This window comes from Acinetobacter pecorum (genome assembly GCF_014837015.1).
In the GTDB taxonomy this organism is placed as follows: Bacteria; Pseudomonadota; Gammaproteobacteria; order Pseudomonadales; family Moraxellaceae; genus Acinetobacter; species Acinetobacter pecorum.
Map to the genome: position 1 here is coordinate 57,672 of NZ_JACSPT010000006.1, position 115,343 is coordinate 173,014.

General features: G+C 44.0%; 99 protein-coding genes and 1 riboswitch (2 of these 100 cut by a window edge). Of the genes, 38 read left to right on the plus strand and 61 right to left on the minus strand.

The annotated features are described in order from the left end of the window. A protein-coding gene (locus H9629_RS06215) for an electron transfer flavoprotein-ubiquinone oxidoreductase (RefSeq protein ID WP_191730730.1) crosses the window boundary here: on the plus strand, positions 1-467 show its 3' end. It extends 1,246 nt beyond the left edge of the window; the window shows 467 of its 1,713 coding nt (coding positions 1,247-1,713); its start codon lies off the left edge, out of view; its stop codon occupies positions 465-467. A 259-nt stretch (positions 468-726) separates the two neighbouring features. On the opposite strand, the gene H9629_RS06220 is transcribed toward H9629_RS06215, so the two are convergent. From H9629_RS06220 to betI, 5 genes are all read right to left on the minus strand, one after another. Beyond that, positions 727-2,928, minus strand: a complete 2,202-nt coding sequence (locus H9629_RS06220; RefSeq protein ID WP_064102870.1) for an OsmC domain/YcaO domain-containing protein — start codon at positions 2,926-2,928, stop codon at positions 727-729. Between the two features lie 334 nt (positions 2,929-3,262). After that, positions 3,263-4,033 carry a TorF family putative porin gene (locus H9629_RS06225; protein ID WP_064102871.1) on the minus strand — a complete coding sequence of 257 codons (771 nt, stop codon included), beginning with the start codon at positions 4,031-4,033 and terminating at the stop codon, positions 3,263-3,265. A 128-nt stretch (positions 4,034-4,161) separates the two neighbouring features. Continuing rightward, complete coding sequence (gene betA, locus H9629_RS06230) at positions 4,162-5,817, minus strand: choline dehydrogenase (RefSeq protein ID WP_191730731.1); 1,656 nt, start codon at positions 5,815-5,817, stop codon at positions 4,162-4,164. 11 nt (positions 5,818-5,828) lie between these two features. Continuing rightward, on the minus strand, positions 5,829-7,304 hold the full coding sequence (gene betB / locus H9629_RS06235) for a betaine-aldehyde dehydrogenase (RefSeq protein ID WP_191730732.1): 1,476 nt from the start codon (positions 7,302-7,304) through the stop codon (positions 5,829-5,831). A gap of 21 nt (positions 7,305-7,325) precedes the next feature. Then, positions 7,326-7,904 carry a transcriptional regulator BetI gene (betI, locus tag H9629_RS06240; protein ID WP_064102874.1) on the minus strand — a complete coding sequence of 193 codons (579 nt, stop codon included), beginning with the start codon at positions 7,902-7,904 and terminating at the stop codon, positions 7,326-7,328. 269 nt (positions 7,905-8,173) lie between these two features. Here betI and H9629_RS06245 point away from each other — a divergent pair, with 269 nt between their 5' ends. Together H9629_RS06245 and H9629_RS06250 are read left to right on the plus strand one after the other, a co-directional pair. Further along, complete coding sequence (locus H9629_RS06245) at positions 8,174-10,210, plus strand: choline transporter (protein WP_064102875.1); 2,037 nt, start codon at positions 8,174-8,176, stop codon at positions 10,208-10,210. 25 nt (positions 10,211-10,235) lie between these two features. Further along, on the plus strand, positions 10,236-10,847 hold the full coding sequence (locus tag H9629_RS06250; RefSeq protein ID WP_225215744.1) for a MarC family protein: 612 nt from the start codon (positions 10,236-10,238) through the stop codon (positions 10,845-10,847). Positions 10,848-10,867: 20 nt separating this feature from the next. On the opposite strand, the gene H9629_RS06255 is transcribed toward H9629_RS06250, so the two are convergent. Next, positions 10,868-13,033, minus strand: coding sequence for a TonB-dependent receptor family protein (locus tag H9629_RS06255; protein ID WP_191730733.1), 2,166 nt, complete (start codon positions 13,031-13,033; stop codon positions 10,868-10,870). A 468-nt stretch (positions 13,034-13,501) separates the two neighbouring features. Beyond that, positions 13,502-14,419, minus strand: a complete 918-nt coding sequence (locus H9629_RS06260) for a LysR family transcriptional regulator (protein ID WP_064102877.1) — start codon at positions 14,417-14,419, stop codon at positions 13,502-13,504. Positions 14,420-14,724: 305 nt separating this feature from the next. On the opposite strand from H9629_RS06260, the gene H9629_RS06265 reads away from it, so the two are divergent. Continuing rightward, entirely contained in the window at positions 14,725-14,892 is a 168-nt protein-coding gene (locus tag H9629_RS06265) for a hypothetical protein (protein WP_171254973.1), read from the plus strand. 161 nt (positions 14,893-15,053) lie between these two features. Here the strand turns inward: H9629_RS06265 and H9629_RS06270 are convergent, their stop codons facing one another. From H9629_RS06270 to H9629_RS06280, 3 genes are all read right to left on the minus strand, one after another. Beyond that, positions 15,054-15,254, minus strand: coding sequence for a hypothetical protein (locus H9629_RS06270; protein WP_064102878.1), 201 nt, complete (start codon positions 15,252-15,254; stop codon positions 15,054-15,056). Positions 15,255-15,507: 253 nt separating this feature from the next. After that, positions 15,508-17,238 (minus strand): bifunctional protein-serine/threonine kinase/phosphatase, encoded by a 1,731-nt coding sequence (locus H9629_RS06275; protein WP_144723687.1) that lies wholly within the window; start codon positions 17,236-17,238, stop codon positions 15,508-15,510. 66 nt (positions 17,239-17,304) lie between these two features. Continuing rightward, the gene (locus H9629_RS06280; RefSeq protein ID WP_064096757.1) at positions 17,305-18,114 is read right to left on the minus strand and encodes a formate/nitrite transporter family protein; all 810 of its coding nucleotides are present in this window, start codon (positions 18,112-18,114) and stop codon (positions 17,305-17,307) included. A gap of 286 nt (positions 18,115-18,400) precedes the next feature. Here H9629_RS06280 and cynS point away from each other — a divergent pair, with 286 nt between their 5' ends. Continuing rightward, a complete protein-coding gene (gene cynS, locus H9629_RS06285; protein WP_064102880.1) occupies positions 18,401-18,850 on the plus strand; it encodes a cyanase in 450 nt (149 codons plus the stop codon). Between the two features lie 303 nt (positions 18,851-19,153). Here cynS and H9629_RS06290 read toward each other — a convergent pair whose 3' ends face one another. The 13 genes from H9629_RS06290 to nirB form a co-directional block, all read right to left on the minus strand. Continuing rightward, positions 19,154-20,503, minus strand: a complete 1,350-nt coding sequence (locus H9629_RS06290) for an MFS transporter (protein ID WP_064102881.1) — start codon at positions 20,501-20,503, stop codon at positions 19,154-19,156. A gap of 329 nt (positions 20,504-20,832) precedes the next feature. Continuing rightward, a complete protein-coding gene (locus H9629_RS06295) occupies positions 20,833-21,474 on the minus strand; it encodes an ATP-binding cassette domain-containing protein (protein WP_191730734.1) in 642 nt (213 codons plus the stop codon). Position 21,475: 1 nt separating this feature from the next. Further along, positions 21,476-22,159 carry a molybdate ABC transporter permease subunit gene (modB, locus tag H9629_RS06300; protein ID WP_191730735.1) on the minus strand — a complete coding sequence of 228 codons (684 nt, stop codon included), beginning with the start codon at positions 22,157-22,159 and terminating at the stop codon, positions 21,476-21,478. Positions 22,160-22,165: 6 nt separating this feature from the next. Further along, a complete protein-coding gene (modA, locus tag H9629_RS06305; protein WP_191730769.1) occupies positions 22,166-22,930 on the minus strand; it encodes a molybdate ABC transporter substrate-binding protein in 765 nt (254 codons plus the stop codon). 26 nt (positions 22,931-22,956) lie between these two features. Continuing rightward, on the minus strand, positions 22,957-24,198 hold the full coding sequence (locus H9629_RS06310) for a molybdopterin molybdotransferase MoeA (RefSeq protein WP_144723684.1): 1,242 nt from the start codon (positions 24,196-24,198) through the stop codon (positions 22,957-22,959). After that, on the minus strand, positions 24,195-25,118 hold the full coding sequence (moaCB, locus tag H9629_RS06315) for a bifunctional molybdenum cofactor biosynthesis protein MoaC/MoaB (protein ID WP_191730736.1): 924 nt from the start codon (positions 25,116-25,118) through the stop codon (positions 24,195-24,197). Before moaCB ends, H9629_RS06310 begins: the two co-directional genes overlap by 4 nt. Positions 25,119-25,186: 68 nt before the next feature. Then, positions 25,187-25,729, minus strand: a complete 543-nt coding sequence (locus tag H9629_RS06320) for a molybdenum cofactor biosynthesis protein MoaE (protein ID WP_191730737.1) — start codon at positions 25,727-25,729, stop codon at positions 25,187-25,189. A 1-nt stretch (position 25,730) separates the two neighbouring features. After that, positions 25,731-25,997, minus strand: coding sequence for a MoaD/ThiS family protein (locus H9629_RS06325; protein ID WP_191730738.1), 267 nt, complete (start codon positions 25,995-25,997; stop codon positions 25,731-25,733). 2 nt (positions 25,998-25,999) lie between these two features. Continuing rightward, entirely contained in the window at positions 26,000-27,025 is a 1,026-nt protein-coding gene (gene moaA / locus H9629_RS06330; RefSeq protein ID WP_191730739.1) for a GTP 3',8-cyclase MoaA, read from the minus strand. Between the two features lie 230 nt (positions 27,026-27,255). Further along, entirely contained in the window at positions 27,256-27,882 is a 627-nt protein-coding gene (gene mobA, locus H9629_RS06335; protein ID WP_064096747.1) for a molybdenum cofactor guanylyltransferase, read from the minus strand. After that, positions 27,879-30,656 carry a nitrate reductase gene (locus tag H9629_RS06340; protein WP_064096746.1) on the minus strand — a complete coding sequence of 926 codons (2,778 nt, stop codon included), beginning with the start codon at positions 30,654-30,656 and terminating at the stop codon, positions 27,879-27,881. Before H9629_RS06340 ends, mobA begins: the two co-directional genes overlap by 4 nt. Positions 30,657-30,836: 180 nt before the next feature. Continuing rightward, entirely contained in the window at positions 30,837-32,447 is a 1,611-nt protein-coding gene (nirD, locus tag H9629_RS06345; protein WP_064096745.1) for a nitrite reductase small subunit NirD, read from the minus strand. Positions 32,448-32,471: 24 nt separating this feature from the next. After that, positions 32,472-35,018 carry a nitrite reductase large subunit NirB gene (gene nirB / locus H9629_RS06350; RefSeq protein ID WP_191730740.1) on the minus strand — a complete coding sequence of 849 codons (2,547 nt, stop codon included), beginning with the start codon at positions 35,016-35,018 and terminating at the stop codon, positions 32,472-32,474. Positions 35,019-35,521: 503 nt separating this feature from the next. On the opposite strand from nirB, the gene H9629_RS06355 reads away from it, so the two are divergent. Both H9629_RS06355 and H9629_RS06360 read left to right on the plus strand, forming a co-directional pair. Next, positions 35,522-36,100 carry an ANTAR domain-containing response regulator gene (locus H9629_RS06355; protein ID WP_004280362.1) on the plus strand — a complete coding sequence of 193 codons (579 nt, stop codon included), beginning with the start codon at positions 35,522-35,524 and terminating at the stop codon, positions 36,098-36,100. A 10-nt stretch (positions 36,101-36,110) separates the two neighbouring features. Further along, positions 36,111-37,115 (plus strand): CmpA/NrtA family ABC transporter substrate-binding protein, encoded by a 1,005-nt coding sequence (locus H9629_RS06360; RefSeq protein WP_191730741.1) that lies wholly within the window; start codon positions 36,111-36,113, stop codon positions 37,113-37,115. A 65-nt stretch (positions 37,116-37,180) separates the two neighbouring features. Here the strand turns inward: H9629_RS06360 and mtlD are convergent, their stop codons facing one another. Beyond that, complete coding sequence (gene mtlD, locus H9629_RS06365) at positions 37,181-39,307, minus strand: bifunctional mannitol-1-phosphate dehydrogenase/phosphatase (RefSeq protein ID WP_191730742.1); 2,127 nt, start codon at positions 39,305-39,307, stop codon at positions 37,181-37,183. A gap of 318 nt (positions 39,308-39,625) precedes the next feature. On the opposite strand from mtlD, the gene H9629_RS06370 reads away from it, so the two are divergent. The 5 genes from H9629_RS06370 to H9629_RS06390 all read left to right on the plus strand — a co-directional run bounded on the left by H9629_RS06370 (position 39,626) and on the right by H9629_RS06390 (position 43,752). Then, entirely contained in the window at positions 39,626-40,570 is a 945-nt protein-coding gene (locus tag H9629_RS06370) for an ABC transporter permease (RefSeq protein WP_064096741.1), read from the plus strand. Beyond that, on the plus strand, positions 40,570-41,451 hold the full coding sequence (locus H9629_RS06375) for an ABC transporter ATP-binding protein (protein ID WP_064102889.1): 882 nt from the start codon (positions 40,570-40,572) through the stop codon (positions 41,449-41,451). Before H9629_RS06370 ends, H9629_RS06375 begins: the two co-directional genes overlap by 1 nt. A gap of 77 nt (positions 41,452-41,528) precedes the next feature. Beyond that, entirely contained in the window at positions 41,529-42,536 is a 1,008-nt protein-coding gene (locus H9629_RS06380; protein ID WP_191730743.1) for an isopenicillin N synthase family dioxygenase, read from the plus strand. Further along, the gene (locus tag H9629_RS06385; protein WP_064102891.1) at positions 42,533-43,414 is read left to right on the plus strand and encodes a hypothetical protein; all 882 of its coding nucleotides are present in this window, start codon (positions 42,533-42,535) and stop codon (positions 43,412-43,414) included. Before H9629_RS06380 ends, H9629_RS06385 begins: the two co-directional genes overlap by 4 nt. 8 nt (positions 43,415-43,422) lie before the next feature. Further along, positions 43,423-43,752, plus strand: coding sequence for a DMT family transporter (locus tag H9629_RS06390; protein WP_004280373.1), 330 nt, complete (start codon positions 43,423-43,425; stop codon positions 43,750-43,752). A gap of 66 nt (positions 43,753-43,818) precedes the next feature. Here H9629_RS06390 and H9629_RS06395 read toward each other — a convergent pair whose 3' ends face one another. The 5 genes from H9629_RS06395 to H9629_RS06410 all read right to left on the minus strand — a co-directional run bounded on the left by H9629_RS06395 (position 43,819) and on the right by H9629_RS06410 (position 47,936). Beyond that, positions 43,819-44,841, minus strand: a complete 1,023-nt coding sequence (locus H9629_RS06395; protein ID WP_191730744.1) for an ABC transporter substrate-binding protein — start codon at positions 44,839-44,841, stop codon at positions 43,819-43,821. After that, positions 44,838-46,646, minus strand: a complete 1,809-nt coding sequence (gene atzF / locus H9629_RS06400) for an allophanate hydrolase (RefSeq protein WP_191730745.1) — start codon at positions 46,644-46,646, stop codon at positions 44,838-44,840. The genes H9629_RS06395 and atzF overlap by 4 nt, the downstream gene beginning before the upstream one ends. An 11-nt stretch (positions 46,647-46,657) precedes the next feature. After that, complete coding sequence (locus tag H9629_RS06405; protein WP_004280384.1) at positions 46,658-47,101, minus strand: CopG family ribbon-helix-helix protein; 444 nt, start codon at positions 47,099-47,101, stop codon at positions 46,658-46,660. Then, positions 47,094-47,228, minus strand: coding sequence for a hypothetical protein (locus H9629_RS15460; RefSeq protein ID WP_263600635.1), 135 nt, complete (start codon positions 47,226-47,228; stop codon positions 47,094-47,096). Before H9629_RS15460 ends, H9629_RS06405 begins: the two co-directional genes overlap by 8 nt. Before the next feature lie 492 nt (positions 47,229-47,720). Further along, positions 47,721-47,936 carry an antitoxin gene (locus H9629_RS06410; protein WP_191730746.1) on the minus strand — a complete coding sequence of 72 codons (216 nt, stop codon included), beginning with the start codon at positions 47,934-47,936 and terminating at the stop codon, positions 47,721-47,723. A 215-nt stretch (positions 47,937-48,151) separates the two neighbouring features. Here H9629_RS06410 and H9629_RS06415 point away from each other — a divergent pair, with 215 nt between their 5' ends. Further along, positions 48,152-49,912 (plus strand): NACHT domain-containing protein, encoded by a 1,761-nt coding sequence (locus tag H9629_RS06415; RefSeq protein WP_191730747.1) that lies wholly within the window; start codon positions 48,152-48,154, stop codon positions 49,910-49,912. A gap of 49 nt (positions 49,913-49,961) precedes the next feature. On the opposite strand, the gene uca is transcribed toward H9629_RS06415, so the two are convergent. The 4 genes from uca to H9629_RS06435 all read right to left on the minus strand — a co-directional run bounded on the left by uca (position 49,962) and on the right by H9629_RS06435 (position 56,215). After that, a complete protein-coding gene (gene uca, locus H9629_RS06420; protein WP_191730748.1) occupies positions 49,962-53,567 on the minus strand; it encodes an urea carboxylase in 3,606 nt (1,201 codons plus the stop codon). A gap of 3 nt (positions 53,568-53,570) precedes the next feature. Next, the gene (locus tag H9629_RS06425; RefSeq protein WP_044110873.1) at positions 53,571-54,221 is read right to left on the minus strand and encodes an urea amidolyase associated protein UAAP2; all 651 of its coding nucleotides are present in this window, start codon (positions 54,219-54,221) and stop codon (positions 53,571-53,573) included. An 11-nt stretch (positions 54,222-54,232) separates the two neighbouring features. Continuing rightward, the gene (locus tag H9629_RS06430) at positions 54,233-54,970 is read right to left on the minus strand and encodes an urea amidolyase associated protein UAAP1 (RefSeq protein ID WP_191730749.1); all 738 of its coding nucleotides are present in this window, start codon (positions 54,968-54,970) and stop codon (positions 54,233-54,235) included. 30 nt (positions 54,971-55,000) lie between these two features. Beyond that, positions 55,001-55,116, minus strand: a riboswitch (guanidine-I (ykkC/yxkD leader). A gap of 205 nt (positions 55,117-55,321) precedes the next feature. Further along, positions 55,322-56,215 carry a LysR family transcriptional regulator gene (locus H9629_RS06435; RefSeq protein WP_004647024.1) on the minus strand — a complete coding sequence of 298 codons (894 nt, stop codon included), beginning with the start codon at positions 56,213-56,215 and terminating at the stop codon, positions 55,322-55,324. Positions 56,216-56,496: 281 nt separating this feature from the next. On the opposite strand from H9629_RS06435, the gene H9629_RS06440 reads away from it, so the two are divergent. Next, the gene (locus H9629_RS06440; RefSeq protein WP_191730750.1) at positions 56,497-57,207 is read left to right on the plus strand and encodes an HAD family hydrolase; all 711 of its coding nucleotides are present in this window, start codon (positions 56,497-56,499) and stop codon (positions 57,205-57,207) included. An 81-nt stretch (positions 57,208-57,288) separates the two neighbouring features. Here the strand turns inward: H9629_RS06440 and H9629_RS06445 are convergent, their stop codons facing one another. From H9629_RS06445 to H9629_RS06460, 4 genes are all read right to left on the minus strand, one after another. Then, positions 57,289-57,639 (minus strand): hypothetical protein, encoded by a 351-nt coding sequence (locus H9629_RS06445; RefSeq protein WP_064096729.1) that lies wholly within the window; start codon positions 57,637-57,639, stop codon positions 57,289-57,291. A 232-nt stretch (positions 57,640-57,871) separates the two neighbouring features. Beyond that, positions 57,872-59,038 carry a fatty acid desaturase family protein gene (locus tag H9629_RS06450; protein ID WP_064102898.1) on the minus strand — a complete coding sequence of 389 codons (1,167 nt, stop codon included), beginning with the start codon at positions 59,036-59,038 and terminating at the stop codon, positions 57,872-57,874. A gap of 42 nt (positions 59,039-59,080) precedes the next feature. Next, the gene (locus H9629_RS06455) at positions 59,081-60,103 is read right to left on the minus strand and encodes a flavin reductase family protein (RefSeq protein ID WP_064096727.1); all 1,023 of its coding nucleotides are present in this window, start codon (positions 60,101-60,103) and stop codon (positions 59,081-59,083) included. Between the two features lie 299 nt (positions 60,104-60,402). Beyond that, positions 60,403-62,040: a long-chain-fatty-acid--CoA ligase gene (locus H9629_RS06460; protein ID WP_064096726.1), complete on the minus strand. Its 1,638-nt coding sequence runs from the start codon at positions 62,038-62,040 to the stop codon at positions 60,403-60,405. Positions 62,041-62,510: 470 nt separating this feature from the next. Between H9629_RS06460 and H9629_RS06465 the strand changes: the two genes are divergently transcribed. Next, positions 62,511-63,929: an aminotransferase-like domain-containing protein gene (locus tag H9629_RS06465; protein WP_191730751.1), complete on the plus strand. Its 1,419-nt coding sequence runs from the start codon at positions 62,511-62,513 to the stop codon at positions 63,927-63,929. A 42-nt stretch (positions 63,930-63,971) separates the two neighbouring features. Here the strand turns inward: H9629_RS06465 and H9629_RS06470 are convergent, their stop codons facing one another. The 3 genes from H9629_RS06470 to H9629_RS06480 form a co-directional block, all read right to left on the minus strand. Continuing rightward, positions 63,972-65,294: a DcaP family trimeric outer membrane transporter gene (locus H9629_RS06470; protein WP_191730752.1), complete on the minus strand. Its 1,323-nt coding sequence runs from the start codon at positions 65,292-65,294 to the stop codon at positions 63,972-63,974. Between the two features lie 108 nt (positions 65,295-65,402). After that, entirely contained in the window at positions 65,403-66,776 is a 1,374-nt protein-coding gene (locus H9629_RS06475) for an MFS transporter (RefSeq protein WP_191730753.1), read from the minus strand. Between the two features lie 219 nt (positions 66,777-66,995). Then, positions 66,996-67,910: a LysR family transcriptional regulator gene (locus H9629_RS06480; protein ID WP_191730754.1), complete on the minus strand. Its 915-nt coding sequence runs from the start codon at positions 67,908-67,910 to the stop codon at positions 66,996-66,998. 115 nt (positions 67,911-68,025) lie between these two features. Here H9629_RS06480 and H9629_RS06485 point away from each other — a divergent pair, with 115 nt between their 5' ends. From H9629_RS06485 to pcaD, 12 genes are all read left to right on the plus strand, one after another. Beyond that, the gene (locus tag H9629_RS06485; protein ID WP_144724692.1) at positions 68,026-69,135 is read left to right on the plus strand and encodes a muconate/chloromuconate family cycloisomerase; all 1,110 of its coding nucleotides are present in this window, start codon (positions 68,026-68,028) and stop codon (positions 69,133-69,135) included. Between the two features lie 13 nt (positions 69,136-69,148). Further along, complete coding sequence (gene catC, locus H9629_RS06490; RefSeq protein ID WP_064096720.1) at positions 69,149-69,439, plus strand: muconolactone Delta-isomerase; 291 nt, start codon at positions 69,149-69,151, stop codon at positions 69,437-69,439. 153 nt (positions 69,440-69,592) lie between these two features. Then, the gene (gene catA / locus H9629_RS06495) at positions 69,593-70,513 is read left to right on the plus strand and encodes a catechol 1,2-dioxygenase (RefSeq protein ID WP_191730755.1); all 921 of its coding nucleotides are present in this window, start codon (positions 69,593-69,595) and stop codon (positions 70,511-70,513) included. Between the two features lie 72 nt (positions 70,514-70,585). Beyond that, positions 70,586-71,974 (plus strand): benzoate 1,2-dioxygenase large subunit, encoded by a 1,389-nt coding sequence (gene benA / locus H9629_RS06500; protein WP_064096718.1) that lies wholly within the window; start codon positions 70,586-70,588, stop codon positions 71,972-71,974. After that, entirely contained in the window at positions 71,971-72,462 is a 492-nt protein-coding gene (gene benB, locus H9629_RS06505) for a benzoate 1,2-dioxygenase small subunit (RefSeq protein ID WP_064096717.1), read from the plus strand. The genes benA and benB overlap by 4 nt, the downstream gene beginning before the upstream one ends. A 92-nt stretch (positions 72,463-72,554) precedes the next feature. Beyond that, a complete protein-coding gene (gene benC / locus H9629_RS06510) occupies positions 72,555-73,571 on the plus strand; it encodes a benzoate 1,2-dioxygenase electron transfer component BenC (protein WP_191730756.1) in 1,017 nt (338 codons plus the stop codon). A gap of 18 nt (positions 73,572-73,589) precedes the next feature. Continuing rightward, the gene (benD, locus tag H9629_RS06515; RefSeq protein ID WP_191730757.1) at positions 73,590-74,375 is read left to right on the plus strand and encodes a benzoate diol dehydrogenase BenD; all 786 of its coding nucleotides are present in this window, start codon (positions 73,590-73,592) and stop codon (positions 74,373-74,375) included. A gap of 58 nt (positions 74,376-74,433) precedes the next feature. Continuing rightward, a complete protein-coding gene (gene benE, locus H9629_RS06520; protein WP_064096714.1) occupies positions 74,434-75,654 on the plus strand; it encodes a benzoate/H(+) symporter BenE in 1,221 nt (406 codons plus the stop codon). A gap of 37 nt (positions 75,655-75,691) precedes the next feature. Further along, entirely contained in the window at positions 75,692-76,363 is a 672-nt protein-coding gene (locus H9629_RS06525; protein WP_086044785.1) for a 3-oxoacid CoA-transferase subunit A, read from the plus strand. Positions 76,364-76,382: 19 nt separating this feature from the next. Beyond that, the gene (locus tag H9629_RS06530) at positions 76,383-77,036 is read left to right on the plus strand and encodes a 3-oxoacid CoA-transferase subunit B (protein ID WP_064102908.1); all 654 of its coding nucleotides are present in this window, start codon (positions 76,383-76,385) and stop codon (positions 77,034-77,036) included. Between the two features lie 126 nt (positions 77,037-77,162). Next, positions 77,163-78,368 (plus strand): 3-oxoadipyl-CoA thiolase, encoded by a 1,206-nt coding sequence (pcaF, locus tag H9629_RS06535; RefSeq protein WP_064102909.1) that lies wholly within the window; start codon positions 77,163-77,165, stop codon positions 78,366-78,368. Positions 78,369-78,437: 69 nt separating this feature from the next. Next, complete coding sequence (pcaD, locus tag H9629_RS06540; protein WP_064096710.1) at positions 78,438-79,217, plus strand: 3-oxoadipate enol-lactonase; 780 nt, start codon at positions 78,438-78,440, stop codon at positions 79,215-79,217. A 75-nt stretch (positions 79,218-79,292) separates the two neighbouring features. On the opposite strand, the gene H9629_RS06545 is transcribed toward pcaD, so the two are convergent. Continuing rightward, entirely contained in the window at positions 79,293-80,180 is an 888-nt protein-coding gene (locus H9629_RS06545) for a DMT family transporter (RefSeq protein WP_064096709.1), read from the minus strand. Between the two features lie 378 nt (positions 80,181-80,558). On the opposite strand from H9629_RS06545, the gene H9629_RS06550 reads away from it, so the two are divergent. Then, positions 80,559-82,040: a PAS domain S-box protein gene (locus tag H9629_RS06550; protein ID WP_081408825.1), complete on the plus strand. Its 1,482-nt coding sequence runs from the start codon at positions 80,559-80,561 to the stop codon at positions 82,038-82,040. Beyond that, positions 82,031-82,678, plus strand: a complete 648-nt coding sequence (locus H9629_RS06555; protein ID WP_064096708.1) for a response regulator transcription factor — start codon at positions 82,031-82,033, stop codon at positions 82,676-82,678. Before H9629_RS06550 ends, H9629_RS06555 begins: the two co-directional genes overlap by 10 nt. A 30-nt stretch (positions 82,679-82,708) precedes the next feature. Here H9629_RS06555 and H9629_RS06560 read toward each other — a convergent pair whose 3' ends face one another. The 11 genes from H9629_RS06560 to H9629_RS06610 all read right to left on the minus strand — a co-directional run bounded on the left by H9629_RS06560 (position 82,709) and on the right by H9629_RS06610 (position 91,771). Next, positions 82,709-83,701, minus strand: coding sequence for a 2Fe-2S iron-sulfur cluster-binding protein (locus H9629_RS06560; protein ID WP_064096707.1), 993 nt, complete (start codon positions 83,699-83,701; stop codon positions 82,709-82,711). Positions 83,702-83,707: 6 nt separating this feature from the next. Next, on the minus strand, positions 83,708-84,040 hold the full coding sequence (locus H9629_RS06565) for a non-heme iron oxygenase ferredoxin subunit (protein WP_064096706.1): 333 nt from the start codon (positions 84,038-84,040) through the stop codon (positions 83,708-83,710). Beyond that, positions 84,037-84,807 (minus strand): SDR family oxidoreductase, encoded by a 771-nt coding sequence (locus H9629_RS06570; RefSeq protein ID WP_064102914.1) that lies wholly within the window; start codon positions 84,805-84,807, stop codon positions 84,037-84,039. Before H9629_RS06570 ends, H9629_RS06565 begins: the two co-directional genes overlap by 4 nt. Continuing rightward, positions 84,804-85,328, minus strand: coding sequence for a flavin reductase family protein (locus H9629_RS06575; protein ID WP_064102915.1), 525 nt, complete (start codon positions 85,326-85,328; stop codon positions 84,804-84,806). The genes H9629_RS06570 and H9629_RS06575 overlap by 4 nt, the downstream gene beginning before the upstream one ends. Next, positions 85,315-86,586 (minus strand): styrene monooxygenase/indole monooxygenase family protein, encoded by a 1,272-nt coding sequence (locus H9629_RS06580; RefSeq protein ID WP_191730758.1) that lies wholly within the window; start codon positions 86,584-86,586, stop codon positions 85,315-85,317. Before H9629_RS06580 ends, H9629_RS06575 begins: the two co-directional genes overlap by 14 nt. A 56-nt stretch (positions 86,587-86,642) precedes the next feature. Continuing rightward, positions 86,643-87,104: a nuclear transport factor 2 family protein gene (locus H9629_RS06585; RefSeq protein ID WP_064096702.1), complete on the minus strand. Its 462-nt coding sequence runs from the start codon at positions 87,102-87,104 to the stop codon at positions 86,643-86,645. Positions 87,105-87,115: 11 nt separating this feature from the next. Then, entirely contained in the window at positions 87,116-87,469 is a 354-nt protein-coding gene (locus H9629_RS06590) for a hypothetical protein (protein WP_064096701.1), read from the minus strand. Between the two features lie 11 nt (positions 87,470-87,480). Then, entirely contained in the window at positions 87,481-88,683 is a 1,203-nt protein-coding gene (locus H9629_RS06595) for an aromatic ring-hydroxylating oxygenase subunit alpha (RefSeq protein ID WP_064096700.1), read from the minus strand. Between the two features lie 89 nt (positions 88,684-88,772). Then, complete coding sequence (locus H9629_RS06600) at positions 88,773-90,107, minus strand: acetamidase/formamidase family protein (protein ID WP_191730759.1); 1,335 nt, start codon at positions 90,105-90,107, stop codon at positions 88,773-88,775. Positions 90,108-90,141: 34 nt separating this feature from the next. Next, positions 90,142-91,026, minus strand: a complete 885-nt coding sequence (locus tag H9629_RS06605) for a SphA family protein (protein WP_191730760.1) — start codon at positions 91,024-91,026, stop codon at positions 90,142-90,144. 301 nt (positions 91,027-91,327) lie between these two features. Then, positions 91,328-91,771: a GNAT family N-acetyltransferase gene (locus H9629_RS06610; protein WP_191730761.1), complete on the minus strand. Its 444-nt coding sequence runs from the start codon at positions 91,769-91,771 to the stop codon at positions 91,328-91,330. Between the two features lie 401 nt (positions 91,772-92,172). Between H9629_RS06610 and H9629_RS06615 the strand changes: the two genes are divergently transcribed. Continuing rightward, positions 92,173-93,240: a zinc-binding metallopeptidase family protein gene (locus H9629_RS06615; protein WP_064096696.1), complete on the plus strand. Its 1,068-nt coding sequence runs from the start codon at positions 92,173-92,175 to the stop codon at positions 93,238-93,240. A gap of 106 nt (positions 93,241-93,346) precedes the next feature. Here the strand turns inward: H9629_RS06615 and H9629_RS06620 are convergent, their stop codons facing one another. The 3 genes from H9629_RS06620 to H9629_RS06630 form a co-directional block, all read right to left on the minus strand. Further along, positions 93,347-94,843, minus strand: coding sequence for a succinate CoA transferase (locus tag H9629_RS06620; protein WP_064096695.1), 1,497 nt, complete (start codon positions 94,841-94,843; stop codon positions 93,347-93,349). 125 nt (positions 94,844-94,968) lie between these two features. Then, positions 94,969-96,138 carry a thiolase family protein gene (locus tag H9629_RS06625; protein WP_191730762.1) on the minus strand — a complete coding sequence of 390 codons (1,170 nt, stop codon included), beginning with the start codon at positions 96,136-96,138 and terminating at the stop codon, positions 94,969-94,971. 83 nt (positions 96,139-96,221) lie between these two features. Then, positions 96,222-98,000, minus strand: a complete 1,779-nt coding sequence (locus H9629_RS06630; RefSeq protein ID WP_191730763.1) for an acyl-CoA dehydrogenase C-terminal domain-containing protein — start codon at positions 97,998-98,000, stop codon at positions 96,222-96,224. 499 nt (positions 98,001-98,499) lie between these two features. Between H9629_RS06630 and H9629_RS06635 the strand changes: the two genes are divergently transcribed. After that, positions 98,500-99,105 (plus strand): TetR/AcrR family transcriptional regulator, encoded by a 606-nt coding sequence (locus tag H9629_RS06635; protein WP_191730764.1) that lies wholly within the window; start codon positions 98,500-98,502, stop codon positions 99,103-99,105. A 94-nt stretch (positions 99,106-99,199) separates the two neighbouring features. On the opposite strand, the gene H9629_RS06640 is transcribed toward H9629_RS06635, so the two are convergent. The 4 genes from H9629_RS06640 to cysK form a co-directional block, all read right to left on the minus strand. Further along, complete coding sequence (locus tag H9629_RS06640; RefSeq protein WP_144724668.1) at positions 99,200-99,394, minus strand: heavy-metal-associated domain-containing protein; 195 nt, start codon at positions 99,392-99,394, stop codon at positions 99,200-99,202. 49 nt (positions 99,395-99,443) lie between these two features. Beyond that, complete coding sequence (cueR, locus tag H9629_RS06645; protein ID WP_191730765.1) at positions 99,444-99,854, minus strand: Cu(I)-responsive transcriptional regulator; 411 nt, start codon at positions 99,852-99,854, stop codon at positions 99,444-99,446. Continuing rightward, positions 99,851-102,544, minus strand: coding sequence for a heavy metal translocating P-type ATPase (locus H9629_RS06650; protein WP_191730766.1), 2,694 nt, complete (start codon positions 102,542-102,544; stop codon positions 99,851-99,853). Before H9629_RS06650 ends, cueR begins: the two co-directional genes overlap by 4 nt. A 184-nt stretch (positions 102,545-102,728) precedes the next feature. Then, positions 102,729-103,727, minus strand: coding sequence for a cysteine synthase A (cysK, locus tag H9629_RS06655; protein ID WP_191730767.1), 999 nt, complete (start codon positions 103,725-103,727; stop codon positions 102,729-102,731). A gap of 281 nt (positions 103,728-104,008) precedes the next feature. On the opposite strand from cysK, the gene H9629_RS06660 reads away from it, so the two are divergent. From H9629_RS06660 to H9629_RS06680, 5 genes are all read left to right on the plus strand, one after another. Further along, positions 104,009-104,326: an ArsR/SmtB family transcription factor gene (locus H9629_RS06660; protein WP_064096688.1), complete on the plus strand. Its 318-nt coding sequence runs from the start codon at positions 104,009-104,011 to the stop codon at positions 104,324-104,326. Positions 104,327-104,509: 183 nt separating this feature from the next. Beyond that, positions 104,510-106,258 carry a SulP family inorganic anion transporter gene (locus H9629_RS06665; protein WP_064096687.1) on the plus strand — a complete coding sequence of 583 codons (1,749 nt, stop codon included), beginning with the start codon at positions 104,510-104,512 and terminating at the stop codon, positions 106,256-106,258. Positions 106,259-106,586: 328 nt separating this feature from the next. After that, positions 106,587-107,783: a serine/threonine transporter SstT gene (gene sstT, locus H9629_RS06670; protein ID WP_064096686.1), complete on the plus strand. Its 1,197-nt coding sequence runs from the start codon at positions 106,587-106,589 to the stop codon at positions 107,781-107,783. Between the two features lie 42 nt (positions 107,784-107,825). After that, positions 107,826-108,503 (plus strand): YoaK family protein, encoded by a 678-nt coding sequence (locus tag H9629_RS06675; RefSeq protein WP_064096685.1) that lies wholly within the window; start codon positions 107,826-107,828, stop codon positions 108,501-108,503. A 12-nt stretch (positions 108,504-108,515) separates the two neighbouring features. Beyond that, positions 108,516-109,052: a DUF2058 domain-containing protein gene (locus H9629_RS06680; RefSeq protein WP_064096684.1), complete on the plus strand. Its 537-nt coding sequence runs from the start codon at positions 108,516-108,518 to the stop codon at positions 109,050-109,052. Positions 109,053-109,252: 200 nt separating this feature from the next. Here the strand turns inward: H9629_RS06680 and H9629_RS06685 are convergent, their stop codons facing one another. Next, complete coding sequence (locus H9629_RS06685) at positions 109,253-111,046, minus strand: NAD-dependent malic enzyme (RefSeq protein WP_191730768.1); 1,794 nt, start codon at positions 111,044-111,046, stop codon at positions 109,253-109,255. A gap of 537 nt (positions 111,047-111,583) precedes the next feature. Here H9629_RS06685 and H9629_RS06690 point away from each other — a divergent pair. Next, the gene (locus H9629_RS06690) at positions 111,584-112,837 is read left to right on the plus strand and encodes a mechanosensitive ion channel family protein (RefSeq protein WP_064096836.1); all 1,254 of its coding nucleotides are present in this window, start codon (positions 111,584-111,586) and stop codon (positions 112,835-112,837) included. A gap of 113 nt (positions 112,838-112,950) precedes the next feature. Here the strand turns inward: H9629_RS06690 and H9629_RS06695 are convergent, their stop codons facing one another. After that, positions 112,951-113,604, minus strand: a complete 654-nt coding sequence (locus H9629_RS06695) for a P-loop NTPase family protein (protein WP_064102926.1) — start codon at positions 113,602-113,604, stop codon at positions 112,951-112,953. Positions 113,605-113,810: 206 nt separating this feature from the next. Here H9629_RS06695 and H9629_RS06700 point away from each other — a divergent pair, with 206 nt between their 5' ends. Continuing rightward, a protein-coding gene (locus H9629_RS06700; protein WP_064102927.1) for an ABC transporter ATP-binding protein crosses the window boundary here: on the plus strand, positions 113,811-115,343 show its 5' portion. The gene runs 321 nt beyond the window's last position; 1,533 of the gene's 1,854 nt are visible here — the first part of the coding sequence; its start codon is at positions 113,811-113,813; the stop codon falls past the right edge of the window.

The following is a 115,343-nucleotide window of genomic DNA, read 5'->3' on the forward strand; positions in this document are numbered from 1 at the left end:
AGTTCGGTCAATGGATGGGAGGTGCATTCAACTTCATCGACCAGAACGTGTTTAAAGTACCGTTTACCCTGCATGACCTGCTGCCTGACTTCAAGGCATTAAAAACTGTCGATGCAGTGAACTTCAAGCCGACCTATCCAAAACCGGATGGCAAGCTGACTTTTGACCGTCTGTCTTCAGTGTTTGTGTCGAACACGGTCCATGAAGAAAACCAGCCTTCGCATTTGAAACTAACTGATCCATCCATCCCGGTTGAAGTGAACCTGCCGAAATGGGATGAGCCTGCACAGCGTTACTGCCCAGCGGGGGTGTATGAAATCATGGAAAATAATGACGGTTCCAAGCGTTTCCAGATCAATGCAGCCAACTGTGTGCACTGCAAGACCTGTGACATCAAGGATCCTTCCCAGAACATCACCTGGGTGACACCGGAAGGTGGTGGTGGTCCGAATTACCCGAATATGTAAGGTAATTCTTGTGAATGTGAGAAATAAATTTATTTCTCACATTCATATACCCAATCTTGAAGCAGTTAGTATTAACACTTCACTTTAATTTTTTAGGTAATTCCAGTTCCCTCGGGAGCTGGAATTAATAAGTTAGAATAGAAAATAATATAAAAGATTGCATATAGGATCAGAGATAAAAATGGCCTACTCGAAACCGAGTAAGCCATTTTTAAGATTTAAAACAAATGACGAAAAATTTTAGTCATTCATCTATGGATTATTGCTGAGCCACAAACTTGGCACGCGCTGCATGCAATTTCTTATAGCTGTCAATTAAACGTAGATGACGATCCAGCCCTTCAAGCTGCATGTTGGTTTCGGTCAAACCATAGAAACGAACTGTTCCTTCGATTGAACCTAGAACGGCATCCATACGGGCATCACCAAACATACGACGGAAGTTGTGTTCATAATCTTCCAGTTCCATTTCATCATCCAGAATGACTTCCAGAACGACATTCATGGACTGGTAGAACAGGCCACGTTCAACGGTATTGGTATTGAACTGCAGGAATTGCTCCACCAGATCTTTGGCTTCTTCAAATTGCTGCAAAGCCACATAAATCAACAGTTTCAGTTCAAGAATAGTGAGTTGGCCCCATTCAGTATTTTCATCGAACTCGATACCGATCAAGGTTTTGATCTCGGTATAATCATCTTCATCCGCTTCTTCCAGACGCTCAACCAGTGCTTCCAGTTGTTCATCATCCAAGCGGTGCAGATTCAGGATATCTTCACGATATAACAAAGCCTTGTTGGTATTGTCCCAAACCAGATCTTCTACCAGATAAATTTCCGAATAGCCCGGTACCAGAATACGGCAAGCTGTTGCACCTAGATGCTGATACACCGCCATATAAACTTCATGACCCATGTTTTCCAGAATCGTGAATAATTCCTGAGCTTCATCAGCATTCGAATTTTGACCATTATTGGTGAAGTCCCACTCGACAAAATCATATTCTGATTTCGCGCTGAAGAAACGCCAAGACACCACACCGCTTGAGTCGATGAAATGCTCAACAAAGTTATTCGGTTCAGTTACTGCATTGCTGCTAAAGGTTGGTTTTGGCAGATCATTCAGACCTTCAAAACTACGGCCTTGTAACAACTCAGTTAGACTGCGTTCTAATGCCACTTCAAAGTTAGGATGGGCACCAAATGAGGCAAATACACCGCCAGTACGCGGGTTCATCAAGGTCACACACATGACCGGGAACTGGCCGCCTAATGAGGCATCTTTGACCAGAACCGGAAAGCCCTGTTCTTCCAGACCTTTAATACCTTCAATAATTTTTGGATATTTTGCCAGAACATGTACAGGCACATCCGGTAATGCGAGTTCACTTTCCAGAATTTCGCGTTTTACCGCACGTTCGAAAATTTCAGAAAGACATTGTACTTGCGCTTCAGCCAAGGTATTGCCGGCACTCATCCCGTTACTTAAGTAAAGGTTTTCGATCAGATTGGACGGGAAATAAACGGTTTCACCATCAGACTGACGTACAAATGGCAATGAACAGATGCCACGAGCCTTATTGCCCGAGTTGGTATCATAAAGATGGGTACCCAATAACTCATCTTCTGGATCATAAATTTCACGGGTATGTTCATCCAAAACTTCTGCAGGTAGTTCGCCATTTGGGCCTGGCTGGAACCACTTTTCATCTGGATAATGCACAAATTCGGCATTGGCAATATCCTCACCCCAGAACTGGTCGTTATAGAAGAAGTTGCAGTTCAGACGTTCAATAAATTCACCCAAGGCAGATGCTAGCGCACTTTCTTTGGTAGAACCTTTACCGTTGGTAAAACACATCGGCGACTGCGCATCACGGATATGCAAAGACCAGACATTCGGCACGATGTTACGCCAAGAGGCGATTTCAATCTTCATGCCGAGGCCCGCCAGAATTGCAGACATATTGGCAATGGTTTCTTCCAGCGGAAGGTCTTTACCCGGAATGAAAGTCGTATGGTCAGAAGCCAGATTTGGCATTAATAAGGCCTGAGCATCGGCATCAATGCTTTCCACTTCTTCAATGACAAATTCAGGACCGGTTTGAATCACTTTCTTGACGGTACAACGGTCGATCGAACGTAAAATCCCTTGGCGGTCTTTTTCAGAAATATCAGCCGGCAGTTCCACCTGAATTTTAAAAATCTGTTTATAGCGGTTTTCAGGATCAACAATATTGTTTTGCGAAAGGCGGATATTATCAGTCGGAATGTCACGTGCTGCGCAATAGACTTTGACAAAATAAGCCGCACAAAGTGCCGACGACGCCAGAAAATAATCGAATGGGCCAGGTGCCGAACCATCGCCTTTATAGCGGATCGGCTGATCGGCAATCACCGTGAAGTCATCGAACTTGGCTTCCTGGCGAAGATTATCGAGATAATTGACCTTAATTTCCATGTGGATACCTAAATATTCTTATGTGCCGTCACGGACAGATAAGATGCTGAATCTGAATATACAAGCCGGTTCACGGAGGAGAACTTGAATGAAAAATAGAAAATGGTCAGGTTATGCCATTTGACTAAGTGTCTGGATAACGCTGCCGAGAATGGGCGCTATTATAGAATTATTTTATGAAATTGATAATATTTGTCTGAAATTCTGCCAGATTAAACCAGACCTTCAGTCTTTCCTGAACTGCCGGAGCATGAATCAACTTCAAGTCATGAATTATATTATCAATTAACGTTACGGATAAGGCAGATTTTCACCTGCCTAGTCTGAGATAACTTTAGAAATCATAACTCAGTGCAAATACTGCAAGATTACGCTGCTTGTCATCATAGCGGTCATAACCGCCAAAGATATATTCACCTGACACACTCAACTGCGGTAAAAGCGCATAACTGAGTCCGGCAGAAGCATAACGAAAGGCAAACTGCTTTTCGGTATCGCCCAGTTCACCGCCCTCATATTTGCCTTCATCGTTAAAATAGCTCCCTGCTGCCGTAACGCTGGCATTCAGGCGATCATTCAATTGATGGCTCAGGTTAAGTGTATAAAAAGTATCGCCCTGATTGGCATAAGCCACATCATACAGATAGGTCGATATGCTGACCCCGATATTGGTCTGATCATTCAACGCACGACTTACATTTAAACCCAGCTCATTTCCGGTAGTATGCTTGCCGCCCGGATAATAATAGATTGCGCTCCATAGATCCCAGTCATAATTTTCGCTGCTATGGGTATAACCCAGCAGAAAGTCATGCTCGAATTTGTCTGAGCGATGTCCCGGACGCCCCTGCACTTCTGCATAAGAGTATCCAAGCGTAGATCCCCAATATCCGACATAAAAATTGCCATAAGCTAGATTCAGCGCTGCCTGTACAGCAACGTCGTCATTTTCAGGTGCATTGGTTAGACCACGGGAGATATATTTCGAAACCACACTGATATTTCCACTCGTTTCTATTTGTTTTACTTCCGCATCATCGGCATAACAGTAAAAACTTGAAACAGCAGCACAGCCAAACAGCACTGTTTGATTGAATATTTTCATAAAATATAAAATGTATTAAGCAAAGCGGAGATAAAATCGAAAGCAGTCGAGGTTTTATCTCCGTTTTGAGACAAAATTGAAATTCGCTTTACTCCTGCTTTACTAGACGACAGGAATAAAACCATGATTTAAGCGCGAGGTGCCTTGTAAAAAGGTGCAGATGAAGGTGCAAGAGGAGGCTTGCCACGAATATGGTCTGCCAGTTTTTCAGCGATCATAATCGTAGTTGCATTGAGGTTGCCGGTAATGATCAAAGGCATAATGGAGGCGTCAATCACACGCAGCCCCTGCATTTCATGTACGCGTCCATAACCATCGACAACCGCCATGTCATCCTCACCCATTTTACAGCTACACGATGGATGATACGCGGTTTCTGCATGATTACGAACAAATTCATCAATTTCAGCATCAGTTTGTAGATGTTTTCCCGGACTGATTTCTTCACCACGATAGGGATCCAATGCCGGCTGATGCATAATTTCCCGGGTAATCCGGATGGCATCGCGGAATTCACGCCAGTCCTGCTCGGTACTCATATAGTTGAACAGAATACGTGGATGCTCAAACGGGTCTTTGGATTTCAGACGGACACGGCCACGTGACGGCGAACGCATAGAGCCCACATGTGCCTGAAAACCATGTTCATGAATGGCATTGGTGCCATTATAATTAATCGCTACAGGCAGGAAATGATACTGGATATTAGGCCATTCAAATTCGTCTGAGGAGCGGATAAAACCACCGGCTTCAAACTGATTACTGGCCCCGATACCTTTACCTAAAAATAACCATTCAGCGCCAATCATCGGCTGGTTATACCATTTGAGTGCCGGATATAAGCTAACCGGTTTTTTGCACTTATATTGCAGGTACATTTCCAGATGGTCCTGCAAGTTTTCACCCACGCCTGGCAAATCCTGAACCACCGGAATATCCAGACTTTTTAACAGTTCGGCCGGACCCACACCGGAGCGTTGCAGGATTTGTGGCGAGGCGATTGCACCACCACATAATAAAACTTCACGATCCGCAAAAACCTGAATCGGCTGTAAGGTATTTTGTCCTTCAAAATACTCCACACCAATTGCCTGATTACGATTAAAAAGAATACGGTTGGTCATGGCGTGGGTAATAATTGTGAGATTATCCCGGCCTTTGGCCATATCGATATAACCACGTGCTGTACTGGAACGACGGCCTTGCGGCGTTACGGTACGGTCCATCGGCCCAAAACCTTCTTGCTGATAGCCATTCAGGTCATCAGTACGTGGATAACCGGCCTGTACACCTGCCTCGACCATGGCATAGAACAGTTCATTATTGCCATTTTTAGGTGTTGCCACCGAAACTGGTCCAGAATCACCATGATAATCATTGCCGCCAATATCGCGGGTTTCAGCTTTTTTATAATACGGCAGACATTCGGCATAGCTCCAGTGTTCTAGCCCTTTAAGGCTGGCCCACTGTTCAAGATCCATAGCATTACCGCGAATGTAACACATGCCGTTAATTAACGAAGAACCGCCCAGACCCTTGCCGCGCCCGCACTCCATACGACGATTATTCATATGAGGTTCGGGGTCGGTCAGATAGGCCCAGTTATAACGTCGTCCCTGTAGGGGATAAGCCAACGCAGCTGGCATTTGTGTTCTGAAGTCTAGACGGTAATCCGGTCCACCCGCTTCCAGCAACAGAACTTTCACATCCGGATCTTCAGTTAAACGCGCTGCGAGCACATTTCCTGCCGAACCTGCGCCGATAATAATATAATCGTAATTCATCCAATCCTCCCTTATGCGCTAAATACAGACTGGAAAGGACTGAGTTCGACCTGAACTGACTTGGTCTGGGTATATTGCTGTAGCGTGACAATACCGTTTTCGCGACCAACACCCGAATGTTTATAACCACCAACTGGCATTTCTGCCGGTGATTCGCCCCAGGTATTAATCCAGCAAATGCCAGCTTCAATTTGATGAATAATACGGTGCGCACGTGCCAGATTCGGTGTCACGACACCAGCTGCCAGACCATACTCGGTGTCATTGGCTCGACGAATCGCCTCTTCTTCTGAGTCATAACTCAGAATACTCATGACTGGACCAAAGATTTCGTCACGGACAATCGTCATGTCGTCACGGCAATCGGTAAATACCGTTGGTAGCACATAAGCGCCTTGGGCAAACTGCTCATCTTCGGCACGGCCACCACCACAAAGTAAACGAGCGCCTTCTTTTTTGCCCTGTTCGATATAATCCAGCACTTTTTCCATATGAGAGAAGCTGGACACTGGACCAAAATTGGTTTCAGGATCGAGTGGGTCCCCCATACGGATATAAGGAATACGCTGCAGAATCTTTTCTTCGAATTCTGCTTTCAAGGCTAAAGGTACAAATACACGGGTACCATTAGTACAGACCTGACCGGAACTGTAGAAGTTGGCCATCATGGCAATATCTGCCGCCAGATCCAGATCGGCATCTTCACAGATAATCAATGGGGATTTTCCGCCCAGCTCCATAGTCACTTCTTTCAGACTGGAATTCGCAGCTTGGGCCATGACTTTTTTGCCGGTTGCAACACCACCAGTAAATGAAACTTTGGCTATGTCCGGATGTGAAGTCAGATAACCACCAATTTCACCACTACCAGTCACCACATTGAATACGCCATGCGGCACACCCGCTTCTGTATAAATTTCTGCCAGTTTTAGCGCAGTTAATGGCGTTATTTCACTGGCTTTAAAGATCATGGCATTGCCTGCTGCCAGTGCAGGTGCCGATTTCCATAAGGCGATTTGAATCGGGTAATTCCATGCACCAATCCCGGCAACCACACCCAAAGGTTCACGGCGGGTATAAACAAACGAACTGCTTCTGAGCGGGATTTGCTGGCCTTCTAATGCTGGCAAAATACCTGCATAGTATTCGAGTACATCTGCACCTGTCGCAATATCGACGGTGGATGTTTCACTGAAAGCTTTACCACTGTCGAGACTTTCTAAACGCGCCAGCTCGTCATTACGTTCACGAAGAATAGCGACAGCCTTGTTCAAAATACGGGAACGTTGAATCGCCGTCATTTCTGCCCAGACCTTTTGTCCTTGCTGTGCCGATTCAACAGCGCGATCGATATCTTTTCGCGTACACACTTGCACGTCTGCCAGAACTTCGCCTGTTGCAGGATTAATCGTTTGAAACGTGCTATTGGACGTTGCATCGACATACTGTCCATGAATATAAGGACGTTGCAGTTTGAAGGTTGTCAATGGAATTTCCTCGCAGGTGGGTTATTTGAGTTGTTGTCGGATATATTCACTACACAGTTCAATCGGCAGTTCTGGATCAATTTCGCCACTTACCAATGCTCCTCTCAGCCAGAATCCGTCAATCAATGCTGCCAGACCTTGAGCGGCTTTCTCTGCCTGGTCTTTACTCAACTTTTTCATGAATTCATATTTGAGATTGGAATGTAAACGGTAATGATTGATCTGCTGTAAACGGTGTAATTCAGGTTGGTGTAAACTGCTAGCCCAGAATGCCAACCAGACTTTCATGGCTGCCTTGTCCGTTTGTGGAGCAGAAAAATTACCACGTACGATCGCCAGTAAGCGTTGTTCCGGCATGTCATCAACCTGCATCTTTATCTGTGCAACAGATGTACCTAATTGCTGCAACAAGTAACGCATTGTGGCTTCAATCAAGCCATTTTTACCTTTAAAATAATGACTTATGATGCCGTTTGAGACACCTGCCCTTTGAGCAATCTGACTGATTGAGGCTTCTGCAAAACCCAGCTCATTGACTGCAGCTAAAGTGGCGTCGATAAGTTGCTGACGGCGGATCGGTTGCATACCAACTTTGGGCATAGGTCTAACCTGAATAACGGATATAACAATAGAAAGTTACTTTGCTAAAAAAATAGCGGAATGATGTAACAATTAATAAACGCTTTTTTAATTGAACGTTCAATTAATAAAAATTATAGTGCCAGCTCACCCTTGATGTACAGCGCAGTTTGTTTTGGATTTGCAAAAGTTTGTAATTCACGAAAACAGGGAAGCTTTATGGCATGTTTTTACTTTTAAATCACACTGCACTGTAGATCATCCGGCAACAAAACGATGGTCATGGATTTATGCAAAAGAAAAATGAAGAGATGCAAGATGGTCTGAATAAAGTAGTTTTTTATTTTTCGGCGACACTTATTCTGCTGTTTTCTATCATTACCATTTTATTTAATGAACAAGCCAATCAAGTCATTATTAATATTTTAAACTGGGTCAGTCGTACCTTTAGCTGGTATTACCTGCTGGCGGCAACGCTGTATCTAGTTTTTATCATTTTTATTGCCTGTTCTCGTTATGGCGAGATTAAATTAGGTCCCAAACATTCCAAGCCAGAATTTAGCCTGCTGAGTTGGTCGGCGATGCTATTTTCTGCCGGGATCGGGATTGACCTGATGTTTTTCTCTGTGGCGGAACCACTTTCTCATTATATGAATCCCCCTGTAGGCGAAGGCGAAACCTTTGAAGCTGCGCGCCAGTCCATGGTGTGGACCCTATTTCACTACGGCTTAACCGGCTGGAGTATGTATGCGCTGATTGGGGTCGCCCTGGGTTATTTCAGCTATCGCTATAATTTACCGCTCACCATCCGATCAGCACTCTATCCTATTTTTGGAAAAAGAATTAATGGCCCGATCGGCCATACTGTGGATACGGCTGCGGTACTCGGCACGATTTTCGGGATTGCCACCACCTGCGGGATTGGCGTTGTGCAATTAAATTACGGCCTGCATGTGCTGTTTGGTTTACCGGAAAATATCTGGATTCAAACTGCACTCATCGCCGTTGCTGTGATTATTACTATTATTTCAGTCACTGCAGGTGTCAATAAAGGCATCCGGATCCTGTCTGAAATTAATATCTATGTGTCAATTGGGCTGCTGCTATTCATTCTATTTGTAGGCAATACCGAGTTTTTATTAGCCGCCTTGATTCAGAATTTTGGTGACTATATCAGCCAGTTCCCGAAGCTTTCTTTAACCAGTTTTCCTTTTGAACAACCCAAAGAGTGGATGAATAGCTGGACCCTGTTCTTCTGGGCATGGTGGATCGCCTGGTCACCTTTTGTTGGTCTGTTCCTGGCCCGTATTTCCCGTGGTCGTACCATTCGCGAATTTGTCACCGGGACTTTGGTTATTCCTCTGTTATTTACCCTGACCTGGTTGTCTATTTTCGGTAACAGTGCTTTATACAGCGTGATTTTTGATGGTAATACTCAACTTGCTACGACAGTTTTAGAAAATCCGGCACATGGTTTTTATGATCTGCTGGCGCAGTATCCAGGCTTTATGTTTACAGCAGGTGTCGCCACCATTACCGGCTTGCTGTTCTATGTGACCTCAGCGGATTCAGGGGCATTGGTATTGGGAAATTTCACGACCAAATTCACTAATATTGAGCATGATTCACCACGCTGGCTCAGTGTGTTCTGGGCCATTGCCATCGGTTTGCTGACTTTGGCTATGCTCATGGCGAATGGCGTGACAGCATTACAGAACACCACGATTATTATGGGTCTGCCTTTTAGTTTCGTCATTTTCTTTGTGATGGCGGGACTCTATAAGTCCTTGCGTCTGGAGGATTTTCGTCAAGCCAGTACCAGCCTGAATGCGGCACCTGTGGTCGGTAATGTGGATATCTTGAACTGGAAGAAGCGTCTGAGCCGGGTCATGCTGCATCCAAGCCTGTCCCAGACCCGGACCATGCTGGACAATGTCTGCAAGCCGGCCATTGAGGCCGTTGCAACCGAGTTAATTGACAAAGGTATTCAAGTCAATATTCAGGAAAAATCACTTGAGGAAGAACCTGAACTGTATCATCTGGATCTGACTATTCAGCTCGATGAAGAAGAAAACTTTGTCTATGAAATATGGCCGGTACGCTATGACACGCCAAATTTCAGTTCACGTGGTAAACGAACCAAACGTTATTACTATCGCCTGGAAAGTTATCTGTTTGAAGGCTCTCAGGGCAACGATCTGGTCGGTTATAGCAAGGAACAGGTGATCAATGACATCCTGGATAAATATGAACGTCATATGATGTATCTGCACATTAACCGGATCAGCCCAGGTAAACGTCCGCTGTTCCCGGATCGTGAAATCTAGGATTACTCAACTACGGAAGGACGCAATGATGTCAGAAAGTTTGAATGCTTTTGCCCTGTTTTTCTCCCTGCTCAATCCTTTTCTGATGAGTATCTACATGCTCGGAATTATCCGTAATTCCGACGCAAAAGTATTCAACATGGCATTGATTCAGGGCAGTCTGATCAGCTTTATTGTGTTCATCATTTTTGCAAAAACCGGTGAAGCCTTCTTTAATGAAGTCTTGCATGTACGGTTTGAGTCCTTCCAGATTTTTGGCGGTATTATCTTTCTGGTGATTGGCTATCGTTATGTCTTTGAAGGTGCTGATACGATTGGCGTGATGCGTGGAGCGCCTAGTCATCTGGCGGGCACGATTGCCATGCCGTTTATGATCGGTCCGGGCACCATTTCGGCATCTGTGATCACCGGTATTCAGCTCAGTTTAATGCAAACCATTCTGGTGATTTTTTCTACGCTGTTTCTGACTTGTAGCCTGCTGATCCTGATGAAATACCTGCATGATCATTTACAGCACAAGTATTCAAACTATATTGACCTGTATGTCGATATCGTCGGTCGTGTTGCAGCGCTTTTAATCGGTACTATTGCCATCGATATGATCGTGACAGGTATTACAGGAATATTAGAAACCTGATAAATTCGTTCTATCAAAAATTAAAATTTAAATGACACACCGGCATAAGTAGAAAAACCTTCACCCGGTGAAGATCGGGCAAGATCTGCACCCCGATCGTCATAACCTGGAATCACGACTGCTGCATATTTTTTATCGGTAATATTTTTAAAGTTAATCCAGGTTTTCCAGAACTGATGTTCTGGTGCATAACCCAAGTCAACACCCCAGATCTGATAGTCATCACTGAATCGGCTATTGGCATAATCATGTGCCATTTTGGACGCATATTCTGTATTCAGGCCAATATACAGGCCGTTGTATAATGTATAACTGAGCTGTGCCTGATATAGATGTTTGGGTATCCCCGGCAACTGGTTTTTACCAAATAATGGATCATTTTTATAATGAAAATCGCTAAGGGTATAAGCCTGTTGCAGACGCAGCTCGCCAAATCGGGATTCATGTAATGGCGTATCCAGACTTAGCTCCACCCCTTGATGAATGGTCGGCGTGGCATTGGATTCAACAGCAATTGGCTCTGAAGGTCGTTCTGCTCCATCTTCATAGGTTTTGATCAGTTCTGAAGTTAGCAGTTCATTTTTCACTTTGGAATAGTAATAGCTCAGTGCCCAATCGCCAAAGACTGATTGTCCTCGGCCACCCAGTTCCAAGCTATTGGCGGTTTGTGTATCCAAGTAAATGGGAGCACGCACCCGGCCAGAAGCGATACCACTGTCAAAATAATAAGGCGAAGACCATACCATAGACCAAGGGTGCGTCGGTTCAATGCTGCGGCTTAAATTGGCAAACCACTGTACATCGTCATTCGCTTGATAAGTCAATCCAAGTCGTGGTGCAAAATTCCATTCATAACGGCTGACTTCCGGGCTGGCTACCGGATAAGTCACTTCACTTTCTCGATGGGTATAGGCTGCTGCGAATCCCAGATCCAATTTGAACTGATCATTTAATGCAGTTTCCTGATCAAATTGCAGCACGTTGTCTGAACCCCGATAGGTATAACGGCGGGTAACAGTATCTGCCGGATATAATGTTCCATCAATGGACATATCACGTCGGATAGTTTCCGTTACCCCACTGTTTGGCCGATGGGTGGTACTACGTAAAGCGATACGTCCCTGATGCTCCAGACCTAGAAACTGGTAAGGCTTTTCATACTGGAAGCGCGCACTAATATCTTCATAATCGACATTGGTGCGATAACTGCTTTCACGCAAATCCAGAGGATAATGGTGATAGGCCAGACTACCGGTCAGTTTGGCATCATCCTGTAAATCCCAGGTCGTAGTATTGGCCAACCAGGTACTGCCCGGCTGAATCCGTATGGCATCCACTGCCAAATTAAAACTATTCGCTGCTTCAGGATTATGCTTAAGCTGTTCCTGAGTAATCCGTCCCGGAGTTAAATGCTTGCTCTCACGGTAACGGGCATAAAAACGAGTTTCGATATCCGAACTAACTTGATAGCCCAGATTAAAAGCCAGACCTTTGCCATCGCCTTTGGCATGAGCCTGAATCCCGTCAAACTGGTTAGCTATTACCGCCAGATAATAATCCGATTTATCCAGTTTTCGGCTGGTACTGAACTGATATTTCTGATAACCATGGCTACCCATTTCATATTTGAGTTCAGAGCCATTCTGCTCTACCCCGGTTTTACTTTTATAGTTAATTGTTCCGCCTAAAGATAATCCACCCTGTTTTAAACCGTTGGCACCACGATACACCCCGACATGATCAATCCACCATGGCTCGAGCAGCTCATAAGCTGTACCGCCCGGTCCTGTAAACGGAATATCATCAATCATGATATAGGTACCAGAGGCATGCGCGCCTGAAGTGCGGTTAATTCCTGAGCCACGGATTGAGACTTTTACTCCTTCATTTCCCGCAGACTGGGCATAAATTCCTGACTGCAAACGGAACACATCGGCCGTCGTTGCAAGTCGCTGCTGTCCTAGCTGCTGCTCACCAATGAAATTTGTTCCTCCTGAAACCTGAGCCAGTTCTTTCTGAGATTGCTGTTGCGGAGTGGCATTTTTTTCAGCACTGATCACGATAGTATTCAACTGTTGAACGCTACCCGGTTCCCTAACCGTTTCAGCATAAACATAACCCGATAAAATCGACAGGATCATGAGGCTAAGTGGGCTTTTTCTAAGAGGTATTTTTGTCATATGCATGGCGAGTTTATACAGTCCTGTATAAGTGGTCCTGATCTGCTTGAGATGTGGATTAAAAATCTTGCTGTAGCATAGATCAACCTTGGTAATTTCAGGAGTTATTTTGTGCCAAAAAATTGACTGATCAGCGTATGTTTTTAAATTTTATTTAATCTTTTTATTAAAAATGAATTTGCAAGATCAGAACTATATCCCTACAAGTTCCTGGAATTTAAATTTTAAGTAATTGATATTTAATAATATGATATTTAATTCTGCACAGATACATTCCCACTTGGCAAAATGTAATACTTGTCAGAAATTATGATCGACTAAACCAGTTCATTAAATACGAAAGCTGGATTAAACAGCTGTATCAGCTTATAGATCAATCAAAATGATGCAGACCAGGAAAGTTAAAATTAAAAAATCCTGACTAACAGGATTTTTTAGCAGTAATAAGTCTAAAGATATTCAATTTTTCATTGATTAGTTGTAATAAGCCTGCCTTTTTTTGGAAAAACGGTCCAGCTGTTTCAAGAAGCCTTCAAAATAATCTTTCTGCTTTTCTTCTGTACGATAGCCAGCGTATAAAGTACGGCGCAATCCTTCAGGCGCCACACAGTCTAAACGGCGTGAAGTCACCCAGCCCTTTTGTTCATATTCATTTACCACCCAGTCTGGCAATGCACCAATCCCGCGCCCACTGGCTACCAGCTGGATCAGCATTTGGGTTAAATCAGTGGTACGAATAGCTTTAGGTAATACATTAGCGGGGATAAACAGACGCGACATGATATCCAAACGGTGTTTATCCACCGGATAGGTCACCAGCGTTTCTTCAGCCAGCTCCTCAACAGTAATATGTTTCGCTCTTACCAAGGAATGAGTATTGGATAAAACCAGGCGTGATTCGTATTCAAAAATCGGAAAATATTCAATACCTTTGAGTGCAATTGGATCAGCAGTGATCAGCAGATCAAACTCTCCAGTTTGCAGTAATTCATGGGGATTCGATTCAAAACCTGAGGCAAAGTCCAAGTCTACATCCGGATATTGCATCCGGTACTGGTTAAGCAATGGCATTAGCCAGTCAAAACAGCTATGACATTCGGAAGAGAAGACAATTCTCCCGGTCTGACCATGCACAATACGGCTGATATCACCCTGTGCACTTTGAACTTGCGGTAATATTTCATCTGCCAGTTTTAATAACCGTAACCCCACATTTGAAAAACTTACAGGACGATTACGCCGGTTTACCACTTCAACGCCAAACCACTGATCAAGCTCACGTAGCTGATGTGACAAGGCCGATGGTGTTAAACATAAATCACTTGCGGCTGCAACCAGGGAGCCATGCTCCCGCAGAGCAGTCAGGGTTCTTAAATGGCGGAGTTCTATCATGGGAAATACCAAAAATTCAAAAAGTAATCACATTTGTTCTGTCTTTAGCATACCCCAATCGCTCACAATTATTTATTAATTTTCATTTAAATTGAAAATTAATGAGTATGACTCATCTAGGATTTTCATAAGTTAAAATTATAATTTTTATACAGTTAATTATTTTAATTAAATTCCCCCCATAAAATATTGCTTAAACTTACAGCTGCAACACGTTAGAAAAATAACTCAGGCATAAAACTCACAGACTAATTTTGCTGTATTCATACAATAAAAACAGACAGTATTTTAGAGGATGAAAGACCATGCAGAATCCAATCGATCGAAATGATGAAGAACTCACTGAAGAACAACTTGATCCGCAAGAAAAACAGGATCGGGAAATCCAGCGCGGTCAATTAGGCATCCAGGATCCACAGCGTCAGCGGGATCAATTACGTCAGGAAAAACAGGATGAGGAACAAATTCAGTAATTTTCCCTGAGATGCAAAATAAAAAACTCCCCATATTTTAAAATATGTGGGGAGTTTTTTTATTTATGAGCATTGCAAAAATTCTGGTCTATCTATTCCAAACCATACATTTATCTATCAGATCCAGGAAGAACGGTAAAGTCTTTTATATGGCTGCTATTTTACTGTTTCGTCTCTGTACTGGCTTTTGCTTGTAGGGGTTGAGCTTGTGTCTCTGCCACTTTTTTCTTGGCCTGAATTTGTGCCACTTTTTCCTGATTCTTTTCAGCAAAACGTAAGCCTCCATCTCCCGCGAAACTGGTTTGGCTCATCACAATGGAGCTACTCGCGATTAAGATCAGCCTAAAAAATTGAAGTTTCATGTCTTATCTACCTTTTTATTCTAGTGGTATTAAAAATAAGCAATTATTATTCCAATGTTTTTATGCTTATTTAGATTTTAACTGCATTTGCTATTTTATAGAGATAATCTTCAAAAACACAGAGTCAATCATCGTAAAAATATAAAAATATGCAATAAGAATAAATAGATATTTTGACTGCATCTCAGCTTGAATCAGATCCGATTTTTTACTCCAGTCAAAAAAATCGTTGAACAGCCTATTTGAATTATTTTCATTGGCTAAAATACAGTGCAAACACCCAGAGCAATAACAAAAACAGAATCACTGTGCAGGATTTCCAGAAAGTGACTGGATGCTTTTCAAGCATAGGACGTGAAACTGATTTTTTAAATTTGAGATCTGGGTGTTTCAGATCATATATAAATGCTGAAAGTGCTTCATAGCGCTGCTCTGGACGAATAGAAAGCGCTTTTTTAAAGATTGCGTCCAAGTCATGTGGCAGATCCGGTCGATACTCATAAAGTGGATGATATCGAACCTGCTTTAAGGCCTTTTCGGTCTTGCAGCGCGCGAGGTCTGTCCCATAAGGTAATTGTCGGGTCAATAAATAATAACTCATCACCGCCAGCGAGAACTGATCTGATTTTACTGAGGGCGAACGTCCAATAAAATACTCAGGTGCCATAAAGGCCAAAGTTCCTAAAGGAACATCTGCGTGTTTGGGATTCAGTTCAACCAGACCTCTGACCGCGGTCGATCCATAATCAATCAGTTTCACTTTCAAGGTATCAACTGGTTCGAGCAGCATGATATTTTCTGGTCGTACATCTTGGTGCAGCATTTCAAGACGGTGCATGGCATTCAATGCTTTGGCCACCTGTTCAATGATGGGAAGCAACTGCTGTAAAGTTATGGCAGTTTTTTGACGATGCAGCCAGCGACTTAGACTTTCCCCTTGCAAGTATTCATAACTTTGAAATAAAAACTGCTTGCTGCCCTTATGCGGATAGCATTGCAGCAGATTTTCATGTTTCAAGCGTTTCGATACCCACTCTTCTAACTGGAATTGTTCTACCGCTTTCAGGTCATCCTGCACATCGACAGATAAGGTTTTAATGACCAGCTGATTTTGTGTCGCTTCATCACGCGCCCAATAGAGGCTGCTGCGATGATTTTGGTGCAGGATTTTATCAATTCGATAACCTTCAAACAGGTCACCATGACTCAGCTGTTGCGGAAATAAAACATGGCTCTTGATATGAAAGGATTCCTCCTCAGGCAACTGTTCCACTTTAATGATTTGAATGGTGAGATTGTCATCACTACCCCGCTTTAAAGCCAGCTCGATTATAGACTTGGCAATGAGATCCAGATGTTGGTTCTGTTGCAGCATCTCCGAGATGAGCTGCATCTCCATAAATTCATAGACACCATCTGTCATCAAGATAAATAAATCATCTTCACATAATTCAAGCTGCTGATAATCGACATCGATACGATGGTCGGCACCCAGTGCACGACTTAAATAATGTTCTGTTGATGACAGGAAAACCCGGTGATCAGCCGTCAACTGTTCAATGGCTTGTGCCTGAATGCGATAAATCCGGCTATCGCCAGCATGAAAGATATATGCCCTGTTTTGTTTCAAAATCAGTGCACTAAAGGTGCAGACATAACCCTGATCTTTATCAAAACGCCCGCGGCTCTGCTGGGTTTGTGCATAGAGCCAAGAGTTGGTCGCACGAATGACCCGTGCCGCTGAAGTTTGGGTACTCCATGCATCTGAAGTCGAATAATAATCCGATAGAAAACTGCTGACCGCAGTTTCTGCTGCAATATGACTGACATTGCTGCTGCTGATCCCGTCTGCAATTGCACAGGCAATTCCCTTACTGCTAAGCGCGTGGCCTTCAGGAATATAGACCCCGTGAAAATCCTGATTCTGTGCTTTGATTCCAGCGGAAGAATATTGCCCAATACTGATCTTTAATTTTTTATTCATTTTAAATACTCAAAAAGGGATCGAATTGATCCCTTTAATCTCAAGACATAAATCATCACGCTCAGATTAGAATTCTTTTTTAGCGCCAGTACGTACATGCGTGGTATAGAGCGCCAGACCTGTCAGTGCCAGACCACCCACTAAATTACCCAGTGCCACCGGTAATTCATTCCACAAGAAATAGTCTGTAATCGAGAAATCACCGCCCATCATCATGGCAAATGGGAACAGGAACATATTCACGACTGAATGTTCAAAACCCATGGCAAAGAACAGCATGATCGGCATCCACATCGCGATGAATTTGCCGCTGACCGTGGTTGACATCATGGCACCAATTACCCCGAGTGATACCATCCAGTTACACAGCATGCCGCGGATAAAAATCGTTATCCAGCCAGCAAGACCATATTCGGCATAGCCTAAAGTCCGGTCTTCACCTATATGGGCAATTTTCACCCCGACCGCATTCGGTTCAGCGGCGAAACCCATGGTATAGACAGCGGCCATTAACACTGCCACGGTTAAACATCCGGCAAAGTTACCTAAAAAAACCAGACCCCAGTTTTTTAAAATACGTGACCACGTCACCCCTGGTCGTTTGTCTAGCCAAGCCAAAGGGGTCAATACAAATACCCCAGTGAGCAGGTCATAGCCCAAGAGATACAACATGCAGAAGCCAACTGGAAATAACAATGCACCGATCAGCGGTACTCCTGTTTGTATACCCACAGTGACTGCAAATACTGCTGCCAGTGCCAGAATTGCACCTGCCATAAAAGCACGAATCAAAACATCACGCGTTGCCATATGAAGTTTTGCCTCACCGGCATCAACTACTTTTTTTGCAAACTCTGCAGGAGCAAGATAAGCCATATTTTTATCCCCTTTATATAAATAACTTGCCTGTTTGCAAATAAAAAACGCCTAAAGTCTATTTCAACCCTAGGCGTCTTTGCCTTGCATTATTCAAACAGATTAATCGTGTCATGGCGCCATTGCCATATTTAATATAGATAAAAGCAAATAGCGTGCCACTCATTTTAAATGACTAATAAAAATAATATAAATTATTTTAAAATTTAATCCTTATAATTATATTGGCACAATCTCTGCATTATCTATAGTGGTCATTTTTTAAATATAGCTATTGGAGAAGATTATGATTAGCCATCGTCAACAAGTGACAGACATGATTATTTCAGCGAAAGTTTTAAAGTCTATCAAATGGGCAGATGTCGCTGAAGCTATAGGCCTTTCTAAAGAATGGGTGACTGCTGCATGTTTAGGTCAGATGGCTTTTAATAAAGAACAGGCAGAAAAAATTGGTGAAATATTTGGGTTGACTGACGAAGCCATTGCCTGGCTGCAAATTGTACCCTATAAGGGTTCTCTGCCAACTAGTGTGCCGACAGATCCGCTGATTTATCGCTGGTATGAGGTTGTCAACATCTATGGTATGACCATTAAAGAACTGATCCACGAAGAATTCGGAGATGGAATTATGAGTGCAATTGATTTCAGCATGGATATTCAACGAGAGAATAATCCAAACGGAGATCGGGTGAATGTCGTATTATCCGGAAAGTTTTTACCTTATAAAACTTATTGATCTACTTTTTTTAAAAATAAAAGCCATTATTAAAATGGCTTTTATTTTATCTGCACTTATTAAATTCATTTATTTTTTAATAATCTTTATTAAAACATATATAATTTTTTCATCTCAAATTAAACATATAAACTATAAATACTTTTATTGTTTATCCGATTAATTCAATCATCCTATCCTTTTAAAATAATACTTTCCTATCCTGAATATTGAGTTCATCATTTTATTATTGAGTTAGCAAAACCAACAAAAAGGATATTGCTATCCTTTTTGTCAATTCATTTTATATCAGGGCGTGTTGTGTTATTGCTGTGCTTCCGCCAGATGACGTTCATTTACTGCCTGTTCATATAACAGCTGTTCTTTTTCTTTATGCTCGACAGAGAAGCGGATCATCAACACACAACTTGCAGCAATCACCACCAAGCCACCCAGTACCATCAGGGTGGTTTGAATATCTAACATGCCTTTTAACAGGAAACCTGCAGCTACCGCGCCGACATTGCCACCTGCTCCAATAATACCGGCCACACCACCCAAGGCATCACGGTCGATAAAAGGCACCAGTGCATAGGTAGCGCCACATGCCATATGGGTAAACAAAGCAAAGATAGTCATCGCCATAATAGCCAAGGTCGCGCTGTTCATTTGCGAAAATAGAATAAGAAACAGACCTTCCAGCATGATCAAGGCAAATAGGACTTTGGTTCGACCATCCAGACCTTTTTGAATCGCAACTTTGTCTGAAACAATACCACCCAAGGCGCGGGCAAACAACGCCAGTAAACCAAAAATTCCGGCAGCCATGCCTGCCTCTTTTAAGCCAAACTGAAAGTTGTCAACAAAGTACAAGGCAATAATATTATGGATGAAAATTTCAATACCAAAACAGGCTGCGTAAGCTCCAAATAGAATCCACACACGGTAGTTACGTGCGGCATGCATCAAGATTGCAAGGCCGCCTTTTTTATCGCTACCAACAGAAATACCTTGAGCACGGAGTTCTTTAAAATTGCCTTGTGGACAGTCCTGAGTGAACTTCCAGTACAATACACCGACAATGATCATCAGAATACCCGGAACCAGAAGTGCAATTCTCCATCCCATTGCCTGTTCTACACCGAACATCACCAAAGCAGCCAGCATTAACGGCATCAGGGCTTGAGTCGCACCGCCACCGGCATTACCCCAACCTGCTGTAGTTGCATTTGCCGTTCCCACCACATTTGGCGCAAACATAATACTGGTATGATATTGGGTAATCACGAAGCTGGCACCGATGGCCCCAATCAATAAACGGAAAAACAAGAAAGATTCATAGCTGTTGGCCGATGCCACACCAAACACCGGAATACTGCCAATAATCAGTAAAGCAGTATAGGTTTTACGCGGACCGTATTTATCACACAGCGGTCCCACGATCAGACGCACCAGAATGGTAATGGCGACTGCGGCAATATTGATATTGGCGATCTGCTCTTTGGTCAGGCTGAATTCACCGGCAATAACCGGCATTAACGGTGCACAGGCAAACCACGCAAAGAAACAGACAAAAAAAGCGAGCCAACTCATATGGAAGGCTCGCATCGCTGAAGTACTGAAGTTAAATAGACTTATTTTTGTTGCTTTATTGAGACTTGTATTTGAAGACATAGCCATTTTCCTTACCAGAACTGAACATATTTAAGTCACTGTGATGCCGAGGCATATCAGTAACGATCAGAACGGACGTCATTGGCCGTCATACAAATATAGAGTCTTCTTTGACTTTAATCAGATATATGCACAGGTCATGCCAGATTAATTTTAAAATAAAATAAGATACTGTTTTATATAAAATATATTATATTTAAACTCTTAAACTAAACCTTTTTTTCTTAAAAATAGTGAAAAAATAGCTATCTTCTGAGGCATTTTTTGCAAAACAGAGAGAGGATGACCTGCTCGGAATCATTGCTGGTTTAAATCGGTGCAGCATTGCATCAGACTATTTTTCCCTTTTCAAAATGCAGCAACTGTGCCTCTAAATACGCCACTTCATCTACATGATGAGTCACATAAATCATGGGTAAGTTTGTTTGATTAATTACAATTTTCAGAAAGGGTAGAATCTGGTTTTTCAGCTTTTGATCCAGTCCATTTAAAGGTTCATCCAAAAGTAATAGATCGGGAGAAGATAAAAGTGCACGTCCGATAGAAACGCGCTGTGCCTGTCCACCAGAAAGTTGATGCGCCCGATGCCGAAGCAGAGCCTTTAATTCAAGTAGCTCAACGATGTCTTCAAAAAGAAATTTCTGCTGACCTTTATTTTTTATATTTAGCTGTTCTGCATATCTTAAATTCTGCATGACATTCAGATGCGGAAACAGGAGGGCTTGCTGAAAAATCAGGGCAATTTTTCTTTGATGAACAGGAATATTCAGTTTCTGCTGATGATCAAATAGTATTTTTTGCTGAAAATGAATAAAGCCTTGTGATGGTTTTAATAGCCCTGCAATATTTTTTAAAAAGGTGCTTTTCCCACTTCCTGATGCTCCGACAATACCAATCAACTGCGTCTGCATATCCAGATTGGCCTGTAGCTGGAAATTTGCGTAATTAAACTGAAAATTACACTTCAGCATCTTAAGCCTCCAATTTACGTTGATACTTCTGCATGATCCAGTAATTTGCAATCAAGGCAGAAAAAGCCAGAATCAGAGATAAAATGACCAGACGCATAGCCATGCTTTCTCCATCAGGTTGTTGTAACAGACTATAAATGGCAATGGGAATCGTGCGTGTTTCTTCGGGAATATTACCGACAAAAGTAATCGTGGCACCAAACTCTCCTAGACTGCGGCTGAAACATAAAATGCTGCCGATTAAAATCCCCGGCAAAGCCAAAGGTAGGCTAATGCTACAGAATACCCGCCATGGTGCGGCGCCCAGAGATCCTGCCACCTGTTCTAACTGCCGGTTGATCATTTGAAAAGACAAGCGAATTGGTTGAACCATTAAAGGAAATGCCACAATCATTGCTGCCAGTACCGCACCTTTCCAGTTAAATATCAGCTGAATTCCCCATGCATGCAGATATTGCCCCAGTATCCCCTGATGGCCAAATAGCAGGAGCAGAAGATAGCCCAGCACTACCGGCGGTAGCACCATAGGCATCTGCAATATAGCCTCTACGAGAAATTTGGCTCGGAATTCATAACGTGCCAGCAGCCATGCCACGGCGATAGCAAATGGCAGGCACACCGCTGTGGCAAAGCCCGCCACTTTGGCTGAAAGCGCTAAGGCATTCAATTCTTCTGGAGTAAGCATGAGCAGTTAGCCTACCTTAAACTTAAAACCATATTTCTGGAAAATCTGTCTGGCCTGTGCGCTCGTCTGGATAAATTCAGAAAACTGGACTGCTGCCTGATTTTTCTGGCCTTGCCGGGTTAAAGCAATCGGATACACAATCGGACGATGTGTGCTGGCTGGAAACACTCCCGAAATTTTAACTTTTTTACTCATCAAGGCATCGGTTCTATACACAATGCCGACCTGACATTCGCCACGTTCTACAAATGCGAGAGTTGAACGGACGCTATCCGTCCCGACTATTCTGCCCCGAAGCGGATTCAACCAGCCCAGCCGGGTTAAGCTTTGCTGGGCATATTTTCCGGCAGGCACCGACTCCATTTGTCCGGTACATAAATAACCTTGAAAGGCTTTAGCAAAATTAAAGTCGGCTGATATTCTAAAATGGTTTTTTTGCTGAATAGGACTAATCAATACAAGTTCATTCAAGAGCAAAGGTCGAATCTGACCGATCGAAATTTTTTGTTTTTTAAGTAAATCATGCATCCATTCAATATCTGCAGAAATAAAGATATCACTCTCAGCTCCTGCTGCAATCTGTCTGGCCAGCACAGAAGATGCTCCAAAAACAGGAATAATTCGAATATTGCGATGTTGCTGCTGATATAGCTTGGAAATATCAGTGATTGCATTGGTCAGGCTGGCTGCAGCATATATTTTTACTGTCTCAGCATGTGTTAAGCCGGATATAAGCAGCATGCCGATGAATAAGATTCTGAAAAGTTGCATCTGTTTATTTCTACTTTGCATTCAGTTTAAATCCATAAACCCTGTACGACTTGCCCAGCCTGGATTTCTGTTCCTGCCGGAATACGAACCAGACAGTTGGCCTGTATCAGATTACTAAGCATATGCGACTGCTGCTTTGCCAGGCTCTTGAGTTGTAAGGTACCCTGATCAAATTCGGCAGCCATTCTTAAAAATCGCTCGCGTGCATCCGCTTTCAAATCATGCGTCATCACCGCACTCAACCATGCAGGTGACTGCTTTTTCCCTTGTAAGGCATTCAGTAAAGTTGCCGTATAGATTTGCATCCCGACATACACGGCAGCCGGATTTCCCGGTAAACCCAAGAGATAACAGTAACCTTGATCATCTCGACGATACTTGGCAAATAACATCGGTTTTCCGGGCTTCTGCTTCACTTTCCAGAAAATCTGCTCAAAACCCTGCTTCAGGGCAACCGGGCGAATGAAATCATAATCACCTACCGAAACCCCGCCTGTGGTCAAGATGACATCGTATTGGTGTTTGAGTCGGTTCAGTAATAATTGCAGTTCGGACTCACAATCGGACACATGCAGAATATCTACGTTTTGTCCCTGTGACTGAAACCAGGCCTGAATTAGTGGAGCATTGGCGTCAAAGATTTTGCCGGAATTCAGGTCTTCAATGCTGGAAGCGACTTCATCTCCAGTAATCACAATAGCGATTTTAGGATAACGATAGACTAAAACCTGCTTCACACCTGCCATACTTAAAGCTGCAATTGCACCTACATGCAGTTTTTGTCCTACATCTGCCAGACGTTGTCCTTGTGCGATTTCCTCGCCTGCATCACGTATATCCGTATGAGGTTTTAGGTCTGTTGTGATAATGATTTGATTGGCATGGTATTCGACAATTTCCTGACGGGCGACCGTTGTAGTTCCTGCTGGAATCCTGGCACCGGTAAAAATCCGGACTGCCTGAGCTGGTCGTAGTTCAATTTCAGTGCTTTGCCCTGCCCGAATTTCTCCAATTAGTTCAAAAGTGCTGTGAGTCCTAAGATTTTCTGGACTGCAAAGCGCATAGCCATCTACAGCACTTTGTGAAAACAGCGGCAATGGAATGGCCGAATCAATCGCTTCTGCCAGATAGCGATTCAGAGCCTGAGCAAGCGGCAGGCTTTCAGTTACCAGGATATGCGTCTGCTCAAGTATCATCTGCAGTGCCTGATCAACAGAAATCAGTCCCGGTTCAGCACCGCAGGCTGAATGTGATATTGCCTGATTCATTGATAACCTCCCGCATGTGGAATGTTTTTTTGCACATCAAATAAGTGCACCAACGCTGGAAGCACCGCGATCAGGGATTCTTTCGCCCCCTGCCGACTTCCCGGCAAGGTCATCACCAGACTGTTCTCAATATAGCCCGCCACGCCACGACTTAATGCCGCATAAGGGGTACGTTTTTGCCCAAAACTACGTGAAGCTTCCATCAAGCCGGGAATTTCCCGTTGCAGCAAAGGTTGCAGGGTTTCAACCGTTAGGTCTTTAGGACCTAAACCAGTACCGCCCACAGTTAGAATCAGCGGATACTGATTTTTCTGCTGTTCAATCAGGGTCAAGAGCTGTTCTGGGCTATCGGGAATGACCTGATAACTAATAGAATCAAAATTGGCTTCTTTTAAAATTTCCAGTACGTTTTGCCCGGCAGTGTCCGGCTTTTTGCCTGCTGCAACCGTATCGGACAGTACAATAACTGAAGCGGACAGACTCTCTTTAAGTACGCGGGTAAAATGTGATTTTCCACCTTTTTTCTGCTGCAACCTGCATTGATCTAGCGACAAATCTTCCGGTTCACAATGCGGCTTCAGCATGTCATACAAGGTCAGACCCGCCAGACTCACCGCTGTCAAAGCTTCCATTTCTACACCGGTTGGTCCAATGGTTTCCACGGTAGCAATAATTTCGACATGCGCATCACACAGTTTATATTCCACATCGGCACGATAAATCGGCAATGGATGGCATAGTGGAATCAGCTCATCGGTCCGTTTGGCACCGAGAATGCCGGCAATGCGTGCTGTTTTCAGGGCATCACCTTTTTCAGTATTGCCATTACGCAGCAACTCAATGCAATGTGCCGGTGCATGCAGGATTCCAGTGGCAATTGCTGTACGATAACTTTCTGCTTTCATCCCTACATTTTTCATGATTCATCTCGGACTAATTTAAAAATCTGTTTAAAGTGATTTATGTTATGGGTTCTCATTGGACGCATTTAATTAGATGGTGATTGGCAAGCGTGTGGTGCTACATGGTGATGGTGACAATGCACATCTTCTGCAGGATGGGAATGATCCGTTTCAGGTCCATGATCTTTTCGGATACAACAGCCTTCGACATATTGACTGCTACCATCCATATAAAATTCTTCTTTCCAGACCGGAACTTCATGCTTTACCCGTTCCACAGCTTCCTCACAGGCAGCAAAGGCCTCTAGACGATGGGCCGCATAAGCCATAGCAATGATGGCTGTTTCTCCAATCCCCAACTCACCAATCCGATGCACCACCCGCACATAAGACACCTGGTATTTGGTCTGAATCTGCTGTTCAATTTCACGAATCATTTTTTCAGCCACAGGCGCATAGGCAGTATATTTCAGGGCACGCACAGCTTTCCCCTGATGATAGTTACGTACTGTGCCGACAAAGATGCCGATTCCACCACATTCCGGAAAGTGCTGAATACCATCAAAATCCTCCATCCTGAAAGCAGTCTGCTGGATTCGGGCAAATTGTTTTAATGGTTTGAGTTGCATCTCAGCCTCCTGCTACCGGTGATAACAGTACCAACGTACTGTCCTGATTTAAAACATTCTGTCTGGAAATAATGTCTTCACCGATTGCACAGGCGCAGCGTTCCAGCATGTGCTGTATATTGGGATAGATGAATAGCAACTGGTTCAGGACTTCAGTAACCTGAATTTCAGACTCGCATTGCAAATTTAAATCTACTGGAAGTTGTCGTTCAATCGCACCGAAGGCTTCTATTTTGATATGAATTAATTTTTGCTGAGTGAGAGACATATTTATCCTCCAATGCTGTGCATGCTGATTTTTCGGATCGGCTTTTGTATTGGTGATTGCTGAATCGCATGAAAACCGGCCTCTTTACGCCAGATATAAGCGTGAAGCTTGTGCTGAAATGTCTGTGTGGCGAAATGATCCAGCGCCAGTTGTTCGATATCTGCCTTAAGGTTCAGGCCTTGTCTGGCAAATAAACAGTTATAAAATTCGCCTTGGGCATTGAGGCGTAGGCGATCACAATCACTACAAAATGAATGGGTAATGGTGGAAATAATCCCCAAAGGCTGCCCATTGACCAGATAGCCACGGGCTGGATTGGCGCCCTGTCCTTGAGATATCTGGACATCAAATTCGGTTTTCAGTTGATCCAGGATATCCTGCTCACTGATGACATCAGACGGATTCCATTTCTGATCGCCATCGAGGGGCATAAACTCAATAAAACGCAGTTCTACAGCCTGATGCTGTGCCCACTTAACCAAAGGAATAATCTGATCGTCATTGATACCTTTGATCAGCACACTATTGATCTTGACGGTCAAACCTGCCTGCTGCATGGCAGAAATGCCATTCAGTACAGGCTGTAACTGTTTTTGGGTCAGTTGCTGAAACTGCTTTGGATCAAGACTGTCCAGACTGATATTTAGGTCGTTCAGTCCTGCCTGTTTAAGCGATTGAGCATAATCTGCTAAATAATGGCCATTACTGGTCATGGAAATACGTTTCAGGCCAAAGGCTTTCAGCGTCTGTAATCGGGCAATAAAATGAACAATACCTTGACGCATCAACGGTTCTCCCCCCGTCACCCGGATCTGCTCAATCCCGTGTCGCACCATAAACTCGCAAAAAGCATAGAGGGCTTCAAAACTGAGCAAATCTTTTTTATTTATCCATTCCGGATGTTCAGGCATGCAATAGCTGCATTTGAAATTACAGCGGTCAGTCACCGAGATCCGCAACTTACGTTTCTGGCGTCCAAACTGATCCTGAAAGATACTGCGAGGTGCTAAAGCTGTCATGCTGTTCATTGCTGCGGTCCATGATGAGATCTGCACGGTTATTTAACAGTCTTGATTTACTGCCCTATTTCTTCACAATGAATGAGCAATAAGTGTTCCAACTTTGCACAAATTTATTTTTCTTGAATATTAATGGATAATATTTGTTCTTTTTTAGTCCGAAAGTTTGCTCGAAAAATAAAAAAAGCAATATTTTGGTGAGCCAAAATATAATAATTCGGCTTTTAGCATTTTAAACGCTAGAGAAAGTTAAGCTGTTGATGCTGCTGTAGCTCATCAAATGAATTAATACTGTGGAAAAACAGGGCACGATTTTTAAAACTTGCCCGCTGCATGTGCATGTCAGCAAAACAGAGTTTTAAACTGTGTTGATCATTTTCAAGATGTTGTATAAGAGTGGGTAAGCTGCTGCGTTTCATAAGACAGAATGGAAACAATGCTTTTTCATTTATTTCAACCACCGCCACTTCAGATAAAGGATGTCGTTGCAGGGCCTGATGTAAACGTGAAATGACCTTTTTGGGAATATAGGTCACATCACAGGGTACGAACAGCACATAATCAGATTGTACATATGACCAGGCACTCTTCATGCCCATCAATGGTCCCTGAAAGCCGGGTTCATCGTCCTGATAAAAATCAATCGAAGGAATCATCCGTTTATAAATGGAATGATCCCGATGGCTATTGACCCAGACTTTGCTTGCCCGGGACTTCAACTGCTGATGGATTTTAATTAGCTGGATTTCATCATCAAATTTGTGCAGTAATTTATTGATGCCATTCATGCGCCGCGCTAAACCGCCGGCCAGGATCACCACCTCGGTTTCCGGATAAGACACCGTTTTCATCACTCTTCTTTTCATTCTATGTACTCCGTCTGGCAGGCTTTAATCAGGCCTCTAATTTCGGGCAAACATGAACCGCAATTTCCTCCGGCTTTCAGACATGCAGTCACCTGTTTTTCATGCGTGATATTTTTATCTTTAATGGTTTGAATAATTCTGTTCTTACCGACCTTAAAACAGCTACAGACCAATGAACCTTCACTATTTCCCATTGACATGGCCTGACCTGCCAGCAATGCTTTACGATGTAATGCACTCAGACGTTCACGTCTAAACAGGCCAGCCACCCAGTCACGATCTGGCAATAGCGCCGCTGGTGCGATATAAAAACTGGCAATTAACTGGCCATCCTGAAGCACCACACTATGACTGATATGCGCCGTTTGATCTTCGAGATTCAGCCATTCAAAGCTTTCATCATCAAAGGCTAACAGGCTCTTGATCTGCCCGGTGATGTCAGAAAAACGGCGCCGGTCTGCCAGTTCATAACGGATGGCCTGAGTGGTTTGAATTTTGCTCCACCACACCGTATTTTCAATCATGGTCTGGATCTGTTGTTCAAAGCCTTCCCGTACATACAGCACGCCCTGCCACTGAGTATAAAATGGCTTGATCATCACCGGAGTATGCTTAAATTCTGGCTCGCCGGAAATCGGGTCAACTACCGGATTAACTACTTTGCCAATCCGCGCATCGGATGCAAACTGGTCGTTCCAGTGAATCGGTGCAAAAATCTGGCCACGTCGCATATTTTGTGAAAATTGCACACGGAGTACACAACTTCCCCAAGCGGATTTCACCTCGACCAGCTCGGCATCTTTCAGGCCATATTTCAGCGCATCTTGCGGATGCAGCTCACAATAAGGCTCGGCACGATGCTGGGATAAACTGGCAGATAATCCGGTGCGGCTCATGGTGTGCCATTGATCGCGAATGCGTCCGGTATTCAGGATCAGAGGATATTCAGCAGAAATAGCATGTACCGGATCGGCTGCAATCGTCGGCACAAATCTAGCTTTGCCATCTGCATGACTAAACAGGCCTTGGCTAAATAGTTGACCAACCTGATGAACTTCTTGCTTATCCCAGACCGGCCACTGGATCGGTGCCAGATTCTGGTATTCCGCAAAACCGAGATGAGTTAAACCTTGCAGGTTGAAATAGCGAAAATTCGGTGTATCTTCACGTTGCGAAAGCGAACTATTCTGATAAGCAGATAAACGGGCATGTTCCAGAAAAATGTCATGGCTATTGTTAAAGTCAAAACCGCTAAAACCTAAGACCTGAGCCACCCCGGAAATGGCCCACCAGTCTGCTTTGGCTTCACCTGGAGCCGGCAAAAAAGCCTTTTGCCGGGAAATACGGCGCTCCGAATTGGTGACTGTGCCATCTTTTTCGCCCCAACCCAGTGCCGGTAACAGTACATCGGCATATTGCGTGGTATCGGTGTCGAGACAAATATCGGAAACCACCACAAATTCACACTTCTCCAGAGCGCGTTTAACCTGATCTGCATCGGGCAAACTCACGATCGGATTAGTGGCCATAATCCAGATGGCTTTGATTTTCCCGCTTTCCACCGCTTGAAATAAATCCACCGCTTTTAATCCGGGCTGCTGCGCGATAACCGGGCTTTGCCAGAAATCCTGCACCAGTTGCTGATGCTGCGGGTTATCCAGATCCAGATGACTGGCCAGCATATTGGCTAGTCCCCCGACTTCCCGTCCGCCCATGGCATTCGGTTGTCCAGTCATGGAAAAAGGTGCCGAACCGGGTTTGCCTATTTTTCCTGTCAATAAATGACAGTTGATAATGCTATTGGCCTTGTCTACTCCCTGAGAGGATTGGTTTACACCCATGGAAAACAGACTCATGATTTTTTCGGTCTGGGCAAATTTCTGAAAAAATAAGGTTAATTTTTCAATAGCAATACCGGTACGTTTTGCCACGCTTTCAAGCGATGACTCTGTCGAGCTGCTGGCAAGTGCCTGCTCCAGGCCTTGAGTATGCTGGGTAACAAAATCCTGATCGGTATAGCCATTTTGCTGAAGATATTGCAACAAGCCATTAAACAGCGCGACATCCAGACCTGGTAAAATGGGTAAGTGTAAATCTGCCGCTTCACAGGTTGCAGTAAAGCGTGGATCAATCACCACCACGAATAAATCCCGCTCTTCTTTGGCTTTCATGATGCGCTGATAAAGCACCGGATGGCACCAGGCGGTATTGGAACCCACCAGAACCACCATTTCTGTCTGCTCAAAATCTGTGTAGCTGGCCGGTACTAGGTCTTCGCCGAAAGCCCGTTTATGTGCTGCCACAGCAGATGACATGCACAGCCTTGAATTGGTATCAATATTGGCAGTACCAAGATAGCCCTTTACAAACTTGTTCACCACATAATAGTCTTCAGTCAAAAGCTGGCCGGAGACGTAAAAGGCGATGCTGTCACGTCCATACTGATCAATACATTGCTGAAATTTATTGGCAATACTTGAAATGGCATGATCCCAAGTGCTTATGTGCCGCTGTTCTTTTCGACCTGTCATCGGATGCAGAAGCCGGGTTTTTAGACTAAGTGTATCGGCAAGATGACTGCCTTTAATACACAACTTGCCCAAGTTCGCAGGATGCTGAACATCGCCTTCAACCTGAACCTTTTCACCCATCGGGGTTTGGCTTACGTGCGCGATGACGCCACAGCCTACTCCACAATAAGGACAGGTCGTCTGAGTAGTTTTTATTTGGGATTCAGTAGAGCTATGTAGTTCCATAACCGGAATACTATTCATTGCTGCTGTGCTCCTTAATCATCCAAATTCACGTGTTTCACCAAATCTCTGATATCTAGCTTTTACAGGTTTGATTTAAATTTTTTCTATGTCTCAAAAGCTTTAATCCTCCCCAACCCTCCTTTAATAAAGGAGGGAGATTCGCCTCTTTTTCAAAGAGGGGTTGGGAGATTGATCCGATTACCCTGCTTTCTTTAATGCAAAATCCCGACCAAAAAGCAGTTTGCTGCGGATATTACTAATCGGTGTCTGGTCTGCAATCAGTTCTGCATACCAAGCCCCATCTTCAGTATCGCCAAATAGCACAGCACCAATGACTTTGTCCTGCTGGATAATGATCCGTTTATAGATCTGACGCTTTTCATCATTTAGCACGATATCTTCAAAATCATCCTGAGGTTCGAAATTTCCGGCTGAGAAGACATCACATCCGCTAACCTTGAGTTGGGTCGGAACAGGTGGTGCCTTAAAGGTCAGTCGGCCATGTTCAGCCAGATGTGTCGCACAGATAAAGGCCTGTCCCCATAATGGCTCAACCAGTCCAAAGGTTTGGCCACGATGCTCAATACATTCACCTACCGCATAAATACTCGGGTCATAGGTTTGCATGGTGTCATTTACCAGTACTCCGCGATTACAGCGCAAGCCAGCCTTCTCAGCCAAGGTTTTATTCGGACGAATCCCGATGGCAAAAACCACCAAATCGGCATCCAGCATTGTCCCGTCTTTTAAGCGCAGTTGAGTCACGTGACCGTCAATACCGAGCAGCTCTTCGGTATTGGCTTCGGTAATGATCCGGATACCTTTGTCTTCAATTGATTTTTTCAGCATTTGACTGGCTTTCATGTCCAGCTGACGATCCATAATACGGTCCATCAGGTGCAGTACAGTTACATTCATCCCTTGCTGCTTCAGTCCATAAGCTGCTTCCAGTCCCAGCAGGCCGCCCCCAATCACGACGGCGTTTTGTTTGGTTTTGCAGTAATCCAGCATGCGGTTAACATCCTGAATATCCCGGAAGCTAATCACGCCTTCAAGTTCAGTACCTGGAATTGGTGGTACGAAAGGTTTCGAACCGGTCGCGAGGATCAGACGATCATAAGCAACGACTTCGCCTTTTTCGGTATGAACCTGCTTACGTGAACGGTCGATAGAGATGGCAGCATCTCCAGCAATGAATCGAATGCCTTTTTCGGCATACCAGTCGGCTGAATGCAGCATAATTTCGGCAAAGCTTTTCTCACCAGACAATACCGGTGACAACATGATCCGGTTGTAATTACCCCATGGCTCTTCCCCAATCACGGTAATGTCATAACGATCTGGCGCCATATCCAGCAAGTCTTCCAGACAACGCATACCCGCTAGCCCATTCCCGACCAGTACCAGTTTTAAACGCTCTGTGTTTTGACCATTACTGGAAATATAGGTCTTTTGTGGAGTTGGACTCACCAGAACTTTGCCATTTTCAATTCGGGTTGGAAATACTAGTAATTTCTGCTCTTGTTCTTCCAGACAACGACCGGTCACCAGACTGAAATGCTGCTTGTAAATTGGGGATGCGACTACACGCTCACCTTGCAGATCACCCAGAATGCCACGTGCCATGACATTGGCCAGACTAAACGGATCCTGATTGCTAAGCGCATAAACCCGCTGTTCCTGACCCACGCGAAAAATTGCAATCTGCTGATCTTCAATCAGGGCTGCAACACCGGTATTCGGGGTGATCTCATCCAGATGACAGACTTCGTACCAGTACAGTTCGTTCATGTCTTTTAAAATTGTCATTTTCATTCTCCCTGACTGTGGTATTTAGGCTTCAACCACTGGAATACGGTTTAAATCACGTTCAGCTTCTGTCTTTGGACGAATCTGGCCACGTACAGGCGCAAACTGAATATGCGGGTCATTCTGCTCGGCTGTTTTGGCATTAATAAAGGTCTTAAAGCGTTTGCGCACTTCAGGATCTTCAATTGCGGTACGCCATTCATCCTGATAAGTGCCAATCACATGCTGCATACGGCTTTCCAGTTCAGCAGCAATACCGAGTGAATCATGCACAATGACATCTTTCAGATAGTCCAGCCCGCCTTCCATATTGTCACGCCATACGCTGGTGCGCTGCAGACGGTCTGCCGTCTGGATATAGAACATAAAGAAGCGGTCGATATATTTGATCAGTGTGGAAGTATCCAGATCCGAGGCGAGTAGTTCAGCATGGCGCGGTTTCATACCGCCATTGCCGCATACATACAGATTCCAGCCTTTTTCCGTGGCAATGACACCGACATCCTTGCTCTGTGCTTCTGCACATTCACGGGTACAGCCAGATACTGCCATTTTGGTTTTATGTGGTGAACGCAGGCCTTTATAACGGTTCTCCAGGAAAATCGCCAAGCCGACAGAATCATCGACTCCAAAACGGCACCAGGTACTGCCCACGCAAGATTTCACCGTACGTAAGGATTTGCCGTAGGCATGTCCGGACTCGAAACCGGCATTGATCAGTTTTTCCCAGATTTCAGGCAGCTGATGTACCTGCGCACCAAACATGTCAATTCGTTGTCCGCCCGTGATTTTGGTATATAGACCATAATCTTTGGCGATCTGACCAATGGTAATCAGGCCATCCGGAGTAATCTCGCCACCTGCAACACGCGGCACAATCGAATAGGAACCATCTTTCTGAATATTACCGAGATAGTAGTCGTTGCTATCCTGTAAACCGGCATGGCTAGGTTTTAAAACAAAATCATTCCAGCAGGATGCCAGAATATTGGCTACGGTCGGTTTGCAGATATCACAGCCCATGCCGTGCCCATGTTGCTGAATCAGGTCAGAGAATGTCTTGATTTCATGCACGCGTACCAGGTGATACAGTTCCTGACGTGAATAGGCAAAGTGTTCGCACAGGTGATTGTTCACCGTGACACCCTGACGCTGTAATTCAGATTTGAGAACCTGCGTCACCAGTGGCGCACAGCCACCGCACGCCGTTGCAGCCTGCGTGCATTTTTTCAGTGCACCCAATGAAGTTGCACCGCCATCAATGGCTGAACAGATATCAGCTTTGGAAACGTTATTACAGGAACAGATGGTCGCACTGTCAGGCAATAAATCAATACCACTACCACCTGATTTTGAAGTTGACTGATCAAAGCCCGGCATGATCAGGCTTTCTGGTTGCTCCGGTACAGCCAGACCATTCAGCATCATTTGTAGAAGATCGCTATATTCTTTGGCACAGCCCACCAGCACTGCGCCCAGCAGCTTGGTTTTGTCTGCTGACACCACGATTTTTTTATAAACCTGCGCGGCTTCATCAGCATAGAAATAGCTCAAGGCATCTGGTGACATGGCGTGTGCATCACCAATAGAAGCAACATCCACACCCATCAGTTTGAGCTTGGTGCTCATGTCGGCACCAGCGAATGCATGGCTCTCTTGGTCCAGTACATGTTTTGCCGCGATCCGCGCCATGTCATAGCCCGGTGCAACCAGACCATAAATTTTATTGTCCCAAAGTGCACATTCACCAATGGCATAAATGTCCGGATGTGAGGTCTGGCAATAATCATTAATGATGATGCCGCCACGCTCACCAATCAGCAGGCCGCTCTGGCGCGCCAGTTCATCACGCGGACGAATACCGGCCGAGAACAGGATGATATCGGTTTCAAGTACCGAACCATCTCCGAACTTCATTACATGCTGAGCGTTGTAACCATCTTCAATAGATGAGGTTGCTTTTTGGGTATGCACCTTGACACCAAGGTCTTCAATTCTAGAGCGCAGTACCCGGCCGCCCAGATCATCAATCTGCACTGCCATCAAGCGCGGAGCAAATTCTACGACATGGGTTTCCAGATTCAGATCTCGCAAAGCCTTCGCTGCTTCCAGACCCAGCAGACCACCGCCAATTACCACACCGGCTTTGGCATTCAGGCTGGCTGCGCGAATGGCATCCAGATCTTCAATGGTACGATAAACAAAGCAATTCTGACGGTCATTGCCCGGGATTGGCGGTACAAAGGCATAAGAGCCGGTAGCAAGAATCAACTTGTCAAAATTCAGCACATCACCCTGGCTGGTGGTGACGGTTTTATTGAGCTGATCAATTTCAACTGCTTTGGTATTAAGACGCAAATCAATGCCATAGGCATCGGCAAAATCACTACGGCATAGGCTCAGATCCTTGACCGACTTGCCGCTGAAATATTCAGTCAAATGTACCCGGTCATAAGCTAAATGTGGCTCTTCTGCCAAAATGGTCAGCTCAATGTCATCACCGGCCTGTTCCAGTACAGATTCGATGAATTTATGCCCCACCATGCCATGCCCAATCATGAGAATTTTCATATCTGCACTCCAACTATTGTTTTTTTAAAGATGATAAAAAGCCGCATATCACGTCTAGGCATTGATATGTCTGCTGATTGAATATGTTGTAAATACCGCAACCCAGCGCTTTGTAATGCTGGAGGAAGGGTTGAAACGCTTGTGCGTTTTGTATTGCTGAACAACTGACCATGTCATTTATCCTGTGCTGAACGAAATACCAATCACACTCCTTGAAAGTGCAATTACGATCAGAACGGACATCGTTGGCCGTTGTTAGTATTGAAAGTCATCTTTGACGATTTAATAAATGCAGAAATCGTGCCAACTTTTCCAACAAGAAAACGCCTTATTCCAGGCAGATGATCTACCTAAATGCTTCATTTTGATCAGCTATCAGCTGAAATCCCTAAAGCTATGCACCAAATTGAACAGAAAAATAGAATTTTATGCACCAATTTAATGGCATGTTTTTTGCTTTACTCCTGCTTGAATATTCCTTAGGCCTTACTTGAAAATATTCCATGTCCAAATTACGAATTGCTCTTATTGATGATGATCTGGAGCGCGCCCAATTCATCCAGGAATCCTTACTTTCACATGATTTTCAGGTGGTGGCCTGTTTAATCCTGAATGACCTGAATATGGTACATGTTAAGGGTATTCATGCAGATGTGATCCTGCTGAATATGGATCATCCGCATCGGGATATTATTGAAAGCTGTGTCAGCCAATATGAACTTCCCACCGTGTTGTTTACCCAAAACTCCAATAAAGACACCATCAAAAGTGCCATTGATGCCGGAATCACGGCTTATATCGTCGATGGTATTGATCCCACCAAACTAGAAAGCATTCTGGAAATTTCGATTGAACAGTTCCGTAAGCATAAAAAGCTGCTAAATGATTTAAAAGAAACCCAAGACAAGCTCATTGACCGTAAAGATATCGATAAAGCTAAAGCCCTGCTCATCCAGCTACATGCCTTAACAGAAGAACAGGCTTTTGCTTTATTACGTAAAAACGCCATGAGTCACCGGATCACCATTGGTGAAATGGCCAGACGCTTACTGGATGCACAGAAGCTGTTACTGGGCCAATAAGGAAAAGCATATGTCTACACTAGAAAAAACTGAACTCAATATTGGCTATATTCCTTTGCTTGATTGTGTCGCCATTCTCTGGGCAGAAAAACAGGGCTACTTTGCCGAACAGGGATTAAAAATCAATTTAATCCGTGAAGCCTCCTGGTCAAGTTTGCGTGACCGTCTGGCCTACGGTTTTCTGGATACTGCACATTGCTTGTCTGCCATGCTGCCTGCTGCTGCCCTGGGCACAGACCAGTTACAGGTGGCTTTGCAAACCCCTTTGGTGCTGAGTATCAATCAGGCTTATATCAGCCTGCGTCAAGATCTATGTTATGAATTGGGAATCCATGCAGAAGATGATGAAAAAAGCAGTTCTCAGAAATTGGTGCGGGCCTTGCAACATCATCAGAAAGTGAATCTTGCCTATGTCTATAAGCATTCAATTCATCATTACTGTATAAAAGAATGGTTGGCCCTGACAGATTTCAATATTGCCCACACTATTCACCTGATGACGTCACCACCACCTTCGATGGTGAAAGGAATCTCGGAACAGGTGTTTGATGGCTTTTGTGTGGGAGAGCCCTGGAATATTCAGGCCAAGCTTGAAGGCTATAGTTTTATCGTTGCAGCCAGCCAGAATGTCATTCCCAAGATTGCCGACAAAGTCTTGGCCATGACCCAGGAATGGACAGAACAGCATCCATTTACTGTAGAGGCAATGGTCAAGGCTGTACAAAAAGCGCAGGATGATTTAAAGCAGCGCAGCGATTTATCAGAAGTATGGGACATGCTGGTGGACTATCAGATTATTCAGTTTGAATGTTCCGCCCAGCGGCATGTCTATGACTTTTACAAGATCAAGAATATTATCCGGAATTTTGTTGGGGAAAGTGCCGAACCGAAAGTCGATGATTTTATCTGGCTCCTGCAGCAGATGCAGAAATGGGAAAATCTTGATCTATCAGAAGATGATCAGCTACAGATTGCACAATCCTGTATTTATCAACAAGAATCTAGCACTGTTTAATACTTTGTATATTCCCATAAAAAAGACCCGGGAAAATTTCGGGTCTTTTTTATTTAACGTTTTATTTAGCTTAATGCTTGCTGTAAATCCAGTTGCATGAATTTTTGCAAGGACAATTTTCCAGCAATAATCTGATTGATGAATTGTGACATTTCATCATACAGAATCTCATAAAGCTGCGGCTCTAATGCCATATGTCTTAACTGAATCTGCAAATGCATCAAAAGTTCCTGCTGCTCGCATTCACCCTGCTCTAGGGCATAGACATAACCTAGCACTGCGCCTTTTAATACGACATCATAAGCTAAGCTATATTTAATCAAGGTCGCCAATGACCCCATAACACGCTCATTGTGCTCAAGTTTTCTTAGAGGCTCACGACCTACACGTGCGCATGGATCCTGATAGGCATTGGCACAGGACTCACTAAAGCTTTGAGCCAGACGTTCCAGGTCTGAGGCATGTTTTGGAATCTGGTAGCAGAGACCATGCTTCACCTGAGCTAAGGCCTGATTCATAAATTTTCTGATTGTATGATCAGACATGGCAACACCAATAGTCTGATGTCCACGCAGACTGGCATACCAGGCCATCATCGCATGCACGCCATTCCATAAGCGGTTTTTAATCAGCTGGATATTTGCAATATCATCCACCAGAATCATCTGCCGCATTTTCGCCAGTAACGGACTGTTATTTTCTACATAAATCGGCATATCCGTTTCAGCGTTAAACAGAATCAGATCCATAGACTGCAGAATATGACTCGACTGGAAATTACGGCGCAGGTCTTCAATATATAGCCCTGCCTGATGTTCCTGTTCTGCATTCAGTGCCGTAGCATCATCCAGATCAACTACGGACAAATCTTCATCCAGCTGATACTGCTTGAACATGTTGTATTTTATACGCAGCTGACGGTACAGTTTCTGGTCTGACAGCTTGGACACCATACGGTTGACCACGGTGTCACAGAAATAATGCTGATCCATAATTTTCTGGGCGGTCTGTTCATCAGTAATCATTCGCAGACTATTCAGAATCTGCTGCATCACCTGTTGTTTAGCACCGATTTTATTCAGGATAATTAAAACTGTCAGTGGCTGATCCTGCTGCTCATAAGCCAGATAACGTGCGTATAAGCCCTGTGCAATGACCTCCGCTTCAGAAACCAGTGCTTCCTCAGGTACGCAGACTGCTACAAGACTGGATTCAATATACATGTTCTGCATCTGTTCCAGATCATGCGCATCAATTACGCTCATATTTTCAATACGCTGGTCAAAAGAATTCTGGCCATAGCGAATGCAGTAAGTGCCAAAAGCATTAACGCTAGATTGATAAAGCGGATTACGTGTCGAAGCAATAATTTTGCGCGGACGAGTGTATCCATCCCAGTGTGATAATACCTGAGCCAGATAACCGCCCCCAATTGCACCAAAACCGTGAATCCCGACAGTCAGCTGATTGAGTGTTTGCGGAAAAGCAGTATCCAATTCCGGCATGTCCAGAACCGGAACAAACTGGTTCAGTTCTCCCAAAAAATCTTCGACCGTTTCATAATAATACTGGGCCTGTGCCAGCATGGACTCGTTCGGTATTTTGATATCCTTGAACAGCACCGTCATACCACCTGCATCATAGGCAGAACGCAAACCATTTTCAGAATCTTCAAACATCAGGCACTGGGCCGGGCTTAAATTGATTTTTTCGGCTGCACTGATAAAAATTTCCGGATGAGGTTTCCCCTGTCTAATCTCATCGCCACACACCAGTACATCAAAAAACTTATAGACATTGGCATTGATCAGATATTCTTCTGCGATCGCACGGCGACTTGAAGTCGCTACCGCCATTTTCAGGCCTGCCTTGCGTAGGCGTTCCAATACCTGCAATAACCCCTTTTTAATGGGAACACCGTGATGACGTACATGTTCCAGTTCCAGCACATCAGCACGCTGGCGAATCTCGGCATAGGGCACATCCTGTCCATAACGCTCTTTGGCTAGCTGCTCTGCACTACGGGCACTGAGGCCCAAACACTGAATTAAATAACTTTCAGAAAATTCGACACCAATCAGCTCACGTGAAGCTTGCTGCAAGGTTTGAAAGCGCAAGCGTTCCGTATCGAACATGGTTCCATCCATATCGAAAATAGCGCCATGTACGATTTGATTTTTAAACTCTAACATTGCTCCCCTTTTTATAATTCAATGAGTTAAGAAGTGAGCAATACCTTAAAGAAAAGCTGGGTCGAATTAAACCGATGTAAAGATATGAAATAGTTTTGATTATAAAACAACCAATAAAGACTAAAATTCTATGTTTTATGTTTGCATATGTAATCAAAGTGTTAACTTAAGTAACTTATCATCCCTGTTTTTCGTTTTAAATTTTCTTTTGAAATATAAGAATATTTTAATATTTTGGCTGTTCCCACCCATCATGGCATTCATTTTGCTTATTCAGTATTACGTTTTATAAAATTTGTAATATTGAGGGGCAACACTATGAGTTACGTTGCACGTGAACTCAGTCAAAGAAATAAACTGCTACTTGGCTTGGGGTCTTTTTTAATACCAATTCTGATTTGGTGTGCGGTCAGCTATTTGCCATTTATCTGGCATCCACAGGTCGAGATTACCAATCCCGGTAGTGTGAGCTATTTACAGGTCAATAGCCGGATTGATAAAGACGTGTTTTTTTCCGCTGCCCAATCCGCAGTGGATCAGGGTCTGGCCCCACCTCAAGGCATCCTGGTCAATCCCATCTATTTGCCAGCACCGCATCAAGTGGCAATTGCATTAGTAACCGCGTTTACCACCCCTCCTGTTCAACCGAATGCACCCTGGTTTTATGAAAGCCTGTGGCACAGTATCAAGTTGGTCTTTACTGCATTCTTTATTTCTTGCCTGATTGGCATTCCACTCGGAATTTTATGTGGCTTTTCCAAGAAAATTTCCCTGTTAACAGAACCTTTTGTCGAGTTTTTCCGTTACTTGCCTGCTCCGGCTTTTGGTGCACTTGCCGTTGCAATATTGGGAATCAATGATGCACCTAAAATAGCCATTATTGTGATTGGAACCCTGTTCCAGATGATTCTGTTGATTGCTAATACTACTCGTCTGGTCGATCGCAGCCTGATTGAAGCCGGTTTTACTTTGGGTACAACGAAACTGAAAAGTCTGTTTCATGTGGTGATTCCAGCAGCCATGCCAGAAATTTACCGTAATCTGCGCGTGCTGCTGGGTTGGGCATGGACTTACCTGATCGTGGCTGAACTAATCGGCAGCACCTCCGGAATTACCTGGTTCATTACCCAGCAAGCCCGCTATCAGAACTTTCCCAATGTCTTTGCAGCGATCCTGATTATCGGGGTGATTGGTCTGCTGTGTGATGTGATTTTAATGAAACTGGGACAACGCTTATTTAAATGGAAACCGGGAGCTAACTGATGCAAAACACTGAATTTAATACCCGCGAATACTTTGACAAAATTTATAGCCGTCCGGTGATTCTGGAAGCAAAGCAACTGACGCAAAAATTCAGTCATGGCAAAACTGAACGTACGGTTTTAAATACACTCAATTTGAAAATTCATAAGCGTGAATTCATCTGTGTGATTGGGCCTTCTGGTTGCGGCAAGTCAACCTTTAGCCGTGTCGTCGCCGGTCTGGATCCTTATAGCAGTGGTGAGATTCTGGTGGATGGCCAGCCGATTACCGGCCCAAGTCCGGAGCGTGGCATGGTGTTCCAGGGCTATACCCTGTTTCCATGGAAAACCGTCAAGGAAAATGTCATGTTTGGTCCGCGCATGAAAGGCCAAAGTAGTGCAGCGGCAGAAGCACAAGCACGTGAATGGATCAATATCATTGGTCTGGAAAAGTATGAAAACCAGTATCCGCATGAGCTGTCTGGCGGGATGAAACAGCGTGTTGCGATTGCCCGGGCTTTGGTCAATGAACCGAAAATCCTGTTGATGGATGAACCTTTTGGGGCACTTGATCCACATACCCGGCAAAAAATGCAGCGTCACCTGATGGACCTATGGCAAAACATTGATATCACCATTATTTTTGTGACCCACGATATGGATGAAGCCATTCTTTTGGCCGACCGGATTGTGGCACTGAAAGCCAATCCGGGTGAAATCAAGGAAATTATTGAAGTTGATCTACCTCGTCCACGCCATCCAGACGTCATGCTTAGCCCTGAATTTAAACAGTTAAGACAACGTGTCGATTATCTGGTGCATGCTGAAGAAGATGAACTGGATCCGGCACTGGCAGAACTGCCAGTCATTCCGCGTATGACCAAGGTCAGCAGCAATAAATAATCTTATTCAAAATGCCTTTGGGACGACCCGAAGGTTTTAATCGCTGTGTTGGACGACCAACATTAGAGGTGATTGTCATGCAAGCGCAATATGTACTCCCACTGGTTGATATTTCAAAATTACAAAGTCCGGATTTAGCCGATCGTATTGAAGTTGCTCATGCTCTGGATCATGCCTGTAAAGAAGTCGGATTTCTTTATCTGCAAGGTAGCCAGTTTAATTTTGATTATGCCAAAGCCCTGATTGAAATGGCCCAGTCCTATTTTTCTCAGGATCGGGACACCAAAATGCAGCACTATATTGGCAAATCAAAAAACCATAGTGGCTATGTGCCGATTGGCGAAGAACAGTTTGCCGGCAACAGTTATGATTTAAAAGAAGCCTATGATGTCAATTATGATTATCAGGGTACACAAAAAAACTTTCCTTTACTTGGCCCCACCTTATGGCCAGACCATCCGGATTTCAAGTCTATTGTCAGCCAATACTACAGCCATCTGCGTGAGATCAGCCGGCAGGTTTTTTCTGCCTTTGCACTGGCATTGGGCGTTCGTGAGGACTTTTTTGAAAGCAAAATTACTGATGCACCAAGTCAGCTACGCTTGATTCATTATCCCTATAATCCGGAAGTGCAAGATGCCGAAGGCATTGGCGCACATACCGATTACGAATGCTTTACCCTGCTGTTACCCACCGCACCCGGCTTACAGGTTTTGAATAAAGCAGGCGAATGGATCGACATTCCACTGATTGAAAACACACTGGTGATGAATATCGGTGACATGATGGAAATTCTGTCAAATGGTAAATATCTCGCCACCAAGCACCGCGTGAAAAAGGTCTCGGAAGAACGTTATTCGTTCCCGCTATTTTGCGCCTGCAATTATGACACCGTGATTGAACCGGTTATTCCCACTGAAAATTCCAAATATTCTGCCCTGATCGGGGGTGAGCATCTGTTTAATCAGACCGCCCAGACCTTTCAATATTTAAAACAGCGCGTTGCTAGCGGTGAACTGATCTTAAAAAATGCTGTACCACTTTCCTCTTTTGGACTTGAAGAACAGGCGGAGACAGCATCATGAATCTGTTTGAAGTAATTAAAAGCTTAAAGCCTGTGACTTTTCAGCCAGAGATTATTCCAGGCTTTTTATATGGGGCATTTCGGCGTAAAAGCATCAGTTTTTATAATGGCCTGACCGATGAAAACACCATTGTGTACTGGTTTCAGTCGCGCAGTTTTACCATTGATCTTCGTCTAAAAAGCCAGACAGGAACTGCTGTTCAGGAGCGCCAAGGCTGGATTGGCAATACACTTTGGGATAACGCCAGCCAACTCTTGTCCTGGGAAGTGAAAGACTACGCCAATTACCAGAATCATGTGCAGTGGCCGGAACCAGCCAGGTTGCATGCAATTGGCAACTGCATTCTGGAATTTTCTCCAAGTAATGTCTATGTCGAAGACTGGCGCCAGCAGGTGCAATACGGTTTATTTTTAGGCATGCGTCTTCAGTCTGCACTTGATGTTCAATCTGGTCAAACACTGGAAATGGATGGTGGCCTGATTATTTGTGCTGATCATATTGCCTATGCGCTGACGCGTTTGCCTGAAGTGCAAAGTGCAGTAGCTCAAATGGACTTGAAAGCTGTTGATCCGACCGTGTTTGCCTTGTTGGAAAGTTTTGAGGTTTCTATCGGGACTGATGGTCAAGCTAAAACTTACAGCACCCGCAGCAGTGAGACAGGCAAAGCCTTTAACCTGGAAAATTTTGAAGTTCTCAATGAAAGCAGTCTGGTTCAGCATGTCATTTTAGATGATCGTCAAATCGACCTGATTTTTGAGCTGGATATATACCAGCCGGATTACCAATTTCAATATGCCACCCCCACGACTACACAAGCTGAAAGCTGGCTGAAGTCAGAACAGGATCACCTGATGCAGCATGCAGCACGGGTGTTATAGGGAGAAATATGTCTTTTTTATATCTTTCGATTGCCATTATTGCAGAAGTCATTGCAACTTCTGCATTGAAAGCTTCCAATGGTTTTAGCGTGCTTTGGCCTTCACTTGCCACCATTGCCGGTTATGCCGTTGCCCTGTTTTTCCTGTCACTGACCATGAAAACCATTCCGATGGGCATTGCCTATGCAATCTGGTCTGGTGCCGGCATTATCCTGATTTCAACGGTTGGCCTCTTGGTGTTTAAACAGCAACTGGATCTTCCCGCACTGATCGGGCTGGCGTTTATGATCATTGGCATTATTTTTATCAATGTCTTTTCCAAAAGTACGCAGCTTTAATTTTTTAATATTCATCTGATAGTAAAAATCCCCAGACCGGGGATTTTTTATGCAAGAGATCAGGCTTTATTGCAGCTCTTGTACCAGCGTTGGAACAATCACGCCATCCACGTTCATTTCAGTCGTATAAATGCCGTTAGCCACATTGAACTTGTTCACATGGTAGCTGGAACCATAGATCGAGTCGAAGCCATCACCTTTGGTAAAGACTTTCTTATTGGCGGCCAGATCCAGCAAATGCGTGCCATCAATGAACTGCATATAGGTTTTCGCATCGACACCGACACGTTTGGACATGATCTGCGCAGCGTCTTCTCGAGTCGCCGGGTCATTGATGTATTTGACGGTTTTATCCCAAACCTGAATCACCTTTTTCCATTGCTCTTTATTGGCTTCCAGATGGGCGGGATTCACGGTCAAGGTATCGTAGATTAATCCCGGCTTGTCTTTAGAGGTGAAAATGATTTTTGAACCGGCCACTGCAGATAGAGCCTGATTCGCCACTGGCTGCCATACCGCAATCGCATCAATATCGGGAGTGGCAAAAACCTGTGGCAATTCATTGGTCATGGTATTGACCAGTTTGACCTCATTCATGCCAATTTTGGCATCCTCTAGTGCAGTGGACAGTAACAAGTGATCGACCAGGCCTTTTTCAGTCGCAACTGTTTTACCGCGCAGATCCTGAATTGAGTTAATGCCATTCTTGGCAATAATTACGTCATTTCCAGCTGAATAATCAGTCGCCATGATCATCACACCCTTGGTACCGCCAGAGCCAGTGACCAGATTATCACCATTGGTGACCAGTACAGCATCCAGCTGATTCGCTGCGAATGCAGAGAGTGAAGCAGAATAGTCAAACCATTTAAAATCGGCATTAACTCCGGCATCTTCCAGCCAGCCTTTTTCAATCGCCACCTGCCAGGCGACAAATCCCGGCCAGTCACTATAACCAATCCGGATGGGCTGAGTAGTCACACGTCCTTCTGCCTTGGCACTTGGTTCAGGTACTTTAGCGGTATTGTCACAACCGCTTAAAAGGATTGCAGACAGTACGGAAACGGACATCAGTGCTTTTTTGATCATTTTGCGACTTCCCCTATGCATTCACATTTAAATTTGGTATTTGAAAGTTGTTTAGATTTTATAAATTCGCGCCAGCCACTGAAATGACTGATATCTGTTGCATCCTCAAGTGCATAGCCTTCACAGATAAAGCCTTTGACCCAAGTACCATCAATCAGCTGGACATTACCGATCCCCAAAGGTGCCGGAACTTCTGCAACAATGTCCCCGAACAGTGCACGCGGAATGTCCCAGACTTCGACTTCAATTGAACAACCTTTCGCGTTGTATTGCAGGCCAGGTTTTGGCGGTGTGGTATTTTTTAAAGCATAGAGTTTGTAATGCGAAGCAGTCCGGGTCTGTTTGATCAGGGTGCCACCACGTGTAGTCAGCTGAAAATTCAGCGGCATTCCGGTCAGATGTGCACCGACGACAGCCAGTTTGACGCTGTGCCCTGATGAGATTTCAGTTGTTTTTTCATAGCTAAGTTCAGAGGTGCCTAGCTTTAACTGGCTTGCCTGCTGCCATTTTTGCCCGAATTTGGCCAGTGCTTCATCCATCCAGGCTGACGCAATAAAGGTCACGCCCGTTGGCAAACCATCAGCACGAATGCTATTTGGTAGCGCCAAAGCTGACAGATCGGCAAAATTGACAAAATTGGTATAAGCGCCCATGTGGCTGTTTTTGACCAGAGGATCGGCTTCTACTTCTGCAATGCGATAAATGGTGGGTGCCGTAGGCACCATCAAGGCATCATAATTTGCCAGTGTATTTTGAATAACACGGCTCAGGCAGGCGCGTTCATATTCATCCTGCATGGCATCGACCGCACTGAACCGGTCTGCCTGCGCAATAATCTGGCCAATTACCGGATGGGTCTGCTCGCGTTGCACCATTTTTTCCACGGCACTGGTACGTTCAGCCACCCAAGAGCGGTTGTAAAGTGCAGTCGCCAGTTGTTGAAATGGAGCAAAATCAATTGGCTCAACCGTATAACCCAAGCTTTGTACACGTGCGATCGCCAGCTGGAATGCTTTTTCAGTTTCAGCATCGCCATAAAATTCCAGTGTATCCGGAATGCCAATTTTCCCTTTTGAAAATTGGCTTGGTACATTTTGAGGATGTACTCTGGAATACTCATCGCTGGCATCATAGCCCTGCATGACTTGCGCCACCTGCCAGGCATCATCCACCGTTAAGGCAAAAATCGAAATCACATCAATAGTGCGACAAGCCGGAATCAGGCCTGTAGTCGAGAACCAGCCTTTGGTCGGTTTGAGTCCGACAATGTTATTGTGCCCTGCTGGTACACGTCCTGAACCTGCAGTATCTGTACCCAGTGAAAATGGTACTAATCCGTTGGCTACCACCACGCTGGAACCTGAGCTCGAACCGCCACTGATATATTCAGGATTAAAGCTGTTCTTCACCGCGCCGTATGGGGAGCGTACACCGACCAAGCCTGTGGCAAACTGGTCCAGATTGGTTTTACCAACGACAATCGCGCCGGCAGCTTTTAATTTGGCTACTGCTGTTGCATCGGAAGTCGCCAGATAAGCTGCCTCTTTACATGCTGCTGTGGTATAGAACCCTGCAACATCAATATTGTCCTTGACTGCAAATGGCACCCCATAAAGTGGCAAGCTTTCAATATCTGCACCAGTCAATGCATCAATTTGTGCCTGTAATTGTGCTGCTGTCGCAATTGAAATCCAGGCATGATCGTCATTATTCAACCCGGCAACATACTCAATCAGGTCACTAAGCTGGATATTGTTATTCTGGTAGGCATGTTGCCAGTCCTGTACAGTCCATAAGTTGTGCACAGCTGTTCTCCTTAAGTGTGTTCGGTATTTTGTGGAATAGGCGGCATGACGGCATCCATCAGTTCGAGATGCCCTTTAATCACGCCTTTCAATGCAATAAATTGTTCGCTAATTTCTTTCAGGTCACTGCTCGCACCCTGCATCAGCATGACTTGCAGGATTTTTTCATCATCCAGCTGGATATGAAGCGAATTGATCACTTGCGCCAGATACTGCTGTTGCAGATCGACCAGTTGACTGCGCAGCGGTTTCAGACTGACGTCATAGAGCAAGGTAAGTGTGCCAACCATGACTTCATCGCGAATCACCAGATCATCAATCAGGTGGCGGTTAATCATGTCGACTATGGCCTGCGAGCGGCTTTCATAGTGCTGCTCGACAATTTTTTGATCCATTGCATGTAGCGTGGTTTCTGGCACGGTAATACTGATCCGTGCCAATTTTTGTTTAGGCACGATGTTGATCCTTGGATTGTTGGTATTGTGGAGACTGTTTAATGTGAAAGCCTGCGCGTACGCTGAGCAGCTCAACCAGAAAGTGAAGCCATGGATGCATTTTTTTATTTGATGTCGGATTGTTCATGTGCATCTCCTGTGGATATTACAAAACCAAAATTTCGTATTACTTAGGAAAATGCAGAAAGCGTGCCAGTTTGTGCTTATTGGGACGTGATAAATGAAATTGGGTAAAAAGGCGAAAAAAAGCCCCACTGCGCTGAGATGGGGCTGATTTAAACTTGCTTTAAACTAAGTTTGGGAATTCACCGATATCTTATATTTTATAGCGCAGGTACTGTTATTTTGTTTATACCTGCCGAATTGACCGATGATTTTGTTTGAGTGATCAAGTGAATGGCTCTCCTCTGTTTATTGGGTATATAAATAAAAGCAGAAAGCGTGCCAAAATTTAAAATTAACTGATTTAAGTCGCAATGGTACATAAAAAGCCCCACCGAAGCGGTGTGGGAAAAAGAAAGACTATTTACACCCCCTTAAATATGCTTAAAAATTGTACTGTATTGCACCATTAGGATTCGGGTATGCATCAAAGTGTGGCTGAACGTATCAAACCTTATTAAGCAGGTTTTTTGTGAACTCGAGCTTGTAGGTCATTTAGGCTTATCTTTACAGTTTCTTCAGTTTGCGCTTCTTCTGCAAGTTTAAGCAGTTCTTTGTCTTCAATCAGATCTATCAGGCGTTCATACATATCCGCAGGAACGCAATAGAATGCTGGGTTGTTATGGTTAAGGATTGCTACTGCTTCACCAAAGCCATTATTCGCCACTTCCATTTGCTTCTTTTTTAGGTCTGAAATGCTTGCGACAAAGCGTGAATGAATAATATTGGTCGATGTCCTAGATATGCAAACAATAGTCACATGATAATCAACTTAAAGATCATTTAAATGACCTGTTAAGTGGTCATATAAGATTTAAAAATTCTATTCAATTTTAACTAATTAATTTATAATGAAATTTAACCTTAACAAATATAAATTTATTAATCATGGCCGAACCAATAACAACTACTCTAACTTTAGCTGTCTTAAAACCGATTTTAAGTGGAGTTGCTAAAAGTGCAAATGTATTCTTTTCAGAAGAATTCAAAAAAAGATTTCAGCTTCATAAATTTTCTATAAATAATAATCAGCTTGTTGAATCAGTTGAAAAAATTGGGCTAGTTAAAACACTTTTCACAGGTGCAGAGAAACCTGTTGAAATCAGTACTTTCTTTTATTTACCTTCTATTACTACAACATCTGGAATTAGCAAAATTAATTCTATAAATGAAATTTATACTTCTCATAGTATTCTCCTCGAAGCTACAGTTGGTCAGGGAAAGTCTATTTTAATGAGATACTTAGCTCTTCAAGAAGTCGCTAAAAACTCTAGAATTCCTATATTTATTGAATTAAAAAATATTTCTAAAGAAAAAAACTTGCATACGTTGATTAGAGAAAAAATTTTAGCTTGGACTTCTTCTGATATTACTGATGAACAAATTAAATTTATTTTTCGTTCAGGAAAAATATCTATATTCCTTGATGCATTTGATGAAATTAGCAAAGACTATACTTCAGATACATTGAATTACATCGAAAATTTAGCAAATAACTACTCTGAACTAAAGCTTATTGTTAGTAGCAGACCTGAGCATGAGATTAAGTTTTCTAATTTTTTTGAAACTATTCAAGTTAACTCATATGATAGAGAAGATCAAAAATCTTTAATAAATATATTGGTAAAGGATAGTGATGCGAGAATTACATTATTAAGTTCGATTGAAAATAGTTCACCAGAAATCCAAAAACTTCTTACAACTCCTTTAATGATTGGTTTATATATAAAAAAATTTAATACCGATTTTTCACCTCCAGAAAATATTACAAGTTTTTATAAGAATATTTTTGAAGTGGTAGCTACCACACATGATCGAACTAAAGGTGGGTATACTCGTCAAAGCTCATCCTCCCTTAAACAAGATAAGCTAGAACAGATATTCGAAAGATTTTGTTTTGAATGCTATAAATTAGATAAGACATCATTTGAAAAAGCTGAGATTATTGAAGTTTTAGAAAATTCATTAGGACGCCTTCGTATAGAAGACTGTTCAGGATCCCAAATTTTAGATGATTTTTGCGATTATTTATGCCTTATTGTTCGTGATGGTTTAAATTTTACCTTCATACACCGAAGTATTTACGAATATTATGTAGCTCTTTTTTTCAGTAGATTAAGTGTTGATAATGCAGAAAAAGTTATTCCAAGAATAAATCAATTCAATATTTTAATATTTTTAAAGCATTTAAATTTATATTATTTTAATTTGTTTTATTTAAAAGATAATTTGTTAGATTTCTTTGAAAAAATTAATAAAAGAAGTTCAAAATATAATACTAAAAATGTCTTACCATTAGATTTTCTTAATATTTTTTTTATTGATAAAAATAAAAATCTTGAAAATCACATTTGTATTAATAGTTCTATATTTGACTATCTAAGAAGTAGTGAGTTTATTTTTAATGAATTTATTGCCCCAATCTTTAGATATATAGGTAACAAATATGATTCACCGTTAATAGCCCATTCTATTGGTGCGATATTTAACATTAATGAAACAAAAACAAAAAGTTTACATAGTCAATTTAATAATGATACAACGTTAAAAGTATTATTTGAAAAAATATTTTTAACCTATGACTCTTTAGTAGATCAAATTGAGTCAAAGAAAAATGAAATTACTTGTGAAGATTTTGAAAACCTATAATTTAATTGATAAAAAGACCGCCTAGGCGGTCTTTTTATTGCTATTCCATTCAAGCCACTGGCGCCAACGTAAACAACACCTGCCCCGTTTTCACCGTTTGCCCTTTTTCAATGGTAATCGCGTCGACACGCATACGTTCAGGTGCAATAATTGGTATCTCAATCTTCATCGCTTCAATCACAGCTAAGGTCGCACCTTCTTCCACAATATCGCCTGACTGACATTCAATTTTCCAAATTGAACCCGGCATATGTGATTCCACCGCACAACCACCTTCAGGCACTTCAACACCTTCGCCATCATCCACAGCATCTAGACTTTCAGAGACATATTCCGCAAGACCTGCTTCATGCCAGCGACGGCGCTCTGCATCAAAGTTGGCTTGTTGCACCGCTTTAAATGCCGAAATAGATTCTTGGTTTTCAGTTAAGAAGTCGTTGTATTCTTTTAGATTCAATACACCATCTTCAATGCGTAATTTTAAACGCCCTGCTTTAAAGTCCTCACGCATTTGCATGAGTTCCGCTTCAGACACTTCATAAAACTTAATTTGGTCAAAGAAGCGCAGTAACCACGGCATACCTTGCTCAAAATCAGGGTTTTTACGGTAGCGTGACCACATTTGCGAAGTACGACCGACAAACTGATAGCCACCCGGACCTTCCATACCGTAGACACACATATACGCACCGCCAATACCCACAGCATTTTCAGGTGTCCACGTACGCGCAGGGTTATATTTGGTGGTGACTAAACGCTGACGCGGATCAAGTGGCGTTGCCACAGGCGCACCCAAATACACATCGCCCAAGCCCATGACCAAATAACTCGCGTTATAAACCACGTCTTTCACGGCTTGTTTGTCTTTTAAACCATTAATACGACGGATAAATTCGATATTGTCCGGACACCACGGTGCATCAGGGCGCACGGTTTGCATATAACGTTCGGTTGCAAGTTGGGTCTGTGAATCTTCCCACGCAAGCGGTAAATACACAGTACGTGATGGCACTTGCATCTCGGTGACATCAGGCAGTTGCTCTTCAGCGACTTGAAGCATACGCAGTAACTCAATCTGATCGAGCTGAGTCGAATCAAAATGAATTTGTAGCGAACGAATACCCGGTGTCAGGTCAATAATGCCTTGAATGTGTTGATCTTTCACCCATTGCATCAGTGCATGAATACGGAAACGCAAGTTTAAATCTAAAACCAGTTCGCCATATTCCACCAACATATAGTTGTTTCCGGCAGGACGATACACCACATCAGGCGTGCCATTTTGACCTTTTAAGGTATCTAAAATGGCAGATTTCAACGTGCTGATTTCAGGATAGAACGATTCATCAAAAGTGACAGCTTGCGTATCTTGAGCATTTAATTGCGCATGATATTTTTCATTCAGCAATTTCGCTTGATGGTAACTCACAGGCACAAATTTGACTTTATCGCCTGCTTTGAGTTGACCGAGTTTCCACAGCTCAGAATTGATCACTACCGCAGGACACACGAAACCACCGAGGCTTGGACCATCTGGACCGAGAATAATTGGCATATCACCGGTGAAATCAATCGCACCAATCGCATAGGCATTGTCATGAATATTGGATGGATGCAGACCTGCTTCACCACCGTCCTGACGAGCCCATTCAGGTTTTGGTCCAATCAAACGGATACCGGTACGGCTTGAGTTAAAGTGAATTTCAAACTCGTTGGCAAAGAAGGTATCAATGTCGTTTTTGGTAAAGAAATCCGGCGCACCATGTGGACCATACATCACCGCAATTTCCCAAGAGTTTGAGAATGCAGGGATTTGATCTTCTATTAATGCTTTGACGTCATCGGATGTAAATGCCGTGATTGGAAGCATATCTCCAATCAGTAAATTACGCCCTGCATGACCGCCAAACTGACCCAAGGTAAAAGTCGCTTGTGAGCCTAAATATTCAGGCACATTCAGACCACCTTTAATCCCGATATAAGTACGGCAACCTGTGGCGATCTTGCCACATTTCAGCATCTGACCTTTACGCACATTCACAGTTTGCCACATCGGGACAGACACACCATCCAAAGTCGATGGCATATCGCCACCTGCTAATACAATTTGGCTATCGCAATGGAATTTTAAGCTTGGACCTTGCAAAGTACATTCAAGCCCTGCGGTATTGGGTGCATTGCCTAACAATTGGTTCGCGACATTTAAAGACAGCGGATCAATCGCACCTGATGGTGGCACACCAACATCCCAATAGCCCAAACGACCTGTGACATCTTGCACGGCAGTTTGAATGCCCGCTTGTAAGACTTCAATTTTTTGGGTTTTCCATTCAAAGGTATTTAAAAAGCGCGTGGTCTGTGTACCGGCTTTAAATACATCGCAGTCGATAATGTTTTGTAGATATTCAAGGTTGGTTTCAATGCCTGCCACTTGGGTTTTAGCTAGCGTGTCGGTCATGGCTTGAATCGCAGACTCACGATCATCCGCAGTCACAATGATTTTGGCAATCATCGGATCATAGAAAGATGAAACGTTTGAACCGGTCTCTACCCAAGTTTCATTACGCGCATTGTCATCAAATTCTACGTGAGTTAATAACCCTGCACTTGGTTGGAAGTTTTTGATTGGGTCTTCAGCATAGAGACGCACCTGAATCGAATGCCCTTTGGATTCAAGTTTTGATGTCGGTGCAACCCAATCACCACTTCCTAAAGTCACCATCCATTCCACCAAGTCCACACCAAAGACTTGCTCGGTGACACCATGCTCAACTTGCAGACGAGTATTCACTTCCAAGAAATAGAATTCTTGCGTGTCGGTATCCATCACAAATTCCACGGTACCTGCCGAGCGGTAATTCACCGATTGCATCAATTGAATTGCGACATTTTGAATATAGGCACGTTGCGTATCGTTTAAGTGTGGCGCAGGCGTTTCCTCAATCACTTTCTGGTTACGACGTTGCACCGAACAATCACGCTCACCGAGTGCTAGGATTAAGCCATTGCCATCACCAAAAATTTGCACTTCGATATGACGGGCATTTTGTACGAATTTTTCGAGGTATAAACCTGCATCTTTAAAGTTGGCTTGCGCTAAATACGACACGGTTGCGTAGGCATCTTTCAGCTCTTCCGCATTCCAGACCAAGCGCATGCCGATGCCACCACCACCTGCTGTACTTTTCAGCATCACAGGATAGCCAATACGTTCCGCTTCAAGCAGTGCTTCAGCTTCATCAGCCAATAACTGACTACCCGGAAGTAACGGTACATTGGCTTGAATTGCAAGCTCACGTGCCGTGTGTTTTAAACCAAAGGCTTTCATCTGTTCCGCATTTGGTCCTAAGAACACAATGCCTTGTGCTTCACACAGATTACAGAATTCTGCATTTTCAGAGAGGAATCCATAACCCGGATGAATCGCTTGCGCACCGGTTTGTTTAGCAACTTCTAAAATTTTATCGACATTGAGATAGCTTTGGCTAGCAGGTGCATCACCAATAAAGACCGCTTCATCGGCTAAAGTGACATGCAATGAATCACGATCCGCTTCTGAATAGACAGCAACCGATTGAATGCCTAATTTTTTAAGGGTACGAATGACACGACATGCAATTGCACCACGGTTGGCGATGAGTACTTTATTAAACATGGCTTACTCCTCGCCTTCGCGGACAATCAGTTGAATTTTAGTTGGGTTATAGGCATTGCATGGGTTATTCAGTTGCGGGCAGTTCGAGATCAGCACAATTAAATCCATCTCGGCTTTGATTTCCACATATTTACCCGGTGCAGAAATACCATCATCAAACTTTAAGTGACCGTCCGAAGTTACAGGCACATTCATAAAGAAGTTAATGTTTGGACCAATATGGCGCACGTTTAAGCCATGCTTTTTAGCAATTGGATGCTGTGACAGTGCAATCATGAAATTGTTACGGCAACTGTGCATTGGGTATTTGTCATGGGCATAACGTACGGTATTACTTTCACATGAACATGCACCGCCTAAAGTGTCATGGCGACCGCAATTGTCATCATTAATGGTGGCGATTTTATTGCCAAAGTTAGTATATAACGTTGTGCCTTTTTCGAGATAAATTTGACGGTTCATCGCCAAAGTATCGGTTGCGCTATAACGCTCTTCAGGGTTATGTGCGGAGATGAATAAAGTATCCACCGCCTGGTTGCCTTCGAGATCAACGATACGGAAATACTGGCCTTTTTTGACTTCGCACATCCACGCTTCCCCGGCAGGACATACTTCACTTAACACAGATTTTTCTAGATTTACGAGTGCAGTCATGATCATTCCCCTTAAGCAGTTAAAGCGTAGTAGCGGTTATTATTTTGGAATGCACGCTGATTTTGCGGGCATGAATCACGGCAGACATCGGTGTCGCCTAAAGGTAAAGCCTTAAATAAAGATAATTGAATATCGGCAGGTGCATATTCAGTCGAATTGTCTAAGGCATGTGGTGCGCTGGATAAAAACACCAAACAATCCATTTCAAAACGTAGTTCAATTACTTGGTCGGTATTGTCACACTTCACATAAGTTAAATTGCCATTGTCATCCGGTTGAACTTTTGAGAATAAATTGAGCGTATTGCTAAGATCAGTGGCGGATAAACCAAATTTGGTCATCTCTAAAAGTAGGCTGTCTTTAGCATTACGGTACATGTCGTTGCGGGCATCCTGGAAGGTCTTCGTACCAAACTGTGCTTCAATTTGCGGTGCGGTACTTGGTGCACAAAAAGCATCATTCCAACCGTGGTCATCTTTGACAATTGACACCATCGCACGACCCAAATCTGACGCCAAAATGTGCCCTGTACTTAAAAATGCGCTGTGTTGACCTTTAAGGCTGTCTGGCATGTTATAGGCTTCAAGCTTGTCTTCACTATTCACACAAAACAGTGAAACATTGGCATTTGCGCCCAAGGATTTGAGTTGTAAAACTGCACCACGCTGAATGCGTGCAGACCAATGATGGCCACCCGGTAAAAGTTCAGTCCACAGTGCGGAATCTTCGTGATAAGTAGTTGTGCTCATAACAGCCCCTGCATCTAACTTGTACGGTTTACCTCCCGGGCTTTTATCCCTCCGTGTAGCTTTGGTTTTAGAAAACCTAGCCGTGAACTCTCGGTCGCAGACGCAGTCTTAAAAAAATAACTGCCGGAACCCTAGATCACTTTGTCTATGACAGAGTTAATGCAAAGGCTGTGCCAAATCAGTAATACTATTTTCCCGTTTGGTAATACTTTTTTGAGCTGGAACTGATCAATTCAGGTGCAAGGCTCTGAAAAAGGCATCAAGATGTACCAAAATAAAAAATTCCCGGCTTGAACCAGGAATTTTAAAATCTAGAGATGAAGATTAAATCAAGCCTTCCATGTTGCAAGCTTATTTACTTAAAATCTCATGCAGCATATTACGTAGCCATTGATGGCTGGTTTTATGATGACAGGACATATGCCAATACTGCTTTACGGAATAGGTCGGGAAAGCAATCGGTGCCTCAAAAATCTTGAGATTGCCGCGTGATAATAAAACTTCACTCAAATAATAAGGCACGGTCGCAATCGCATCGGTTTCCTGTACCACCAGTCCTACCCCCAGATAACTTGGCAGACGCATTAGAATGTCACGCTTAAGTTCCAGATTCAGCAATTCATTTTCAATATGGTAATGCCCCATCCCGGCATCAATATCGATATGGGTTTCACGTAAATACTCTTCGGTCGTGATGCTGTCACCGGTCAGGCGCGGATGGTCTTTCGCTGCGATCACTACATAATATTGCTCAAACAGTTTCTGCTGATAAAAGCCATTCTCCAGATTTGGCAAGAAGCCCAAAGCCAGATCAATCTCACCATTGGCCATCTGATAACTGGTTTCCGAGGTAATCGGACGCACATTAAGACGGATATGGGATGCATGCTGCTTCAGATACTGGGAAATTTTTGGCAATAACACCAGATGCGATACATCGGTCATCGCTAGTGTAAAGCGCTGCTGTGAAGTGACCTGATCAAAATTGATCGTAAAATTATTGATTGCTTCAACTTTGCTCAGTGCTTCGCTGACCAAGGGAAAGAGCTGTTTGGACAGATCCGTAGGTAGCATCTCATTGCCAATACGTAAAAATAAAGGATCACCATAATGCTGGCGAATTTTATTCAGCAGATTGCTCACCGCTGGCTGGCTCATATCTAAATGATCGGCTGCCTGAGATACGTTTTTAAATTTATAGACATAATAAAAAATACTGAGCAATTTACAGTCAAGTTCAAACACAGAAATACATTTCCTTTAACTTTCTCATCATTCGGACAGGTCTTTCATCCGCATAAGTCTATTGAGGGTCAGATTAAAATATAACACTTCGCAACTATTTTCAGGATTAAACTCGCTGTAATTTTCCGTAAATAAATACTTTTGCCAGATGAATAAATCCATTAAAAAGTACCTTAGCGTAAAATTTCCAGCCCGGTTTGCTCAGGTCAGTTAAACATTTAAATCGTATGCGATATACTCAGCCACACCCAATAAATGATAAAAATACAGAGAAATCTTATATGTTTCAGGATAAAAAGCTGGTCTGTTTTGATCTGGATGGTACGTTGATTGATTCTGTAGGCATCTGGAATCAGGTCGATGCAGCCCTGATTGATGAGCTCTCCAACAGAAAAGTCGATTTACATGAGATTCAGCAACAACGCGATCTTCAACTTACCGCCATGAGACATAGGCCAGATCCTTATCTGGAATATTGTGGATTTTTAAAAGAACAATACGGTTTTGAACCAGCTAAAGAAGAAGTAAAAAATCGTCGTTATACAATTTCCCGACATTTTCTGGATGATATCGTCGAGTTAAAACCTCGGGCCGACCTCCTGATTCAGGCTTTAAAACAGCAACAGATATCTCTGGCTCTGACCACCACCACCAGTTTATTCAATGTACAGCGCTATCAGGATAACAATCAAAATATTAATTCTAAAATCAGCTTTGATGAGGATTTTGCCTTGATTCTCACCCGTGAAAATGTCCAGAATATTAAACCTCATCCCGAGGTTTACCTGAATGTTTTGCAAGCCTTTAACCTTCGACCAGAGGAATGTCTAATTATTGAAGACTCTTTAGTCGGTGTAGAAGCAGCAAATCATGCGGACATCGAGGTGGTGGCAATTTATGATCAGCACTCCGCTCATGAAATAGATTTGATCAAAGCCAAAGCGAATTATTTTGTCGAAGATTTTGCTGAATTATTAAGTTTCCTCCCATAAAGCATTCCTAAAAAAAGATGTCATGCTTTATCCTTGCACATGACATCTTTGATTTTATCTTGTGCGTAAAATTCTCGCTGACTATTTGGCTTTTTTGTAGACTGAACCTGAACCGACCAGATTTCCGGTTTTCTCATCGATTGCGAAATCGACCATACCTGCACCTGCGTTCAACTGAAGCAGGCCATTTTCGCTCACTGCTGCGGGCATTGGATTCTTTTTCTCGGTTTTACCGGTTTCCTTATCTTTAATAGTATTGGTTATCAGATAATTTTTACCATTTTTGGAAATAACCAGAATATTTTCAAGTTTTGGATTTTCCATGGTGTTTTTCCAGTTGCCCTGATAATCTGGTGCTGGCGTTTCAGGGGTATTACAAGCTGTTAGAAGCACTAATAATGGGATTGCTGAAAAATATTTAAGATATTGCAAAATTGAGACCTTAGATGATAGAACGCGGCCATTATAAAAAGAAGGGACTGTGCCTAAACCATCAACTTGTAGGTGAAGCGTTTCGACCGTAATGAGTTTGTCTAACCTTCGTCATTTTTTTGAAAATGATCTTCATATTCCATTCATGAACTGGGGTGATAAAAAAATCCTCAATAAACCATCCAAATCTATTGAGGAGTACCAAACTGGATAACTGAGAAACTTGAAATAATTAACTCACCAGCTTCGCCTTAAAGTAACTGAACACTGATTTTACTGCGTGAGTTTTTCCGGTAATTTGCTGATTCCATTCATTTGGCAAAGAACATTTTGCCAGTCTTACCCATACGGTAGAAAACTGTTTCATAAAGCTGGCTTCGTTGTAGTGAATACCATATTCTGCACAGAGTGCTTTGACCTTTGGAGCAACCTCAACATAACGGTTGGCCGGCATATCCGGGAACAGATGATGCTCAATCTGATGGCTCAAATTACCACTCAGTATATGCAACCATTGGGTACCGCTAAAATTGCTCGAACCACGAATCTGACGGACATACCATTCTGCACGGGTTTCCTTATCGGTATTGTCCATTTCAAAGGTTTCGGCATCTTCAGTGAAATGTCCGTTAAAAATAACAGCAGAAGCCCACAGGCTACGGATCACATTGGCAACGGCATTACCGGTAAATACTGGAATGGCATTTGGGCCAGCAATCAGCGGGAAAAATACATAATCTTTTAACACCTGACGGCGCATTTTTTTGCGTAAAGGAGCTGCTTCTTCCCAGACTTCTTTCCAGGTCTTGGTTTTATAGGCAATCACGTCTTCCAGATGCAGGCGCTGCAAGCCAACATACCATTCGAAAAACACCATTAACTGAATGCCCAATGGAATATTGAACAGGAAACGTGGTTCCCATTTTTGGGATTCACTGACTCGAATTAGCCCATAACCCACATCATGATCCATCCCCACAATATTGGTATAGGTATGATGAATATAGTTATGCGTATATTTCCAGTCATCGCCGGTTGAAATCGTATCCCAGTCATACGTCACACCATTCAGACTCGGATCATTCATCCAGTCAAACTGGCCATGCATGACATTGTGGCCGAGTTCCATATTTTCCACGATTTTGGAAAGACCGAGCAGACCTGTCCCAGCCAGCCATACCGGTGGTAACCAGCCAGCAAACATCAGCATGCCACGTGAGGCAATTTCACTATAGCGGACAAAGTTACGGATTTTATAAATATATTCGGCGTCTTTTTCCCCCAGATCATCCATGACCTCGCGGCGGATTGCATCGACTTTGGCACCAAATTCCTCAATCTGTTCAGGACTGAGAAATTGGCTTTTGCTATGTCGTTTAAAATCAATTTGCATATTCATGGGAGCACCTTCTTATAGTTTAATTAATGGCTTATCAATAGGTTATAGATTAATCACCACAGGACTCACTGCCTGGGAAATGCACAGTTTGATCTGGGTATTGTTGCCATGATCAACTTCACCGGTCAGGACGTTGCGTACCGAACCACTGACTTTGGTACAGGAACAGGTGTTGCAGATTCCCATCCGGCAGCCATATGCAGGACGCAGGCCTGATTTTTCAGCACTTTCCAGTAAAGTGGCCTGGGCCTGAAACTCTTGCTGCGATCTTAAAAACTGTACCGGCTGCGCCTTAATTTTCTCATCGACTGCAATCTGGAAATATTCTGAATGAAAATTGGCTTTCAAATCCAGTTTATCGATGATTCTCAGTGCAGCTTTCATCATCCCGGCAGAGCCACAGGCATAAATTTTTCGCTCTGCCAAATCTGGCACTAGCTTTTGTAATAAGCCTTGGGTTAGATGCTGCTGGTGTTCCAGCGTATTGAAATGGTGATATTTCAAGTTTTGATGCATTAAAGCCAAGGTTTTCAACTCCGCATGAAAAGCATCATCTCGAGTGAAATAAACTAGGTCAATCTGTTCCAGAGAATGAATGACCGCTTTTTGTAGCAAGGAATAAATTGCGGTAATACCACTGCCTGAAGCCAGAAATAAAATCGGCTGGGTGGATTTTTGCAATGTGAACTCGCCTTGGGGCTGAGATATTTCGACCACCGCACCAATTTGCATCAGGCTTAAGGCACGTGAAACTTTCCCCTGCTGTTTTACTGCAATAATCAGATCGCCATTTTTTAATACCGTCACTACTGAATAATGTCGCTGATGACGTACACCATCGAGCCTGATGGTCACTGCAATATTCTGGCCGGCCTGAAATGACTTGATGTTAAAATTATGATTCGGACGTAAATGAATCTTGAAAAAGTCAGGGCTGATAGCTTGAATACTCATAACAGCAGCTTTAACTTTTTTAATTGCCCAAGTTGGATGGATTTTTTCACCAATAAAATCAATGAAATCTTCCCGTATCCAATGCGGCTGATAGGTTGGCATGCTTGTCATTTTTATCCCCTTATCCGCAGACAGTTTCATTAATGTACAACTGTCTAATTATTATATTGTTCAGGATAAAGAATTCTCATGCTCAGACCATATCAATACAGGTCAAATTATGTGCTCAACCCCCACAATATAGCTTTTTGTCTAACAATATTCGCTAAAAGTATCGATTCCAACGCTATATCTTGAGAAAAAGAATTTTAAACTTGTACCTCTATCGAATGTTTACATAAAAAACTGACCTCTATTCGAGATCAGTTTGTTGAGTAGCATGTTAAGAGAACTCTTTTGAACTGGACGCTCTAACCTGCCGCCTGTTCCAAAAGAATGGTCCCATATAATTCACGCAGATCCTTTTTCAGCATTTTACCAGTACCACTCAGTGGAATCGCATCAACGAACACGACTCGATCTGGAACCTGCCATTTGGCAACTTTGTCTGCATAATAATCCAGCAGATCAGTCTCAATTAGCTGGCTGCCCGGCTTTATAATGGCAATTAATACGGGACGCTCATCCCATTTAGGGTGCTGGGCAGCAATCACGGCAGCCATCGCAATTTCCGGATGTCCCATGGCAATATTTTCCAGATCTACCGATGAAATCCATTCCCCCCCAGACTTGATTAAATCCTTGGAGCGGTCGCTGAGTTTCATAAAACCATCCTGATTCAGCGTGGCAATATCGCCGGTATCGAACCAGCCATCCTCTGTCAGTGCAGATTCTTCCTTGCCAAAATAATGACTGATGACCCAATGGCCCTTAACCTGTAAGTTTCCTGTGCTAAGTCCATCACGTTCAATTTCATGCGTACCTTTTTCTGCATCGATCAAACGTAAATCAATCCCGAATGGCGGACGGCCTTGAGACAGACGAATCTGCAGTTTTTCTTCATCCGACAGAGACAAATGTTTGGTCTTGAGCTGATTGGCTGTACCCAGTGGACTGATTTCCGTCATGCCCCAGGCATGGATCGTTTCGCAATTAAACTGTTCTTTGAACGCTTTGAGCATGGCCGGTGGGCATGCCGATCCGCCCACTACATTCCGTTTTAGGCTTTCCAGTTTTGAACCTGACTGATTTGCTGCTGCAATCAGCCCCTGCCAGATGGTCGGAACCCCAAGTGCTACCGAAACCTTATAGGTATCAATCAGGTTAACCAGACTTGTCCCGTCCAGACCCGGTCCCGGCAGGATCAGGGTACATCCCACCATCGCGGCAGCATAGGGAGTGCCCCATGCATTGACATGGAACATCGGTACGACAGGCAACATAATATCGGCAGCTGAGACATTTAATGAGTCAGGCAAAATAATTGCATAACTATGTAATACAGTAGAGCGATGGCTATACAGCACACCTTTGGGATTACCTGTGGTTCCAGAGGTATAACACAAGGAACTTGCCGAGTTTTCATCAATCACTGGCCATTCGAAATCTGCATTTTGTCCAGCCAGCAGGTCATCATAAAATTGTACTTCCGGAATCGCTTCTGTTACTGCCGGATCAGCCGCATCCAGACAGATGAAATGCTCTACAGAGGTCAGCAGTGATTTCACTGCTTTAATTAAAGGAACAAATGTCTTGTCGAATAGCACCACACGGTCTGCGGCATCGTTCATAATAAAAATCAGCTGTTCAGGAAACAAGCGCGGATTAATGGTATGACAGACCAGACCACTACCAGAAATGGCATACCAGGATTCTAAATGGCGGTGATTATTCCAGGCAATGGTTGCGACCCGATCTCCCTGCGCCAAGCCAAGTTGTTGCAGCACATTGGCAAAACGTTTCGAGTTTTGGTGAATTTCGCCCCAATTGGTAACTTTAATACTGCTATCAGTATTTTTGGAAATTACTTCGGTATCGGCATGATAGCGTCCTGCATGTTCAATCATGCTGCTGATCAGTAAAGGCTGAAACATCATATTTCCGAGCATTCTCCACTCCTTTGTGCTTGTTATTGGTCCGTGTATTGATATCGTTGTTATATATGCATGATGGCTCGGTCTGAGACCGTGACATAATTTTTATCATCATGTGGACTGAATTTAGCAAGGAAATCTGGGTTTGTAAGTATCGAATTGTGACAAATTAACAGAAGTGACTCTGGCGAATAAAATAAGAGCACGATTTATATAGAAATAAAAAAACTCTTCATAGAAAGACTGAGCCTGATATTCAGTTTAATAATCATATATTGATTGAATGTCTACTGGCTTAATACAGCCTTCCCATTTAATGGTCATGTTTAATTGAGATACTGACCTTAAAAAAACAGTACAACAGGTTAATGTAACGTATGTTTGAAAATAGACTAACATCCACCCTAGTCTTAATTTGTTATATTAAGTATATTAAAATATGCTATAAATCAAAATAATTAGAACAGTCTTAGTTCAGAAAGTGTATGTATAAGTCTGAAAAGTTGGCACAGACGATCCGTCAAATGATTGAAAATGGCGTATGGAAAGCGTATGAAAAATTACCTTCCCTTCGTGAACAGGCCCAATTATCCGGCTATAGTCTGATGACAGTACTGAATGCCTATCAGGAACTCGAAGCCCAAGGTCTGGTCTACGCCAAAGATAAATCAGGTTATTTTGTTGCAGAACGTGCCCAGCCATTCACCCGTAAACAGCCCGTCCAGATTGGTTTAAATTCCAGAATCCAAATCAACTCGGTAGTTTTTAACTTCTTAAAATCAACTCAGCCAGCCGAAATTGTACCTTTTGGTTCAGCATTTCCTAATGCAGAACTATTATATAACGCCAAATTCATGCAGATTCTGGCGCAGCAGGCCAAAAGAAAAAGTAGTTATAACAATCAGAATCACATGCCGCCTGGCAATCAGGACTTACGACAACTGATTGCCAACCGCTATCAACTACAAGGAATCCCATGTCATCCCAATGACATTGTCATTACATCCGGTGCACTAGAGGCATTAAACTTGTCCCTGCAGGCCTTAACTCAACCGGGCGATTTTATCCTGCTACAGCAAACCATATTTTATGGTGCCTGGCAGGCAGCCGAACGTTTGGGGTTGCAAGTGATTACGATTCCTGAACACCCACAATTCGGCTTTGATCTGGAATCATTTGAACAGGCTTTAAAACAGTATCCGATCAAGGTGTGCTGGCTAATGCTGAATGCACATAATCCGATTGGCTTTACTGTTAATCCGGAAATTAAGCAGAAAATTGCAGAACTTTTATATAAATATCAGGTGTATTTGATTGAAGATGATGTTTATCAGGAATTGAATTACGGTTCAGCCAAACCGCTACCAGTTAAATACTTTGACCAGCACCAGAAGGTGCTGCACTGTGCATCTTTTTCCAAAACGCTAGGGATGGGTGCACGCGTAGGCTGGGTGTATGCCGGTCCATTTTCTGATGCCATTCAGCATTTACAGCTCATGAGCACTCTAACTGTTAGCCCCTTACTTCAAAATGCACTGGTCGAGTTTATTTCGCACCATCATTATGAAAAACATTTAAGGCATTTAAGACAGCATTTGGAAAAATACAAAAAGAAATTTTATCAGGAACTTAAAGCACGTTTAGGAAGTATCTGTGAAATTTACTATTATTCCAGCGGTTATTTCCTCTGGATCGAATTGCCTGAACAACTTGACGGTCAGGTTTTATATGAGCAACTGATTCAGCAGAATATTGCGATTGCCCCTGCACTGCTGTTTAGGCCGGATCATGCCAGCCAACATTATATTCGTCTGAATTGTTCCTATGAATGGACAGCCAGAGTTGAAAATTCGATCAATCTGCTGGCAGAAATCATTCTTCAAAATCGCAAAAGCGTGGATTGATTCATCCACGCTTTTAAAATACTTCTGCTAGATTGCTAAAGTTTAGAAACTATAAATTGCGACTGCATTAACTCGGTTGTCTTCACCTTTAGTACTGCCATTTGGTGCTGCCACTACGGCTTCACGTTCACCATATACATATTCCAGGCCGAAACTTAAAGGTTTGGTTGGGCTATAGAAAACATTTGCCCAAGCTTGCCATAGGTCTTTGTTAATGGCGGTTGGATTTGCGCTGGCAGCGATATATGCATTACTCTGGTCAAAATTCATATAGCCATAACCCAGTGTACCACGCAATTTCTCGTTAAATTGCTGAGTTAAACCTACTGAAATTGAATCAAATTCACTTTGTAAAAGATCACCATTTGTGGCTGCAATGACCCCGGGATTGGCATAAGATACAAAACTGCTATCACCTTTGACGTGATAGTAGTCAGCTTTGAGCGTCGTACCTGGCACAAGATCATACTTGGCACCTAAACCTAGACCCCATGCGGTTTTTTCATCTTCGTTGATACGTTTTTCATGACCCATGGCCCGTGCACTGACCATAAAATTATCTGCCAACTTATGATTTAAACGTGCCGTTAAAGCAGGTAGACGCTGTTTGATGGAACCATCTTTCGGATCTTCTACTGCAAGGACCAGATTGGTAGCCGGGCTAAAAGTACTGGTATGACGTACTTGTGGCGTCCGTTTAATTGATCCGCCCGCATAAACCAGGGCATCTACAGTTTCCGGGATATAATCAGGTACCGCAAAGTTTGACCAGGTTTGACCAATCAACCAGTTAGCATAACTGATATACGCATGACGGATACGTAAGTTATCAAAGCTGGCACCACCCAAGAAGTCCACTTCAATTTTACCGCTCAGGGCTTTATCCCCAGCACCGACAGGTGTTTTAAAATCCATACCTAAACGGGTTGCAGACAGGGTTGACTTAAACTCATCACTACGTTCGCCTGTGCCTTCAAGTGGGACAGTATTAATCTGGTTATACATGCGGGTAGCTGAACCACCTTCAGCCTGATAAGAGGCATCCGCGCGGATATTACCGTATAAATTGAACTCGGCACCACTGGCAATTTTCATGACAGGTTTAGTTGCAGGCGTACTTACTGGTATTGGTGCTATTGCCACTGGGGCAATTACCGTGGCTGTCTGAGCTTGCTGCTGTTCAACCAGTGCGCGTAAGGCCTGAACTTCCTGGCGCAGCTGTTCAATTTCCTGCTGGTTCGACTGGGCTGGGGTTTGCGCTTGAGACGACAAGCTGATGCCCCCTAAGCTCATTGCCATCATGCTCATCAGCACTGTGCGTTTGAATGTGATTAGTGGTTGATTAAATAATTGTGTCGTGTTCATCCTAAACTCGCTTTTTATTATGCGTCTCGATTCTAGCAACAGATCACCACCGGTTACGATGGCGATCTATATCATTGGGAATATTATCTTTATTGATTGAAATCTAACTTAATGTATCGCTTCTTTTGTCAATGGACTTGGCTTTACGCTAGACGTTGCAAGGACTTGGCCATCTACGGAAGTTTTTAAGTTCACCAGGAAAATTGCCAGCGCAGCGATCACGCCAGGAATCGCAATTGCAAAGAAGTTCATTTGATGCGGTAAATTCATGGTCAATAATGCGCCAGTAAGTACCGGACCCACAATCGCACCAATACGTCCAATGCCTGATGCCCAGCCCATGCCGGTAGAACGTACCGTCGATGGATAATACTGTGCTACAAAGGTATACAGCAGGATTTGTGAACCAATCGTTGCAGCACCTGCCACAGCAATCAGGGTATACAGCACGAATTGCGGACTGTTAAAGCCAAGCAGAATCAATGCCATAGCGCCACACAGGAACATAATGGTCAGTACTTTTTTGATATGGAATCTATCCGCAAGATAGCCGCCACCAATCGCGCCCACCATTCCACCAATATTCAGGGCAAACAGGAAGATCATACTTGCGCCCAGCGAGTAGCCTGCTTGGATCATCAGTTTTGGTAACCAGCTGCCCAGTGCATAAACCATCAACAGACACATAAAGAATGCCAGCCAGAACATGAAGGTACTGAAGCTACGGCCTTGCTGAAACAGTGCTTTTAATGGCGCTTCATCCCCTTTTTGCACTTCATTCAGTACAAACTGGGTATCACTGGTAATGACCTGTGTAGGAGAAATCTTTTGAATAATATGCTGTGCTTGAGCCGTTTGCTGCTTGTTAGTCAGATACATCAAGGATTCTGGCAAGTATTTCCAAATCAATGGCAAAAGGAGCAGTGGAATACCGGCAAGCAGGAACATAATTTTCCAGCCAAATTGTGGCACCAGCCATGCACCCAGTAACGCAGAAGTCATCCCGCCAATCGCATAACCACTAAACATCAGGGCAACCAGCGTACTGCGAATACGTTTAGGAGCATATTCGGTCATCAATGCCACCACATTAGGCATCACACCGCCAATGCCAAGACCAGCCAGAAAACGTAAAATTCCAAATTCCACTGGAGATGTGGCGAAAGCCCCGATGAAGGTAAAACCGCTAAAAATCGCCACACAGATCATGATCGTCTTTTTACGGCCTAACTTGTCGGATAGCGTTCCGAAGGTCATGGCACCGAACATCATCCCGAATAAGGCGGTACTGGCCAGCAGTCCGGCTTGCACTGCGCTGAGCGACCATTCTTGCATCAGCAATGGTAATGCTACGCCGTAAATGACTAAGTCATAACCGTCAAAAATAATGATCAGCAAACACCAGATCAGTACCCCCCAGTGAAAGGGGGTAAACTTCGCCTCATCAATCAGCGTATTTATATTAACTTTATTTGTAGACATCTCCACCTCCAAATTGTGAAGTTCAATTTATGAATGCCACAATGGAGAAAATGCGTAAGAATGTCCAAAACTGAATAGGCATGCTTCTATACCTATAAAGTCTGGCTGAAGTTAAGTTGCTAAATTTATTATAAAATATATTATAATAATCTTAACTTAGCCTGTGCTTACATGAATTTATCCGCTGTGCAGGATTGATTACGCTTCTAGATTGAACTATTAAAATACTGAACGATCGTACCTAATTGCTTCCAGATCATAGACTTGATAGACCGCATCAAACAGATAGCGGATGTATTCACTTTCATCCATGTTACGGATAGCCATGAATACTGGACTGACAGCGAACTCATCTAGAAGCGGAATGAAGTTCAGGTGGGCCAGTTTAATATTTTGTGCACTTTCCGGCACAATACAAATCCCTTCTCCGGCAGCTACAAAGCCTAGTGCCAACTGTAATTCACGTACGATACGGATATTTTTGGGTTCCAGGCCATACTCAGAAAAAATACCGCAGACCTGGGTGGCAAAATTCGCCTTGCCGCTATTGGGATATAAAAACAGTTGCTGATCAACCAGTTCAGAAAGATTTAAACCTTCTACCCGTTGCGCCATGCTATGACTGGAGTGTGCAGCGACCATCAGCCGTTCCTCACGCAGCAACACCCGTTTTACTGCCGGATCTGAAATTCTCAGACGCCCAAACCCTACATCAATCCGCCCTTCTTTCAGCGCCTGAATCTGTTCATGGGTATTCATCTCCATCATCTCGATCTTGAGATGTGGATGCTGCTGTTTGAATAAAAACAGAATGCGCGACAGCAAGCCAAACAATAAAGAGCCAACAAAACCGATAGTTATGGTCCGATCCGTAATGCCAATTCGCTTGGTCATCGACTTGATCTCTTCCGCATTAGACAAAAGTTTAACAGCGTGCTGGTAAAAGAATTGACCGGCTTCAGTAGTTTTTAGAGGACGGCTACCACGCTCAAAGAGCTGAATATCGAGCTCTTGCTCTAGATTTTGGATCTGTCGGCTCAAAGGTGGTTGAGCAATAAACAGTTTTTCTGCCGCTTTGGTAAAACTTTGTTCTTCGACGACGGCAACGAAGTAACGTAAATGTCTGAGTTCCATGGCACTGAATACCTTTAAAGTATAAAAAAATGCTAAATCGATCTTAGACCAATCAACATTATTCTTTTAAGGTATATCAAGTCAAAGCATTAAAGCAAGAATGTGAACCCGTATTATGTATAAGTCAGTTGAAACCTTGCTGGTAGAAATTCCAACCATTCGCCCTCACAAGATGGCAGTGGCAACGATGCAAACCCAGACCCTGGTATTAGTCAAAATCACCACTGAAGATGGTTACATCGGCTGGGGGGAAGCTACGACTATCGGTGGCTTGGGTTATGGCGATGAAAGCCCGGAAAGCGTCAAAGTTAATATCGAAACTTATTTTGCCCCACTTTTAAAAACATTATCCGGTTTAAATGTTGCACAGACATTACAAACAATCAAAAAGAACATTAATGGCAACCGTTTTGCCAAATGTGCAATGCAAACAGCACTTCTGGATATACAGGCACAACGCTTAGGTTTGCCATTAAGCGAAATCCTTGGTGGCCGCTTGCGTGACAGTATCCCGGTTCTTTGGGTATTGGCTTCGGGTAATACCGAAAAAGATATTGCTGAAGCGGAGAAAATGATTGCGGCAAAACGTCACAACATTTTCAAACTTAAAATCGGTTCTCGTCCGGTTGAAGAAGATGTTGAACATGTGCTTGCAATCAAAAAATCCTTGGGTAAAGACGTTTCGATCCGTGTCGATGTCAACCGTGCCTGGTCAGAACTGGAAGCCATTAAAGGAATTCAATTATTGCAAGATGGTGGTGTTGATTTAATAGAACAGCCATGTGCAATTGATAACCTAGACGCCATGCGCCGTCTGACCCGACGTTTTGATGTTGCCATCATGGCAGACGAATCGCTAATGGGTCCGCACTCAGCGTATGAGATTGCCAAACAAAATGGTTCATCTGTTTTTGCAGTCAAAGTTGCCCAGTCAGGTGGCCTGATTGAAGGTTGCGAAGTAGGCAAGATTGCCAAACTTGCAGGTATTGACCTGTATGGCGGCACCATGCTGGAAGGCCCTGTAGGCACTATTGCTTCGGCACATGTGTTCTCTACTTTTGAAAGTCTGGCATTTGGTACCGAGCTGTTTGGTCCTCTACTGCTGACTGAAGATATTTTGAAAACCCCACTCAACTATCAAAACTTTGAACTGGAGATTCCGAAAGGGCCAGGTCTGGGAATTGAGTTGGATGAAAACAAGATTGACAACTTGCGTCGTCAGTAATTAGGAGAAACCCATGCTTTTTCAGGTACGTATGGATGTAAACATTCCACGTGATCTGCCAGTTGAACAGGCAAATGAAATTAAGGCTGTTGAAAAAGCCTATTCGCAGGAATTGCAACGTCAAGGCAAATGGCGTCATATCTGGCGCATCACGGGCCAGTACTCAAACATCAGTATTTTTGATGTTGAAAGCAATGAAGAGTTGCACGACCTGTTACAAGGCTTGCCTCTCTATCCTTACATGAATATTGAAGTGATGGCATTAAACCGTCACCCGTCTTCAGTTCGAGATGACGACAGTTAATTGAATGAGCGGATCGGGAGTCACCGGACTCCCCTTCCAAATCGAAAACAGAGGGTATTTCAACAAGGATTGTGGCCAGCCAGATTTAGCCAGCCAATAAAAGCTAAAAAGTGCGCCACGAAAAGATGAAAAACATACTTTAGGAGCAATAGTATGAATCGCCAAGAAATTGATGCATTAGTTAAGCAAATGAACGTTGATACAGCGACAGGTCCTGTAGATGAACGTGTACAGCAAGTTGTTGTGCGTTTATTGGGTGATCTTTTCCAGGCTATCGAAGATCTTGATATTTCTCAGTCAGAACTATGGAAAGGCCTGGAATACTTTACTGATGCCGGTCAAGCGAATGAATTAGGTTTATTGGCTGCAGGCTTGGGGCTGGAACATTACTTAGACTTACGTGCTGATGAAGCAGATGCTAAAGCAGGTATTACTGGCGGTACGCCACGTACGATTGAAGGTCCGCTATATGTAGCTGGCGCACCTGAAACAGTAAGCTTTGCCCGTATGGATGATGGTTCTGAAGAAGGCAAAATCCCGACTTTAATCATTGAAGGTACAGTGACTGATACTCATGGCAATCTCGTTGAAGGTGCCAAGGTTGAAATCTGGCATGCGAACAGCTTGGGCAATTACTCATTCTTTGACAAGTCACAGTCTGATTTTAACCTGCGTCGCAGCATCATTACTGATAGCGATGGTCAATATACTGCATTAACGACAATGCCAGTGGGTTATGGCTGTCCTCCAGAAGGTACCACCCAGTTCGTGCTGGACAAATTAGGCCGTCATGGTAACCGTCCATCACACGTCCATTACTTTGTGTCTGCCCCGGGTTACCGCAAGCTGACCACTCAATTCAACATTGAAGGCGACCAATACCTGTGGGATGACTTTGCATTCGCTACCCGTGAAGGTCTGGTAGCAACTGCTGTAGACGTAACTGATGAAGCTGAAATTGCAAAACGTGGCCTGAAAGGTCCTTTCAAATACATTCAATTCGATATTGAACTTGTGAAAGAGAAAACAGACGCACCTTCTACTGAAGTTGATCGTCGCCGCGCTAGCGCTTAATACACTTGAGAAGCGGGATATGCATCGAGATATATCCCGCTGACTTCCCCCTTGGAAAGTCGGAGAAAGGACATGCCTCGTATTCCCGTAATTAACACCAGCCATTTAGACCGTATTGATGAATTACTGGTTGATGATTTTGAATCTGGTGAATTTAAACTGCACCGTTCGGTATTTACAGACCAGGCGCTGTTTGACCTTGAGATGAAATACATCTTTGAAGGTAACTGGGTTTATCTGGCGCATGAAAGCCAGATCCCAAACAATAACGACTTTTATACTACCTATATTGGCCGTCAGCCGATCATCATTGCACGTAACCGTCAAGGTGAACTGAATGCCATGATCAATGCCTGTTCGCATCGCGGTGCACAGTTATGCCGTAACAAGAAAGGCAATAAAGCAACCTATACTTGCCCGTTCCATGGCTGGACCTTCAATAACTCAGGTAAGTTATTAAAAGTTAAAGATCCGGCTGATGCGGGTTATTCAGACTGTTTTAACCAAGACGGCTCGCATGACCTGAAAAAAGTAGCACGTTTTGAAAACTACAAAGGCTTCCTGTTTGGCAGCTTGAATCCGGATGTCCCAGCTCTGGAAGAATACCTGGGCGAAGCGACCAAAATCATTGACATGATCGTAGGTCAGTCTGAACAGGGTCTGGAAGTTTTACGCGGTTCTTCGACTTATACCTATGAAGGTAACTGGAAGCTGACTGCAGAAAATGGTGCTGACGGTTATCATGTGTCTGCCGTTCACTGGAACTATGCTGCAACGACTCAACAGCGTAAAGAAAAAGAAGCTGGCGATAACATCCGTGCCATGAGCGCAGGTTCATGGGGCAAGCAAGGCGGTGGTTCTTACGGTTTCGAACACGGTCACATGCTGCTTTGGACTCAATGGGCCAACCCTGAAGACCGTCCTAACTTTGCCAAGAAAGATGAATACACCGAAAAATACGGTGAAGCTATGGCGAAATGGATGATCGAGCGTTCACGTAACCTGTGTATCTATCCAAATGTTTACTTCATGGATCAGTTCGGTTCACAAATCCGTGTGCTGCGTCCGATCTCTGTCGATAAGACGGAAGTCACCATTTACTGTATCGGCCCTGTAGGTGAAGAACCTGAAGCCCGTACACGCCGTATCCGCCAGTATGAAGATTTCTTTAATGCTTCAGGTATGGCTACACCAGACGATCTGGAAGAATTCCGTGCCTGTCAGGCAGGTTATGCCGGTATCGCGCTGGAATGGAATGACATGTGCCGTGGTTCCAAGCACTGGATCCATGGCCCTGATGATGCTGCCAATGAAATTGGTTTAAAACCAAAACTGTCTGGTATTAAAACCGAAGATGAAGGTTTATACCTGGCTCAGCACCAGTACTGGTTAGAACTGATGAAAAAAGGTATTGCGACCGAGAAAGAGATTGCAGCATCAACTGAAGGAGAAAACGCATGAGCGACATCACTTTAGAAAATATTGCTCAGTTCCTGTATCAGGAAGCACGCTTTCTGGATGATGAACAATGGGATGACTGGTTAACTTGTTATGCCCCTACTGCTTCTTTCTGGATGCCAGCCTGGGATGATGATGACAAACTGACCACAGATCCACAGTCTGAAATCTCCCTGATTTATTACCCGGACCGTCAAGGCCTGGAAGACCGTGTGTTCCGTATCAAGACTGAACGTTCGTCTGCCACCATGCCGGATACACGTACCAGCCATAACATCAGCAATATTGAAATTGTTGAACGTGATGGCGACAAAGTAACCGTACGTTTCAACTGGAATACTTTGAGCTTCCGTTACAAAAACAGCTACAGCTACTTTGGTATGTCACGTTATGAAATCGATTTTTCAGGCGATAAGCCACAGATTTTAAGCAAATACGTGGTACTGAAAAACGATTACATCAATCAGGTCATCGACATCTATCACCTCTAAGACTGTTTTATTACAGCCAGGTAAAACCCTTCAGCCAGATGGAAAATTGGCTGAAGGGTCCAGTTACAAAGATTTATATAGGATATTCAGCCATGTCAAACCACAATGTTGCACTTCAATTTGAAGATGGCGTTACACGTTTTATTTCTGTTGCCCAGGGCGAGACCCTGTCTGATGCAGCTTACCGTCAAAAGATCAATATTCCTTTGGACTGCCGTGATGGTGCTTGTGGAACGTGTCGTGCGTTTTGTGAATCAGGTTCATTTGACATGCCTGAAGAAACTTATATTGAAGATGCACTAACACCTGAAGAAGCCGCTGAAGGTTATATTCTGGCTTGTCAATGTAAGCCAACGTCAGATGCCGTGTTCCAGATTCAGGCTTCTTCAGAAGTTTGTAAAACCGAAATTCATGCCTTCCAGGGTGCGCTGACGCGTGTCGAAAACCTGTCTGATTCAACTATTACTTTTGATATCCAGTTAGACGAAGGTCAACCAGACATTCACTTTCTGGCAGGTCAATATGTCAATGTTAGTATTCCAGGCACCACAGAAACCCGTTCTTATTCATTCAGCTCAAAACCGGGTAATCGTCTGACTGGTTTCGTGGTACGTAATGTACCGAACGGGAAAATGAGTGAATTCTTGAGCAAAAATGCCAAAGCTGGTGACAAAATGACTTTTACCGGTCCATTTGGTAGCTTCTACCTGCGCCCTGTGACCCGCCCTGTCTTGATGCTGGCGGGTGGTACAGGGATTGCACCTTTCATGTCAATGCTGCAAGTGCTGGAAGAAAAAGGTTCAGAGCATCCAGTACGTCTGGTATTTGGTGTGACCAATGATTTTGACCTGGTGGCCATTGAAAAACTTAACGAATTGCAAGACAAATTTCCGTGGTTCGAATACCGTACTGTAGTGGCAAACCCGGAATCTGCACATGAACGTAAAGGCTATGTCACTGGCCATATTGAGAACGAATGGCTAAATGCTGGTGAGGTTGATATCTACCTGTGTGGCCCGGTACCAATGGTTGAAGCGGTTCGTGGTTGGCTAGAAGCAGAAGGCGTAAAACCTGCAAGCTTCCTGTTTGAAAAATTCTCTGCAAACTAACTAGAGGGAATTTATTCAATGTCTAATCGTCAAAGATTTGAAAATAAAGTTGTAATTGTGACCGGTGCCGCTCAGGGCATCGGGCGCGGTGTCGCACTGCAAGTGGCGAGCGAAGGCGCTCAAGTCGTCATGGCTGATCTTTCCCCCTATGTGGAAGAAGTTCTGGCTGAAATTGAAGCGACTGGCGGTGATGCGATAACCGTCAAAGCCAATCTGGAAACGTTTGCCGGTGCTCAATCAGTCGTTGAAAAAGCGCTAGAAACCTATGGTCGTGTCGATACGCTAATCAATAACGTCGGTGGTGCGATCTGGATGAAACCTTTCGAGGAATTTTCTGAAGAGGAAATTATCAAGGAAGTGAACCGTTCATTGTTCCCGACACTATGGTGCTGCCGTGCAGTTTTACCAGAAATGATTAAAAATCAGAAAGGTACTATTGTAAACGTATCTTCTATTGCGACACGCGGTATTAACCGTGTTCCCTATTCAGCATCCAAAGGTGGCGTAAATGGCCTGACCGCTTCCCTTGCCTTTGAACATGCCAAAGATGGTATTCGCGTTAATGCCGTTGCAACGGGTGGCACCGAAGCACCTCCCCGTAAAGTACCGCGCAATACCAATCCACTGACTGAATCTGAACAAGAATGGATGCAGCAAGTGGTAGATCAGACCATTGACCGTACGTTTATGGGTCGCTACGGCACTATTCAGGAGCAAGTGAATGCCATTCTATTCCTGGCTTCCGATGAATCATCTTATATGACAGGTACTGTAGTACCGGTCGGTGGTGGAGATCAGGGCTAGTCCTGATCATCACGATTTTTGACAGGCTCATGGTTCGACGCAAGGAGGCACATTACCAATGAACACCCTGTTTCAGACATTAAAAAATGACTGGTCAATTTCAGCAACTGTTGCAGGATTTCTAGCAGTGCTGATTTCCTATTCAGGACCACTGATCATTTTTTTCCAGGCGGCGCAGCAAGCCCAGGTTTCCCCAGACATGATGATTTCATGGATTTGGGGAATTTCTATTGGAGCTGCGCTCGCAGGTATCTTTTTATCAATTAAATACAAAATACCTGTCGTCACCGCCTGGTCTGCGCCCGGAACGGCTTTATTAGTCACGCTGTTTCCCGATATTTCGCTCAATGAAGCGGTTGCGGCCTATATCACCTCTGCTGTGGTGATTTTTCTCATTGGTATTACCGGTTATTTCGACAAATTGCTGTCCTGGATTCCTCAGGAAGTCGCTGCCGGAATGATGGCGGGGATTTTACTGCAGTTTGGTTTAGGACTGTTTACCGCGACCGATACCATGCCCTATATCGTCTTTGGCATGCTGGCAGTTTTTTTGCTGGCCAAGCGTTTCAGTCCACGTTATGCCATGGTCTGGGTGCTGGTTGCCGGTGTGATTTTAAGCATGCTGCTGGGCAAGATTAATCCGGTCACGGCAGATTTCAGTCTGGCAATTCCGCAATTTATTGCACCGGAATGGACCTGGAGTTCCACCCTGAATCTGGCCCTCCCGCTCATTCTGGTTAGCCTGTCTGGCCAGTTTTTACCGGGAATGGCCATTATCAAGATCAGTGGTTATGACATGCCTGCCAAGCCAATTATCAGTGCAACCAGTATTGCCTCACTCGCAGTAGCCTGTGTGGGGGGGATTACTATTGTATTGGCCTCTATTACGGCAGCATTGTGTTTAGGCAAAGACGCGCACGAGCTGAAAGAAAAGCGTTATATCGCCGGGGTGGCGAATGGGCTTTTTTACATTTTAGGCGGCCTGTTTGCCGGCAGCATCGTCATGCTGTTTAGCCTGATGCCGAAGGAATTAATTGCAGCTTTGGCAGGACTGGCCTTACTCGGAGCAATTGCCACTAACATCTCTATGGCGATGGGCAAAGAGTCGCAACGTGATGCCGCACTAATCACTTTTTTAGCAACCGCTTCCGGCATGCATTTCTTGGGACTGAGTTCAGTCTTTTGGGGGATTTGTATTGGCCTGGTAGCACATTTTCTGCTGTCACAGAAAGACCGTAATGCTGTTCCGGTTGCAACATCAGATTCAAAACGAATTTAAAGACATCCATTAGTTTAGGGTATGTAAGGACCAGATTATGATAGATAAAAGTTCATTATCATTGAAAGAAGCACTCTCCCAGATCAAGGATGGTTCTACCATTATGATCGGCGGATTTGGGACAGCGGGTCAGCCTGCTGAACTGATTGATGGTCTGATCGAATTGGGAATCAAGGATCTTATTATTGTCAATAATAATGCTGGTAATGGCGACTATGGTCTGGCGAAACTGCTTAAAGCGGGCGCTGTGCGTAAAATTATCTGCTCTTTCCCGCGTCAGTCTGATTCCTGGGTATTTGACGAACTCTATCGTGCAGGCAAGATCGAACTGGAACTGGTGCCGCAAGGTAATCTGGCTTGCCGTATTCAGGCAGCAGGTATGGGCTTAGGTCCAATCTATACCCCAACCGGTTTTGGTACCTTGCTGGCTGAAGGCAAACCAACCTTGAACTATGAAGGCAAAGATTTTGTCCTGGAAAATCCGATTAAAGCTGACTTTGCTTTAATTAAGGCCCATCAGGGCGACCGTTGGGGCAATCTGGTCTACCGTAAATCAGCCCGTAACTTCGGCCCGATTATGGCGATGGCAGCTGATGTGACCATTGCACAGGTTTCTGAGGTGGTTGAACTGGGTGCGCTGGATCCAGAGCACATCATCACCCCGGGAATTTTTGTTCAACACGTTGTTCAAGTTAAACCTGCACAGTAATTGGCATCGGAGAGAAATAATGAGCTATAGCAAACTGACCCGTGACCAGATCGCTGAACGTGTGGCACAAGACATTCCTGATGGTGCTTATGTGAACCTGGGTATCGGCCTGCCAACCAAAATTTCAAGTTACCTGCCAAGCGATAAAGACGTATTCCTGCATTCTGAAAATGGCCTGTTGGCTTTCGGTCCTCCTCCTGCTGAAGAAGACCGTGATCCAGAACTGATCAATGCCGGTAAAGAATTTGTGACCTTGCTCGAAGGTGGTTCTTTCTTCCATCATGGTGATTCATTCGCGATGATGCGTGGCGGTCACTTAGATATTGCGGTACTGGGCGCGTTCCAGGTGGCTGAAAATGGTGATTTGGCCAACTGGCATACTGGTGCACCGGATGCAATTCCTGCAGTCGGCGGTGCGATGGATCTGGCTGTTGGTGCGAAAAAAGTCTTTATTACCACAGATCACGTGACCAAAAAAGGCGAGCCCAAAATCGTGGCTGAACTGTCTTATCCTGCGACTGGCCTGAAATGTGTCGACCGTATTTATACCGATCTTTGTGTGATTGATGTGACGCCTGAAGGTATGAAAGTGATTGAAAAAGTCGAAGGTCTGTCATTTGAAGAATTGCAGTCAATGACTGGTGCCAAACTGATTGATGCGACTCAAAACTAATTTATAAATCCTCCCTAAACCCCTCCTTTATTAAAGGAGGGACTTTCATCCTTTAAATTCAGGGAAAAACGCCTCCCTTTAGTAAAGGGAGGTTGGGAGGGATTCAAAGATTTGGAAAGTAAAAACATGAAAAACGCATATATTATCGATGCCATCCGTACCCCATTCGGCCGTTATGCCGGTGGTCTCGCGCCTGTTCGTACAGATGACTTAGGTGCAGTTCCAATTAAAGCTTTGATGGAACGCAATCCAAGCGTGAACTGGGAACAGGTCGATGACGTGATTTATGGCTGTGCCAATCAGGCCGGTGAAGACAACCGTAACGTCGGTCGTATGTCTTCATTGCTTGCAGGCCTGCCTTATCAGGTTCCGGCAACGACCGTAAACCGTCTGTGTGGTTCATCGATGGATGCCGTCGCAATGGCAGCACGTACGATTAAAGCCGGTGAAGCCCATCTGATTATTGCTGGTGGTGTAGAAAGCATGTCGCGTGCCCCATTCGTGATGGGCAAGTCAGAAACAGCGTATGGCCGTAGCCAGAAGATTGAAGACACCACCATGGGCTGGCGTTTTATCAATCCTAAGCTCAAAGAAATGTACGGCGTGGACACCATGCCGCAAACGGCTGAAAATCTGGCAGAACAGTTCAATATCAACCGTGAAGATCAGGACAAGTTTGCTCTGACCAGCCAGCAACGTACCGCAGCAGCGCAGGCCAATGGTTTCTTTGCCAAAGAAATCATTCCTGTGGTGATACCACAGCATAAAGGCGATCCGGTGATTGTCGATAGTGATGAACATCCACGTGCATCTACCACTGCAGAAGCTCTGGCGAAACTAAAACCTGTGGTGAAAGCAGAGGGGACTGTAACGGCGGGTAATGCTTCTGGTATTAACGATGGTGCGGCTGCCCTGCTGATTGCATCTGATGAAGCTGTTGCTCAGCATGGCTTAAAACCACGTGCCAAAATTATTGGTTCAACAGTTGTAGGTGTTGAACCACGAATCATGGGTTTTGGTCCAGCACCTGCCATCAAGAAATTACTGGTACAAACCGGTCTGACTTTAGAACAGATGGATGTGATCGAGCTGAATGAAGCTTTTGCTGCTCAGGCACTGGCATGTACCCGTGACTTGGGAATTGAAGATGGTTCAGAGAAAGTCAATCCAAATGGTGGTGCGATTGCTTTGGGTCATCCACTCGGTGCTTCAGGCGCGCGTTTAGTGACGACTGCACTCAACCAGCTGGAACAAACCGGTGGTCAATATGCGCTGTGTTCAATGTGTATTGGTGTCGGTCAAGGTATTGCTTTGATTATTGAACGTGTTTAATTATTAAATGCTCTTTCTTCCCCTCCTTTCCCAAAGGAGGGGAAGAAAGAGCATTAAGGACTTAAAAAAATGCCAACATTTACATCTAACGATGCCCAGATCAATTACCAGACTTTTGGTGATGCCAGCAAACCCGCCCTGGTTTTTTCTAACTCATTGGGTACCAAATTCAGCATGTGGCAACCACAAATTGAATTTTTCCAGCAAGACTATTTTGTCGTGTGTTATGACACGCGTGGTCATGGGGCTTCTTCTGCACCGCAAGGTCCGTATAACCTTGAACAGCTAGGTCAGGATGTGGTCAATCTGCTAGATCATTTAAATATCCAGAAAGCTGCGTTCTGTGGTATTTCAATGGGTGGGTTAACCGGGCAATGGTTAGCGATTAACAAACCTGAACGTTTTAACCACGTGATTATCTGCAATACTGCTGCCAAGATCGGTCAGGAACAGGCCTGGCTGGAACGTGCCGCACTGGTGCGTGAACAAGGCTTGGCTCCGATTGCATCGACTGCAGCATCACGCTGGTTTACCGGTCCCTTTATCCAGAGCAACGCAGCGAAAGTTGCAGAACTTTCAAACGACCTTGGAGCTGGCAGCCCGGAAGGTTATGCAAGTTGTTGCGAAGCTTTGGCTAAGGCGGATTTACGTGAACAGATCAAAACCATTTCTGTGCCGGTACTGATTGTGGCCGGTCAGCAAGATCCAGTGACGACAGTTGCAGATGGTCAAGCCATGCAAGCTGAAATTTCACAAAGCCAGCTGTTTGAAATCAATGCCTCGCACATTTCCAGTGTGGAGCAACCAGAAGTCTTTAATCAGGCAGTTCAGAAATTTATTGCAGCTTAAATAATAGATGCAAAGAAAAAGCCACTGTTGATCAGTGGCTTTTTTATGCTTAGATTTTGAAAAACTGGTTCAGCATCAAGCCCAGATCACTAAAATCGCTGCAATCACCACTAAGCCCAAACCCCAATGCTCGGTACGTGCCAGTTTTTCTTTAAAGAAATATGCCGAAATCAGCATACTAAACAGAATCTCAATTTGTCCCAAAGTTTTGACGACCGGCACACTCATCATGCTCATGGCAGTAAACCAGCCGAGTGATGCCATAAAACTGCACACACTCACTTTAAAAGTTAAGCCCAGACGTTGCCACATGGCCACTAAAGTCTGGCGACTGAATATGCTGAGATAGATCAGCATACTGATACACTGAAAACCGATCACCATTAACAACACCCAGGCCGCACGATGCAAGGTTGGCAAATTGCTTAATTCCAGACTGGCTTCGCGTACCAGAATTGAGGTAATGGCAAAACTTAAACCGCTGCCGATCCCGATCGCCAATGTTCTAGCTGAAAACCCGCTGACCTGTTGGCCTTTACTCAATAAAAATACCGCATATCCACCCAGCACCACACCGATCCAGGCCAGAAATGACAAATGATCCGCTAAAAAGGTCACGCCAATAATGGCTGCCAGAATGGCTTCACTTTTCGCCAACCCCACCCCCACCGCGTAATTTTTTTGCTTGAACAATTGTACCATCAGCGCCGTAGCTAAAATCTGACTGCAACCCGCAATTACTACATAGACCCAAAACCTGGGCGTGAAGTGAACCACACTTTCAACTGGCTTGAAATAATACAAGCTGCTCAGGTACAGCGCAGCAAATGGCAAGCCAAAAATAAAGCGTGCCAAGGTGACTCCCCACACATCAACCGTGGTACTGAGCTGTTTTTGAAAGGCGTTACGCCAAGCCTGCATAAATGCAGCCATTAAAGTGAAAAAAATCCAGCTGAATGCCATCTACTGATCGCTATTACCTCAAAAGTAAATTAATTCTATGCCTTAGTAAAAGCGCTGACTAATTAAAAATAGGATACTGGCCGATAGCGGAAAGTTTGGCTTATATTAAGGAACGAGTCGGCTAAATGAATACAATATGATCTGATAGCGATCTAAAAACGTGAAAATGGTACTAATTTTGCTTATCAAACCTAACCAGGCTGATAGATGTCATGTGGATTTATTTTATATGTTTAAAGTATGCAATCAGACCTAAAGTGCAATTGAACTCTTTTTTACTTTGCTCCAATATGAAATACAAAATAACAAGTATTCATCATTGAAGGCGAATACCCCCTGTACCAGATCGCCGGATGCTATCTCAGGTAAGGAATGAGAATGACCAGTTTAAATTATTATCAAACCATCTTTGATAAGGCGGGTGATGCTATTTTTGTGCATGATATCGGCAGTGTCGAATTCATGGACGTCAATGAAGCAGCTGAAAACCTCACCGGTTACAGCAAATCTGAATTAACCAGCATGAGTGTAGAAAAAATCAGTGCGCATAGCCATGGTTTTGATTTTTACCATGCCTTAAAAAAGGTGCAACAAGCTGCCAGTCATGAAGCAATTACATTTGAATGGATCATTCAGGCGCAGAATCAACGGCAGATTCCTGTTGAGGTTTGCCTGAAAACGGTCGAAATTGAGCATCAGCCCAAGCTACTGGCTTTGGTTCGCAACATTAGTGAAATCAAGAAATATCAGTATCAGCTGCAGTCTAAAGATCAGTATTTCAAGATGCTGCTGGAAAACTCGGGTGATGGCATCGCGATTCTGGACCTGCAAGGCAAACTACTGTATGCCAGCCCTTCTCTACAACGTATTTTGGGTTATCGTGACCGCTTTGTTTTAAATAAAAATGTGCTGAGTGTCATTCATCCGGATGACCGGATTAAAGTCCGGCAACTGTTATTTAAAAAACCGGCTGAACAGTCGATTGGAGTGCTGCATTACAAAATTATGCACCATAATGGTAAGTGGCGGCACCATGAAGCAACCTATCGCAACCTGCTCGACCATCCGGATATTCAGGGAATCCTGATCAATTACCGCGATATTAGCGAACGGATTGAAGCAGAAGAAATGGCGCGGGCTCGGGAACGTCAGTTAGGCCATATGTCACGCTGCAAAACCATGGGTGAACTTGCGACCGCACTGGCACATGAACTGAATCAGCCCTTAGCTGCACTCAATAATTATGTCGGTGGCAGCATTATCCGTATTCAAAACGGCCTAGCCAATACCACTGAAACGCTGGATGCCATGAATGCCGCACTGGATCAGACCAAAAGGGTCAACCAGATTATTCACAGTATGCGCAGCTTTTTGCGCAAAGGCGAAGCCAATTTTCAGGTACATTCCCTCAATAAATTGATTCAGGACCTGCATCCCCTGATTGGACTGAAAGCCGATCAGGGCGGCTGTACCATTCATTATGAGCTGAGTGTGACACCGGTTTCTATCTCTGCTGATGAAACCCTGTTTAGCCAGGTCATCATTAATCTGGTCTTTAATGCGGTGGATGCGTTACAACGCAATCCTGAAGGTCAACGTGATATCTATATCCGGACCTGGCAGCACAACCAGCATGCCCGAATTGCCATTGCAGACAATGGTCCGGGACTGCAAGGACAAAATCCGGAACAGCTGTTCGAGTCTTTTTATTCGAGCAAGAAAGACAGCATGGGGATCGGATTGACTTTATCGCGTAGCATTATTGAAAACCATCAGGGTTATTTATGGGTCTGCCAGGGTGAATCCGGCGCAATTTTTAATATTTCATTATCTGCACAGGAGCGTGCTAAATGTATTTAAATAATTCTCATGTTCCCGAGCCCATAGTCTACGTCATTGATGACGATCAGGATATCCGAAACTCGCTGACCTGGTTGCTGGACTCCGTTCAGCTGGAAACCAAAACATTTAGCAGTGCGACCGAATTTTTAAATTATCCACGGCCGAACACCCCAGCCTGCCTGATTCTGGATATCCGCATGCGTGGCATGAGTGGATTACAATTACAGCAACAGCTTAATCAGCAGAAAGCCTATATTCCAATTATTTTCATGACCGGTCATGGTGATATTCCGATGTCGGTAAATGCCATGAAAGCCGGGGCTTTTGATTTTCTGGAAAAACCGTTTAATCCGCAGCATATGCTGAACCAGATTCAGGCCTGCCTGCAACAGGCAGAACAGGACTTTGTCGCAGGTGAAAATCGCAAACAGCAATTGCTGAAACTGAAATCCTTGTCACCACGTGAGAATGAGATTATCAATTTGCTGGTCGATGGCCTGTCCAGTAAACATATTGCGCAAATGCTGAATATCAGTCATAAGACAGTCGAGATTCACCGCACCCATATCCGGCAAAAACTGGGGACGGAGTCGATTGCCCAGATTGTGAATATGGTGCTGATGTGCCGGGAAAAAAGCAAGCCGGCGATGGGTTAACCATCGCCTGATCATTTTATTCAGCTTAACTTAGAAAAAGCGGTCAAAGTGAATCTGTTGTTGTGGAATACCCGCTTGATGCGCCATCTGCTCAATGGATTTCACCATCGGCGATGGCCCGGCACAGTAAATCTCATGCTCAGGTAATTGCTCGCCCAGCACCTCATTGATCACATCATGAATGAAACCGGAACGGATGCCGTCTATCAGTTCTGCAGACGTGGCAGGCACGTAATTGAGACGTTCACCCAATTCGGTCCAGTCCCTGAGCTGATTTTCGGTCAACAAATCGCGTTGCTCACGTCCACCGTGGAAGAACCAGACCTTATGATGTTGCAAGCGCGGATTGGCCGCCACACCACGCGCAATCGCCAGCATTGGCGCAAGACCAGAGCCGCCGGCAACACAGACAATCGGACGTGGCTGTTCCTGCAAATGCGCCAGACCATAAGGCCCATCAATCTGAATCACGGCATGTTGTCGCTGCAGCTCATCAAACAGCAAATTGGTCATCTTGCCATCCGGCACACGGCGAATCTGGAACACCCACAGCCCTTCGTCATTCGGCAAGTTGGACATCGAATAGGCGCGCAGTAATTCCTGATTTACCCAGAGCAGTGCATATTGCCCTGGAATAAATTGGGCTGGTTCATCCGACTGTAAATGAATTTCTAGAATATCATGGGTAATCGGTTGCACATGCTTGAGCTTCACGGCTTGCTGTTTTGGCAAAATTTTAGGCGTGCACTGTTCATCTAAACGAACCTTGATCACACAGTCCGATTTTGGCCGACACTGGCAAGCCAATACACGTCCCTTACGTTTATCTCGATCAGACAACCCGGGTGCATCTGCCCACAGATTTTCCACCTCGCCCGACAACACTTCAATTTTACAGGTGCCGCAGCCACCGGCATTGCATTCATAAGGCAAGCCTAAACCTTCACGCAAACCGCCGCGCAGCAGAACATCGTCTGCTGCACATTGAAATTGCCCCTGTCCTTCAATCTGGATTTTATACATAGCGCATTACTCCACCAAATAGACCTGACCATCACGTACAAATGAGGTGTAGGTTTTAAGCGGAATACTGCAGGGTGCACCACACGGCTCACCGGTTTTAATATCGAAAGCGCCGGCATGGAACGGACATTCCACTTCGCAGCCATCAACTTCACCATCAGCCAAAGATGCATCCCCATGGGTACAGGTATCATCGGTGACATAAAACTCACCATCTTCCAGATGAAACACCGCAAGTGGTGGATAACCGTCAATAATGACCTGCAAGCCTTCCCCCTGTTCAATCTCCGAGGTGAGGCAAAGAAATTTTTCAGCAATATTGTTCACTTGAATATTCATGCGCTCAACTCCTCAATCGGTGAATCTGTCGCTTCAGGTCCCAGGGTGTGATAACCGCCATCGGCATGGATGGTGCTACCGGTGAGCAATTTGGCTTTTGGACTGCAAAGCAGGCTTAAAGCTTCTGCCACCTCTTCGGCATCGGCAATACGGCCCAGCACATGGAAACGACCCGCAACACGATCGGTTTTCGGACGGTCATTGCCTGAAATCATCTGCATTGGCACAGACCAGGTCCAGCCCAAAGACAAGGCATGCACGCGGATACCATCAGTGGCTAAATCGAGTGCCATACTTTTGGTTAGCTGTTCCAGTGTGGCCTTTGATGCCGGATAAACCCAGCGCTCTTTTTGGGCAATACGGGCACTGACACTACTGATATTGATCACTGCAGCATCTGAACTCGCTTTCAGCAATGGGCGGCAGGCCTGTACCAATGCAGCATGACCAAACACCGTGACATTGAAGGTATTTTGCCAATCTTGACGTGTCGACTGAGATCCATGATCCTCATACAGACAGGCCAGATTCACCAGAATATCCACTTGTGTCAGCTTGCCCACCAAGGCCTGAATGCTGTCATCACTGGCCAGATCAAGATATTCAAAGCGAGTTTGGGTTTCATTTGCGACCTGTTGGCCTTGTTCCTGATTAATATCAGCAATAATGACGTCCGCACCCAGGCCTTTTAATTCTTTGACTACAGCCTGGCCAATATGGGTTGCACCACCTGTTACTAAAACAGCTTTATTCTTAAGATCGCTCATGAAACCTCCTTATATTGAGGCCATTCTGTAAACTGTCCTTTGCAGAACAGCAATGGACGCTGATTGCTGTGACGGCATTGCTCAATTTTTCCAAGGAAAATCTGGTGATCGCCGGCTTCAATCTGCTTTTCATTTTTGCAAACAAACTGCACCACACACCCTTCCAATACGGGCGCTTTAGACTGTTCAATATTCCACACACCGTGCTGGAATTTATCGGCAATCGGCTTGGCAAAGTTCAGACCTACGTCCTGCTGGTCTGCTCCCAGAATATTAATGGCAAAGTATTCTGCATTTTCAAAAACCATACGACTTGGTGAATGATTCACTAGACTCCACAAGACGAGTGCAGGATCTAATGACACGGAACTAAATGAATTAATAGTCAGTCCGACAGGTTGTTGCTGTTGATCCAGACAGGTGACAATCGCTACACCTGTGGCAAAACCGCCGAAGGCCTGCCGAAGCGCTTTCGCTTCAGCCAGGTCAACGTCCTGCCACAGTACTTCAGGCAGCTGCATGATTAAACTCCTTGCGTGACAGATATTCTTTCGCGCCCTCCGCACCATCCACGGCTGGCCAGAAACCACGTGGATGGTTGAAGTGGCCCATAAAGTCATCGGCAATTGCACTGTTTTGAGATGCTGCTCCCAGAACTTGAAGCAAGCTTTCGCTTGGCGGATTTAGCAACAGGTTGGTAAATTCAGTGGTATAGCGGCCGGAATATTCCCAGAATTCATCAAAGACTTGCGTCATCCATTCGGCAGTAAAGGCTTCATCGCCATGTGCCAGAATGGCCTGCAGATAATGCTCGACCATACGAGTCGCATTGTTTGCGCCCTGACCAGCAATCGGGTCATTGACCATCACTGTGTCGCCAATACCCCAAATCGAAGCACTATTTTCCAAAGTTGCAACCGGATAACGGACTTCCGGACGGAATGCGCCTTTCAGCCAGGCATTCGGATCACTCAGTTCCATGTTATCGACCATACGGAAGCTCTGGTCTGGTGTTACTTTAGCTACTGCTTCTTTCATGCGTTGCAGCATTTCGTCACCGCTGGTCACATCATCAAAGATATCCATTGGACCATTGGGTACACATTCAAACAGGAAGCTTCGACACGGGCCATAGGTATGGCTGTAGAATGGCATGCTGAAATATTCACCTGCACCGGCAATAAAGTTAAAGTGCAAGGTTTGCGATGGCTGACCTTGCCAACTGTTCGGTCCGCACAAGTCATCACCTACCACCAAAGCCGCAGCCAGTTTACGTGGCGGAGCCTGATGCACCGAGCGGGATTCATTACGTTTGAACAGGCTGGTAATATTGCCTTTGCCCGCCGCAAGAATCGTTAAATCATTTTCAGCAGAGATGATTTCCAAATCTTCAGGTGTCACATTCTGGATTACCAGCTTGCCACCACGACGTGGGTATTCTTCTAGCCATCGGTGGTATTTAGTGCGCTGGTCCATGGCAATGCCTTTATTTTCATGCAGAAAACCGGTCAAAGGCAGTGCCACCGTACCGTCTGGCGCACGGAAGTCGACATGAATCGCCTCTCCATGATGTGCCTTGCCATCCCAGAAATTCAGGCCCAGTTTACGTTCCACTTCAAGCGTATTGGCGAAGAACATGGTGGTACTGACCATGCGGCCATGTAACAGTTCTTCAGCTGGACGATCTACATATACAGTAACGTCGTATTTTTTTTCTAGTAATGAGAATGCCAGTAACAAACCTGCCTGCCCACCACCAATAATTGCGATTTTTCTCATCTCTTGAATTCCTCTTTGGGCCGTGTCTGATGCAGTAGCTATCGTTATATTTGCGCTTATGTTGTCGGATACGGCTGATTAAAAGTCAGGTTTAATTCCACCCGGTCAAATTTCCATTCATCTTCTTCATCACAGCGAACAGTGGCTTGATAAAATCCGCCCAGACAGCTGGTGGTGGCCTGCATGCCTTTCTCGGCAAGTTTGCAGACTTCCCAAAGCATCCAGCTGACATTGGCATGATGATGATCCAGCACTTCGATATCCGGCATGGCCATAATGTGCAGGCTCCACAGCACCTGCGCTTCAGCAATGCCAGACAGCGCATCCAGAATGTTTTGCCGACCTTGATATTCGCCAAAACCATTCGCACACCAGACCGCATCGTCATGAAACAGATGCTGCATAATGGTTGGGTTGTTGCGCTGGTCCGCTGCGGTTGCATAGCGGCCGACCAGGCTGCGAATGGCTTCGCAGCTTTCCAGGTAGTGCAAACGGGTTTCCAGATTGTGCTGGCTCATATTCAATTCCTTTAAACGTTGACCACGTCACCAGTTTCATAGACAAAGCGGGTTTCTTCAAAGGCATATGGCACACCGACAGAACCTTTATACAGTTCGATATGCGGTGCAATTTCAGCAAAGCTCAGGCTGAGCCAGTACAGCTTGTGTAGCTCTTCCGACAATGAGCCCAATGGATATTGGTCTAATGCCGCCAGCAGGTGACGCATTTCCGGCAGAATCGCATCATAAAATGCCTGCAGCTCTTCTTTGGTGGAGTTCAGACGGGCCAGATGACGCTGTTTAGAGGTTCCAAGTGCCCACTTCGCGACAAAAGGTTCCAGAGCAGCAAAGTCAGCCGGCAATTGTGAAATGATATTTGACATGTGCATTCTCCTTATGCGCGATTCAGGTATTGTTCAAGAACGTGGTAGCCATGACGAATCAGGATTTCTTCATCCTGTAAATGCATGACTTTCTTGGCTTTAGATTCCAGTGCTTCCTGGGTGTCTTCCATGGTTGCAGTATCTTCTAACCAGGCATTACGCTGCAGTACCTGAGCAAATTCCTGTGCCCAGCGCTCTGAATAAGTTTTCGCTTTAGGCAGGTAGTAACGGCCTTCCCAACGGGTTTTGTTGTGACCGACTGGCCAGAACTGGTGGGTAAACCATACGCCTTCTGTCACATGCACCAGAATGTTCGGGAAAATGACAGAAAGCTCGAATGAAAAATCATCACGGTCATTTGGATTCACTGACTTCGGTAACTGCGTACGTTCGTAGTGATTGACCAGTGATGCTCCGGTAATTTCTCCGGAAAGTGCCGCAGCCGGTTTTGGATTGGCATTTTTAGTGAGGCAGACCGCACAGGTACGGTGATCGCCAAACAGTTGTACTTCTTGCAGGCCAGAGGCAAACACATTCGGGAATGAACCGGCATGAATGGTGGCTACGTGATAGGCCTCAGCAAAGGCATCATGTGCGACTTTCCAGTTACAGTTCAGTACCGTGTTATAGGCAAAGCATTCTTCCATTTCATGAAACGGATAACCGCCTAAATGTGTACCCATGCCGCCCAGGAATTCTTCTACACCTTGAGTGCCTTCATTATCCAGGTTCACGAAAATAAAGCCTTCCCAGACTTCGGTACGTACGGGTGCCAGACCGTTATGACCTTTGTCAAAGCAGGAAGTGAATTTTTCCTCTTCAGGTACACTAACTAAGTCGCCTTTGGCATCGTAAACCCAGCCATGGAAACGGCAGGTCACAACTGCAGCTTTATTTGACCCGAAAGTTTCGTTGTCGGTTTCTACTACAACCTTGTTGCCCCGATGCGAACAGATGTTGTGAAAGCCGCGGATCTCGCCGTCTTTGCCATGCATAAGAATCACGGAAGTTTTAGCAAAATCCAGACGTTTGACCTTGTAATCGCCTTTCTTTGGAATTTCTTCAACACGACCGACTTTTAGCCAGACTTTAGAAAATACCTTGTCGATTTCTTCCTGATAGATTTCCGGTGAAATACATGGCTCGGTTGGAATAGGTTCAATACCGAGTTCAGGATAAAGTTCGCCCCAACGGAGTTTAGAATTACTGTTCATATGACATTCCTGTTCAAGTTTCTAAGTTCTTTACTTTCAATAGGCAGTGGTGTGGCACCACTGCAGCTTGTTGTTAAATCCAGTTTTGATTAAAGTTGATAGTGTTCGCGCACCAGATCTGCGATGCCGAGTTTTTCCAGAATTGGCATTGGACACAGGAACGTGGCACGTACCATACCCGGCAAACGGCTGATTTCAATCGAACCGGTAATGGTGCAGCGGTTCATGACTTCGTCATAGCTCAAACCCGTAGTTTTAGCCGCGCGATTCAGTGCATTTTCAGTCGCATCATTCAGATTTTTACCAGTACCCATAAAGGTAATTGGACCGCTTTCTTCAATTTCGGTCTGGCCCCAGCGTTCGCCGAGTGCTTTCACTTTCTCTTTTTCTTCTTTAGTAAATGGACGGGCCATCGGTGGAAGATCATCTGGTGCCTGTAACAGGATTGGACCATCAATGGTCAGACCTTTAATCACTTCGACTTGCAGTTCGGTTTCACCAGACACGTCCGTGGCATGACCGGCAATTTCGCCATTGCCTTGCTGTGCATGCATGTCGCCCATGTACACACCGGCTCCTGGCACTTTAACCGGACAGATCAAGATACAACCCGGACGGATTGAGTTGGTATCCATATGGCCATCGGTTTTTGCTGCAACAAGCTCATCTTCTGTCATGCCAAATTTGTGCGGTGCATTAATCAGGTACTGACCAAAGTCATGACAGTTATGTGAGTCAGGTAGATCACGTGATGGTGTTGTACCGATGTTGCCCAGGAATGGACGCATATGCGCTGCGACTCCCGGCATATCAGCACGAGCAAGCGACAGGATTGAGTGTTGTGCTGCATGTTCAGGCAGTGCAGACAGTTCATTGACATTGCCGGCAAGTTTGTTGGCAATCTCCTGATTGACCGTCAAACTCACTTTGTTTTCTTCATCAAGCACGATCACATAGCCATGTGAAAACTCAAAAGCACTGACTTCTGCATCACAGTTTTTGCAACGGATGGCATCTTCACCAATGCCTTCAACATAGCTTGCCGGCTGTTCTGTACCACATGCGCTACAGTATTTCGCCACAAACGGGTCGCCGTGGTAACGTCCTTCAACGAAGCTCATCACCCCTGAAGATGTCGCAATCGAAGTCACTTTCATTTTCTTGATTTTAAGTGCAACCGCATCACCGACTTCTGCACCTTCAATAAACACAGGCAATGTCACTTCATGACCACCTTGGAATGCAGGGGTAATCATTGGACCCCAACAGCCCGGAGGTGTACCCGTTTTTAAGGTTCCGCCATTTTTCAGTGGACCGAGCATGCGCTGGCTAGGACCGACAATACCGCCCGAAAATTCATTGACCAGCAAATAGTCCACTGCGTTGGTACTGCCTGCTGCATAGTCTTGGTTTTCAATCTTCATCGTATTACCCCTATAGTTTTAAATAACTGTCTGTTTAAAATGGAACTGTGATATCAAGTGCGAATTTCTGACCTTCAGGTCGGTTTTCTACATCAAATTCTTTCTGGTATTTGGCGGCAACTGCGACGCCTTTCGGGAACTGGTAACGCAACTGTGGACCAATACTGGCTGCTTTTGCCTTGAAATCGCCTAGCACCGCCCCTTCACCGGAGTCGCCTTCAAGCTGGCGATGTACATAACCCCCTAGACCGACCGCTAAAGGTCCCATGTGCTTGGCAACGATGTAATCCACATGCAAGGCATTACCCGACTCATAATTGGTATCTTTGTTTTCAAAGTTGATGTCATACATCCACTTGGTACTGACTTCGATGCCTTGCTGGTTTAGATAAGTTGCAGAAACAATTGGTTGAATGGTGTAGTAATTACGACCGATATTGGCGAGGCGGTTTTTATTGTAAGAACCGACTGGGATATAGAAATCGACACCCGTTGCGACATGCCAGTTGCCTTTATGCCAGCCCAGCAGAAATGGATCGATAATCACATCACCCAATGCAGTTTTTTCATCCTGTCCACCGCCCAAAGTGATGTCCGCATTGGCATAGACCAGAAATGCGTGCATACCCCACGTTGCACCTAGAAAGGTCTTGTCACTGACATACACACCACGCGCGACTGTGGCAAAGGTATCCAGCTTGAAATCATCAAATACCGGATGATCATTTTTGAATTTTTCTGCTGAATAAAACTGGTTGTAGCTCACCAGGTAAGTACCTGGAGGTGGCATTGCACCACCGAAGAAACTTTCTGTGCCATCCGGATAGGCACTTCCACCATTTTCAGCTGCAAATGCGAACGGTGCACAGCTGATCAGGCTTGTGGTGAGTACCACTGATTTCAGATATTTGCTTAGCATTTACAGCTTTCCCCTAGTCTTCAAAGTCTTTAGTTGCAGGGCTTTCGAAGCCTCAAGCGCATGACTTAATCTAGACTTGAAACATGGCAGGGAAATATAGGGACGAATCTGTGTTTAGATAGGTAAAACCTGAAGATGGCTAGCTGAAACTGCGCAGTAGTCTAGGTGTTTGTCTGGAGAAAATTTAGGTAAATGGCACATTACTATAGGTGAAACCACCTATAAAACAGTCAGAAAATGGCCATTTTTTTGGAAAAATTTTGGAATATAAAATTGTGCCTGATGGCCTTTCATTCCGCTTTTAACAATCCGGATATTCCTTTTGCATCGGGATAAAACGGATTCCATGTTGTTCCGTGTATTTCCCCGTTTCCACAAAACCAAAGCGCTTGTAAATATCCAAGGCATAAAGACTGGATTTTACCGTAATACTTGAATGGCCTTGACGGCGGATCTCGCCTTCTAAAAAGCGCCACATTTGCCGGCCATAACCCTGCCCCTGATAGGCTTGGTTCAGGAAAAAATGCATGAAGTGTGCAGGTTCCATATAAGCCACGACACCTATCACCTGATGATCGATTTCTGCCACAAAATAATGAATGTCCGGACGCTCGAAAATGGCCTGGATCATCTCAGGCTGAAAGCGCTGGCGCCCCTCTTCTGAACTGATCACGGCATCGACAAAGGGTGCAATCACATCGACAATGGCACAAGTATCCTGAATATTGGCTTTTCTGATTTTCATGTTTTTTAAATCCCTCTTTATTAGCTTGTCCACATTAAAAAATTTTATTCTTAAAAGTTAGCTGCTTTAGCTGTTCTTGAATGGACTTCCCCAAATTTAAAAACTGGTCTGAATATTCGGTAATATCCTTCTCTGCGCCTTGTCCGTATTTTCAAGACGGCAACTCACTCTATTTAAAAATCCATTTATTTAAAAGCTTGTTTAACTATACTTTTCTGATTAAAACCAAGCTTCATTTAATATCAGGCAGCCTGTCTTTACAATTCATCCATATAGAATTTTCGATGAAATTTTTATGATATTTCTTTATCAGGAAGAACTTTAGGTAGGCATTCTGAACCTTTCTTGGTGTTCATCAAAGATAAACATTTGAGGTCGTTCGCTTCCCTGCAGGGAGTTTAATGAAACATTTTGAATGTGCTGTCTGCAAGCAACAGCTGTTTTTTTACAAATCAGTTTGTGATCATTGTCTGTCACCGATCGGTTATGTTGCTTCGGAAAAAGATCTGTGTGCCTTCGAAAAACAGAGTGCTGAACGATGGGTACCAATTGCCAAGAACTACCAGCATGCCAGCTATAAACCCTGTCATAATTACGTTCAATATCAAGTATGTAACTGGATGATTCCCAGTGATGAGGACGAGGAATTTTGTGAATCCTGTCAGCTCACCCATGTCATTCCTGATCTGGAAAATTCCGAGAACCTGATTTACTGGTTTCGGCTGGAAGAAGCCAAACGCCGTTTCCTGTATTTGGCTCAGCGCATGAACATGATGCCACGGCCTAAAAAGTCAGAGGATGATCCATTTGGTCTGCGATTTGATTTTCTGCTTCCTCAGGAAGACCAACCTGTTTTAATTGGTCATGCCAACGGGATCATTACCTTAAATGCAATTGAGGCTGATGTGGTTTATCGGGAAACCACACGCGTAAATATGGGTGAAAATTACCGGACGCTATTAGGTCATTTTCGACATGAAAGCGGACATTATTATTTTGCCATCATGCAGCATATGCACCCAGAGCTGCTCGATGAATTCCGCCATTATTTCGGGGATGAACGGCAAAATTATGGCAAAGCACTTGAACGCCATTATAACAAAGGTGCGCCGATCAACTGGCAGGAAAAGTACATCAGTGCTTATGCTACAGCCCATCCCTGGGAAGACTGGGCAGAAACCTGGGCGCATTATCTGCATATGATGGAAACCCTGGAAACTGCCTATTATGGTGGTCTTCGTGTTGAGGGCAATGGCAGTTATCTGGCCAGCATGAATTTTAAAGAATGCCCGATTGGTGGGCAGGACTTTGAACATATCCTTAAAAACTGGATTACCCTGACTTTTAATCTGAATGCCTTAAACCGTTGTATGGGCCTGGAAGATGCCTACCCGTTCAAGTTGAACGAAACAGTTAAAGACAAGCTACGATTTATTCACCGGCATGTGCTGGAAAAAGTTTTCAAATAGCCTGACCAATTACCTGTAAACCTAAATTTCTCGTTCCATATCACTCATATTACAAAGCCCGTAGTAAATGACGGGCTTTGTTTTGAAATTACTATAATTAAACCAATTAAGCCGTTTTCATTGAACCGGTTTCTTCAAACTGGGCATGCCAGGACAAAGCTTCATTTAACAAATGCGGTGTTTGACCACCATGTGCACAGGCGCGCTCAAAGTAATCATTCAGACTTTTGCGATAATCGGGATGAGCACAAATATCGATAATCTTGCGGGCACGTTCACGTGGTGCCAATCCGCGAAGATCGGCCAAACCTTGCTCTGTTACCAGAATATCCACGTCATGGTCAGTATGATCTGTATGGCTCACCAGTGGAACCACAGACGAAATCGCACCACCTTTGGCATAGGATTTAGTCACAAAGATCGCAATATGTGCATGACGGGTAAAATCACCTGAGCCGCCAATACCATTCATCATCTTGGTGCCAGCGACATGGGTTGAATTCACATTCCCGTAAATATCAAACTCCAGTGCGGTATTGATTGCAATTATACCCAGACGGCGAATCAGCTCAGGATTATTGGATAATTCCTGTGGACGTAACACAATTTTATCTTTGTACTGATCAAAATTCTTCATCACCCGTGCCGCACACTCATCGCTCAGGGTCATGGAACAACCAGAAGCAAAGGTCATTTTTCCTGAATCGATAAGCTGGAAAGTACAGTCTTGCAGGACTTCAGAATACATTTCCAGATGGTTGAAATTAGAATGTTCAAAACCTGCAAATACGGCATTTGCCACGGAACCTACTCCGGACTGCAGCGGCCCCAAATTTTCAGGTAACCGCCCTGCGGCGACTTCATTTTCAAAGAATTGAATTAAGTGGCTGGCAATCGCCAGTGTTTCTTCATCCGGCTCATCCATTGCGAAAGAAGTATCCGGAATCTCATTAATGACAATCGCAGCAATTTTTTCAGGTGCAACATGGATTCCGATTGTGCCTATCTTGTCACTGGCTTGCGTCAAAGGAATCGGACCACGGTTTGGACGGGCTTTAGGCAAATAAATATCATGTACGCCTTCTAGGACCGGATTAATTGTCGTGTCGATTTCAATAATGACCCGATCTGCCATTTCGATGAAATTCGCCGAGTTTCCACAAGAACCGGTCGGAATAATCTGGCCATCTTCGGTAATTGCAGTTGCAGCAACTACGGCGATATTTACTGCTGGAAGGTTTTTATGACGGATATTGTCTGCCAGTTCAGAAAGATGCTGATCGATATACATCACTTCACCATTATTTATGGCCTGACGTAAAGAAGGATCAGCCTGATAAGGATAACGGCGGGTTATAACGTTGGCTTCATTCAGTTTCCCATCAATCCGGTTCCCCAGACTTGCACCTGTCGCCAAGGTAATACGGATCGGATGCTGCCGGGCATATTCAGCCAATGCCAAAGGCACAGTTTTCACCTCGCCGGCGCCGCCAAACCCGCTCAAACCAATTACATCACCGTCTTGAATCAATTGTAGTGCTTTTTCTACAGGTACTACTTTATCTTGTAATGCGAGCAAACGAATACGCTCTAAACCGTTCATAAAAATTCTCAAAAATTAAAAATAAAGAGACACCTGCTCCTGGCGTACCAGAAGCATTGTGGTCTAATTCAAAAAATATTTAAGTTTGCTACTTTGAGCATATGATCATGCAATTATGAAAAGACTTAAATCAGTTCTACAGCAATCGCTGTTGCTTCCCCACCGCCAATACACAGTGCTGCAATGCCTTTCTTGCCACCAGTACGCTTTAAGGCATGAATCAAGCTCACAATAATTCGGGAACCGGAAGAACCTAGGGGATGACCAAGCGCACAGGCACCGCCATTGACGTTCACTTTTGCTGGATCAAGTTTAAAAGCATCTATTGCTAACATGGTCACCATGGCAAAAGCTTCATTGATTTCCCAAAGGTCAACCTCCTGAGCATCCCAACCCGTTTTTTTCAGGACTTTTTCAATCGCACCAACTGGCGCAATGGTGAATTCTGATGGATGCTGCGAATGGCTGGCATAGGCCACAATATTAGCCAGCGGCTTTAAGTTACGCTGCGCGGCAATTTCACTAGAAGTCACAACCAGTGCCGAGGCACCATCAGAAATGGAGCTGGCATTTGCCGCAGTAATCGTTCCATCCTTTTTGAAAGCTGGACGTAAGGTTGGAATTTTGTCAGCCTTGGCATTTAAAGGTTGCTCATCCTGCTCTACTACCACATCACCCTTACGGCTGCTGACAGTGACTGGCACGATTTCATCTTTAAAGAAGCCTTGCTGAACGGCGGTCACGGCTTTATTTAAGGAACCAATTGCATAGTCATCCTGCTGCTCACGGGTATAGCCTTTTTTATCCGCCATTTCCTGAGCAAGAATTCCCATCGACAGACCTGTTTCCGCATCTTCCAGACCTTCCTGGAACATATGGTCAATGACTTTTCCATGCCCCATACGGAATCCGGCCCGTGCCTTGTCCATTAAATAGGGTGCGTTTGACATCGATTCCATACCACCTGCAACCACAATCTCTGCTGAACCGGCCTTGATTGCGTCTGCTGCCTGCATCACTGCCTTCATGCCTGAACCACAAATTTTATTAATCGTGGTCGCCCCGGTGGAATCCGGTAGACCCGCCTGACGCATGGCCTGACGTGCCGGACCCTGTTTTAAACCGGCAGGAAGAACGCAGCCCATAATCACTTCATCAATATCATTGACCGACAGACCTGCACGTGCCACTGCTTCCTTGATCACCACAGCACCCAAATCCGGCGCGGTACAGCTTGAAAGTGAACCTTGAAAACCGCCCATCGCGGTACGTACTGCATCTACAATTACGATCATTTTAGTTTCATCCTTTTTCATCATTGTTATCAACCCTACATAACCAAAGCGCTGTAGGGCTGGTCCTTCGCAATCATTGCGGGTTAAGCCTGTGCGGTAAAATAGTCTTCAGGCAACTGCATCACCAGTTCCGCACCCGCCTGAATACGTTGGATTCGTGCACTTAAATCCGGAAGGACTTTGGCAACATAGTAATTGGCCAGTACCAGTTTATTCTGGAAGTAGCTGTCGTCTTTGGCTGCAGCGGCTTTGCTAATCCGCGCATACATATAGACAAAGCTAAGCAGCCCAACCGCATGTAAATAATCGACAGCAATCGAGTTGGCAAAATCAGGGTTCAGTTTAGACTGCTCGACGATAAATTTGGTGATATCTTCAAGTTGCTGGCAGGTTTCTAAGGTCGCGGCTTTAATTGCTAAAGCATCCAGACCTTGCGCAAATTCACGGATTTCAGCAATATATTCTGCGATATAAGCCCCATTACATTTAGTGGTTTTACGGCCAATCAGGTCAATTGCCTGCACGCCATTGGTGCCTTCATAAATCTGTGAAATACGCAGGTCACGAATACACTGTTCCATGCCCCATTCACGGATATAGCCATGACCACCAAAGCACATTTGTGCTTCCAGTGCAGAATCCAAGGCCTTGTCGGTCAAATAAGCTTTGGCGATTGGCGTTAATAGCGCCACACGGTCAGTCGCTTTACGCACCGCTTCAGGATCGGTTGAGTATTTGGTAATATCCAGTTGTTGACCCACATACACCGCAAACGCACGTGAAGCTTCATTGTTAGCACGTACATTGAGCAGCATACGGCGTACATCACCATGGACCAGAATTGAATCGGCTGGTTTTTCTGGAGATTTTGCACCAGTTGATGCACGGCCCTGTAAACGGTCCGTCGCATATTGTGCTGCATTCTGGTAGGCAAATTCTGCTGCACCAACGCCCTGAATTCCCATAGATAAACGTTCGTAGTTCATCATCACGAACATGCCGGCCAGACCTTCATTTTCATTGCCAACCATATAGCCCTTGGCGCCGTCAAAGTTCATGACGCAGGTCGCCGAGCCTTTAATTCCCATTTTATGTTCGATTGAACCGGCAGATACTGCATTACGTTCACCTAGTGAACCATCGTCATTGACCAGGAATTTCGGCACAATGAATAATGAAATACCACGTGAACCTGCTGGTGCATTCGGAGTTTTTGCCAGCACCAGATGAATGATATTTTCACTCAGATCATGCTCGCCGCTGGTAATAAAAATTTTGGTGCCGGTAATATTGTATGAACCATCTTCATTCGATTCAGCTTTGGTCTTGATAATGCCAAGATCGGTACCGGAATGTGGTTCAGTCAGACACATGGTGCCCGACCATTCACCCGTATAGAATTTTGGTAAATAAGTTTCTTTCTGTTCCTGTGAGGCGCGGTCATTGATGGCCATACCTGCACCCACCGTTAATAGCGGATAAAGCATAAACGATGGATTGGTGCTCCAGATCATTTCATCGGCAAGTACGGTCAACATTTTCGGCATATTTTGTCCGCCCCATTCTTCAGGAGCACCCAAGCCTACCCAGCCACCTTCGGCAAACTGTCTGAACGCTTCTTTAAAACCTTTGGGTGTCGTTACCACACCATTGTTAAACTGAGCACCACCCTCTTCATCTGCAGGACGATTCAGATCAAGAATGACATTTTTTGAAAATTTTGCCATTTCTTCCAGAACCGCATTTGCAGTCGCCATATCGAGATGTGCAAGATTTTCGTTACCTTGCCAAAATTGTTCAGCCTGAAATACATCATTTAAAATAAATTCCATATCTTTCAGCGGCGCATTATAAATCGGCATTTTCAACTTCCTAAAATGGTGATACTCAATCCTGTTGCCAGGTATTTTCTGATTTTGATTAGATTTACTGCAGACAATTGCAAAATCTTGATATCAAATTCATTCAACAGTGAATATATAAAGTGACTCATAAAACTGCTTTGAAACTCACATCTTCTTGTCCAGTATAATCTACTGAATATGTCAGCTTAATATTGCTCTGTATTCTGCGCAAAACCTTGATGAATGCGGGCTTAATACCATCAAAGGATTTAGCTTGGTGCGCTGAAACAATAAAATAAATATACGGGAAATGGAATTTTATTTAGCAAAGTTGATCTCTAGGGTTCAATTTTCTTGACAATATTTTGAGCTTGTCACCCTGTCTATTTTTATTTGTCAGCAGTTGCTGCATAAATATACAAAATAAGATAAATATCACGACCTTAGTTTTATAGTAATCACGTGCAAAATTGCATATTCTTGGAAGGTTGTTTTTCAAAAAGTATGGACCAAGAAGATGATGACTGTAAGACAGCAGAACTTCCTTCTTCGTAAAGAGAAGATCCTGGACATGGCAGAGAGTTTGCTGCTTGACAATAATCAGGACATCACCTTGAGTGAACTCGCCAGTGAACTGGATATTGCCAAAGGAACCATCTACAAGCATTTTAAAAGCAAGAACCAGTTATATTTAGAATTAATTATTCTCAATGAAAAAAGAATTCTTGAAATATCAGAAAAGCATAATAATGATATTAAAAATTATGTTTCACAATATATGCTCTATCACATGCTTAATTCCAACCGGACCATTCTGTTGCATGTCATCGAAGAGCGTTTAACCAATAATGAAAAGAATCTGAAAGATTTATTTCAGGAGCTTTATCGTATTCGTGAAGAACGGATTCTCCGGATTAAAGATATCACTCATGATTATCTGGTTGCTTTAGAAAGCGCCATGTCGATTCGGGATTATTTATCTTATATCTGGACTGTGACCTATGGTGCCTCACTGTTATTAAATTCAAGCAATTATCAAAAAGCGATTGGTTCACGCGAACGTCTGATCAAGCTGTATATTAATCAGGCACTCATGACACCGGATAAAATTTCGTCGGTATAATGATCTGAATAAAAAATGCCTGATTTATTCAGGCATTTTTTATTCTAGACTATGAGTTTATAAAAATATTTTATGTCATCTTATCTGATCAATATCAGGCTGCCACAGGTGGAAAACCATCTTCAGTTAAAGCTGCAACAATCTCGGATTCGCTCACACTCGATTCAACCTCGACCAGCTTGCTGGCCACGTCAATATTTACTGTGGCATTTTCATCCAGATCTTTAATTGTGGCAGTGACACTGCGTGCGCAGCCACCACAAGTCATGTTTTCAATACGGAATTTCATGTTTAGCTCCATAGGATCGATTTAAAAATTGATGTGAATACAGCGCATGTCATTGCTGCTCAGTTCTGACACCTTGTTCAATCTGTTTTAAAATCTGGCAATCGGACTGTTCATTGCCGGCACACTGCTCCACCGATTGCTGTAATATCATCAGCATATGCTGCATATCGGCAATTTTCTGTTGTAAAAACTGGATATGCTTTTGAGCCAGCTGTTTGACCTCGCTGCTCTGGCGTGAGCTGTTCAGCCACAGGCCCAGCAGTTCTTTCATCTGCTCCGATGAAAATCCCAGTTCACGTGCATGCTGAATAAAACTTAAGGTTTTAATGTCCGCATCAGTATAAACCCGATAGCCTGCATCGCTTCGTTTCGGAGCGGGCAACAAGCCAATTTCTTCATAATATCGGATCATTTTTGCAGAGATGCCTGAGCGTTTTGCGGCTTGGCCAATATTCATCATGCTGACTCCTTAAACTGCACCGGTCGATAGGCTTTTAATCTCAAGGCATTGCTAACGACAAACACGGAGGATAGTGCCATCGCGCCTGCGGCAAACATTGGCGATAACAGAATGCCCCAAAACGGATACAGCACACCTGCGGCAATCGGAATTAAAGCAATATTATAGACAAAGGCCCAAAACAGATTCTGTTTGATATTGCGCATAGTGGCCTGACTCAAGCCGATGCCTGTCGCTACATGCTGCAAATTGCCTGACATCAATACGACATCGGCCGCCTCAATCGCGACATCGGTGCCGGTACCAATCGCCATACCAACATCGGCCTGGGCCAGTGCCGGTGCATCATTGATTCCATCTCCAACAAAAGTGAGCACACCATATTGCTGCTGGAGTTGATGTACTGCATCGACTTTTTCATGCGGCAAGACTTCGGCAATCACCTGATCGATTTTCAGCTGTTTGGCGATCGCCTGTGCGGTATGCTGATTATCACCCGTAATCATCGCTACTTTGAGGCCTTGGTCATGCAAGGCCTGAATCGCACTATGGGTAGTTGGCTTGATCGGGTCAGCGACGGCAATAATCGCAGCCAGCTTTTGATTAATTGCCACATATAAAGGACTGCGGCCTTGATCACCGAGCTTTTGTGCAGTGGCTCTAAACAGATCGACATTTAAGCCCAAGTCCTGCATCAGACGTTCTGCACCGATATGTAGCTGCTGACCGGCAACCTGTGCTTTGACCCCTGCACCAGTGATCGAATCAAAATCGGTTACTTCACTCAGTTCAAGTTCTTGCTTGCGGGCAGCCTGAACGATGGCATGAGCAATCGGATGTTCAGATTTAGCCTCCACTGAAGCGACGAGCTGCAATACCTCCTGCTGATTAAAATCTGCCGTAACTTCAAAGTCGGTCAGCAGCGGTTTTCCCTCAGTTAAGGTTCCAGTTTTGTCCAGTGCGACGACTTTGGTTTGCTGCAATAACTGCAATGCTTCGCCCTTACGAAACAGCACGCCCAGTTCTGCTGCACGTCCAGTTCCGACCATAATCGAGGTAGGAGTCGCCAGTCCCATCGCACATGGACAGGCAATAATCAGTACAGCAACTGCATTTACCAATGCGTAGGTCAGATTCGGCTCAGGCCCAAACAGGAACCATACCATAAAGGTCAAGGCCGCTAGCGCCATGACCGCAGGTACAAACCATAAGGTTACTTTATCGACCACGGCCTGAATCGGCAATTTTGAGCCTTGCGCCTGTTCTACCATTTGAATAATCTGTGCCAGCACCGAATCCTGTCCGACCGCAGTGGCCTTGATTTGCAGGGTTCCGTTCTGGTTTACCGTACCCCCCACGACCTGATCGCCAACCTGTTTGGCCACAGGTAAAGGTTCACCACTAATCATGGCTTCATCGATATAACTTTGCCCGCTAACAACCTCACCATCGACAGCAACTTTTTCACCCGGACGGATTTCAATCAGCATACCTTGCTGCACATCAGCAATTGCCAGATCAACCCAGTGATTATTTTGTCGTACTCGGGCTGTCTTCGGCTGCAAACCGACCAGATACTGAATCGCTTCCGAAGTTTTTCCTTTGGCTTTGGCCTCCAGATAACGCCCCAGTAAGATCAGCGTAACAATGACGGCAGCCGCTTCGAAATACACATGCACGGTGGACTGCGGTAACAGTTGCGGGAAAAAAGTCGCAATACAGGAAAATCCGTAAGCTGCAATGGTTCCGACTGCGACCAGAGAATTCATATCTGGTGCCAGACGTAATAATGCCGGAATCCCATGCTGATAAAAACGTCGTCCTGGAATCAGCAGTACCAGGGTGGTCAATACAAACTGGATGTACCAGCTGTTTTGTGTTCCCAGTGTATGGGTAATCCAGTGATGAAAAGCTGGGATCAGATGTGAACCCATTTCCAGAATAAATACGGGAATTGCCAGAACAAGTGCCAACCATAAATCGCGTTTCAGCTGTGCAGTTTCATTGGCTTTCTTTTCCTGAAAAGCCACATGATTCTCTGCTGAGAGATCGGTACCGGATTTTAGTGTGGCTTGATAACCAGCTTTCTCCACAGCAGCAATCAATGCCGGAATCTGGGATTGTGAGGCTTTCACCCAGGCAGTTTCGGTGGCTAGATTGACCTGCGCCTCGCTGACGCCTTCTACTTTCAATAAGGCTTTTTCGACTCGTGCCACACATGAAGCACAAGTCATACCTTCAATTGCCAGTTCAATCCGGTCAGTCTGAATATCAAAACCGGCTTTTTGTACCGCCTGAGTTAGTTTAAATAATGGCACAGAATTGATCGCACTCACATGCGCCTTTTCAGTGGCCAGATTGACCTGTGCATCCAGCACACCCTCTACTTTTTTGAGTGCTTTTTCTACGCGAGCCACACAGGATGCACAGGTCATGCCTTCAATATTCAAATCAAACTGTTGCGTCGGCACATCGAAACCGGATTTTTCAATTGCTTGAACCAGCGCAGCGGCAGCAATCGGCTGCTGGCTTTTAATAAAAGCTTTTTCAGTCGACAGGTTGACAGATGCCTCGACCACGCCTTCAATTTTTTTTAAGGCTTTTTCCACCCGAGCTACACAGGAGGCACAGGTCATACCGCTAATCTGCACCTGTTGTTCATGCAACCGGGGAGTCGCTGATATATTCATTCCGTGTTCTCCATTCGCCCATTCACTACCTATCCCATAGCTTAAACATTACCATTATGGGAAGGTCAAGGTTTTGGGATAAATTCTTTATTTTTCCTTATATGAAGGCATGTAGCTCAATAAAAAGCCCGAACATAACGTCGGGCTTTTATGGCGATACTTTTGATCTAAAATGTACCGGACTCTAGTCAGCCGAAATATCTTCAAACAGGATTGAAGACAGGTAGCGTTCACCGCCGTCTGGCAAAATCACCACAATATTCTTGCCGGCATTTTCAGGACGAGCAGCCACCTGGGCCGCTGCTGCCATCGCTGCACCACATGAAATTCCCACAAGGATACCTTCTTGAGCGGCAGTTTTACGTGCCCATTCAACTGCTTCTGCGCTATTAATAGCAATCACTTCATCGACCAGATCCAGATCCAGATTACCTGGAATGAAGTTGGCGCCGATACCCTGAATTTTGTGCGGTCCAGGGGTTAGGGTTTCACCGCGCTTGGCCTGACCAATAATCGCAGATTCAGCAGGTTCCACCGCCACTGAATATAAAGGCTTATTTTTTACCTTTTCAAAATAACGTGAAACCCCGGTAATAGTACCACCGGTGCCGACACCCGCCACCAGAATATCGACATTACCACCGGTAGCTTCCCAGATTTCTGGCCCTGTAGTTTCTTCGTGAATTTTTGGATTGGCCGGGTTTTCAAACTGTTGTGGCAGGTAGTACAGTTCAGGGTTCTCATTGACTAAACGTTGTGCTTCTTCTACTGCCCCTTTCATGCCTTTAGCCGGATCTGTCAGTACCAGATTAGCACCTAGCGCTTTAACCACTTTACGGCGCTCAATACTCATACTCGATGGCATGGTCAAAGTAATATCATAGCCTTTGGCTGCAGCAACGAAAGCCAGTGCAATCCCAGTGTTGCCACTGGTTGGCTCCACAATATGCATCCCCGGCTTGAGTTTGCCTGACTTTTCTGCATCAGCAACTAGTGCTGCACCCACACGACACTTTACTGAAAATGCAGGATTACGGCTCTCAATTTTTGCAAGTACATTGGCTGGACCTGAAATCACACGATTAATGCGAACAAGTGGTGTATTTCCAATCGCCTCTGCATTATTACTATAAACCGCTATACCTAGATTACTCGGTACTGGAAAAGCTGAATCTGTACTCATGATGATATCCCTGATGTTATTGGTTCAAGTCATTTAAACATCATACAAGCATTTTTGTGCTTTGTAGATGTTTGATGAAACTTGCACTTCATTGCACGAATGAGAACTAAAATGCTTCTCACATGCTGCAATAAATTTATCTTATCTATCAATATTTAAAATATAATTTTAATTGATAATTCAATTCATTAAAAACCATAAAACTTAACTGTTTTTAGCAATGTATTAAGGACCCAGCCCCGTATAATTGACTGGCTGTAACTTTATAATGGATATATTGAATGAAAACCGATTTTGAAATCACGACCATGCGCAATTCAGCAGAACAGGTCGTCGGCATTTTAAAATCTCTGGCCAATACTGACCGTCTTCTCATTTTATGCCATCTGTCACAAGCGGAACTGAATGTTTCAGAAATCGAGCAAATGACTGAAATCAAACAGCCTACGCTCTCCCAGCAGCTGATGATGCTGCGTAAAAGTGATGTAGTCCATACCCGGCGTAATGGCAAACAGATTTATTATTCAATTAAAGACCAAAATTTGATTGTCGTCTTAAATACACTTTACCAATTATATTGCAGCAATAAGGTAAATTAATGGTTATTTAAATTTTAGACATTAAAGGTGTTTTACATTATAAAAATCAGAATTCCAGATTTTTAGATGCAATGTGACTTGTTCCGATGATTCTAAATATGAATCATCACATATTTAGAACAGCTAAGACTTCTTAGCAGAATTTGTGCATAATATATCTATATTTGTGATTTAGACCTTTTTATGCCAAATTCCAAGTCTAAAATTCTGCATAAACTCCCTGCCTGGGCCTGGTTAAGCCACTATACGCCAGTCAAATTTAAATCCGATGTTCTGGCTGCCCTGATTGTAGTGGCCATGCTGGTGCCCCAAGGGATGGCCTATGCCATGCTTGCAGGCTTGCCACCGATCATGGGTTTATATGCCAGCATCCTGCCAATGATCATTTATGCTTTGCTCGGTGGTAGTTCGACTTTGTCAATCGGCCCCGTGGCCATCATTTCCATGATGACCTTCGCCACGCTTAATCCCTTGTTTGAAGTGGGTTCCCCGGTCTATATTGAAGCTGCAATGTTATTGGCACTGATGGTTGGCATTATCTCCCTGCTTTTAGGCGTATTCCGTTTTGGTTTTCTGATCCAGCTAATCAGTCATCCCGTGATTCAAAGTTTCATCATTGCATCAGCATTGCTCATTGCTTTTGGCCAGTTAAAGTTTTTGGTTGACCTCCCCTTAAAAGCCAATAATATTCCGGAGTTTGTCAGTAGCTTGTTGCAATACTTCCCGCTATTGCACCTTCCTAGCCTGATTTTCGGCCTGCTGTCTATCAGTCTGCTGATCTATCTGCCCAAGTTATTAAAATCTCAGGCTGTACAAAGCCGGATTGGTCCTACAGATTTTCTGGTCCGGGCGGTACCCCTGATTCTGGTGTGTCTCGGCATTGCTGCAATTGTATTTCTGGATTTAAAGATTTATGGCATTAAAACTGTCGGTGCAATTCCATCCGGTTTTCCACCTTTATCCTTTCCACACTGGAACTGGGAACTGGTCATGACCTTGTTGCCTGGTGCCAGCATGATCGCCATGATCAGCTTTGTAGAATCGCTTTCGATTGCGCAAGCCACAGCATTGCAGCAGCGCAGCCATCTAGATAGTAATCAGGAACTGATCGCGCTTGGCCTGGCCAATATCAGTGCAGGCGTAAGCTCAGCCTTTCCGGTAACGGGCAGCCTGTCACGGACTGTGGTGAATGCTGATGCCGGTGCCAAATCCCCTATGGCTGGTGTTTTATCTTCAATTCTGATTATTTTTGTCAGCCTGTTCTTTACCGGATTTTTTGAAGATCTGCCCCTGACGATTCTGGCCGCCACAATTATTGTCTCGATCTGGAAACTGGTTAACTTTCAGCCATTCGTTGATGCCTGGCGTTATTCCAAAGCAGATGGTCTTGCCATGTGGATTACTTTTCTGGGCGTGGTGCTGATTGACATTTCTACTGGTTTGCTGATTGGAATTGTATCAACTTTTGTGCTGATGTTATGGCGCATCAGCCGGCCGCATATTGCAGTCGTGGGTCTAGTTGAAGGAACCCAGCATTTTCGCAATATTCAGCGCCATCAGGTCATCACCTCAGATCGGGTGCTGTCACTGCGGATTGATGAAAATCTATCGTTTCTGAATGCCAATAACTTCAAAGGATATCTGATCAATGAGATCAGCCTGAATGACAAGCTACAACACGTGATTTTAAACTGTTCCAGTATCAGTGCCATTGATCTGAGTGCTCTGGAAATGCTGGAAGATTTAAATGCTGAATTGGCCAAACTGGATATTCACCTGCATTTCGCAGAAGTCAAAGGCCCGGTGATGGATAAACTGCAGGCGTCCAGATTGATGAAGCATCTGAGTGGCCGGATTTATCTGACACATTTTCAGGCGATCCGAGATCTGGCGCCAGAGATCTTTGAACAGCATAAAGATTATACAATTTAGGACCATTTAGACTTATACTCATGCCCGGCTATATAAAGCGGATATGAGTTCATGTCTTTTATGAATTTTCAAATATAATTTGAATTTCTTGGTCTGAAATTGATATTTATTTCATCTATAAAATTTTCTCCGAGATGATTTATCCATCATGTGCAGATTTTTTCTTCAAAAAAAACAATATCTAAAACCAGTTAACTTTAGAATATATTAATAATATCAATAGTTTGACTTTAATATGAAAATATAGTCGAAGCCCTGTTTAATTTAAGTATAAAATAGCACGACTTTTTTCCCCATTTCGCCCTCGTAATTTTCACAAGGCAACCTTATGTTTTCTGCCCTTACGCGCATGAGCTTAGTCTCTCGAATCATCATCGCCATTATTTTAGGCGTGGCTGTGGCTGTGGTATTTCCCGAAGTTGCTCCCTCATTAAGCCTACTGGGCGACCTGTTTATTAAAGCCTTGAAATCTGTTGCACCGATTCTGGTTTTCATTTTAGTGTTAGCTTCTATCGCGAATTTTAAGGTGGGTCAGTCTAACTCTGCTATCAGGCCGATTATGATAATGTATGCGGTTGGTATGTTCCTTGCTGCACTCAGCGCTGTGGTTGCGAGTATTTTATTCCCAAGTACACTGTTCCTGGATATCGCTACACAAACTGACTTGCAGCCACCTGGCAGTCTGGTAGAAATTCTGAAAAATTTGCTGCTCAGTTTTGTCGCTAATCCGGTGGTTGCCATTGCTGAAGCTAACTTTATTGGTATCCTGGCTTGGTCAGTAGCCTTAGGTATTGCTTTCCGTCATGCATCAGATACAACCAAGACACTTTTGAATGATGCAGCCTTTGCGGTGAATTATGTAATTCGTCTTGTTATCAGTTTTGCGCCTGTAGGTATTTTTGGTCTGGTTGCAGTGACTTTTGCTGAGTCTGGCCTCGAAACGCTGACCAGTTACGTGCATTTACTTGCCGTGTTGCTCGGAACCATGGTCTTTGTGGCTCTGGTCATTAATCCGCTTCTGGTTGCCTTAATCACGCGTAATAACCCATATCCACTGGTGTTCACTTGTTTGCGAGAAAGTGGTATTACTGCTTTCTTTACCCGTAGTTCGGCAGCCAATATTCCAGTAAACCTGGATCTGGCAAAACGTTTAGGTGTCAAAGAATCGACTGCAAGTATTGCAATACCTCTCGGTGCTGCAATCAACATGGCTGGTGCTTCTGTCACTATTACCGTATTGTCATTGGCTGCCGTGAATACTTTGGGAATTAATGTCGATTTTACCACCATGCTGATTCTTTCGGTGGTGGCTGCAATCTCGGCATGCGGGGCTTCTGGTGTTGCCGGTGGTTCATTGCTATTGATTCCGGTCGCATGTGGCCTGTTTGGTATTTCTTCAGACATTGCCATGCAAGTTGTTGCAATTGGTATGGTAATCAGTGTATTACAGGATTCTACTGAAACCGCGCTAAATTCATCGACTGACGTTTTGTTCACGACAGCAGTAGACCGCGCATCAAATTGATTTTATATTAATTAAACAATATGTTTAGCCATTGATGTTGTTATGCCATTACAGCGTTTACCCATCTGGATTCATCTGGGTGCATTTTTTCTTGCCGTGAATGCCGGCATGATTAATGTACTCGGTCTGATTACCGTCCTGCACCAATCCGTTTCCCATATGACCGGTAATATCAGTATGCTGGCCATGGCGCTGGTGAATTGGGAACCGCAGCATATCGTGTATCTGTTTCTGGTAACGCTATGTTATGTCATTGGCTCAATGTATAGCGGTCTTATTCTGGGTAACAGTCACTTTCAGTTAGGACGTCTTTATGGCTATCCGCTCAGCCTGGTGGCTTTGTTTATTCTGCTAAGCTGGATATTGCTCCCTTATTTTCCTCGCTATGGCCTGCTCTGGGCCTGTACAGCAATGGGCGTACAAAATGCCATGGTCAGCCATTATAAGGGCGCAATTATTCGCACCACGCATTTATCTGGCGTACTGACCGATCTTGGTCTGGCCTTAGGCTACCGTATACGCGGATTGGATGTGGAACCACGCCGGGTGATTTTACATGTTCTGATTTTACTCGGTTTTTTCGGTGGTGGTCTTCTTGCCAGCTGGGTTTATCCTTATTTAAAATTAAACGCATTCCTGATCCCGGTCGTGTTAAGTCTGACCCTCAGCCTCACCTACTGGGTGATTTATATACGTTATCGACATCAATTCGACTCATAACTGGACATTCTTATGGTTAAAAACGCATTACAGGCACAATTGTTAAAGGCAGGTCTGGTCGATAATAAGAAAGCAAAAAAACTGTCAAAACAGGCCGTTCACGAAAAGCGCACTGGCGATAGCAGTGATGCTGAAATCAAGGCTAAAATTGAACAGGCCAAACAGGAAAAGCTAGCAAAAGATCAGGCGATTGAACGAGAGAAAAAAGCAGCGCTGCAGGAAAAAGAGCTCAAAGCTGCTATTATGCAAATGATCAATCAGCATAAAATTCGTGACACTGACGGTGAAATTGCCTATCAGTTTATTGATAATTCTAAAATCAAGAAAGTCTATCTGAATCAGCAAATTTATAATGCCCTGGTTGCAGGAAGCCTGGTGATCGCCCGCGAAAATGAAAGCTATGCTTTCCTGCCTAAAGCGCTGGCGGATCGTATCAATGCCAAAATGCAAGGCTTTATCATCGTGAATAATTCAGAGAAAAATGAAGAAACGACTGATGAAGAAGATCCGTATGCAGATTATGTGATTCCAGATGATTTGATGTGGTAAGCCTATTCTTATCTAATAAATAAAACCGGCTCAGGCCGGTTTTATTAAATTATATCTTCAAGATCTTAGTTCAAATAATTAAAAATTGACTTAAGCTGGTATTTGAACACCTTTGCATCTATAACAAGATGAAATGTATTTTTAGAATAAAAAGATGCAGCTTAACCCGTCTCATCTACATCCTCATTTTTAAGCTGAAACTAGATAGCTTCTACAGGTACATATACGGGCCACCAAGCAGCCTGACGAATCACCTCAACATCAGACTCTTCTGTTTTAAGCTCAGAAATTCCTTGGTCCCGTGCAGTACGAAGCACTTCTAAGGCAACAACACTGGAAGTTACTCTCAGATCGGCATTTGATGGTAATAACGAGGCACCTTCAGAACCTAAATTTGCCTGACTGGCCACGGCCTGGGCGGCGGCAAAGATCATTTCATCCGTGATTTTTTGAGCTTTGGCAACAATTGCACCAAAACCCAAACCTGGATAAAGTGCCGCATTATTGGCCTGGCCAATTTTATAGCGCACATTGTGATAAATCACATCATCAAATGGTGCTCCGGTTGCCACAAATACTTTCCCATTCGTCCACTCAATCAGCTGTTGCGGTGTTGCTTCATGTAGTAATGTCGGATTGGACAATGGGAAGATGATGGGACGTTCAACATGACTGGCCATGTGTTTCACAATCTGCTCTGTAAATTGACCCGGTGTGGTAGACGTTCCTATTAAAATAGTGGGTCTTACTTGTGCAACAGTTTCTGCAAGATCAATAATCCCTTTATTTTGATTAGCTTTTGCTTGTAATGCTGCCATATGGGGCCAACGTGTTCTTGCCTCTATCGCAGTATGATTAACTACCCGATTAAAACCAGCAACTTCAGCATTTTTACGCACATAGGTTTTTTGGAAATCTAGAAGACCATCATTCATATCTTCAGTTAATAAGCCGGGCAAATCGACTAACCAGATTCGGGAAATGGCTTGTTCTTTTGTCAGGCCGCTACGAATCATTTGAGCACAGATTTGATCTGCAATACCACAGCCTGCTGTGCCTGCACCAAAGATCACTACCCGCTGTTCAGTCCACGGTGTTTGACTTAATTTAACTGCATTTAACAGACCAGACATCACAATAGCACCTGTGCCCTGAATATCGTCGTTAAAGGTTGGAAGGGTTTCGCGGTAACGGTCCAAAATCCGCCGGGCATTGGTCGAACCAAAATCCTCCCAATGCAATACTGCTTGCGGAAATAACTTTCTTGCAGCTTTTATATAGGCATCTATAAAATCATCATATGCTTTGCCCTGAATCCGTTCATGCCGGTTCCCGACATAGGACGGATCATTTAATAATTTTTCATTATTGGTGCCTACATCCAGAATTACGGGGATGACCCGGTGTGGATCTATTCCCGCAGCTGCGGTATAAACCGCCAGCTTACCGATGGAAATATCTACCCCATTTGAACCCCAGTCTCCAATTCCCAGAATTTCCTCAGCATCGGAAGCGACTATCAGATCAATATCCCCAGATTCAGCACCATAGGACTGCAGCTTTTCTTCAATACTTTCAGGCTCATTAATGCTTAAGAAAACACCACGTGGACGTGTCATGATTTCACTATAATTTTCAATTGCCTCCCCCACAATCGGGTCATAAACTATAGGCAACATTTCCAGCATATGACGCTGTAATAATGCATAAAACAATGTCACATTATTATCATGCAGACGCCACATATAAATATGCTTATCCAAATCACTGTTACAGGCTTGGTAAGCCTGATAGGTACGATTTAATTGCAGTTCCATATCAGTCGTCACCACGGGTGGTAAAATCCCGGTTAAATCCAAAGCTTTTCTTTCTTCTAAGCTAAATGAAGTCCCTTTATTTAAGGCAGGATCACGCAAAACTTCATAACCGCGTGCAGTAGTTTTAAATTTACGCTGATTATTTTCAATAACTACTTTAGCTTGACGAGTATACATATTCATACCTTTTAAAATAATTATAGGATGTTGAGAAAGTATCTGGATTAAATATCAGCTCAGCCGAGCATCTTTTTAGAATCAATACTTGTTAAAATATTATTCATATCTTTTCTTTATGCCATGCGAGTTTTTTTTGAAATCATTATTTTTTTAAATTCTATGTTAATAATTATTCTACCTTTAGGCATTAATATTAAATGAGATAATTAAAAAATTGATTTCAATTTAATTATTCTTGCTTGTAAACCTAAATCAAATAATATTAGCTATGACTAAATATACAAATCTATATTTTGTAACTTCAAATATTATATATTGAAAAATAAAAACTTATTTCTCATAAAAAATATTCAGTAGCAAATCTATTGAATATGAAACTTGAAACCAAGCTAGAGCTGTATTTTCAGGCCTTTTTAACCGTTTGATAGTAAACAGCATATGAGGAAATGTATTAAAAGTTTATTTAAAATTAAAAAATTCATGCTAAAGCTATAAACTCTATAACTATTTTTTAATTGAATGAGAAAAGATAACTTGGAACAGTTTAAGGTGATCGAGAATATACAGGTCTGGGCAGATCAGTACCCATGGCTGGAAATGCTGTCTTCACTCAGTATTGTGATTTTACTGGCCATTCTTGCCAATCTATTTGCCAAACAGGTTGTGGTACGTGGAATTCGTAAAATGATTTCCAAAATGCCTTTTGCACATAATGAAATCATTGCCGAGCATAGCGTGATTCGTCGCATTGCCAATATCGTGCCCGCAATTGTAATTATGAACGGGATTACCACCGTTCCGCATTTATCTGACAAGGTTGAGACCTTCATCCAGATGGGTGCACAAGCCTTCATCTTCCTGACTATTGCTCTGGCAATTGGTGAACTACTCAATATTTTCAATCTGATTTATCAACGCAATCCTAAGTCGCGTAACAAGCCAATCAAGGGTTATTTACAGCTGGTCAAACTGATTATCTTCATCGTTTGTGGTCTGATGATTCTGGGAACTTTCCTGAAAAAAGATGTCTTTACCTTGCTGGCCGGATTTGGTGCCATGGCCGCGGTACTGATGCTGGTGTTCCAGAATACTATTTTGTCACTGGTGGCTTCAGTACAGATTTCATCTTATGACATGGTACGGATTGGCGACTGGATTGAAATGCCTTCGCTAAATGCAGACGGCGATGTCATTGATATGTCATTACATACCATTACGGTACAGAACTTCGATAAAACAGTGACCACGATTCCAACCAACAAACTGGTTACGGATACCTTTAAAAACTGGCGTGGCATGCAGGAAGCTGGGGCACGGCGGATCAAACGCTCGATTCACATTGATCAAAACAGCGTACATTTTATGTCGGCTGAAGAACAGAACAAGCTGAAAAATTTTATTCTGCTGGATCAGTACCTAAATACCAAATCAGAAGAGCTGGAACAATTTAACCTGCAACTGAGCCATCATTCACAGTACAACCAGCGCCGTCTCACCAATCTTGGTACCTTCCGTGCCTATGTAGAGTTCTATCTGCAACAGCATCCGGGAATTAGCAAAAATCACTCCCTGATGGTGCGTCAGTTACAACCGACCAGTGAAGGTCTACCACTAGAAATATATGCCTTTACCAATACCACGGTTTGGGCCGAATATGAAAATATCCAGTCTGATATTTTTGATCATCTATTGGCGATTATTCCTGAATTTGGTTTAAAAGTGTACCAAGCCCCTTCAGGTCTTGATTTAAAAGAAGCATTTAGTCAACCTTCTTCCATTATTAGTTAATTATAAGTTCCGACAATTTTTTAAGCCTGAAATACTGTCCTATTTCAGGCTTTTAACTATTCTGTTTTGATAAAAAATCAATAATTTAAAATATAAATTTAATCTTTGGGGGGTCAGCCTGAAATTTTAGAGGATTTTTCCTGCATAAGCTCCTGCAGCATTTTATAAAAATCAGGCTCTAAATTGATCTGATCGTCACAGATACTTGCACCATTTAATAATAAATTCTGGCTACCTTGATGCTCATAAATTACTGTATTCAGAAACTGCGTACCGGGAATATTCTTGAGCAGGTTCTGTGTCTGCTTCATTTCCGCAAGCTGCTGTTCAGGAACCTTATTTAATACAGTATAAACTTTTAATTGAGTATTATATTGTGCAATCCCAATCGCCAATTGCACCAGTTCGGTTTCAAGCTGACTATCTTCTGGATTAATGGAACTTGGAATAATCAGTTTATCTGCATGTTTCAGGACTGAACGTAAGGCAGGTGTATCCTGCCCATCAATATCAACAATAATATAGCTGAACTGCTGTTTCAGCATATCCAGCCGGTGATCCAGACTATGACTGTCATGTTTTAAGACATCCAGATGCTCGAAAGAAAATTTTTCATTTTTCAGATTTGCCCATTCAAAACCCTGCGGCTCCAGATTGGCATCAAGCAATAACGTAGGACTTTGCCCACGTAATAACTCAGTGATATGCATGGCAATCATGGTTTTTCCTGAGCCTCGTTTACGGCTAGCTACTACCCAAATACTCATATCTTACTGCTCTCTTTTGAGATTATTTTGATTATAAAAAATTGATTAAAATTTAATATAATTATGGGTTTAGAATTACGTATCCATATTGAAAAGTAAAGTCTGACTTTTAAATAATTTTGTGGCAATTTCACCCAATTACGGGCTTAAAAAAACAGAATCCTTTATAATTCTCGAAAAGCAAAATGCATGATAAGAGTACGATAATGTTTCGATGGCTTGAAAGACTGGTTGACCCCTATCCCACCAAAAATCTCAACCAACCTTTACCAACCAGGTTTTTTCCATTTGTCTGGCAGGCAGCCTATGGCGTACGCCGTTATTTGCTGATTCTGGTACTGTGTACTGCTGGTGCAGCCAGCTTCGAAGCCTTACTTTACTCAAAAATTGGTGACCTGGTGAACTGGCTGAGTAAAAGCCAGCCGGATACTTTTCTGGAGCAACATGCCAGTAATTTAACCTTACTGAGTATTGTTCTTCTGGCCAATATTTTTTTCGCCAGTGCACAATCGCTGATCAAGCACCAGATTTTGTACAGTAATTTCCCAATGCGTTTACGCTGGCGCTTTCATAATCTGCTGATGAAACAAAGCCTAGATTTTTTCCACAATGATTTTGCCGGACGCTTATCGGCCAAGGTCATGCAAACGGCGTTGGCAGTACGCGAGTTCTGGGTAATTCTGGGTGACATGCTGGCTTATGTGCTGATTTATTTCATCACCATCAATATTGTTTTGGGTGCAATTTCCCCCTTGCTGATCATTCCACTGATGGTCTGGCTAGCCTTGTTCATCTGTGCAGCTTGTTACTTTATTCCTCGTTTGAGCCGAATTTCCAATGCCCAGGCGGATGCCCGTGCGGTCATGACCGGCCGTATCACGGATGCCTATACCAATATCCAGACCGTGAAGCTTTTTGCCCATGCCGGCCGCGAAAGCCAGTATGCCAAAACTTCGATGCAGGAATTTATGGTCACGGTATATAAACAGATGCGTCTGGGTGCGCAATACGAAATCAGTATTTTACTGCTGAGTGTGGTGTTGTACGGTGGCGTACTGGGTACCGCGATCTGGCTGTGGATGGAAGGTCAGGCCGAGCTGGGAATTATTGCCGCAACTACGGCAATGGTACTGAAACTGAACAGTATTGCCGAATTTATGATGTGGCAGACCTCCGCCCTGTTTGAAAATGTGGGTACCATCCAAGATGGCATGAAGACCTTAGGCCGTAAAATTACCATTGAAGATAAACCAGGTACCAAAGAACTGCAGCTAAAGCATGGTGAAATTAAATTTGAAAATGTCAGCTTTGCCTATAATGATAAAAACGTCATTGATCAGTTTAATCTCACCATTCATCCAGGTGAAAAAATTGGTATTGTCGGCCGTTCAGGTGCAGGGAAATCCACCCTGATTCAGCTGTTGCTGCATTTTTATCATCTCAACCAGGGCCGTATCTTGATCGATGGTCAGGATATTGATGAGGTCACTCAGGACAGTTTGCGCAAGAATATTGCTTTAGTGACCCAAGATACTTCACTGCTGCATCGCACGGTCGCGGAAAACATTAAATATGGCCGTCCTGATGCCAGCGATGAAGAAATGTATGAAGCTGTGCGTAAAGCCAAAGCAGAAGAGTTTATTCCAAATCTGACTGATCTACGCGGCAAAAAAGGCTATGAAGCCTATGTAGGCGAACGTGGCGTGAAGCTTTCCGGTGGTCAGCGTCAACGGATTGCA

Coding starts and splice junctions, on each gene's coding strand:
- H9629_RS06565 (WP_064096706.1), bottom strand. CDS start 84,040: ATGAATATTCAAGTGAACAATATTGCTGAAAAATTTCTTTGCCTCACC.
- H9629_RS06570 (WP_064102914.1), bottom strand. CDS start 84,807: ATGAGCGATCTTAAGAATAAAGCTGTTTTAGTAACAGGTGGTGCAACC.
- H9629_RS06425 (WP_044110873.1), bottom strand. CDS start 54,221: ATGACTGCACTCGTAAATCTAGAAAAATCTGTGTTAAGTGAAGTATGT.
- H9629_RS06475 (WP_191730753.1), bottom strand. CDS start 66,776: ATGTCTACAAATAAAGTTAATATAAATACGCTGATTGATGAGGCGAAG.
- H9629_RS06595 (WP_064096700.1), bottom strand. CDS start 88,683: ATGAACAGTAATTCTAAACTCCGTTGGGGCGAACTTTATCCTGAACTC.
- H9629_RS06470 (WP_191730752.1), bottom strand. CDS start 65,294: ATGAACACGACACAATTATTTAATCAACCACTAATCACATTCAAACGC.
- H9629_RS06370 (WP_064096741.1), top strand. CDS start 39,626: ATGAGTTACGTTGCACGTGAACTCAGTCAAAGAAATAAACTGCTACTT.
- cysK (WP_191730767.1), bottom strand. CDS start 103,727: ATGAGTACAGATTCAGCTTTTCCAGTACCGAGTAATCTAGGTATAGCG.
- H9629_RS06280 (WP_064096757.1), bottom strand. CDS start 18,114: ATGGCTTATCTTGCTCCTGCAGAGTTTGCAAAAAAAGTAGTTGATGCC.
- H9629_RS06635 (WP_191730764.1), top strand. CDS start 98,500: ATGATGACTGTAAGACAGCAGAACTTCCTTCTTCGTAAAGAGAAGATC.
- moaA (WP_191730739.1), bottom strand. CDS start 27,025: ATGAACAGCATGACAGCTTTAGCACCTCGCAGTATCTTTCAGGATCAG.
- betI (WP_064102874.1), bottom strand. CDS start 7,904: ATGCCCAAAGTTGGTATGCAACCGATCCGCCGTCAGCAACTTATCGAC.
- nirD (WP_064096745.1), bottom strand. CDS start 32,447: ATGACAATTTTAAAAGACATGAACGAACTGTACTGGTACGAAGTCTGT.
- H9629_RS06340 (WP_064096746.1), bottom strand. CDS start 30,656: ATGAATAGTATTCCGGTTATGGAACTACATAGCTCTACTGAATCCCAA.
- H9629_RS06600 (WP_191730759.1), bottom strand. CDS start 90,107: ATGAAGATTGAAAACCAAGACTATGCAGCAGGCAGTACCAACGCAGTG.
- H9629_RS06450 (WP_064102898.1), bottom strand. CDS start 59,038: ATGAATATGCAAATTGATTTTAAACGACATAGCAAAAGCCAATTTCTC.
- H9629_RS06575 (WP_064102915.1), bottom strand. CDS start 85,328: ATGCAGCTGCCTGAAGTACTGTGGCAGGACGTTGACCTGGCTGAAGCG.
- betA (WP_191730731.1), bottom strand. CDS start 5,817: ATGAATTACGATTATATTATTATCGGCGCAGGTTCGGCAGGAAATGTG.
- H9629_RS06245 (WP_064102875.1), top strand. CDS start 8,174: ATGCAAAAGAAAAATGAAGAGATGCAAGATGGTCTGAATAAAGTAGTT.
- H9629_RS06225 (WP_064102871.1), bottom strand. CDS start 4,033: ATGAAAATATTCAATCAAACAGTGCTGTTTGGCTGTGCTGCTGTTTCA.
- mtlD (WP_191730742.1), bottom strand. CDS start 39,307: ATGTTAGAGTTTAAAAATCAAATCGTACATGGCGCTATTTTCGATATG.
- H9629_RS06355 (WP_004280362.1), top strand. CDS start 35,522: ATGTCCAAATTACGAATTGCTCTTATTGATGATGATCTGGAGCGCGCC.
- H9629_RS06325 (WP_191730738.1), bottom strand. CDS start 25,997: ATGTCTCTCACTCAGCAAAAATTAATTCATATCAAAATAGAAGCCTTC.
- H9629_RS06665 (WP_064096687.1), top strand. CDS start 104,510: ATGCCAAATTCCAAGTCTAAAATTCTGCATAAACTCCCTGCCTGGGCC.
- H9629_RS06360 (WP_191730741.1), top strand. CDS start 36,111: ATGTCTACACTAGAAAAAACTGAACTCAATATTGGCTATATTCCTTTG.
- catC (WP_064096720.1), top strand. CDS start 69,149: ATGCTTTTTCAGGTACGTATGGATGTAAACATTCCACGTGATCTGCCA.
- H9629_RS06440 (WP_191730750.1), top strand. CDS start 56,497: ATGTTTCAGGATAAAAAGCTGGTCTGTTTTGATCTGGATGGTACGTTG.
- H9629_RS06660 (WP_064096688.1), top strand. CDS start 104,009: ATGAAAACCGATTTTGAAATCACGACCATGCGCAATTCAGCAGAACAG.
- uca (WP_191730748.1), bottom strand. CDS start 53,567: ATGTTTAATAAAGTACTCATCGCCAACCGTGGTGCAATTGCATGTCGT.
- pcaD (WP_064096710.1), top strand. CDS start 78,438: ATGCCAACATTTACATCTAACGATGCCCAGATCAATTACCAGACTTTT.
- H9629_RS06610 (WP_191730761.1), bottom strand. CDS start 91,771: ATGAAAATCAGAAAAGCCAATATTCAGGATACTTGTGCCATTGTCGAT.
- benC (WP_191730756.1), top strand. CDS start 72,555: ATGTCAAACCACAATGTTGCACTTCAATTTGAAGATGGCGTTACACGT.
- pcaF (WP_064102909.1), top strand. CDS start 77,163: ATGAAAAACGCATATATTATCGATGCCATCCGTACCCCATTCGGCCGT.
- benB (WP_064096717.1), top strand. CDS start 71,971: ATGAGCGACATCACTTTAGAAAATATTGCTCAGTTCCTGTATCAGGAA.
- H9629_RS06560 (WP_064096707.1), bottom strand. CDS start 83,701: ATGTATAAAATCCAGATTGAAGGACAGGGGCAATTTCAATGTGCAGCA.
- H9629_RS06220 (WP_064102870.1), bottom strand. CDS start 2,928: ATGGAAATTAAGGTCAATTATCTCGATAATCTTCGCCAGGAAGCCAAG.
- H9629_RS06615 (WP_064096696.1), top strand. CDS start 92,173: ATGAAACATTTTGAATGTGCTGTCTGCAAGCAACAGCTGTTTTTTTAC.
- H9629_RS06555 (WP_064096708.1), top strand. CDS start 82,031: ATGTATTTAAATAATTCTCATGTTCCCGAGCCCATAGTCTACGTCATT.
- H9629_RS06680 (WP_064096684.1), top strand. CDS start 108,516: ATGGTTAAAAACGCATTACAGGCACAATTGTTAAAGGCAGGTCTGGTC.
- H9629_RS06585 (WP_064096702.1), bottom strand. CDS start 87,104: ATGAGCCAGCACAATCTGGAAACCCGTTTGCACTACCTGGAAAGCTGC.
- H9629_RS06270 (WP_064102878.1), bottom strand. CDS start 15,254: ATGAAACTTCAATTTTTTAGGCTGATCTTAATCGCGAGTAGCTCCATT.
- H9629_RS06605 (WP_191730760.1), bottom strand. CDS start 91,026: ATGCTAAGCAAATATCTGAAATCAGTGGTACTCACCACAAGCCTGATC.
- cueR (WP_191730765.1), bottom strand. CDS start 99,854: ATGATGAATATTGGCCAAGCCGCAAAACGCTCAGGCATCTCTGCAAAA.
- H9629_RS06640 (WP_144724668.1), bottom strand. CDS start 99,394: ATGAAATTCCGTATTGAAAACATGACTTGTGGTGGCTGCGCACGCAGT.
- H9629_RS06290 (WP_064102881.1), bottom strand. CDS start 20,503: ATGTCTTCAAATACAAGTCTCAATAAAGCAACAAAAATAAGTCTATTT.
- H9629_RS06545 (WP_064096709.1), bottom strand. CDS start 80,180: ATGGCATTCAGCTGGATTTTTTTCACTTTAATGGCTGCATTTATGCAG.
- H9629_RS06320 (WP_191730737.1), bottom strand. CDS start 25,729: ATGCAACTCAAACCATTAAAACAATTTGCCCGAATCCAGCAGACTGCT.
- H9629_RS06460 (WP_064096726.1), bottom strand. CDS start 62,040: ATGCTCGGAAATATGATGTTTCAGCCTTTACTGATCAGCAGCATGATT.
- H9629_RS06580 (WP_191730758.1), bottom strand. CDS start 86,586: ATGAGAAAAATCGCAATTATTGGTGGTGGGCAGGCAGGTTTGTTACTG.
- H9629_RS06485 (WP_144724692.1), top strand. CDS start 68,026: ATGTATAAGTCAGTTGAAACCTTGCTGGTAGAAATTCCAACCATTCGC.
- nirB (WP_191730740.1), bottom strand. CDS start 35,018: ATGAAAATTCTCATGATTGGGCATGGCATGGTGGGGCATAAATTCATC.
- H9629_RS06250 (WP_225215744.1), top strand. CDS start 10,236: ATGATGTCAGAAAGTTTGAATGCTTTTGCCCTGTTTTTCTCCCTGCTC.
- H9629_RS06380 (WP_191730743.1), top strand. CDS start 41,529: ATGCAAGCGCAATATGTACTCCCACTGGTTGATATTTCAAAATTACAA.
- mobA (WP_064096747.1), bottom strand. CDS start 27,882: ATGAAAAGAAGAGTGATGAAAACGGTGTCTTATCCGGAAACCGAGGTG.
- sstT (WP_064096686.1), top strand. CDS start 106,587: ATGTTTTCTGCCCTTACGCGCATGAGCTTAGTCTCTCGAATCATCATC.
- moaCB (WP_191730736.1), bottom strand. CDS start 25,118: ATGAAAAATGTAGGGATGAAAGCAGAAAGTTATCGTACAGCAATTGCC.
- H9629_RS06265 (WP_171254973.1), top strand. CDS start 14,725: ATGCAGAATCCAATCGATCGAAATGATGAAGAACTCACTGAAGAACAA.
- H9629_RS06295 (WP_191730734.1), bottom strand. CDS start 21,474: ATGCTGAAGTGTAATTTTCAGTTTAATTACGCAAATTTCCAGCTACAG.
- H9629_RS06255 (WP_191730733.1), bottom strand. CDS start 13,033: ATGCATATGACAAAAATACCTCTTAGAAAAAGCCCACTTAGCCTCATG.
- H9629_RS06650 (WP_191730766.1), bottom strand. CDS start 102,544: ATGAATATATCAGCGACTCCCCGGTTGCATGAACAACAGGTGCAGATT.
- H9629_RS06530 (WP_064102908.1), top strand. CDS start 76,383: ATGAGCTATAGCAAACTGACCCGTGACCAGATCGCTGAACGTGTGGCA.
- H9629_RS06390 (WP_004280373.1), top strand. CDS start 43,423: ATGTCTTTTTTATATCTTTCGATTGCCATTATTGCAGAAGTCATTGCA.
- H9629_RS15460 (WP_263600635.1), bottom strand. CDS start 47,228: ATGAACAATCCGACATCAAATAAAAAAATGCATCCATGGCTTCACTTT.
- H9629_RS06625 (WP_191730762.1), bottom strand. CDS start 96,138: ATGATCGTAATTGTAGATGCAGTACGTACCGCGATGGGCGGTTTTCAA.
- H9629_RS06430 (WP_191730749.1), bottom strand. CDS start 54,970: ATGAGCACAACTACTTATCACGAAGATTCCGCACTGTGGACTGAACTT.
- H9629_RS06620 (WP_064096695.1), bottom strand. CDS start 94,843: ATGAACGGTTTAGAGCGTATTCGTTTGCTCGCATTACAAGATAAAGTA.
- H9629_RS06395 (WP_191730744.1), bottom strand. CDS start 44,841: ATGATCAAAAAAGCACTGATGTCCGTTTCCGTACTGTCTGCAATCCTT.
- H9629_RS06310 (WP_144723684.1), bottom strand. CDS start 24,198: ATGAATCAGGCAATATCACATTCAGCCTGCGGTGCTGAACCGGGACTG.
- H9629_RS06630 (WP_191730763.1), bottom strand. CDS start 98,000: ATGCCGATTTATAATGCGCCGCTGAAAGATATGGAATTTATTTTAAAT.
- H9629_RS06550 (WP_081408825.1), top strand. CDS start 80,559: ATGACCAGTTTAAATTATTATCAAACCATCTTTGATAAGGCGGGTGAT.
- H9629_RS06525 (WP_086044785.1), top strand. CDS start 75,692: ATGATAGATAAAAGTTCATTATCATTGAAAGAAGCACTCTCCCAGATC.
- H9629_RS06675 (WP_064096685.1), top strand. CDS start 107,826: ATGCCATTACAGCGTTTACCCATCTGGATTCATCTGGGTGCATTTTTT.
- H9629_RS06410 (WP_191730746.1), bottom strand. CDS start 47,936: ATGGAAGTGGCGAATAATGGCTTTGGTGAAGCAGTAGCAATCCTTAAC.
- H9629_RS06695 (WP_064102926.1), bottom strand. CDS start 113,604: ATGAGTATTTGGGTAGTAGCTAGCCGTAAACGAGGCTCAGGAAAAACC.
- H9629_RS06465 (WP_191730751.1), top strand. CDS start 62,511: ATGTATAAGTCTGAAAAGTTGGCACAGACGATCCGTCAAATGATTGAA.
- modA (WP_191730769.1), bottom strand. CDS start 22,930: ATGCAACTTTTCAGAATCTTATTCATCGGCATGCTGCTTATATCCGGC.
- benA (WP_064096718.1), top strand. CDS start 70,586: ATGCCTCGTATTCCCGTAATTAACACCAGCCATTTAGACCGTATTGAT.
- H9629_RS06455 (WP_064096727.1), bottom strand. CDS start 60,103: ATGACAAGCATGCCAACCTATCAGCCGCATTGGATACGGGAAGATTTC.
- H9629_RS06685 (WP_191730768.1), bottom strand. CDS start 111,046: ATGTATACTCGTCAAGCTAAAGTAGTTATTGAAAATAATCAGCGTAAA.
- H9629_RS06385 (WP_064102891.1), top strand. CDS start 42,533: ATGAATCTGTTTGAAGTAATTAAAAGCTTAAAGCCTGTGACTTTTCAG.
- H9629_RS06415 (WP_191730747.1), top strand. CDS start 48,152: ATGGCCGAACCAATAACAACTACTCTAACTTTAGCTGTCTTAAAACCG.
- cynS (WP_064102880.1), top strand. CDS start 18,401: ATGATTAGCCATCGTCAACAAGTGACAGACATGATTATTTCAGCGAAA.
- H9629_RS06375 (WP_064102889.1), top strand. CDS start 40,570: ATGCAAAACACTGAATTTAATACCCGCGAATACTTTGACAAAATTTAT.
- benE (WP_064096714.1), top strand. CDS start 74,434: ATGAACACCCTGTTTCAGACATTAAAAAATGACTGGTCAATTTCAGCA.
- H9629_RS06260 (WP_064102877.1), bottom strand. CDS start 14,419: ATGATAGAACTCCGCCATTTAAGAACCCTGACTGCTCTGCGGGAGCAT.
- catA (WP_191730755.1), top strand. CDS start 69,593: ATGAATCGCCAAGAAATTGATGCATTAGTTAAGCAAATGAACGTTGAT.
- H9629_RS06480 (WP_191730754.1), bottom strand. CDS start 67,910: ATGGAACTCAGACATTTACGTTACTTCGTTGCCGTCGTCGAAGAACAA.
- modB (WP_191730735.1), bottom strand. CDS start 22,159: ATGCTTACTCCAGAAGAATTGAATGCCTTAGCGCTTTCAGCCAAAGTG.
- H9629_RS06590 (WP_064096701.1), bottom strand. CDS start 87,469: ATGTCAAATATCATTTCACAATTGCCGGCTGACTTTGCTGCTCTGGAA.
- H9629_RS06275 (WP_144723687.1), bottom strand. CDS start 17,238: ATGAATAAAAAATTAAAGATCAGTATTGGGCAATATTCTTCCGCTGGA.
- benD (WP_191730757.1), top strand. CDS start 73,590: ATGTCTAATCGTCAAAGATTTGAAAATAAAGTTGTAATTGTGACCGGT.